We start from the raw sequence: 112903 nt of genomic DNA, 5'->3' as shown, positions 1-112903 counted from the left end.
GAGTTTTCCGAAGTAATCGGCACTGATGTGGCTGACGCGACACTTGAGGGCTACGTGAAGTATGGCCTGAAGGCGCTGACTGCGGCGATTGGTGCTAACGCCGACATGGTCGTAACCGCCGATATTGAGACCGACGGTAAAAAGACCCTGACACGCGGCCTGCGTAAGTACGGCGACAAGTTCAACCGTGTGGTGCTCTTCGTGATGCACTCTGCCACCTACTTCGACATTGTTGATGAGGCGATTGCCAACAAAATCTACGAAGAAGCGGGCGTGGTGGTTTACGGCGGGCAGCCAGGCACGCTGGGTAAACCTGTGCTGGTGACCGACACCATGGACGCTGATGCGATCCTTGGGCTGGTAGCTGGTGCGGTTACTGTCACCGAGTCTCAGGCGCCGGGCTTTCGTTCCTACGACATCAACGACCAGGAAAACTTGGCTATCGGATACCGCGCTGAAGGCGTGGTGAATGTCGACCTGCTGGGTTACAGCTGGGATACCTCCAAAGGCGATAACCCAGACCTGACCAAAATCGGCACTGCAGGTAACTGGAAGAAGCACTTCACCAGCAACAAATCTACGGCTGGCGTGCTCATTAAGCTGGGATCCGCAGCGGGGGAGTAACGCTGTCAGCGGATAAAACCTCCGCAACTGCTGACAGCACAGACGCGGTAACTGTTTCTCTGAAATACACGCTAAATGGCTCCGGTGTATCCGGTAAAACCGTTGCCTGGAATTCAACCGGCGGCACGCTCAGCACTGCCAGTTCTCAAACCGGCTCTGCTGGTGGGGCGACGGTCAAACTTACCTCTGATACGGCAGGTACTTTCACAGTCACTGGTACTGTTGATGGTATTGCTAAATCGAGTGAGGAAATCACCTTCACCGCACCTGCTGCAGGCTAACCGATGGGGCGTAAGCCCCATTCAACGGATGCTCAGATGATTATTACTGATATCACCGCCGCTGACGTTAACAGTTACGCCAGCGAAGATGAACTGGCGTCATTTGCCACGCTGAGAGGAGTTGAGCTGCCTGAAAAGCTCGCGCCTTTACTGATTAAGGCGATGGACTATCTGGAAGGGCTTGATTGGGTAGGTTCCAAAGCAGACCCTCGACAGCCGCTGGCATGGCCACGCGTGAATGTCGTTCTGGATGAACATGATTTCCCGCCGGATGAAGTACCACGGCAGGTTATCACCGCGCAGTGCATGCTGGCGGTAGAGGCAATCGACGGCGATTTACTCTCCAGCGTGCGCGAAGCCGCTGTGAAAACCGAACGTGTCGAAGGCGCCGTAACCATAACTTATGCGGTTGCCGACGGTGAGGTGTTTACGCCAACTTACCCGGCGGTAATGGCTATTCTCGGCGACCTGGCTGGTGGGCGTGGATATGCAATCAATGCTTTCGCGGAGCGCGCGTAATGGCCATCAACTATCAGCGAATGCAGGCGAAAACGACTCGTATGCTCAAGCAGAACGGCATTGCATATAACGTCACACGTAAGGGCACGTTAATCGTCATCGGTGGTGTGGAGCATCGTTCCGAGGATATCCAGTTTACCGCCACGGGAGTGAAGACGGATTACGCGCCAGGCGAAATTGACGGAACCGTCATTGAAAACGGAGATGTACAGATTGTCTTCACCGCTGAGAAGGAAATTAAAACCGGCGATCTTATCGACATGGACGGCGTAAGGCATCGCGTAGTTAAGCCTAATCCAGTGAAACCGGGCGGTGTGGTGCTCTGCTACAAATCTCAGTTGAGGGCATAGCATGAGCGATAACAAGGCGTTCACGGCTGCCATCACCGCGTTTGTGGACAAAGCCAAAGCGAATCAGGAAGCGGTCATACGTGCTGTCGGCATTCGGATCCTTAATCAACTGGTGATGATGTCACCTGTCGGCAACCCCGAACTCTGGGGCATCAACCAGACGGCAGCTTCTTACAATCAGGCGGTATACGACCATAACGAAGCGCAAAAATCGGACCCTGCAAACCTGACTAAAACCGGACGACTTAAGAAGAAGGCTCGACTGGTGGATGGGATGGATATCAAAGCGCCGCCCGGGTATACCGGTGGACGGTTTCGGGGCAACTGGCAGGTGTCTTTTGATGCACCGACCACAGATGAAACGGGCCGTGTCGATAAAACCGGAAATCTGACAAAAGCCGCCGGCAATTACACACTGTCGCTGTTCAAAGTCGGGATGAAGGCTATTTATTTCTGCAACAACGTCCCTTACGCGTATCGACTGGAGATGGGGCACTCTTCCCAGGCTCCGGGAGGGATGGTACGCATTACTGCTGCTGAGTTTCAGCGATTTTTTGAGGAAGCAGTAAGGGAGGTGAATAAATGATTCCCGATATCGCGTCGGCACTGGCCGCCAGGCTCGGCGAGTGGGCTGATGCTGAAGGGATCCCAGTTGCCTGGGAAAACGTGCCTTTCACACCGCCATCTGATGGGCCCTATCTTGCTGTCCATGACATGCCCGCCACGCCGCGTACGGTAGACCTTGGATTGCGCTGCCGCATTTATTCAGGTGTATACCAGATTAACGTTGTGGCCCCAGCCGGCACAGGCCGTACCGATGTTGTGGCCCTGGCTGATCGCGTGGCTGAATTGTTCCCCGAGGGGCAGGAGATTGAAGGCAGGGGTTTTACATGCTGGATAGATCAAACGCCTGGTGTTTTCCGCGGGATCACTACATCTGTCTCTTATACCGTTCCCGTTAGTCTCAATTATCGAGCTGATATCTCTAGCTAATCCTTGCAATCTTCTAAACCTGACCGGCACTTTGCCGGTTTTCCCGTTTCTAAAGGAGTAACCAATATGGGCTTTGCATTGCCTAACGGCGCTCACGTCTATCTGGCATCGGGTTATGGCCCAGCCATTACTTTCACCGGGGCGACGAACGCCGAAAATATGGTGATCACCGTGAGTGAAGCGGACGCACTCAAGGTGGGTGATATTGTTCATGTGAACTGCAACTGGTCCGGTGTTGATAACGTCATTGCAAAAATTGATGCGATTGCCGAAAGCGCCGTAACTCTTCGCAATATCAATACCACCAACAAAAACAAATATGCCGTTGGTGGCGGTACCGGTTCGATCCGCAAGGTGCTTGAATGGACCGAGCTGCCGCAAATTACTGAGGTGTCGAAATCTGGTGGCGATCAGAACACCACACAGATTCAGTTCCTCAGCGATGATCGCCAGCGCAACCTGAATACCTATAAATCCGCTGTCTCTCAGACTTACTCGATCGCTCACGACTCAACTCTCCCGGTATATCCGTTGCTGCGCCAACTGGACGAAGACGAAGAGACGGTTGCGGCTTACATGTACGTGCCGAAGGCGAAGGAAAACCGTTACTGGGCTGCCACGGCGTCCTTTGACGATACGCCAACTACTGCGGTTAACGAGGTAGAGACAGTAAGTGTGGTGCTGAACCTGCAGTCACCGGCGATGACATTCTACAAGGTGACTGACGCTGCCGCCTGACCCGTCAGAGCTTTCACCATTCCATGCCTCCCATCACGGAGGCTTTTTTTCGTTAAGAGGTATCGATGGCGACCAAATTCACCCTTCACCCCAAACCTACATTCAAGGCCAATGTCTCGATCCCCCGAGCTGGCGATGAGGATGGCGTTCTGACGTTCACGTTCAATCACAAGCCACTTAAGGAGCTGGCTGATCTGGAAAAACTCGAAGGCAAAACCGCCACTGATTTTCTGATGGAAATCATTGCTGGCTGGGCACTTCCCGATGCATTCAACGCAGAAAACCTGTCGGTGCTGCTGGAAAACTATCCGGCGGCGATGAAGGCCATCCCGGAAACCTACTACCGCGAGCTGATGGGACAGCGTGAAAAAAACTGATAGCGGTTGCCTCTGCGTTCTATACGCCTGAACCCACCGCGGCAGATCTGGCGCCTTACGGGCTTACGCTGGATGACTATGACGATAATTTCGTAGATGTCTGGCCCGATATCTGGCCTTCATTCCTTGTATTTCAGGCTGTCAGCACGCAATGGCGAACGGGGATGAGCGGCGCGTCCGGGCTCGACTATAACGTTTTGCCCTGGGTAATGCGTCTGCACAACGTCGACGACGAGGCAACCGCGCTTTCGGACATCCGGGTTATGGAAAGTGCTGCGCTAAAAATTATGCATAAAGAGAGGGCGTAATGAGTAACGATATCGCCACGATTTCCCTGCGTGTAAATACCAGTGAGCTGGAGCGCGGTAATCAGGCACTGGATCGCTTTCAGGAGACCGCGTCCGCCGCGGCAGGTAAAGCGGATGACCTTAACAGTACGTTCCGCACCGGCATCGATAACCAGAAGAAGAACAGCGAAAGCCTGAAGCAGCAGCGTCAGGAACTGCAGAACCTGCTGAATAAAATTAGTCCGGTAAACAAGGCGCTGGATGAGCTGGACACTATCCAGGAGAGCCTGGCGAAATTTCGCGGTAAAGGGCTGGTGGGAGACGAGGACTTTACTCGTTACAACAGTGTGCTTGAGACAACGCGGGCTAAACTGGCACAGGTAATGGAGTCTGAGACCGCAGAGGGGCGGGCTCGCATTGAACAGGCACAGGCAGCACAGCGTGCAGCTGCGGCGGGCAAAACCTTTATCGATTCGCTGGAAGAGCAGGTCACAGCAATCGGAAAAACGCGCTCAGAACTGTTAGAGCTAAAAGCAGCCCAACTTGGCGTGTCCGATCGTGCTGCACCGATGATAGCCCGACTGAAAGAGCAGGAGGAAGCGTGGAAGTCAGGAGCGATCAGCGCGGGGCAATACCGCAACGCGATGCGTTATCTACCAATGCAAATGACCGACATCGTAACTTCATTGGCGTCCGGCATGCCGGTTTATATGGTAGCCATTCAGCAGGGCGGCCAGCTGCGCGATTCGTTTGGCGGTGTAGGCAATGCTCTGAAAGCGATGTTGTCGATGGTGACTCCTGCCCGAGTGGCCATTGGTGGCCTGGCTGGCGCTGTACTGATTGCGGCCAAAGCGGGAGCGGACTATTTCACCGCCTACGACGAAATCAACAAGGCTATTATCAGAACTGGCAACATTGCCGGCACGTCAGCGCTCCAGATCATGGCTTCCTCCCAGTCTATTGCTGCCTCTACTGGCGCTACTGTAGGAACCGTTCAGAGTTTGATGACTGAGCTGGTTGGCATGGGATCGCTGACACAGCAGCAACTTGAAAAAGCAGCGGGCTCCACGGCGCTGGCGGTTCAGACCGGTATAGTCTCAGCGCAGGACATCACCAAAGCCTATAAGGACATCGAAAAAGATCCTGTCAAAGCGCTGCAGAGTCTCAACGAACAATATAATTTCCTGACCGTTTCGCAGCTTAAGCACATTGATGAGCTGGTGAAGCAGAAGGACCAGACTGCTGCAGTTACACAGGCCATGGATTTGTTTGGCGACACAATGGCTGAGCGCGGAGAGCAGGCTTATGACTCGCTGACACCGTTTGGTCGCCTGTGGCTGGATATCAAAGGCTGGGCGTCTGAGGCCATGCAGAGTATCGGTCAGTGGGTAGCTGAGCTGGCATCAAACACTCTGAAGGAATTCAACGCAATTTATTACAGCGTTGCGATCGTTTTCCAGAAGCTGAACCAGATCATTTCATCCTCTATCGCTGCCGCGATTAACCTCGTTCCCGACTGGGCGAAAACAGATACTTTGCAGGGATGGCAGGACTACAACGAACAAATGGCCGGCGCTTATGGCGACAGCGTCTCTCAGCTGAAAAAAGACTGGGATGCCGCTGATATCAGTGCAGGTAAATACCTCGATACGACCAGAAAGTTAAGTACCGCAACCACCCAGAAGGATCGTGAAGGAGTCGCTTCTTTTGGTAAAAAGACGCAAACCGGAAAGCAGGGCACTTTATCGGCTGGCGTTCGCAGCACGGATGCTGCCCAGGCCGAGCTGCTGGCGCTTCAGGCACAGTTACGCGCGCTGCAGCAGCATAAAGGGCTGAACGACACTATCAGCCAACAGCGCAAAGACCTTTGGACTACGGAAGCGAAATTTCAGGTGCTGGAAGAGGCCTCCCGATCTCGCTCTCTGACAAAGCAGGAGCAATCTCTGCTCGCGAGTAAAGACCAGGTGCTACAGTTAGCGCGGCAGAAAGCCCTGTTGGGTGATCAGATTTCCGCTCAGGAACTGCTGAACAAGCGCATGGATGCCTCGCAGAAATACGTCACGCAGATGGCTGAGAAACAGGCCGCATTACTGGGTGGCGCGGGGATGAGTGACCGCCAGGCGCAGCGAGAGCTGGCAAAAAGTCAGCTCGCCGCCGGCTGGAAAAATACTGGTGGTTCGCTGGATGAAGAGGGATACCAGAAACAGCTTAAGGCAGCTAACGATTACTATGATGCTGAGGATCAGCTACGCGGTGACTGGCTGACCGGCGCGAAAAAGGGCTGGGCTGAATTTGAGGACAGCGCGACCAATGTTTACTCGCAGCTGCAGACGATTACCAGCAATGCCTTCACCGGGATGGCCAGCACCCTGACTGATTTCTTCACCACAGGTAAATCTAACTTCTCAGATTTCCTTTCCACTTTCCTCAAGGGCATCGCCCAGATGCTGACGCAACTGGCTTTGGTTAATGGAATGAAGTCAGCGTTTGGTGGAACCGGTATCGGCGCGTTCTTTGGTTTTTCAGGTGGTGGATTGGTGCCGCGATTCGATAGCGGTGGCTACACCGGTGATGGTGGTAAGTACCAACCGAAAGGCGTAGTTCATGGTGGTGAGTTTGTATTTACGAAGGAAGCGACCAGTGCACTTGGTGTTGGCAATCTCTATGCGCTTATGCGTGGAGCTCAGGGGTATGCAAACGGCGGCTACGTCGGAAACGCACCGATGTTCGGGTTACAGGGAGGTAGTTTCGCTATAAATGTTAATGTCGGTGGTGTTGTGATTCAGGGACGTGAGCAACCAACGACAAGGTCGGCTCCAGCAAATAATGTGGATATCATCAAACAGCTCAAGCCGGCAATAGTTAACGTAATATCTGAGCAGGCGCAGCGGCCGGGGACACCTTTATGGAATGCAATAAAAGGAACGCGATGAAGCTTAGTCAGTCCTTCGAAATACCGTTCCAGGGCTCTAACGATTAGCACGACAAACAGCCCACTCAGGTGGACTGTTTGTCGGTGATCAGTTGTAATAACTTACAGTGCTCGTCAATTGCATCCCATATCATGTCCTGCTGATCTCCATCCCACTCTTCAACCATCGCTAGTTCAGAGCGGAACTGTTTGAGCCTGATGTTAATGGCGGCTATTTCATTGCGGCCACATTTCTTAGCCATTTTAATCAATGATGCTTCAGGTGTCTTTTCATAGGGAGACAGCCCGGCCCGCGCTTTAATATATAGTGTCGTCAGTCTGTTCATAGGACTTCAATCGCGAATATTGGGTTGCTCTAACCTAAATTTATAGTGGGGTGTTTTTAACTGCCTGAGACAGGTATCTTTTCATAACCCGCATTTTGCTAGATATGTGAAGGGGTGACCGCTTCGACTTTTTTTGAGTTTCTTTATCAAATCACAAAAACGCACGGTTCGTCGACAACATTTCAAAAGATTAATATTAAACGAATCCCACTACTGTTCTTTGTGATAACTAACCCTTCAATCGTAGGTATTTAGCATTCTTTCTATGCGATAATAGTGTTAATGCAATGAATGGATGAAGGGCGATGGGATTTTCATATTGGTTTACCGTATGTGCTTGTTTTTTGATTGGTCCTATAACATTGGTTCAGTCTTTCGGCTACCTGCGCAAGGGAATCTATACCAAAACATTCAAGGGAACGAGTCGAAAGGAGTACATTCACAAGGATGCCAGGCCCTTTGAATACTGGTTCAGCATTATCTTTGAGTTTGGAGCGAGCTTCTTGCTAATTGGCGTAGGATTCTGGCTCTTAAGGGATATCCCCGCTGTCAACGAATGGTATGCTGAAATCCGCGCGATGTTACCTTATTGATTTTATGGCCAGACAGCACTTCAACGTTACTCCATTTAAGAACACATCATTTTTGTTAAGCAATTGACCCGCTTCGGCGGGTTTTTTTATACCCGGAGGAAAGTTGGCGATCGAAACATTTACCTGGCGAACCCAGATTCAGGCGGGAATGGAAGGGGAGCTCACTTACGCAACACGCTCTGCATCCTTTGGAGACGGCTTTGAACAGATCGCCGGTGAAGGCATCAACCCTGAAAAACAGTCATGGCCGATGACCTTAACGGGAAAAATGGCAGAGATGCTCGATGTGCTGAGTTTTTGCCGCAAACACATCACAAAATCCTTTATCTGGACATCTCCTGTCGGCGAAACCGGTTTATACCGGATTGAAGCTGATTCCATTAAAGTCCAGCCGCTATCCAGCAAAGTGATGACCATAAAAGCAACCTTCAAACAGGCATACGCACCATGATTACTGAAGATTATCAACGCCTCGAACCGGGTGAAAAAATACGTCTTCTTGAGGTAGACGGTTCTGCGTTTGGTCTGGACGACGTTCTGCGCTTTCACGCTTATAACCTCCCGCATACTGAAGAAGAGATTGCGGCTGCTGGTGGCGACGAATCAAAGTTAAAGGCGAAGAGTATCTGGTGGCAGGGCGAAGAGTATGGTGCCTGGCCATACAAGCTCGAGGGACTGGAAGCTTCAACCGACGGCAGTAGCGCCCAGCCGACGCTCACCGTTGCCAACATAGACAGTTCTATCACTGCGCTCTGTCTGGCCTATGACGATATGCTGCAGGCCAAAGTTACGATTCATGACACTTTTGCGCATTACCTGGATGCGCGTAATTTCCCGGATGGAAATCCAACAGCAGATCCCTTGCAGGTGAGAAAGCGGGTTTTCTATATCGACGGTAAAAATAGCGAGCTTCCCGGTGAAAGTATCGAGTTTGTTCTTACCAGCCCGATGGATCTGCAGGGATTGATGATTCCGACCAGACAGCTGCATTCCCTTTGCACATGGTGCATCCGGAATAGGTACCGCACCGGCGATGGGTGCGATTATGCCGGCACGCTTTACTTCGACAGAAACAACAATCTGGTAAGCGATCCCTCATTGGATGAATGCAACGGCACGCTCACCGCCTGCAAGCTTCGGTTTGGTGAACACAATGAACTTCCTTTCGGTGGTTTTCCGGGAACATCTTTGATCAGGAGCTAATATGCGTCAGAAAACAATTCAGGACATCCTGGCGCATGCAGCGAAAGAATATCCGCGCGAATGCTGTGGCGTGATAGCGCAGAAAAGCCGGGTGGAACGCTATTTCCCATGTCGTAACCTGGCGGCTGAACCAACGGAACAGTTTCACCTTTCACCAGAGGATTACGCTGCTGCTGAAGACTGGGGGACGATAACGGGAATCGTACATAGTCACCCTGACGCGACGACCCAACCAAGCGAACTGGACAAGGCTCAATGCGATGCAACGATGCTGCCCTGGCATATTGTGAGTTGGCCGGAAGGAGACTTTCGTACCATTACTCCCCGCGGAGAATTGCCGCTGCTCGGGCGCCCGTTTGTGCTCGGACACTACGACTGTTGGGGGCTGGTGATGAGCTATTTCCGGCAGGAGCAAGATGTCGAACTTCAGGATTACCGTGTTGATTATCCGTGGTGGGAGGACTCCTATCCGGATAATTTCTACCAGGATTGCTGGTACGAATGTGGGTTCCGAGAATTCAGTGGATCACCGATGCCGGGCGATTTGATCATCATGCAGGTGGAATCGAATAAGTGGAACCATTCAGGAATATTGCTGAAGGGGAACATGCTTCTCCATCATCTTTATGGTCACCTCAGTCAACGTGTGCCATATGGAGGGTACTGGATGGAGAGAACCATGAAAATTGTCAGGCATAAAAGCCTAATCATGCAGGAGGGATAATGTGCGAATCCGTCCGTACTGTTCGCCTGTACGGTGTTTTGGGTACTACGTTTGGCCGCGAATTCCAACTTTCGGTAGCCTCACCAAAAGAAGCCATCCGAGCATTGTGCGTAATCGTGCCAGGCTTCGAGCGTTTTTTGAATACTAGCAAGCAGCGTGGGCTTACTTATGCTGTATTCAGTGGAAAGCGTAACCTGAACGATGATGAACTCTCTATGGATCAGAGTTGCGCTGATATCCGTATCGCACCGGTCATCCTCGGGAGTAAACGTGGTGGAGTATTCCAGACCATCTTAGGCGTGGCTTTGGTCGCAGTTGGTGCTGTGGCGTCATACTTTGGCGGTGGTGCTGTCGGCGTTCCTCTAATGCAATTTGGCGCTGCGATGGCCCTTGGCGGTGTCGTTCAAATGCTTTCTCCACAGACAACCGGACTTGCCAGCAAGCAATCGGCAGACAACAAGGCCAGCTATGCCTTTGGGGGAGTAACCAATACGACAGCCCAGGGTAATCCTGTGCCGCTCTTGTACGGACGGCGCCGTATAGGTGGCGCGATCATCTCCGCCGGTATCTATGTTGAAGATCAGCAGTAAGCATGCTGTAATGGGCTTACTTAATATGGGGTAACTTGAGCTTAGATTCAAAAATGAAAAAAATATCTACTCTTTTCCTTTGTACTTCCTTATTTTCAGGCATGGCTTTAGCTGATAACCATTACATACCTCTCCTCTATAATTTATCTACTATTTTTGATTTCAATCCAGTTAAAGGAGCTGTCAAATCATTAGATACTAATGTTGAAGAAAATGGTAAGGTCACTTATAAAATCTCCATCAGACTAGCTAAGAATGGTTGTGTCGAAAGCTTAGATCTTGATAACGTTTCGTCTGGTCATGAAACAAATCTAAAAAATAGCAATGGAAGTCTTGTTGGCCAAAGAGATGGTAAGCCTTTCTCTATACAGCTCGATGAAAAATGTAATATTTTGACTCAAAATGAAAATGGTGACGAGTTGCGATATAGTCTTTACTCGAATGGCTTAATTAAAGACACCTATTATTTGGGTAAGAAAATATCTGAGCATTTTTATGATGATAATTCTAATTTGATACGTTCTGAGTTTTATGGTTCTGGTAAGGTCCTCTCTAAAAACGAAATATCTTATGTTGATAAAGATAGGAAGCCTCTTGATTATAAAATTATAAACACATCAGTTTACTCGGAAGGTTATACAGCAACGAATACTTGTCATTATAGCGAAAAGCTTGTCCCTGAAATATGTAAAGTAACAATGCAGAGCGCAGGGAATCCTGTGCCGAAGCCAGTATTAATGACAGCGAATACGAAAGTTGAATTCTACTAGGTTAAATACATTTCAATAAGCCACCTCCGGGTGGCTTTTTTTATGGGCGCAATATGGCTATAGCAACCGCTATTAAAGGCCGCAAGGGCGGCAGTTCAAGCTCAAGAACTCCTACGGAACAGCCAGACGATCTGCAGTCAGTAGCCAAGGCAAAAATCCTTCTCGCGCTGGGAGAGGGGGAGTTTGCTGGTGGCCTGACTGCGCGCGATATTTATCTCGATGGCACTGCACTTGAGAACGCAGATGGTTCGCAGAACTTCAGCGGTGTGGCGTGGGAGTTTCGTTCTGGAACTCAGGCGCAAAAATACATTCAAGGGATCCCGGGTACCGAAAATGAAATCAATGTAGGTTCCGAAGTTTCCAGCACCACTGCATGGACGCGCACGTTCACCAATACGCAGCTTTCAGCTGTTCGCCTGCGTCTAAAATGGCCTTCTCTCTTCAAACAGGAGGACGATGGCGATCTGGTTGGCTATTCGGTCAACTACGCAATTGACATGCAGACAGATGGTGGCACCTGGCAGACGGTGCTAAATACCAGCGTGACCGGGAAAACCACCTCTGGTTATGAACGCAGCCACCGTATTGATTTACCTCAGGCGGGCAGCACCTGGACCATCAGGCTGCGCAAAATTACAGCCGATGCCAATAGCGCGAAGATTGGCGACACGATGACGCTGCAAAGCTTCACAGAAATAATCGACGCCAAACTTCGCTATCCGAACACCGCGCTACTGTACATCGAATTTGATTCGAGCCAGTTCAATGGCTCAATTCCGCAAATTTCCTGCGAGCCTCGCGGACGTGTTATTCGTGTGCCCGATACCTATGACCCGGAAACACGAACGTACAGCGGCACCTGGACGGGCGCATTTAAGTGGGCATGGACGGATAACCCTGCGTGGATATTTTACGATCTGGTGGTCACTGACCGCTTCGGCCTTGGTAATCGGCTAACGGCAGCCAATATCGACAAATGGACTCTTTATCAGGTCGCTCAATATTGTGATCAACCGGTACCGGATGGTAAGGGGGGTAGCGGAACTGAACCTCGTTACACCTGCAACGTATACATTCAGGATCGGAATGACGCTTACACCGTCCTGCGTGACTTCGCCGCCATTTTTCGAGGCATGACCTACTGGGGAGACGACCAGATTGTTGCCCTTGCAGACATGCCCAGAGATGTCGATTTTACTTACACGCATGCTAACGTTGTCGACGGCAAATTCGTATATTCCAGCAGCACAACCAAAAGTCGCTATACAAACGCTCTTGTATCCTGGTCTGATCCGGCAAATGGCTATGCTGATGCAATGGAGCCCATCTTCGAGCAGGCTTTGGTGGCGCGCTATGGTTTCAACCAGCTTGAGATCACCGGCATCGGTTGCACCCGGCAATCTGAGGCTAACAGAAAAGGGCGATGGGGGATCCTGACCAACAATAAAGACAGGGTTGTAACGTTCGACGTTGGTCTGGACGGCAATATCCCTCAGCCTGGCTACATAATTGCCGTTTCTGACCGTAATCTTTCAGGGAGAGATTTAGGCGGTCGATTATCCGCAGTTAATGGTCGTGCACTCAAACTTGACCGGGTACCAAGTGCTAAGGCCGGTGACAGGATAATGGTAAACCTGCCGTCGGGTATTACCCAATCCCGGACGATTCAGTCCCTGTCCGGCGAAATGGCCACCGTGACAACCGCCTTTAGCGAACTTCCGCAGGCTGAGGCTGTATGGGTTATTGAATCTGATGAACTCTATGCGCAGCAGTACAGGGTAATTAGTGTCACCGATAACAATGACGGGACTTATACCATCACGGGGGCAAATCACGATCCGGATAAATTCGATCGCATTGATACCGGAGCCATGATTGACCAGCGGCCGGTGAGCGTGATCCCGCCGGGCAACCAGTCGCCGCCTGCAAACATCGTGATCAGCTCTTATTCCGTGGTGCAGCAAAATATCAGCGTCGAAACGATGCGCGTGAGCTGGGACCAGGCGCAGAACGCTATCGCCTATGAAGCGCAATGGCGCCGCAACGACGGGAACTGGGTTAACGTGCCGCACAGCTCCACCACGTCATTCGACGTCCCCGGGATTTATGCCGGGCGCTACCTGGTGCGCGTGCGCGCAATCAATGCCGCAGAAATTTCATCCGGATGGGGCTATTCAGAAGAGAAAACGCTGACGGGTAAAGTGGGCAACCCACCGAAGCCGGTTGGCTTCATCGCTTCTGAAAACGTGGTATTCGGTATCGAGCTGAACTGGGGATTCCCGGCGAATACCGACGATACGCTGAAGACTGAAATTCAGTACAGCCTTACCGGTTCCGAAGACGATGCGATGCTGCTGGCCGATGTGCCTTACCCGCAGCGCAAATATCAGCAGATGGGCCTTAAGGCTGGGCAGATTTTCTGGTACCGCGCGCAGCTGGTGGACCGCAGCGGCAACGAATCAGGGTACACAGAATGGGTGCGAGGACAGGTCAGTATTGATGTTTCCGACATCACCGATGTGATCCTGGAGGAAATTAAAGACTCGGATACCTTCAAAGACCTGATCGAGAACGCGGTGGACAGCAATGAAACAATTGCTGGCATGGCTGACGAAATCAAAAACCACGCCGACGAACTCGAACAGCAGGCGAAAGACATCCAGGAGAACGCTGACGGGCTGGCGCAGGCCGAACTGAAGATAGACGAGATCTCTGTGTCGATGGACGGTATGACGGGAGGCGTGAAGAACTCGGCAATTGCGATAATCCAGGCCAATCTTGCCCAGGTGGCCACGCGTAAAACCCTGTCGGCTTCGGTTGCCGGTAACAGCGCACAGCTGGACCGTATTGATGAGGTGATCGTCACTGACAAGGAGGCAACGGCACGCGCATTGCTGAGCCTGCAGACGAACGTCAACGGTAATACGGCATCCATCAACAGTCTGAGCCAGACGGTTTCGAATTATCAGCAGGCCACGGCGACGCAGATAAACGCCATCACTGCGACCATAAACGGTAATACGGCGGCGATAACAACCAACGCCCAGGCTATTGCGAACGTAAACGGTCAACTCAGCGCGATGTACAACATCAAGGTTGGGGTAACGAGCAATGGGCAGTATTACGCCGCTGGAATGGGGATCGGGGTGGAAAATACGCCATCCGGGATGCAGTCGCAGGTTATCTTCCTGGCCGACCGTTTTGCCGTGACTACTGCAGCCGGTAACAGCGTTGCTTTGCCGTTTGTAATTCAGAATGGGCAGACGTTCATCAGGGCCAGCTTCATTCAGGACGGTACCATTGAAAACGCCAAAATCGGCAACTTTATTCAATCCAATAACTATGTGGCTGGATCAGCCGGCTGGAAACTTGATAAAGGGGGAACGTTTGAAATTAACGGTGTGGGCGGTGGCGGAAGGATGCTGATATCGAGCACGCTCATTCAAATCTACGACAGCAACAACGTGCTGCGCGTCAGAATGGGGTTATGGTAATGCCACAGGGTTTGCAATGCTGGGACGGCGTCGGGCGTATTGCTGTTGATTTAAGTGATTATGCTATCCGCTATATTGGAAGCACAACAGTAACATTTGCTGCCGGGGAAACGGCGAAAGACTTTTCATTTTCCGGTATAACCCAGGATGGTTCATTTATATCCATTGTAACAACTGACGTAACTGCAAATGAATATTACTGCCGCGCTTTTAATGGCGGCTTCACTGCATTCTATTTACCGACCACTGGTAGTCCTGCATTCACTTTCACAGTTGAGGTTTATAACTTTCAATGAGCGGATTCGAAGTTTACAACAGTGCCGGGAAGTTGCTCGTCGATTCGCAAAACAGGTCCACCATTTTTTATGATCAGCGTGTGCTCGGCGCAGTGACTGACAAAGGACATTACCGTGTGGATAGTCCTTTTGGAAACGGAAGTACACTGGGCTTTACCCAGCCGCAGTTCTGGAATGATGGAACCTTACGCTGGTTGCAACTGGATACTAATAAGTATGGCCTGCCCGGTGCCGACCTTCATGAAGACAATGCAGGCAGCATGATACGTACGTCAAGAAACGTTGGAATGCAAAGCGGTTATCTGGATGTTTTCGATAATGCCGGGAATCTTATCTGGAGCGCCGCTTCTGCATCAAAAATGCCTCGCGTGGTGGGCTTTTTCGACGTGCCGGCCAATTACGATCTACAGAACAATACCTTTGCGGTAAACCTGAGTTTTAATCCGTGGATTCTGGTTAACAACTGCCCTGGTAACCTCAGTGACGACGGTACGGTTGTTGGTTATTCAGGGATCGTACTCAAATGGACAGGCTCACAGCTGCAGGGGAGGTACATCACAAAAAATCAGCGCAACTGGAGCCAGACACTTCAGGGGCGAGGGTTACGAATTCCCATCGCTCAGTTTGTCGGTATTTGATACCGGCGGGACGCGTGGGTACTGAGTAGCGATCATGTCTTGCTTCACACCTTTTGCAGGTTCGAAGTGGTATACGACATCAAGCTTATCTGTTTTCTTATAACAGATATTGCTGATCCGCTTATTTATATGTCGGCTGAAAATGCCATTACTGCTATCTGAAATTACCTTAACTTCCCTCGTGGCGCAGTCAATATTCACATGAATATCTCCCCCAAGAGATATGCGCGCCGCATCCACCGGGTAATCCATTTTGAAGGCATAGTCTCTGTCTTTATTGGCACAGCCAGCCGCCAGCAAAAGTGCCACGGCAAATAATTGTTTCATTTCTACATTCCTGTATCTGCGGAAATATCCATTTTATTTGAGTTTAAAAAATAGTCAGATTGATAAGGGCGATCAATTCTACATTATTGATCGCTTTAAACGATCGTTATTATCGTGAGGTAGTTCATGCTTTATAACACTGGAACCATTGCTATCAACGGAAATACCGCTACCGGGACGGGTACAAACTGGACGGCACCAGCCAGCCAGGTTCGCGCTGGCCAGACGATTATCGTCATGTCTAACCCGGTTCAGATGTTCCAGATTTCATCCGTGAACAGCGCCACGTCAATGACGGTTACGCCAGCTGCTTCCCCGGTGTTGAGCGGCCAGAAGTATGGAATCATGGTGTCCGACAATATCTCTGTCGACGGACTGGCACAGGCGATGTCGCAGCTTATCAAAGAGTATGACGAGAACATCGGCGCGTGGGAGACGTTCGCAACAACCTCAGCCAACCAGAACATTGCCGTTACGATCAACGGAACCTCCGTAACTATCCCTGGTATCGGCAAACTGGCCCAGAAAGGTACTAATGGTGCCCTGCCTTTAGAGCAGGGAGGTACAGGGTCAACGACTGCAGAAGGGAGTCGCACAAACCTTGGTTTAGGAGACAGCGCCACCAGGAACGTTGGAACAGAGGCCGGAACGGTGGCAGCAGGGGACGATGCGCGTCTTGAGACAATAGAAGGTAAAGCAGGTGGGACTGTTACTGGTGGCGTTGTTGCATCTGCAGGAAACATAGTGGGAGTTGCTTCAGGGTCTGGCGGAAATAAGGCTATTACTTTGGGTAACGTTGCTTCAGACGGTCCGGTTGAGAATTATGTTAACTGGCTTTCTGGTAATTACTATGCTGGCACTTGGAGGCTAGGCGCTGTACGTGGTTCAGGAACTGATTTATCCCGCGTGCAAATGAATCTCTATGACGGTATAAGCTCAAATGCTGATTTCCGCTGGACTCCTCGTGGCATATATCAGGCTAATTGTCACCTTGCTCCGGGTCTCGGTGGTGGTGGCGGTTATCTCGATATAAATGACCAGAACAACGTTAATAATGCATTTTCCCGTACTAACCTGGTAACACCTAACGATGCAGGGTATGTTCCAGCGCTGCGCTGGAGTACATATAGCTCAGGAGGTTATCATGCCACTACCGCTATGGGTTCAATCAGCGGCGGCACGGCAAACTGGCCTGAGATACAGATCGTTACTCACGGGGACGGTGGCTCGGCAGGTACTCGTATCTTTGCCTTCAGCCTGACCACAGGCGATATTGCTGTCTCAGGTAATGGCGGCTTTATTGGTAACTATATATTTTCTAAACAGCCAACATCAGATGCCTCGCTGAAAAAAGAGATCACTTACAATGATGGCCGTCAGTCCTACAGCAATATCAAAGCCCTGAAACCTTCTACGTTCATTTATAAAAATGATGATGAAGGCAGAGTACGTCGCGGTGTTATAGCGCAGGATGTCATGCAGATCGATCCGGATTATGTGAAAGAGGTTCCGGGTAGCCCGTGCGAAAATGAAGAGGGTGAGATTGTTCGCGGGGCGGGTACTTTAGCGCTGGACAGTAACGTGCTGCTGCTTGATACCGTGCTGGCATTGAACTACGTCATTAAACAGTTAGAGACAACACAGAAAGAGCTCCAAGAGCTTAAGCTAAAAATAGCGGAATCATGAAGTCTTAGCTTTCAGCCGCAGCCCGTGCAGGTACTCAACTGGCTTTGTCTCACTCGGGTCTGCTTACACGCTGCCATTATCGAAAAATTTACAAAAGAGATAATTCGAAACGAGAGAGAAACTTACAAACGAAACGGCGAAGCTTTAAGCAGTGACGATAGGGCCTGTATCTTGCGGACACTTACAAATAAAACTACTGTATATAAAAACAGTATTTGAGGTGTGTGCAATGGAATTCATCAGGCCAACAGAACTGCGAGAAATTATCGCTCTCCCGCTTTTCAGTGACTTAGTTCAGTGTGGTTTCCCAAGCCCCGCAGCTGATTACGTTGAACAGCGTATCGATCTCAATGAGTTACTTGTCGCTCATCCGAGCTCCACCTATTTCGTCAAAGCCGCAGGTGATTCAATGATCGAAGCCGGGATCAGCGATGGTGATCTGCTGGTGGTGGACAGCTCGCGCACAGCTGAGCACGGTGACATTGTCATCGCCGCTGTGGAAGGGGAATTTACTGTTAAACGCCTGCAGCTACGCCCGACAGTCCAACTCATCCCAATGAATAGCGCCTACAGTCCGATTGTTGTAGGCAGCGAAGATACGCTGGACGTTTTCGGCGTTGTTACTTTCATCGTCAAATCGGCGAGATGAGTATGTTTGCGCTCTGTGATGTGAATTCGTTCTATGCATCTTGCGAGACCGTATTCAGGCCTGACCTGAGAGGGCGCCCGGTTGTCGTTCTCTCGAATAATGACGGCTGCGTAATCGCGCGCAGTGCCGAGGCCAAAGCCGCCGGAATTACCATGGGAGAGCCTTTCTTTAAGCAAAAGGATCTATTCCGGCGCGCTGGGGTTGTTTGCTTCAGCAGTAACTACGAGCTGTACGCAGACATGTCGAACCGGGTAATGACAACGCTGGAGGAAATGAGTCCTCGCGTCGAAATTTACAGTATCGATGAAGCTTTTTGTGACCTGACGGGTGTTAGGAACTGCCGGGATCTGACTGACTTTGGCAAAGAGATCCGCGCTACGGTTCTGAAGCGTACGCACCTTACCGTTGGCGTTGGCATTGCCCAGACAAAAACACTCGCTAAACTCGCCAACCACGCCGCAAAGAAATGGCAGCGGCAGACGGGCGGGGTAGTGGACCTGTCCAATATCGACCGTCAGCGCAGATTGTTGGCTCTGGTACCAGTAGAAGACGTATGGGGCGTCGGAAGGCGTATCAGCAAGAAGCTCAATTCTATGGGCATCAAAACGGCTCTGGACCTCTCCGAGCAAAGCACCTGGATTATCCGTAAACACTTCAATGTTGTACTCGAGCGAACCGTCCGAGAACTGTGCGGCGAGCCATGTCTTGATCTGGAAGAGTTCGCGCCGGCAAAGCAGGAAATCGTCTGCAGTCGGTCGTTTGGCGAACGCGTCACCGAGTACGAACAGATGCGCCAGGCTATTTGCAGTTATGCGGCGCGTGGTGCAGAAAAGCTACGCGGTGAGCATCAGTATTGCCGTTTTATCTCGGCGTTCGTGAAGACATCCCCCTTTGCCCTAAATGAACCATATTACGGCAACAGTGCGTCAATGAAGCTTCTCACCCCCACTCAGGATTCCCGCGACATCATCAACACCGCTGTAAAGTGTCTGGACAAAATCTGGAAGGATGGCCACCGATACCAGAAGGCAGGGATCATGCTTGGGGATTTTTTCAGTCAGGGTGTGGCCCAACTAAACCTTTTCGATGAGAATGCGCCGCGGGCCGGCAGCGAAAGGTTGATGGAAGTGCTCGATCACCTGAATGCTAAAGATGGAAAGGGAACCCTTTATTTTGCTGGCCAAGGCATTCAGCAACAGTGGCAAATGAAGCGAGAAATGCTGTCGCCTCGATATACGACGAGATATACAGATCTGCTAAGAGTCCGATAAGTATTCCTGATGTCTTGGTCCGCTTTGTACCAATTGCAGACGTTGTTGCACTGCAAAAATATCTTGTCCGGATCAAGGTATCGCCACCACTTGTTAGGTGGATTAATCCGTATTTATAACAAATACAATTCCCGGCTGTACCTATAAGCTGTTGTCATTTATACAAAAGCGATGTAGTGTTCCACACATTAAATTTACAAACGTGGAAAAGTCCGTGTTTAGATACAGATTTTTCCGCTGAATAACCGCACATTCTCAAAGGTTTATCATGAGTAAGTGGCTATTAGACAGGCTATTTGAAGCCGGTGATCAGGCAGAGCCCCGGTTTGCGTTTCAGGGGACTGTAAATTGGATGAGGGCCCTTGCCGAAGTCGTTAACGGTGGCGCTTGTGCCGATGATAAACTAAATGATTTATATGCTCGGGTACAACGTAGACCTGTCAATCGTGAAGCTGATACGCTTGTGTTTGAGAACACAATGATGGCCTTACATAATCTGTCATCTTTGAAAAGTATGAATAAAGATGTCGAAGATAAATATGACATATGTCGTTCAGCTATTATTTCTTGGTATTACAGTATCTATTTTTCCGCTAGCGCGATGGTTGCAGCATCTTCTGGTTCTATTCAAGAGACACATACAGCCACAGCAAAAGTTTGGCAGTCAGATATCGCGGAAAAAGAACTTATCCCATATCCATTTAATCTTCTTCTAACTAGTTTAGTTTCAAACACTGCTGATGCCGAGATTGCTGCATATAGAGGTGCTAACCGTTTCGACCTGAATGATAGAGCTTATGATAATGAAACTGCTCATGGTGCACTGGTTTCCTATCTAAAGGGGACTCATGGCTACAAAAAGTGGGAAACAGAAGAGAGGGTGAGAACTTCTCGTGATTTCAAAGCTCTTGGTGTTGACAACTTTCGCACGAAAGCTGCTCGCGAAGTTCGCGATCACGCACTAGAAAAAGGACAAGTTAATTTCCTTATTCAGGCATTTAGATACCGTGGTAAAGCGAACTATCGTGACTCTATATTTTTATCCTACGGTGACAACAACGAAGCTATTATAGAAGAATTTATCCAAGATTTGTATGACGTCGCTATTGGCTTCATTAGGGCTACTTCGCATTATTGCAGTCGAAGAGTCGAGAGAGGTACGTGGGCTGAGTTTGTCGAGGATATTTCTGATAACTCAAGGTTGTCTATTGACTCTGTCGTGCTTGAAATATAACAAACAATTTAAGAATGGCTCAGCACGCTTGGCATTTTCAGTTTGGTTCAAATTTAGTGATTAAGGTATTCAAATTGAGTATGGTGAATACGTGCTTCACACTTTAATTGGGCGTTAATGCCCGCTTTTCGCTCATAGCAGAACCTCAGCACCACAGTTCGCATTAGAACTGTGCCGGTAACGGAAGTTGCATTCCAACGATTATTGCCTTAAGAGTTAATGTTCGATTGTGATGAGGGCAAACATTATGCTATTGGATACTTTAAAAAGACTCGAATGTTCTCTTCATGGCAGCAGGCGAAAAGATCGGGAATGGCTTGAACAGATACTCCATGAGAGATTTAGCGAAATAACGCGTTCAGGCGTATTAGTTGATCGTGCAGAGACTATTGAAGCCCTGTCGGATGAAGATAGCGTGCCCGCTATTCTTGGTAGTGATTTCCGGCTTATCAGCGCTGGAGAGAAATTCGCAATATTGCACTACAGAACTGTCAATCCAGATGGTAGTCGTGCATCCCTTCGTTCGTCATGCTGGGAAGTATCTGAAAACGGGCAATGGAAATTGGTATTCCATCAGGGAACACCTGAGGCACAAAGCGTGTAAGTATCAAATACAACGTCCGCTCCCTGCTCATTTAGGACGTGCCTGGTCTTTTTTACCTTTTATCGTGCTGCCTCGATTAGCTCCGGCCCCTGGTTCTTCACATTACCCACGGCGCGCGTCACAGCGTGCCAGATAAACTTGTCTGATGGCACAGCACCGTCGGCCGCTATCTCTTCAGCCTCTTTTCCGCCTATATCCTGGCTCATCCACTCCCGGGCCGCTTCAGGCGACAGAACCAGTGGCCTACGGTCGTGAATGTCGACCAGTCCTTTGTCAGCTGCAGACGTCACTATCAGGAAACCTTCTGCTTCATCGCCGCGTTCGAATGGCGTACTGCCGATCGCGGCCATAAAGATCGGCTGACCGTCTGCCCGGTGAATAAAATATGGCTGCTTCTTGTCGCCTTCCTTCTTCCACTCGAACCATCCATCAGCAAAGCAGATTGCCCGGCCATGCTGCCAGAGAGGTTTGAACATCCTGCTGGTGGCCGCTGTCTCGACACGCGCGTTTATCAATGGTGCTTTATCCCACCACCCGGGCGCGTAAGACCACAGGACCGGATCGAGATGCAGCTGCTCGTCACGTTCGCTCAGCAACAGAACTTTGGTACCTGGCGCCACGTTGTAACGTCCAATAGGTTCAGGGTCGTATGCGATGTCGCGATCGGCTTCATCGGCCAGGTAAGCCAGATATTCTTCACGCGTTTGAGCTTGTGCAAAGCGTCCACACATAGAAACCTCGAACCAGATGTCAGACTTAAAGTATAGGGCAGGGAGAATAAGGGTGGCGCACTGGCTAAAGTTAGGGGCAAATTTAGGGGCAAAAATGCGAAATAGGGGCAAAAAAAGGGCACTAAAATTGTAGTTCTGGGTAGCTTTAGGGAGAAACTATTATGCTATAACTAATTGATTTAAATGAAAAAGAAAATGATATCAATGAGTTGGCAAAATCAGCGTAGCTTATTCAGGTTGTATTGCTCTTTTTTGTTAATCTCTTGATTCTCTTGCATTGAGTACTACCTTCGGAGCCAGCAGGGGCAAAAATTGTATGCCGCGTATGGTACGGATTCCGGCGGCGAATACCAGCACGTTTTGCAGCGAGGTTATATCTGGCGTTGCAACACTGTCAGCGTGCGCTGTGGTTTCAAGGCCTCCTATAGCACATTACTCGTCCTGGTTTTCCATATTTGTTCTATGACGGGAGGAAACTTGTATGGCATAAGAGCGTTAAACGAACATCAAAAGGAATGACGTTATGTCGCTTTATGACCTCAAAACCGAAGCACTTGCATTACCGGAGGCCTGGCACTCTCATGTATTAGGCCGCATTGGAACTGCGAATCTCAAAGTTTTACGAATGGATGAACGCTCAGTGATTGAAGAGGTTCATGAGTATGACGAGGGGTTACTGGTCATTGATGGGCGTCTGGAGCTGAGCGTGAAGGGTAAAAAAATCTCTGTGACGTCTGGACAACTTTATGTAGCCAAAGCTGGCACTCCCCATACTGTCGAAACAGGCAGTTTTGGCACACTGGTTATCATTGATTTACCAGAAACGGAAGTGGCCTCGCTTTAAGCGGCTTGCGATGAAGTGTCAGGGTGTCGTTTTGATCTGGCTCTCAGTCTACCTGAAATTAATGAAAACGTATCAGCAGGGCTGCCATTCGGTGGCCTTATATCTTTCCCCTCGATGATGTTGTTTATTGCGCCATGGGAGCAGACCAAATATTCGGGTCTGAATGAAAATTTTCGACGCCTGACATGGTAATTATTATGTTATCTACCATGATTAAGACGATGACAATTCAATCGCTTCAGCATCGCTGAAGCGGTTACTTCACTCTAATCGAGAACCCTAAATGCGCCATGCATCTATCCCCGTAGCTGCAGCCACGGCAATATTTTTGCTGGGCGTTTTTATTATCAATTTACAGGTTTGGTATTCTGCACGGGCTGACAGTTTTGCAGGGGCGCACTATGTCGTGCGGAACATGAACGTCATTCTTAAAGAAGCCCGTCATGCGACCCAGATTGCAATGCAGCTTGCTGAGAATGAGTGTGATGCTGAAGGACAGTATCGGCTCGGCACTGAAGCGGCATTACAACCACATCTGAGAACGATCGTTATTCTGAAAAAAGATGCGGTCTGGTGCTCCTCCTTACCGGGAAACCGCGTGTTGTTGGTTAACGGCTCTGCGCTGCCTGCAGCATCGTTACTACTCGTTCCAGCGAAAAGTACGGTCAACGGCCTGCCGGTTCTCTTATACCAGACAAATCATGCCGGAAGCCGGATCATGGTGAGCATCAGTGACAGCCATATCCGCGATGCATTGAATATGCCATTACGCGGCGTGGGATATTCACTGAACGTCGGCGATCGTATCTTAGGCCAATCAGGCGATGTGTTGACGGCAGCCCATTCGAACAAAGATGTACTAACGGTAAAAGATGCTGATTTTCCTTTCGCGATTCAATTTAACGCTCCGCCTCTGTTTAGCCTGACGAGATTATTCGACCAGGCCGGTGGGGTGTTGTTATTTCTGTTGCTCATTTCCTCTCTTCCTGCTTATCTTTTGCAGCGTTATCTCTCTAAGGATATTTCGCCTGAGGAATCTCTGCGTACTGCCATCTACAGAAATGAAATTATTCCCTATTACCAACCCGTCGTGAGCGGAAAAGAGGGCACCTTGCGTGGCGTAGAAGTGCTGGCCAGATGGAAGCATCCGCAATCGGGGTTTATTTCTCCCGCATCCTTTATTCCTCTCGCTGAAAAATCAGGGTTAATTATTCCGTTAACTCAAAGTTTAATGAGACAGGTTGCAAAGCAGATGAATTCTATTTCAACGTTGCTGCCAGAAGGGTTTCACGTAGGAATGAACTTCAGCGCTTCTCATATCGTTGCGTCCACCTTTGTTGAAGAGTGCCTCCACTACAAACACAGTTTTATTCAACAGGATCTTAATCTTGTCGTTGAGGTGACCGAGCGCGAACCGCTCCACATCGATGAACATCTCGTTAAGACGCTGAATGAGCTGCATAACAACGGATTTGCTATTGCCCTGGATGACTTTGGTACGGGATACTCAGGTCTATCCTATCTGCAAGCGCTGCATATTGATTACATTAAAATCGACCAAAGCTTTGTTGCCAGGGTTAACGCGAATGAGGATTCAACGTTGATCCTGGATTCGGTGCTGGAGTTGGCAAAAAAACTTTCAATTAGTATCGTGGCGGAAGGTGTTGAAACAGAAGAGCAGCTTGATTACCTCACGCGCAATCATATCCGTTTTTTACAGGGTTTTTTCTTCTATAAACCTCTTCCTTTCAAGGAGCTGCTCAAAGTTCTCTTGTCGAAGCCAAAAGTTAAAGTGAGGGTGGAATGAGGTTTAACCCGCAATCAGCGTTTCAGCCTGAAACATTTCTAAGATAGCGTATACTCCCTCTTCCAAAACCGCTCAACAACCCGGTGGCTTGTGCTATGACCCTCAATCGCTTTTGTTACTTACTCCTAATCTTTGCTGCGATCGGTAGCTTTCTGGCCTCGAATCCTGTGGTGATGTGGTTTCTGCTGATCAATGTGCTGACGTTGGCTCTGTATGGCGCTGATAAAATGGCGGCGCGTAAAGGGATGCGCAGGGTACCGGAAGCTACATTGCTGGTATTTGGCGTGACAGGAGGTTGGCCTGGCGCCATTGTGGGCCAGCAGCTTTTTCGCCATAAAACCCAAAAGCAGCCCTTCAAAACCTACTTTTTCTTAAGCGTCGTGGTCAGCATCGGCATGATGGCGGTGCTTTATCATTTCTCTCCTGTTTCTTCTTTATGAACGTATTGACATCAAGTTAACTTGAGCTTTTAAGATGCCAGCACCACGTTGATAAGGGAGTAACATCTTAAAATGAAAGAGATTGATGTAGGTTTCACTCATGTCGCGTTTATGGTCAGAGACCTGGAAAAGAGTATAGCCTTCTATCGTCGCTATGCCGGTATGGAGGTCATTCATTTACGTGAACCCGATATGCCTGATGCAAGAAAAGTGGCATGGCTTAGCGACCATACTCGTCCTTTTGCACTTGTTCTTGTACAGGCCGATACCGTGACCGATACGCCGCTGGGTAGCTTCGGGCATCTGGGTATTGCCTGCGCGACCCGCGAAGAAATTGACAGAAAAACCGCGATGGCCACCGCTGAAGGCGTGCTAAGGAAAGCGCCTGAGAACGTAGGCGATCCCGTCGGCTACTATGTCTTTTTTGCCGATCCCGATGGCAATACGTTAGAGCTGTCATTTGGACAGCGTGTCGGTCTGGAAGCGATTCGAACGATGAATCGGGATAAATAACGCGGGTAAACGTCCGGAACGAAGAAATGGGGCGCATCGCACGTCGTTAATTAATCCTCCATCACTGCCAATAGTAGTAGGACTATTCTTAAGTGGTTGCTGTTTTTTGCACAATCTGAATAATACGTGCAACAACAAGGAAGACAACATCCCATGAAAATAAATTCTATTATACTGGCAGTGCTGTCTGTCTTTTCTGCGCCTTCCTGGTCTGCTTTTCAGGAACGGGAATATAATACCTGGTATATCAAAAATGCGGTCCTTTATGATATGACACAAACCTCGGAAGGCTTTCCCGTCATGGTGAGTGTTTCTCAGCCAGGGCGAAAATCCGCTAACTTGCTGGTGTCATATATTACTGAAGGCCTTTGTGGTGATAATAACCTTCCGCTAAATGTGAATGGTAAAATCCTGCCCGCCAAATATGATTGTGTTCAGATAGGGCAGAACAGAATTGAACATTTTTCAGTGGTGGATGCGGACAGCGTCAATGGCATGGTGACGCATTTGAAATCTGATTTCACTATTCTCCTGCAAAACGATATCAAAATTTGGGCGGCAAATATCAAAACGCCAAAATACGGGCTGGCACCGAGATTCTAACGATGAAATGTCTGTCTCGCGACAGGTATTACTTCTATCATGGTAATCATTTATGAAATAATAGTGTCGTGGTGTTATTAATCAAAATAAGGAGTAAGTGGCCCTGTTTTTTTACGTATTGAAATGGACTGTATGCTAAACGGTACGAAACCGCACAAATAATCCTTTCTGACATTATGGATAAAGCTCACTACCAGACTTACGCTTGCTAGCGGCGTTTTAGTTGTTCAGCACATCTTTACTGGTAAGGAGCAGAATATGTCGCAACGTAATAGTCTGGATTTACTAAGCCGTAAAGAGGGAATGTGTCTGTTAGAGCAAAGCATGGGTTTTGTCTGGCAGGCAGCACTTAGGGCGGTCGCGGTATTAGGGGTCGCAGATCGTCTGGTTGAAGGAAAAAAATCCGTTACGCAACTGGCGGAGGAGCTTAATGTCGATGGCGACTATCTTCATCGGATCATGCGCTTATTGTCCTCTCGCGGGGTGTTCAACGAATTATCTGAAGCTGAATACAGTCTTAGCCATTCAGCACAATTCCTCTGTTCTGAGCATGAATTTTCCTTGCGTGCGGCGGTGCTCATGCTGACAGACCCAACATTCTGGCAGCCAGCGGCTAAAATGGATGAAATATTGCAAGGCAAACCTGTTTTTAATGATTTGTTTGGCAAGCCTTTTTACGACTACTGGCAGCATGATGACACGATGACTGACAGCAACATTTTTCATGCGGGTATGGCCTCTATGTCATCCGTAGAGAATGAAGTCATCGCAGATAGCTATTCGTTCCCTCAAAACGCAGTCGTTGCCGATATCGCCGGTGGGCTGGGTAACTTATTGTTGGCCGTTTTACGTCGAAATCCGACCTTAACGGGGATCCTCTTCGATCAAAAAGACGTGCTTGAGCGGAATCGACTGCACCTGTTAAAGGATAATCGTCGATGGAAGACCGTTGAGGGGAGCTTTTTTGAAGCCTGTCCTGTAGCGGACATTTACCTGCTTAAATATATTTTGATGGACTGGCCTGATGAGAAGGCCATTCAGATCCTTCAATGCTGCAGAAAGGCTATGAAAGAAAACTCCCGGCTATTAATTTTTGAGCCGCTTATTAAAAAAGAAAATAATGAACAGGGACGATTTGAAATTGACCTTCTTCTGTTAACAAGCTTTGATGGAGGGCGGGCACGAACAGAGTCTGAGTATCAGGCCTTGTTTGAACAGAGCAATCTGAAGTTGAACAAAATAATAGACACCCGTTCGTATCTGTCGATTTTAGAAGTCGTACCTGCCTGAACTGTTTAAACAATATTCACAGAGCATGTGCCCGGCATTCCGTTTTACCGTATTCCTGCTACGCTTGTCTCTTGTACCAGGAGCATGAATATGAAAAACAAAGATGAACAAACCGGATTAGTGGGGCTGGCGATTGGGGCCGCCGTCATTGGGCTGGTTTCAGCGCAGAAACCGATCCATCGCAACAGTATTGTCGATGAGCTGGTCAGGCTTGGCAGGCAAAAAGGCGATGGTGTAGAAGACGAGGTTTTCGTGAAAGCCGCCGAGCTGGTGAGAAAAGGGGTATAGCCTATGGCTGAATGTCGTAATGCGCAGTGCCATTGCGGTGCGGTGGCCTTTACCGTTGCGCTCACGGATGGCCTGAATACCGCGCGGCGCTGCAGCTGTTCTTTTTGTCGCATGCGGGGTGCGGTCGTCGTCTCTGCGCCGCTGTCAGGGATTACCGTGACAAAAGGTGAGGATAAGCTCACGGAGTACCGTTTTAACACGGGAACGGCACGGCACTTCTTCTGCTCGGTGTGCGGGATCTACACGTTCCATCAGCGGCGTTCCAATCCAAACGAATACGGCGTGAATGTTGCCTGCTTTGAAAACGTCTCACCGTTCGATTTCTCTGAGGTGAAGGTAATGGACGGGGTAAACCATCCCTCGGATGGAGACAGCGGGGTGTTTGGCTATCTCTCTTTTCGCAAGAAAGGGACAGTTGAGGCGTAATTGCCGCCTGGCCATTCTTTAATCAGCCTGGCTATAGTGGAGGGTGGTTATCTGAAACAGGAGAGACTATGCTCTGTGTTGAAAAAGACGATCCGCGAGAGGCGCCTGAATCAGGTGATAAAAAGCCTCAACCGGTGAAAAAATAACGCGACCTGTGCGTTTATCCGCCACCGGCACTGCTGGTGGCTTTTTATTTTCCAGGAAAACCTGTTAACCGCCATCCAGGTGGGTTAACACAGCGCCGAGATGCCCGACAATATCAGCAAAATCAAAAATTAACGCCATCCACAGCACGGCTAAAAGGGCAAGTACGGCAAGGGATACACGACCAAACAACGCTGTTATCCTTAGTGACGAAAGGGCTATCACCTGAGTTTAACCCGTTTTCTTTCAACTTACCTTCAACCAACCCTTTTCTGAAACTGTCTTTTGTGACGTACTTCAAAAAAAATTGAGCCCGCATCATAATGCGGGCTCTGGCAATCAGAACTGGTAAACCAGACCTAACGCGACGACATCATCCGTGCCGATGCCGTTGTTTTTGTAGAAGCTGTCATCTTCATCCAGCAGGTTAATTTTGTAATCAACGTAGGTGGACATGTTTTTATTGAAGTAGTAGGTCGCGCCTACGTCAGCGTATTTAACCAGATCCTGATCGCCCTGACCGTTGCCCAGATCCTTACCTTTAGACTGGAGGTATGAAAGGGTCGGACGCAGGCCGAAGTCGAACTGGTACTGCGCGGTCACTTCGAAGTTCTGGGTTTTGTTCGCCACGGCGTCGGTGTTATCACCGTACGGCGTCATATTGCGGGTTTCAGAATACATTGCCGCCAGATAGATGTTATTGGCGTCATATTTCAGGCCCGCAGTCCATGCATCCGCTTTGTCGCCGCCCGCGGTGGTATTCATCACCTGCTCGTTGGTACGGTCAGAAGAGGTGTAGGCTGCACCTGCGGTAATGCCCATGCCGAAGTCATAGGTAGTCGAGATACCGAAGCCGTCGCCGTTCTCGTGACGCGTGTCGCGACCGTTGTTGGTGCCTTCCTGGTTGTTGCTGGCGTCTTCATTTTTGCCCTGATACTGCAGCGCAAAGTTCAGCCCCTGCACCAGACCATAGAAGTCGGTGTTACGGTAGGTGGCCACGCCGTTGGCACGGCCGGTCATGAAGTTGTCGGCTTTGGTGTAGGAGTCACCGCCGAACTCAGGCAGCATATCGGTCCAGCCTTCCACGTCGTACAGCACGCCATAGTTACGACCGTAATCGAAGGAACCGTAGTCGCCCACCTTCACACCGGCGAAGGCCAGACGCGTCCAGGACTGGTTATCAGACCCTTCGGTGTTATTGGCCTGAATGTTGTATTCCCACTGTGCGTAGCCGGTCATCATGTCGTTGATCTGGGTTTCGCCTTTGAAGCCCAGACGCATATAGGTTTGATCCCCGTCAGCGCCTTTATCATCGGAGAAATAGTGCAGACCATCTACTTTTCCGTACAGATCTAATTTGTTGCCGTCTTTATTATAAATCTCTGCTGCATGAGTTGCGCCAGCCATTAACAGAGCCGGAATCATCAGGGCCAGTACTTTTCTTTGCATTGTGATATTCCTTTGCAGTTGTTTTTATTTAATTACCTGTTGAACTTTCCGAGTGAGAAAGTTGTCTCATGCTAAATCACTCCTGTGTAAGAGTAATAAATTATAATTGTTACGAACTAAGTAAAATCTAAACCGAATAAATCAATGGTAATGGTCATCTGTTTGATGAATGTATTAATGCAAAACATAATAAATTAAAATTATTAATCAGGCATTAATTAAGCTATTCTTGGCGGCGTTATATGCCTTTAAGATTATTTATCCATAATTCGCGTGAATAATGTTTAGGAAACTAAATAGATATTTATTGATTATCTGGATTCGCCCGGTGTGAATACACCGGGTTTTTTTGTGGCAAAAAAAAGCCCGGACACGCCGGGCTGAGAAACTAGTCGCTGGTCGATTTTTCGGCTTTACCCGCCAGCTGCGCCAGGAAATCATAACGTTTTTGCAGATCGGCCGCGGCGTCTTTCCAGAGCTGTTCGGCCACTTCCGGCTGCTGCGCGTTAAGGCGACGGAAGCGTTGTTCCTGCATCAACGTCTCGGCCAGGGCATCTGACGGCGGACGTGAATCCAGCGCCAGCGGTAACTTACCTTCGTCCGCACGGCGCGGGTCGAACCGGTACAGCGGCCAGAAGCCGGTCGCGGTCAGCTGTCGCATTTGATCGTGGCTGAGTGCCAGATCGTAGCCGTGCTCTTCACAAGGGCTGTAGGCAATGATCAGCGACGGGCCTGGATACGCTTCCGCTTCCTGGATGGCTTTTACCGTCTGGTTAAGCTGGGCACCCAGCGAGATTTGCGCGACGTAAACGTGACCGTACATCATCATGCTCACACCGAGATCTTTGCGCGCCTTGCGTTTACCGTGTTCACCGAATTTCGTCACAGCGCCTAACGGTGTGGCTTTCGACGCCTGGCCACCGGTATTGGAATAACACTGTGTATCCAGAACCAGGATATTGACGTTTTCAGTCAGGCTCAACACGTGATCCAGTCCGCCAAAGCCGATATCGTAAGCCCAGCCGTCACCACCAATCAGCCAGATCGATTTTTCGACCAGGGCGTCAGCGTCGGTCAGCAGCTGTTCAGCGCCCGCCACGCCCTGAAGCGCGCGACGCAGCTCAGCAACCTGCTCACGACGTTCTTCAGGCGATGCGTCCGCGTGAAGCGCGTCATTAAGCTCAGCAGGGATCTGCCCGGCAAACTGTTCCAGCAGGCGCATCACGCGTGCGCGGTGCTGGTCAACGGTCAGGCGGAAACCCAGGCCGAATTCGGCGTTATCCTCGAACAGCGAGTTTGCCCACGCGGGACCGCGACCGTTGGCGTCAGTGGTGTACGGTGTGGAGGGCAGGTTACCACCATAGATAGACGAACAGCCAGTAGCGTTGGCAATCAGCATGCGGTCACCGTACAGCTGGGTAAGCAGTTTGATATACGGAGTCTCACCACAGCCGGAACAGGCTCCGGAATACTCAAACAGCGGCGTAATCAGCTGTGACGTACGAATATCAATGCGTTCCAGTTTGCTACGATCGATTTCCGGCAGATTCAGGAAGAAGTCATAATTTACCTTCTCCTCTTCAACGTGCTCCAGACGCGACATCATATTGATGGCTTTAATATCCGGATCCTGCCTGTCTTTCGCGGGACAGACCTCGACGCAGAGGTTACAGCCGGTGCAATCTTCCGGCGCGACCTGCAGAACGTATTTCTGTCCGCGCATATCGCGGGATTTCACATCCAGCGAATGCAGGCTGGCTGGTGCAGTTTCCATCTCTTCCGGTGCAACCACCTTGGCACGTATGGCAGAGTGCGGGCAGGCTGCCACGCAGTGGTTGCACTGGGTACACAGCTCTTCCTTCCAGATGGGGATCGCTTCGGCGATGTTTCGTTTTTCCCAGCGGGTGGTGCCCATCGGCCAGGTGCCATCTGGCGGCAGCGCAGAGACGGGCAGGGCATCACCCAGCCCGGCCAGCATCGCCGCCGTCACGGTCTTCACGAAATCAGGCGCCGCATCGGACACGACCGGAGGGCGGTTCGGACTTGCGGCATTGACCGGCTGCAGCGGGACTTCGAACAGCGACTCGCGCGCCAGCGCCAGCGCCTGCCAGTTACGTTCGACCAGCTCCTGGCCCTTGCTACTATAGCTTTTAGCAATCGCACCCTGCAGTTCTACCAGCGCGCTGTCGCCCGGGAGGATATTGGTCAGATGGAAGAAGGCCATCTGCATTACGGTATTAATACGTGCAGCAAGGCCACATTCGCGGGCAATTTTTGCGGCGTTAACCACATAGAAACGGGCTTTTTTCTGGTTTAGCACCGCCTGAACTTCCTGCGGCAGGCGCGCCCAGACTTCGTCCGCGCTGTATGGCGTATTCAGGAGGAAAATACCGCCGGGCTTCAGGCGCTCGGCCATCTGGTATTTATCGATAAACTGCAGCTGGTGACAGCCAACAAAATCAGCCTGAGAAATAAGATACGCAGAGCGGATGGGCTGTTCGCTCACCCGCAGATGGGAAACGGTCAGACCGCCGGCTTTCTTGGAGTCATAGACAAAATACCCCTGGGCGTACCACGGCGTGGAGTTACCGATGATTTTAATGTTGTTTTTGGTCGCAGAGACGCTGCCGTCACTGCCCAGACCATAGAACAGCGCCTCAAGTTTGGCGGTTGAGGGCAGGGTGTTTTCCGGCAGCGACAGGGACAGATTCGTCACATCATCATAAATGCCGACGGTAAAGCGCGGCTTGGGCTTCGCTTCGCTGAGCTCGTTGAATACCGCCAGCACGCAGTCCGGACCAAACTCCTTGGACGATAACCCATAGCGACCCCCGATCACGCGCGGCAGCGTTTCACGTTCGCCGTGATTAAAGGCCTCGGCCAGAGCAGTCATCACATCCAGATACAGCGGTTCCGCCTGGGCGCCCGGCTCCTTGGTGCGATCGAGCACCGCAACGGTACGCGCGGTCTCCGGCAGCGCAGAGAGAAGATGTTTCGCCGAGAACGGACGATAGAGACGTACTTTAAGCACGCCAACTTTTTCGCCGCGCGTCAGCAGCTCATCAACAACTTCCTCGCAGGTGCCGATGGCCGAGCCCATCAACACAATGACCCGTTCCGCCTGTGGATGGCCGTAGTACTCAAAGGGTTTGTATTCCCGGCCGGTCGCGGCGGCAAAGTCATTCATCGCCTGTTCAACATGGTCGTAAACCGCGTTGTACCACGGGTTCGTGGCCTCGCGGGACTGGAAATAGGTATCGGGGTTCGCCGATGTGCCGCGAATAACCGGGTGTTCAGGGTTAAGGGCCCGGGCGCGATGCGCGTCGATGTCCGTCTGCGGAAGCAGATTCAGGATAGTATCGTCGGCCAGCGGGACGATTTTGTTGATTTCGTGAGAGGTGCGGAAACCATCAAAGAAGTGAATAAACGGCACGCGGCTTTTGAGCGTGGCAATATGCGAAATTAAGGCAAAGTCCTGAGCTTCCTGAACGCTGCTGGCGCACAGCATCGCGCAGCCGGTCTGGCGTACGGCCATCACGTCAGAGTGATCGCCAAAGATAGAGAGCGCGTGGGTGGCAACGGTACGCGCCGCGACGTGCAGAACGAAGGGGGTCAGTTGCCCGGCGAGTTTGTACAGCGTCGGGATCATTAACAACAATCCCTGAGAAGAGGTAAACGACGTGGAAAGCGCGCCGGTCTGAAGCGCGCCGTGCACCGTGGCAATCGCACCGGCTTCCGACTGCATTTCAACCACTCGCGGGACATCGCCCCAGACGTTTTTTAACCCGTTACCCGCCCAGGCGTCCGCCTGCTCAGCCATGGTAGAACTTGGCGTAATTGGGTAGATGGCGATAACTTCACTGGTGCGAAACGCGACTGAGGCAACTGCACCATTACCGTCAATAGTTTGCATAGGACAACACCCTTACATTGCGCAAAAAATAGGGGTCTGTATTACGGCAACAAACCCTGAATATTATCTGTGTATTCTAGCAAATGGGTGATTTTACGATTTTCGCTTTTGTGTCCTCGGTATTCTCGCCATCAATGAGTAGATCAAACTTTTGGCGAAAAAATTGCGAGAAATTGTTTCTGAAGCGCATAAATACGCACTTTCGCTCTCGACGACACGGGATGTGATGCCTATTATGCATAGGTTTCGCTTTATTCATGGGGGAGAGAGCATGCGCTCAGCATTTTGGTTAGGGTGTGCCGCATTATTGTTGTCGGCATGTAGCAGTGAACCCGTTCAGCAGGCAACGGCAGCCCACGTGGCGCCGGGAATGAAGGCGGCGATGTCCAGCTCGGGTCAGGCTAACTGCGCAATGATTGGCGGTTCTCTGTCCGTCGCCCGTCAGCTGGATGGTTCTGCTATTGGGATGTGCGCCTTGCCAAATGGCAAACGCTGTAGCGAACAGTCGCTTGCCGTTGGAAGCTGCGGTAACTACTGATTATTCTGCACGCTTAAACATCAGCGTTTTATCGGCCGTCGCCAGCGTTAACTGGTCTTCAGTCAGGTCGACCTGCGCCCCTTTGCGCAGCATGTCGCCGATGGCCTGATCCAGCTCATTCAGCTGCGGTTCAGTACATAGCTTGCGCGTCATGGCCAGCGTTTTAACCTTAAGCTCGCCTTCGGACAATTTCCCCTGTCCGTTGAAGCGGTTACACATCTGGCCAGAAACGCTGATGTTATTAACCAGGCTGATATCTGGCAGCGCGCTAAAACCGATCTCAGGTTGCGTTGTCGCACTCTTCACTGCCTTACCGTTTACATTTTCCAGCACAAAGCGGTGGTTCTGAAGTTGCTCCGGCTGAACGGAGGCTTTACCCGGATTAACGCACCCGGTAAGGACAAGACTAATAACACCTAACGCAATGAGCTTTTTCATTTTTCTTCTCAAACTATAAATACTGTGAATCTTTTTCCAGTGTAACGATACTCTGCCGTGCGTTAATGGGGTTTATCTGAAAGTGCGGGGGGAGGTACCGGGCAACGCAGCGGTTGCCCGGAATGACGTTAATGCGATTTAAACCCTGCCGCCGTCATCAGCATACGGAAGAGCATACTGACAGCAGCCAGCGCCAGTACGCTGCCGCCCCAGATAATGGCCAGCCACAGCAATCTTTTCCAGACCGGTTGTTGCATCAGTGATAACCCTCCCCATGCTGAACTTTGCCGCGAAATACGTAGTAGCTCCAGAAGGTGTAGACCAGAATAACTGGAATGATCAACAGCGCGCCCACCAGCATAAAGCCCTGGCTTTGCGTCGGTGCGGCCGCCTGCCACAGGGTGATCGACGGTGGAATGATATGCGGCCAGATGCTGATCCCAAGCCCGCTAAAGCCGAGGAAGATCAGCCCCAGCGTCAGAATAAACGGACGGCTATGGCTGTCGGGATTATTCAGGCAGCGCCACTGGTACAGGCTAAACATCACGACCAGCGCCGGGACGGGCAGCAGATAAAACAGATTCGGCAGCGTAAACCAGCGCGCAGCGATGGCCGGTTGCGCCAGCGGCGTCCAGAGGCTGATCGCCGCAATAAACGCCAGCAGCACGATTAACAGCGTTTTCGACACCTCACGCATCCGCTGCTGCAATGCGTTTTCGCTTTTCATCACCAGCCAGGTCGAGCCTAACAGCGCATAAGCCACCACCAGCCCCGCGCCGCAAAACAGGTTAAACGCGGTAAACCAGTCAAAGGGGCCGCCGGTATAGGCCCGACCGGTGACGGCAAAGCCGTTAATGACGGCGCCTACCGTTACGCCCTGGGTAAACGTCGCCAGAATTGAACCGCCTATAAACGCCTTATCCCAGAAGGGACGGTGAGCCGGGGTGGCTTTAAAGCGAAACTCAAATGCCACCCCGCGGAAAATAAGTCCGATCAGCATTAACGTCAGCGGAATGGTCAGGGCATCAACGATGACCGCATAGGCCAGCGGAAACGCGCCGAACAGGGCGGCTCCGCCGAGCACCAGCCAGGTCTCATTTCCGTCCCAGACCGGCGCGACGCTGTTGACCATCACGTCGCGATCGTCGGCGTTTTGCGTTGCCGGGAACAGAATGCCGATCCCCAGATCAAAACCGTCCATGACGATATACATCAGCGTGGCAAAGACGATAATGACAAACCAGATAATGGAGAGATCGATACCCATTATGGCTGCTCCTTGTGTTCAGTTGTGACGGCAGAAAGCGGGCGCGCCGGACGTCCGTCGGACTCGGTGGCGAAAGACTCATGCGGCTGCGGCCCTTTTCGGATGAGGCGCACCATATAGCTGTAACCCACGCCGAATACCGAGGTATAGACGACGAAGAAGGCCAGCAGGCTCACGCTCATGTGCAGATCGCCATGGGCAGACACCGCATCCTTCGTTCGCTGGAGTCCGTAGACCACCCACGGCTGGCGGCCCACTTCGGTGGTGATCCACCCGGCCAGAATAGCAATCAACCCGGATGGTCCCATCAACAGCGCAAACCACAGGAAAGATCGGGAAGAATAAACGCGCTTTTTATAGCGCAGCCAGAGAGCCGTCACCCCAAGCAGCAGCATCAGCATGCCCAGACCCGCCATAATGCGGAACGACCAGAAGACGATGGTGGAATTCGGGCGGTCTTCCTTTGGAAACTCTTTCAGCGCCGGTACCTGTTTATCCAGACTGTGCGTAAGAATAAGGCTGCCGAGCGCGGGGATCTCCAGCCCAAAGCGGGTGCGCTCCTGCTCCATATCCGGCCAGCCAAACAGCAGCAGCGGTGTTGGCTCACCCGGCGGGTTTTCCCAGTGGCCTTCAATGGCGGCGATCTTAGCGGGCTGGTGCTTTAAGGTGTTCAACCCGTGCATATCGCCAACCATGGCCTGTATGGGGGCGACAATCAGCGTCATCCACAGCGCCATCGAAAACATCGCGCGGATGGCAGGGGTATTATTGCCGCGCAGCAGATGCCATGCCGCCGATGCGCCCACAAACAGGGCGCTGCTCAGGAACGCGGCTATAGACATGTGCAGCAGGCGGTATGGGAAGGAGGGGTTAAACACCACGGCGAACCAGTCTACCGGTACCACCTGACCGTTGACGATCTCATAGCCCTGCGGGGTCTGCATCCAGCTGTTCGAGGAGAGGATCCAGAAGGTGGAAATGATGGTTCCCAGCGCCACCATGCAGGTGGCGAAAAAGTGCAGTCCCGGCCCGACTTTGTTCCAGCCGAACAGCATTACGCCGAGGAAACCGGCTTCGAGGAAGAAGGCGGTAAGCACTTCATAAGTCAGCAGCGGGCCGGTAATACTGCCCGCAAACTGCGAAAAGCCGCTCCAGTTGGTGCCAAACTGGTAGGCCATCACCAGCCCGGAGACCACGCCCATGCCAAAGTTGACGGCAAAAATCTTCGACCAGAAATGGTACAGGGAGCGCCAGACCGGATTTTTTGTTTTTAGCCACAGCCCTTCGAGCACGGCAAGGTAGCTTGCGAGACCAATGGTGATGGCCGGGAAAATAATGTGAAAGGACACGGTAAAGGCAAACTGTATCCGTGCAAGGTGAAAAGCATCTAAACCAAACATGCAAAACTCCGCGATGTAATTATGTCGATGCCATTCTAAGCCGCGCTAGCTCTGGGTTGCAGAAACAGACCCGGCATATTTACCTATAACAGTTTGCCAGTGTATTATTTATAGATGTGCTTAAAGTCCGCTTTCCGCTAATGACTTTGCTCGAGTAATTGCTCCAGCATTAAATATGGGGTGCTCGTAGCGATCGGTTACGTCACTCACGCGGTAAATTTTCCACTTTCCGTCTTCACGACGCATATAGACTTCAAGATTAAGAAACCCGCCGTTCTCAATACCAATCCTGACAGGAAGAACTTCGCCATTGATGAACTGATGCGCCACACCAACCTCAAGCCGCTTCACCCAGGAGGGATCATAATCCTGAATATAAGCGAAATAATCTGACCCCAGGATTTCCTGTTCAGGAATCGACTCTATCTCGTTAAGTCGGGATAGTGTATCTGCCGCAACGTACTCTCTAAGCTGAGGGTATTCACCATCACTTTCCGCAAAAAACGTCAGATATGTGGAATAAAATTCTTCCGCTCGTTCGGCAGCATTCTGCTGAGGTACGCACGTACAAGCTGATAATAATAACGGCAAAGTAATTATAATCCCCCTCATCATCTACTCATCCTGTAAATCTTATAGGTTGGTTGTGCGCGGCGGTAACCCGGCCCGGGGTACATACTGAGCTGGGTAAAATCTGAGATCCACCGGGTGCCGTCGAACATTGTCATATGGCCGCTTGAATTTCCCCCAGGATAGGGCTGAATTACAGCGACATCTCCGCTAAGCAACGTCGAACCGGGAGGAATCTCCCTAAAACCTGCACGCAAAAGTTTTGGTCCATAATCCTTCGCATCATGTGTGCGTTCAAGCGTAATGCCGCCAGCGATTATGGCACGACGTGTAAACTTCGCGCATTCGTTATGAGAGTGTCCAAGCGCATGCGAGCGGAGGTAAGAAACAGCCGCGTCTTTATTCCAACTCATTGATAATTCCTTTCTGTAAGGTAAGGGCGCAATTCCTGCTTGAGCAAGACAAGTAGCAGAGTGTTCATTAGCCTGTTGTTAATACTCTGTGGTTGGTGAGATGAGTAGGCAAAAAATGTTATATATTATGTTTATATTTCATGTGGTTATGTATGTATGGTCGAGGATTGTAAACATCAATATTTAAAAAGCTGGACGAGCATCAGGGAATAAAAACATTCTTTTTATGAATTTTCCGCATTAAACCGCTTGCTTTGTCGTCAGCGCCGTGCGTTAATGGTCTTCTGGTTTTGAGTCCAAATAAATATCTGACGTAGTTTTATAAAGCAGTTCTCATCACGTTGTGCTTCTCCGCAGCCTCTCTTGGGTCTTTATCTACATTCCGATTCGTTTTGTTTAAAACCATTATGCCCAATCGGCCCATTAGTAATTTACGTTTTAACGTTTCAGGAGAATCCTATGACTTCTTATATCCATTTTCGCTGCCCATGCTGCCATGGTTCGCAGTACCGTACCTCAGCCTTTGATGTGTCTGAGAAAAACCCGTTTGGCGCGAAATGCATTTTTTGCAAATCGCCGATGATCACGCTCGACCACCTGGCCGCCGTGCATTCCGCTCAGAGCCACGTGACCGAATACCGTAAGTAATTCATCTTCCAGACTATAACAGTTAGCTAAATCTTCTCTTTTTCTCCTGCTGATATACACTGTCGGTCATAAGGAGAATCTGATGAAAAAATACCAGCGTCTGGCGCAACAAATTATCTCGCAGATTGAGCTTGGCGTATGGCTGCCGGGCGATAAGCTGCCTTCCCTGCGAGAGCAGGTGGCAAGCAGCGGCATGAGTTTTATGACCGTTGGCCACGCGTATCAGATGCTGGAAAGTCAGGGGCGCATTGTCGCCAGACCGCAGTCGGGCTATTACGTTGCCTCGCGCCCGACCGTACACCAGCCTGCGCCACCCGCTCAGGTGATGCGTGACGAAGCGGTGGATATCAATACCTATATCTTCGATGTCTTACAGGCCAGCCGCGACCCGTCCGTTGTTCCTTTTGCCTCCGCGTTTCCCGATCCCCGTCTTTTCCCGCTTCAGCAGCTCAACCGCTCGCTGGCGAACGTCAGTAAAACCGCGACGGCGATGAGCGTGATTGAGAACCTGCCGCCGGGTAACGTCGATCTCCGCCACGCCATTGCCCGTCGCTACGCGCAGCAGGGGATGAACATCTCCCCGGAAGAGATCGTGATCACCGCAGGCGCCCTCGAGGCGCTGAATCTCAGCCTGCAGGCGGTGACCGAGCCGGGTGACTGGGTGATTGTCGAAAACCCCTGTTTCTACGGCGCGCTGCAGGCGCTGGAACGCCTGAAGCTTAAGGCGTTGTCGATTGCGACAGACGTCCGCGAGGGGATTGACCTGAATGCCCTTGAACAGGCGCTGAATGAGTACCCGGTTAAAGCCTGCTGGATCATGACCAACAGCCAAAACCCGCTCGGCTTCACGCTGAGCGCGGAGAAAAAAGCGCAGCTTGTCGCGCTGTTAACGCAGCACAATGTCCCCCTGATTGAAGATGACGTCTACAGCGAACTCTATTTTGGCCGCGATAAGCCGCTCCCGGCGAAAGCGTGGGATCGTCAGGACATGACGCTTCACTGCTCGTCCTTTTCAAAATGTCTGGTGGCCGGTTTTCGCATCGGCTGGGTGGCGGCAGGAAAACACGCGCGGCGCATTCAGCAGCTACAGCTGATGAGCACGCTCTCAACCAGTTCTCCCATGCAGCTGGCGTTGGTGGATTACCTGGCGACCAAACGCTACGACGCTCACCTGCGCCGCCTGCGGCGTACGCTGGCCGAGCGAAAGCAGCAGGCCTGGCAGTCACTTCTGCGCCATATGCCTGCCGGCGTCAAAATTCACCATAACGACAGCGGCTATTTTTTGTGGCTGGAGCTTCCGGCACAGCTGGATGCGGGGCTGCTGAGCGAAAAGGCCTTAACGCACCACATCAGCATTGCTCCCGGAAAGATGTTTTCTACCTCTGACGCATGGACGCCATTCTTTCGTTTTAATACCTCCTGGGCCTGGGGAGAGCGGGAAGAGCAGGCGGTCATTCAGTTAGGGAAATTAATTAGCACGATGCTGGAATAATCCTTTCTCCGTTATTTAAATAATCAATTCTTATCCTGATGACGGCACTGCGAATATTTCGCGGTGACCTGTCATAGGAAATCTGCATACCGTCTCTCGCGCCTAACTCCTTGTCTATAATCCAGTTAACGGGGAATGCGCCCTCGGTCACACCTTGATGAAATTTCCTGAAGCCGTACGGTGCGGCGCATTTGCGCGGTCTACGTTTAATAAGGGAGATATTTTTACGGCACGGCTGCCGCTAAATTTCATTGCGACAGGAGTAACTCTTATGAGCAAAAATTTTGCCCGCAGCAGCCTGTGTGCGCTCGGCATGACTATCATGACAGCGCAAGCCGCAGAACCCCCCAAGGCCATTGGCGACGGGGAAGGTCGACTGGATATTATCGCCTGGCCGGGATACATCGAGCGGGGACAGACGGATAAAAACTACGACTGGGTCACCCAGTTTGAAAAAGAGACCGGGTGTGCGGTCAACGTCAAAACGGCAGCCACATCGGATGAAATGGTCAGCCTGATGGCGAAGGGGGGATACGATCTGGTCACCGCCTCGGGTGACGCCTCCCTGCGACTGATCATGGGCAAACGCGTCCAGCCGATTAACCCCGACCTCATCCCCAACTGGAAAACCCTCGACGAACGGATTGTGAAAGGAGAATGGTTTAACGTCGGGGGCAAGGTCTACGGTACGCCGTACCAGTGGGGGCCAAACCTGCTGATGTACAACACCAAAACCTTCCCGACGCCGCCGGACAGCTGGAGCGTGGTCTTTACTAAACAGGATCTGCCGGACGGTAAAACCAATCAGGGACGCGTACAGGCGTATGACGGCCCGATTTATATCGCCGATGCGGCGCTGTTCGTCAAAGCCACGCAGCCGCAGCTGGGTATTAAAGACCCGTACCAGCTCACCGAAGCACAGTATGCCGCCGTGCTTAAGGTGCTTCGCGACCAGCATGCCCTGATCCACCGCTACTGGCACGACACCACCGTTCAGATGAGCGACTTCAAAAACGAAGGCGTCGTGGCCTCCAGCGCCTGGCCGTATCAGGCGAATGCTCTGAAGGCCGAGAACCAGCCCATTGCTACCGTCTTCCCGAAAGAGGGGGTAACCGGCTGGGCGGACACCACCATGCTCCACGCGCAGGCTAAACACCCGATGTGCGCCTACAAATGGATGAACTGGTCGCTGACGCCGAAAGTGCAGGGCGATCTGGCAGCATGGTTTGGTTCCCTGCCCGTGGTTCCGGAAGGGTGTAAAGCCAGCACGCTGCTGGGCGATAAAGGCTGTGAAACAAACGGTTATAATGAGTTCGACAAAATCATGTTCTGGAAAACCCCCATCGCAGAAGGCGGCAAATTTGTCCCTTACAGCCGCTGGACGCAGGATTACATCGCCATCATGGGCGGTCGTTAATTGCCCGGGAGCAGAACATGACGTACGCGGTCGAGTTTAACAATGTTTCCCGCCTGTACGGCGACGTACGGGCGGTGGATGGGGTCACCATTGCGATTCGTGACGGAGAGTTTTTCTCCATGCTGGGGCCTTCGGGCTCCGGCAAAACCACCTGCCTGCGCCTGATAGCCGGTTTTGAACAGCTGTCAGGCGGGACGATCTCTATCTTCGGCAAAGAGGCGAGCGAGCTGCCTCCCTGGGAGCGGGATGTGAACACCGTGTTTCAGGACTACGCGCTGTTCCCGCATATGTCGATCCTCGACAATGTCGCCTACGGGCTAATGGTCAAAGGCGTCGACAAGAAAAAACGCCATGCCCAGGCCCGTGATGCCCTGGAAAAAGTGGGCCTCAGCTTTGCCGTTGCCCGCAAACCTTCTCAACTTTCCGGCGGCCAGCGTCAGCGTGTCGCCATTGCCCGCGCGCTGGTGAATGAACCGCGCGTCCTGCTGCTGGACGAGCCTTTAGGGGCGCTCGATCTCAAGCTGCGGGAACAGATGCAGTTTGAGCTGAAGAAGCTTCAGCAGGAACTTGGTATCACCTTTATTTTTGTCACCCACGATCAGGGCGAGGCCCTTTCCATGTCAGATCGGGTGGCGGTGTTCAATAACGGGCGCATCGAGCAGGTGGATACCCCGCGCGATCTCTACATGCGTCCACGCACGCCGTTTGTTGCCGGTTTTGTCGGCACCTCTAACGTCTTCGATGCGGGCCTTGCGCAGAAAATATGCGGCATGGAAGGCAGCTATTCCCTGCGCCCGGAACATATTCGCCTTAATGAGGGCGGAGACGTTCAGGTTCAGGGCGTCGTGCAGGCCGTTCAGTATCAGGGGGCGGCCACGCGTCTGGAGCTAAAGCTCACCGATGGTGCCAAACTGCTGGTGAGCCAGGCTAATCTCAGTGAAACCTCGTCGCTGAGCGGCATTGCGCCGGGGCAGGCGGTCATGGCGTCATGGTCACGCGAGGCGATGATTCGCCTGCACGAGGAGAGGTGAAATGGATATGAGTGTCGCGCATCCTCCCGCCTCGCGCGGCCGCTTAAGCCGCATGACCGCACTGTTCTGGCGCAAGCCGTCGCTCGGCCTGTTCCTGCTTCTGCTCGCGCCGCTGATGTGGTTTGGCATCGTCTATTTAGGATCGCTGCTGACGCTGCTGTGGCAGGGGTTTTACACCTTTGACGATTTCACCATGGCCGTCACGCCGGACCTGACCCTGGCGAACATTCTGGCGCTCTTCAACCCGGCAAACTACGACATCATCCTGCGCACGTTAACGATGGCGATTGCGGTGACCATTGCCAGCGCTATCCTGGCATTCCCGATGGCGTGGTACATGGCACGATACACCCGCGGCAAGTGGAAAGCGTTTTTCTATATCGCCGTGATGCTGCCAATGTGGGCGAGCTACATCGTCAAAGCCTATGCCTGGACGCTGCTGCTGGCGAAGGACGGGGTAGCGCAGTGGTTTCTTAGTCATATGGGGCTGGAGCCGATCCTGACCTCACTCCTTACGCTCCCGTCAATTGGCGGCAACACCTTGTCCACCTCCGGGCTGGGACGGTTTCTGGTCTTCGTCTATATCTGGCTGCCGTTTATGATCCTGCCGGTCCAGGCGGCGCTGGAACGCCTGCCTGCCTCGCTGCTGCAGGCCTCAGCCGACCTTGGCGCGCGTCCTCGCCAGACTTTTCGCTATGTCGTTCTGCCGCTGGCCATTCCGGGCATTGCGGCGGGCTCAATCTTCACCTTTTCTCTGACGCTGGGAGATTTCATCGTTCCGCAGCTGGTGGGGCCGCCGGGCTACTTCATCGGTAACATGGTCTACTCGCAGCAGGGTGCCATTGGCAACATGCCCATGGCCGCCGCGTTCACGCTGGTGCCCATCGTGCTGATTTCTCTTTATCTGGCGTTCGTGAAACGTCTGGGAGCATTCGATGCACTCTGAACGCGCACCGCTGTTCCTGAAAGTGGCAGCGTGGGGAGGCGTCATCTTCCTGCACTTCCCGCTGCTGATTATCGCGACCTACGCCTTCAACACCGAAGACGCCGCCTTCAGCTTTCCGCCGCAGGGGCTGACGCTGAAATGGTTTAGCGTGGCGGCGGGGCGCGGCGATATTATTGAATCCGTGACGTTGTCACTTCAAATTGCCGCGCTATCTACCGCAATTGCCCTTGTGCTTGGCACGCTTGCTGCAGCGGCGCTGTGGCGAAGCGAGTTTTTTGGCAAGAATGCGATCTCTCTGCTGCTGCTGTTACCGATTGCGTTACCGGGGATCATCACCGGCCTGGCGCTGCTGACGGCTTTCAAAACCATCAACCTTGAGCCGGGGTTTTTCACCATCGTGGTCGGACACGCCACCTTCTGCGTGGTGGTGGTGTTTAACAACGTGATTGCCCGATTCAGACGCACCTCCTGGAGCCTGGTGGAAGCGTCGATGGATCTCGGGGCCGACGGATGGCAAACCTTCCGCTATGTGGTGCTGCCCAATCTGGGTTCCGCGCTGCTGGCCGGGGGAATGCTGGCATTTGCCCTGTCGTTTGACGAGATCATCGTCACGACGTTTACCGCGGGACACGAGCGCACGTTACCGCTGTGGTTGCTCAATCAGCTCGGGCGTCCACGCGACGTGCCGGTCACCAACGTCGTTGCTCTGCTGGTGATGCTGGTGACAACTCTCCCCATTCTGGGAGCCTGGTGGCTCACCCGCGACGGCGAGAACATCGCTGGTGGCGGGAAATAACTTCGATTTAAACAGGACAACGCTATGCAAAACCAACTGCTGATTAATGGTGAACTGATTACTGGCGAAGGCGAAAAGCAGCCGGTTTACAATCCCGCCACCGGAGAAGTGCTGCTGGACATCGCTGAAGCCTCTGCCGCGCAGGTCGATGCTGCCGTTCGGGCTGCCGATCGTGCCTTTATCGAGTGGGGGCAAACCACCCCGAAAGCCCGTGCAGAGTGCTTACTGAAACTGGCTGACGCCATCGAAGAACATGCCGACACTTTCGCGAAGCTGGAATCCCTCAACTGCGGCAAGCCACTGCACTGCGCTCTGGGTGATGAAATTCCGGCGGTGGTGGACGTTTTCCGCTTCTTTGCCGGGGCCGCCCGCTGCCTGAACGGCCTGGCAGCGGGGGAATACCTTGAAGGACACACCTCGATGATTCGCCGTGACCCGGTGGGCGTGGTTGCCTCTATTGCACCATGGAACTATCCGCTGATGATGGCGGCGTGGAAGCTCGCGCCCGCGCTGGCGGCAGGAAACTGCGTGGTGATTAAGCCCTCAGAGATCACCCCGCTGACCGCGCTGAAGCTGGGAGAACTAGCAAAAGATATCTTCCCCGCAGGCGTTCTGAACGTGCTGTTTGGGCGGGGGAAAACGGTCGGCGATCCGCTGACCGGGCATGAAAAAGTCCGCATGGTTTCGCTGACCGGTTCGATTGCGACCGGGGAACATATCATCGGCCATACGGCGTCCTCCATTAAACGCACCCACATGGAGCTGGGCGGTAAAGCGCCGGTTATTGTCTTTGATGATGCCGACCTGGATGCGGTTGTCGAAGGGGTGCGGACGTTTGGTTTCTACAATGCCGGACAGGACTGTACGGCGGCCTGTCGTATTTATGCCCAGAAAGGCATTTATGCCGCGCTGGTGGAAAAGCTGGGCGCAGCGGTCGCCAGCCTTAAAATGGGTGCACCGGAGGATGCCTCTACCGAACTGGGACCTCTCAGCTCGGCCGCCCATCTTTCTCGCGTCTGTCAGGCCGTCGATGACGCGAAAGCGCTCGGCCATATCCGGGTTGTCACCGGCGGGAGCAAAAAAGAGGGGGCAGGCTACTACTTCCAGCCAACCCTGCTGGCGGGGGCAAAACAGGACGACGCCATCGTTCAGCGCGAGGTGTTTGGCCCGGTGGTGAGCGTCACCGAGTTTGACGACGAGGCGCAGGTGCTGGCCTGGGCGAACGATTCGCAATACGGCCTGGCGTCATCGGTCTGGACGAAAGACGTGGGCCGCGCTCATCGCCTGAGCGCGCGCCTGCAGTACGGCTGCACCTGGGTGAATACCCATTTTATGCTGGTGAGCGAAATGCCGCACGGCGGCATGAAATTATCCGGCTACGGCAAAGATATGTCGGTCTACGGGCTTGAGGATTATACGGTCGTGCGGCATGTGATGATCAAACACTAATCCGCTCAGCCTGGTCGCATTTGCGGCCAGGCGCTCTCCTTGCCCGCCACATGTGTTACGTAAGATACTCAATTGTTATTAGCCATAATTTTTAAGTGGTTATTCTGTAACGAAAAAACTTGATCTGTGTCAACATATGACGCATATTGCGTGCGGTTATTTTTTCGGCTCTGGTATACAGAATGACGTTGTATCAAAAGATGTTGGTTTTTTACGCAATCATGGCTTCCATCTGCGCATTAATTACCTGGTTCCTCTCCAAAGACCGCAAACGTATCCGCCTGCTCAGCGCTTTCCTGGTGGGGTCAACCTGGCCAATGAGCTTTCCCGTTGCGCTGCTGGTCTCGCTTTTCTGAAGCACGCTTCCAGTTTTAAAAGATGAACATAGCATTCCTGATGTGATAACTGTATAAATACACAGTGCATCATAAAAGGAGTGCTTATGAACAGTTTTTACTCGCAGCAGGCCGGTTGCACCGTGCGCTGGCACGACTTGCCCGGTACCGGCGATCCCGTGGTGTTCATTCACGGGCTGGGCTGCGCCTCTTCCTATGAATATCCCCGCGTCGTTTGTGACCCGCTGTTTGGCTCGCGCAGAGCGATTCTCATCGACTTGCCCGGCAGCGGCTACAGCGATAAGCCTGAGCACTACAGCTATAAAACCACTGACCAGGCCCACGTTGTCGCGGAACTGATTGACCATCTTGAGCTGGATGCCTTCTGGTTATACGGCCACAGCATGGGCGGCAGTATTGCTATCGAAACGGCGGGGCTGCTGGCAACGCGCGTGAAGGGACTGATGGTGTCAGAGCCCAATTTTCACGCGGGTGGGGGCATGTTCAGCCGGTCTATAGCAGCGCAAACCGAGCAACAGTTTCTGGAGCAAGGTTATGACGCCATGCTCAGCGCAGAAAAAACAGCGTGGGCAGGGTGCCTGCAGAGCAATGCCGCTTATGCCGTCTGGCGCGGTGCATCCAGCCTGGTGGCGGGCGTTGAACCGGAATGGGAAGCGCAGTTTCTGTCACTTACTTGCCCGGTGACGCTGATTTTCGGCGAGCTATCTCTGCCGGATGACGATGTGGAAAATCTAGAGCAGAAGGGCGTTGAGGTAAAAATTATCCCTGCGGCGGGGCATTCAATGTCGTGGGAAAACCCGTCTGCGCTGGCACAGACGTTAGCTGAGTGTATGACGGTGTGATCGTTGTGCAATTTATTATCGTTGCAAAATGTAGGCCGGGTAAGCGCAGCGCCACCCGGCATGAAGGGCGGCTACTTTATTAAAGCCCGCAGTGCCTGACGTGCGTCAGGCTGAACATCATGCGGATGCTGGTAATCAATGTTCTCTATCGCGCGGCTATAGAGGGCGACCAGCCAGTCGTAAACGTACACGGTGGCCGCATGCACAGGCTGTTCTCCCAGGCGCGTCAGACGAGGCTCGGCGCTACTGACCACTGGCGTGACGAAGATGGCCTGGCCCTTGCGGATGCGGCTTGCCGGACGCGTCGCCACGGGCGTCTGGTCGTAACCCAGCCAGCCAATGAAATTGCCCATCACGGCATGCAGTTGCGCAGCGCTACTTTTATCCGCTTCGACGATACGCTGAAGCTGTTGAGGCAGATCAAGCCGGTAGCTGGTGGTCACCAGCACATCCGCGATTTGCTGTAACACCGCAGGTTCCAGCCCCAGGCGGACGGCCGCGGCCTCATTGCGGCTCCACTGGCGCAGATGATTTATCCACACTCTGTGCGCCAGTCGCGCTTTGTCTTTTGTCTGGAACAGGCCGTTGCTTTCCTGTGCATTCTCGGCAAACAGGTCAATGGTGTCCGTAAACAACCCGTTCACCTGCTCCTCGCGAGGCTGCTGAACGGCGAGCAGCGTTTCAAAGGCCTTCAGCGGCGGCAGCAGGCCTTCAAGCAGTTCGCCGTGGCGGGCGGCGCTGCTTTGCAGCGTGCGCACCATCTTTTCGGCCTGAGCACGTCTTGTCCCCGTCTCCTCAACCAGCGGCGTCAGATAGCTTTGCATCAGCGATGAGAGCTCCTGTCGCATCAGGCCTTTCAGCGTGCTGAGACGCTTCTGTCGCTGCGCGGGCAGCGTGGCCTGGGACAGCCACTCGATGACGCGCTGCATGCTGTGGCTGTCCAGGGCCTGCAGCGTGCCCCAGCGTAAGCCCGGCTTACCGAGCAGATGCTGTACGGCTTCGTCGAGGTTCTGCCGGGTGGTAAAGCGGGCGTCATGCGGGGTGATCGCCCACACCAGACCTGGAAGGGCAGACTCTTCAGCAGGCTGTGTCTCCTTCACCCAGTTCATCAACACTTTTGCTTTTTTGGCCGTCTGTTCGTGCTGCGCCGTCGCGTTACAAATCACCAGCACATCAGGTTGAAGCTGTTGACGGTAATGCTCGAGCAGCCACTGGGATTTCGCCTGGCGTAGCGGGTCGGCACGGTTATCTTCAAAAACCGGAATATCAATAATATCGACGTTGTCCAGCGCGCCGTTCTCAACCGGCAACACCAGCTCGCGGGTCAGGAAGGCCAGCACATCGACGGGGATACTGATGGCGTTAAGCATTTCACCGCCATTCAGCGGATGAAGCAGCGTCTCCTGCGCGTCCTGAAGGTCTAACGTGCCGTCGTGCGTCAGGAACCCTTCACCCGGCAGCCCAAAGCTGTCCACCAGCAGGCTAAGCGGGGCAGCAAGATCGCTGACATGGCTGGTCTGGTGCAGCACGTGGGCCAGGTTTAACCACTGCTGGGTCAACTCCTGCTGCTCGCCCCACAGCAGGGACCAGACGCTGGCCCGCGTGCTGAGATCGAGCGATGGCACCAGCTGGGCAAACTCATACCAGAGGGCATCATCAATTTGCTGTTTCGCTGCGGGTACGGTGCTTTGCCAGAAGCGGGCAATCGCTCCCACCTCCTGAGCAGTGATACCGGGCACGCCCTGCGGCTGGCGCAGCCCGCGCCATTTCTCCAGACGTGTCTCAATGACCGCCTTATCCACCGCGCGCATCTGCGGGTGCAGGGTCGTGCGGGCAATAAACAGCTGTACCAGCTCGGCCTCGGTGACCAGACGCAGACGCAGCGGAAACGCCTCATCAGCCACCTCCGGGGTTTCCCGGGTGAAGCGGACGGCCATGTTGGTCAGGGCATGTCCCGGATTGATATGCGAAAAATAGTCAAAGGTGCGCTGGCCTGGGGTCACGTTAAGGCGTCCATTGCCGCTGCCGCACAGAGACAGCAGCAGGTGTGCTTTCGCGTTCTGCGAATGACCGTAAAGCCCAATGCTGCTCTGGCGAGTCATGGCGCGTTCAATGGCCTGCTCCCGCGCCTGCGCCGCGTTGATGCGAGCAAGCAGGGCGTCAGCATCGTTATCCAGCACTGGGGCGTTCAGGCGCGTCTCATTAATCCACCCGATTAAGGCCTGAGTGGTGGTCGTGGTCGCTGTCATTTCAGGTATACGCTCCCGCTGTCTATCCAGTAGTGGCTGCCGCTGTGTCGGCGGTCGGCCAAAGTATTCAATTTGAAGGTTAGTGCGTCAGGCGCAACCGGCGTGCCGTCCTGCAGCCAGGCATCGCTCAGCTCGAAGGCTTCCGGGCCTTCCTGCTTGCTGCCGCCGCAGAGTTTCAGCCGCACGTTCAGCACGCCGTCACCGGCAATGGCTTTGGCCAGTTCAGCCGAGTTAATGCTGAGCGTGTAGAGCGGCGTGGCAGGCCAGCGCGCGTTCGCCAGCTGGCGGAAGCCGAGGGTGACGTTACCGCGCAGCGGGAAGTGCAGACGCGCGTCAAGCTTCGCGCCGGGTTTATCAAGATCGATATCCTGATACCAGACGTTTTCCTCGCGCAGGGTATTGACGGTGTTATCCAGCACGCCGAGATAGCGCACGGTGGAATACGCGCCAATGTCCGCGGCTTTAAAGTTGAAGCGCGGCAGACGCAGATCGAGCGCCAGGCTGCAGAGCATGGCGCCCACTGCGGCGGTGGATTTCGGGTTGCCAATGCGCCCCTGCTGGCTGAACGGATACCACTCGTGCACCTGGTATTTATCCAGCCAGACGATGCGGTTGACCGGCACCGGCTGCAGGTGGCGAATGAGCGCCTGAACCCCAGGCAGGCAGCCGGGGCGTCCGGTGATCAGCAGAATATCGCAGCTGTAATGGGATATCGCCTCACACACCGCGTGGAGCGGGGAGGCCAGCGTAAACTGCCCGGCCAGCATCGCATCCTGCATTTCGCGGAAGTTCACATGCAGCGGCACCGCAAACAGATCGAAAGCGTCTGAACCCGTAGGCAGGGCATGATCGATCGCCTGCTGCAGGTAATTCATCACGTTGCGGGTCGGCTTTTGCGGCAGGAGATCGCCAAAGGTGGCATGCAGACCGGCCAGCGGATCGTCAACGTCGCTGGATTCCCATCCGGCAAGAATAGCATGGCCAATTGGCATAAAGAGCTGCAGCGCCGTTTGCTGGCGCAGCACGGCCTGGGTATCAATGCGCCCGGAGTCACCGAACAGCGAGGCCATCAGCAGCGAGGCATCCGCGATACCGGATTTCTGCAGCTGCGTTTGCAGAGCGGGCAACACGTAGCGCTGAATCACGTCCAGAAGCGTATCGTCACCCGCGACCTTAAAGCCTTCACGGAACAGCAGCTGCGGGGTGATTTTGACGTTATTGCCGGAACCGTCGTCCAGTTGGTAATGGGTGATCGCCATATCCGTTGTCCCGCCGCCAATGTCGATGGACGCGACGCGCAGCGCGCGTCCCGGCTGGCTACCCGGCTCAGGCTCACGGTCCGGGCGGGCCAGGGAGGCGAAGAAGGCTTCGGTCTGACCGCCAAAGCGGGAGATGGCTTCGTTATACAGCCAGACCAGCTGACCGCAGCTGGCTTCATCCCACTCCATCTGGATTTCAGGTACCGGCACCACGCTTTTTTCCTGCTGTTTGCGGGTGACAAAATCCTCATCCTGCGGGTGCCAGCCCATCGCTTTCCAGACGATGGCGATGGCTTCAAACATGCGGCGACGGAAAATCTCGCGCTCCTGCTTTGGCATGGCCGAGGGCAGAGTCAGGATCAGGGTGCGCAGCTGGCGCGGCGACGCCGGGAAGCCCAGACGCAAGCGCGTGGCGACGCTGTTGATCTGTCCCAGCGCCTGCGCCAGCAGCTCGCACAGCATGTGCGTCATCAGGGTGCTGCGGCTGTACTGCGGCGAGAAGACCGGCAGGCGCTCGTCCTGCGGAAGCGTGAAGAGCGGCTCGCCGTCATCGTTCATCAGGTTCATCAACGGGAATGCGGTGGCAAGCGGTTCACGCTGGGTTTTGCTGTTCATCTGGCTAAAGCGCCAGTCCTGCACGACCGGCGTTTCATCCCACAGGTAGCGACGCGGGCTGGAGATACCGCTGTTGCCTTCGGTTCCCAGACGCTGCATCGCCAGTTTGCGGGCTTCATCACCGACGCGCACAATCGACGGCCAGACAAAGGCGTCTTCGCGACCGCTTTCAACCGAGAAGTGCTGCTTGCCAAAACGCGCTTCCGAAAACTCGAGACGGCTGGTGAACAGCGGCTCGTTCAGGAATTGCGGCTCGCTGAGCGAGCGAACCTGCAGCTCGGCGGTCTGGCGCAGCCCATCGTTCGCATCGCCGTGGTCTTCAATAATGACGCCGCAGGTGTGGGTATTACCCACGTCGAGGATCAGGTCAACCGGAATGGCTGGCGTGCTGAGCGTATGGGTAACAAATTTCACTTCCGGCACGGTGAGCTGTTCACCGAGCATGGTCAGCACGTTGAGCCAGTGGGCCTGATACTCAAATCCGCGCATCGCCTGCTGGAGATCGCGTTCTGAGCGGTTTTCAACGCCGTCGGCATACTGGGTAAAGGCCTCGCGCAGCCAGCCGTCAATCCAGGTCTGATCGAGGAAACTTTCTACCTCGTTATCGCGCCAGGCCAGCGCGAAACGGGTCCCGTTGAGAATATCGTTTTCAACCGGGGACAGGGCGGACGTGGCGTGTTCAGCAATCTGGCTGTCAAGGGCGAGCGTGACGCGGTGCGTATTGCCTGCCGTATCGGGCGTATCAAGCCTGCGCACCTGAACGCGTGCCCAGTTATCCGGCCCCTCAACAAAGGTTCGCGGTGGGTTAAAGCGCAGGAACGGAACCGGAAGCCAGACGCCGTCCAGCACCGTCAGAGACTGATGCAGCGGGATGGTGGTTTCCGGTTTGACCACTTCAGGCTGCCCGCCGTTCGTTCCCGGCAGGGTATAGCGACCGTTGACCAGGTCGAAATCGAGGCGCAACAGCGGGCCGTTCGCTGTTTTACGTACGAAGCGCCCGTTGCTGGCGGTGTCCTGCGGTGTCAGACCGAAATCAAGGAACTGCACGCCGCTGTTGGCAATAAGCGTGACGCTTTGTTTATAGTCGCAAAGATTAACCAGCATAGGATCAGGCACCTGCTTTCTTGAACGTCAGTGGGACGACGGTGTTGGCATCATAACGGGCGCGACATTCCGCGATATCGCTGGTTCCGGCTTTACAGGCAACCTCCGGCATCGGGTAGCGGGAACCGTCGGTGCAGCGGGCGGTTCCGCGACTTTTAATCATCAGCTCGCCATTGCTGTGCAGCCCGGAGAAGACCTCCGCACGGCAGACCACGTTATCGCCATGGACAACCCGGGCGAAACCTTTGTTGTTCTGGATCTGATAGCGCATTGATGGCGGCTTGCCGGTAACCGGATCTTTCACGTCGAGAACCGCACGCCAGGTGCCATTCAGGAAACGCGTCGATCCCGCTTTTACCTGATTCGCTTCCATCACCATGGCATCTTTCGGGATGGCGACAATAACCACCGGAGCGGTTGTTTGTGCAGGCGCCGGAACTGCTTCTTTTTCTTTGCTGGCCACGACCTCTGCCTGATGCAGCGGTAATTTCATCGCCAGTGGCTCAACCGCTTTGATCGGTTTTGGCGCAATCTCGACGGGCTCTGGAGCGGGCGCCGGAGCGGGGTCAGCGGAAGGCGACTGTTTTGGCCACAGCAGTGGGGCGGCAATGGCGGCGACGATCACGGCGGCAACCGGCAGCGTCCACAGTGGGACGCGGCGCTTTTTCGCGACAATCGCCGGGGGCGTTTCCTGAACGACTTGCGCCACGACCGGGGCCGGTTCTGGCTCATACAGATCTTCCGGCGTAATGCGCACCACCGTGGAAGGGGCGATCAGCGGCTCGTCAGCCTGTTCAAAGGTCACCAGCGGTTCTGGCTCAGGTTCCGGTTCAGGATCTTCAATGACAACGGGAGCAGGCTCAGGGACCAGCGATTCACGCAGGCAGTCGAGGACATCGTCGCGCGCACTCTCGTTCAGGTTTACAAACCCCCAGAAGCTGATGACCGGCTTTCCGTCTACCAGGAAGAGGAAGTTTTCACCCGGGAACTGAAACGCCTTCGACAGCAGAGAACCAAAAAGCTGCTGCGCGGTTTTGGGCGACTGCAGGCATTTCTTGCTTAACGACTCGACGCTGGCGAGCGTGTTTTCCAGATAGCGCAGGGCGCGATAGCGGTCATCTTCATCTGCCGCTTTCCAGCTGGTTACGCTCCCTTCAACCGGGGAATACCAGTCCACACGGTCACCGCTGTCGTTGACCTGAGGAATTGCCAGACAGTCGACGATGGCCTGTTGTTTGCGCAACCGGAGCGCTTCCCGGATTTGTAACGCTGATTCGAAAACGGCTTGTCCGCCGCCGCCAACGGCCTGAAAGTCATCCAGATTACCGCTGCGTAAAAGAGTTTTTGCCACGATTTGATCCCATATACTTCTTCACACCATTACTTTAACGAAACGAGGAAGCAACCAAACGGGGGAAGAGACGCTAAAAGGGCCGATTTCTTGCGGCATAGAAAGTGACGGTTGTGCTTGACGAATAATGGCCCTTAAGGCAAATCACCTTTTTGGACGCTGGCGGTTAAAACAGCGAAAAAGGCGGCTTTAGAATAACCTGATAGTGTTTCGTTATTTGCCAGGTCATACCGCCTGTGCTGTTATTACTGTCTTATATAATAAAACTGTCAGGGTTATAACCATGTCTACAGGGAAAACACTGCTCGCCCTTGCGCTGAGCGCGCTGTTACCAGCCGGTGCCGCATGGGCGGCAAACAACGACACGCTTATTTACTGTTCAGAAGCGTCCCCCGAGTCCTTCAACCCACAAATTGCCAGCTCAGGCCCGTCTTTTGTGGCCAGCTCCCAGGTGCTGTATAACCGTCTGATCAATTTCGACCCGGTGAAAAACACCCCGGTGCCGTCGCTGGCGGAATCCTGGACGATTTCACCGGACGGCAAGACCTATACCTTTACCCTGCGTAAAGGAGTGAAGTTCAACAGCAACAAATACTTCAAACCGACGCGCGACTTTAATGCTGATGACGTCATTTTCTCGGTCATGCGTCAGAAAGACCCTAAACACCCGTACCACAACGTGTCGCAGGGCAACTACGAATACTTTAACGATGTGGGTCTCGATAAGCTGATCCAGGACGTTAAAAAGGTCGATGATTACCACGTTCAGTTCACCCTGAGCGAGCCCAACGCCGCGTTCCTGGCCGACTGGGGGATGGATTTCGCCTCGATTCTCTCCGCTGAATACGCCGACGCGATGCTGAAAAAAGGCACGCCTGAGAACGTGGACACCTGGCCGATTGGTACCGGGCCTTACGTGCTGCAGCAGTACAAAGTGGATTCGCTGATCCGCTACGTCGCGAACCCGAACTACTGGGAAGGTGAAGTGCCGACGAAGCATCTCATCTTCTCCATTACGCCAAACGTGGAAACCCGCCTGGCGAAGCTGCAGACCAACGAGTGCCAGATCATTCCTGCGCCGTCCCCGGTTCAGTTTGACGCCATCAAGAACAACAAAGACCTGACGCTGCACTCGGTCGATGCGCTGAACGTCGGTTATCTGGCGTTTAACACCGAGAAAAAGCCGTTTGATAACGTGCTGGTGCGTCAGGCGCTTAACTACGCGACCGACAAGAAGGCCATCGTTAATGCGGTCTTTATGGGATCGGGCACGGTGGCAAAATCGCCGATCCCGCCAAATATGCTGGGCTTCAATAAAGACCTGAAGGACTACAGCTACGATCCTGAAAAAGCGAAAGCCCTGCTGAAGCAGGCGGGTCTGGAGAAGGGAGCGGAAGTCACGCTGTGGTCAATGCCGGTTCAGCGTCCGTATAACCCGAACTCGCGTCGTATTGCGGAGATGATCCAGAGCGACTGGGCCAAAGTTGGCGTGAAGGCCAAAATTGTCTCCTACGAGTGGGGCGAATATCTCTCCGGAATGCGTAAAGGCGAACATGACTCCGCGCTGTTTGGCTGGATGTCCGACAACGGCGACCCGGACAACTTTGCCGACGTGCTGCTCGGCTGCAACAGCATTAAAACCGGCTCAAACGCCGCGCGCTGGTGCGATAAGGGGTATGATGCCCTGGTACAAAAAGCGAAGCTGACCAGCAGCCCGGCTGAGCGCGCGAAGCTCTATAGCCAGGCGCAGGAGATCTTCTACCAGCAGGCACCGTGGATCGCGCTGGCCAACGGGAAAACGTTCTACGCGACCCGCAGCAACGTGACCGGGTACAGCGTAAGCCTGATGGGCAGCGATTTCTCGAAAGCGAAGCTGAACTGATCGTGTGCCCGGTGGCGCTGCGCTTACCGGGCCTACGGTTCCCCCTGTAGGCCGGGTAAGGCGTAGCCGCCACCCGGCAATTCACAAGGAGTGACAATGTCACATTTAAACGAAGTTATCGCCCGCGTCGATGCCGCCATCGAAGAGAGCGTCATCACCCACATGAACGAACTGCTGATTGAATTAAGCGATGATGCAGAGCTGAGCCGTGAAGATCGCTACACCCAGCAGCAGCGTCTGCGCACCGCGATTTCGCATCACGGTAAGCAGCATAAAGAAGAGATGGACGCGCGTGAGGAACAGCTGACGAAAGGCGGCACCATACTTTAACGATCAAAACTGGCGTCGCGCCACCAGCCAGGCCCCCACGACCAGCATCACCGCGCCGCACACCGGGCCAATCAGGGCGCGAAGCGGAATACCATGGCTCCTCAGCACGTCCAGCACCAGCCCGCCTATCAGCTGGCTTGCGACCAGCACGGCGATGGTCGTCGCCGCGCCAACGTTCTGATAACCGCTGATGCTGGCAAACACGAAAAACGACCCCAGCAGCCCCGGGATAAGCGTCCACCAGCGCACCGTTGCGGCCAGCTCGCTGAATCCCGCGACGCCCTGTTTCAGCAGCAGAATGCTGACAAACAGCACAATGCCGACCAGCGAATTCAGCAGCATCGCGATGAGAATGGTGGAAGAGGACTGGGTGATACGCACCATCAGGGTGTTTTGCACCATCAGACCGATGCCCGCCGCCACCAGAAACGCCAGCGTCAGTGACTGATTCATGGGATAGCGTCCGGATCGCTGCGCTCGTCCAGCTGCAGCTGCATAAAGGTTAAGTCCAGCCAGCGGCCAAACTTGGTTCCCACCTGCGGCATTTGTCCGGTCGTCACAAAGCCGAGCGTCTCATGGAGATGAATCGAGGCATGGTTTTGCGCTTCAATGCCGGCCACCATCACGTGTTTACCGATGGCGCGGGCCTCGTTAATCAGCGCCTTCATCAGCGTGCGGCCAATCCCTTTGCCCTGATGGGCCGGATGGACATAGACCGAGTGCTCAACCGTATGGCGAAAACCGTCGAAGGCGCGCCAGTCGCCGAAAGAGGCGTAACCGGTGATGACACCGTCTTCTTCGCTCACCAGAACCGGATAACCCGCCAGCGTGCGCGCCTCAAACCACGCGATTCGGTTATCGGTATCGACGGTTTTATCGTTCCAGATCGCGGCAGTATGCAGCACCGCGTGGTTGTAAATCTCGCCTATCGCAGCGCAGTCTTCTTTGCAGGCATGACGAACGATCATGATGAAGCCTCTGTGTGTTGTTCACTATAGTATTACGTTATCGCTACGATATTACACAACTGTATCCCCCGATCGCTACGGCATAAGCCATATTTTTTTGTTATCAAAAGCCCATTGAATTGCCGTTCATACACTATAGTATGACGTCATGAACACCATAACAGACACGATGAATCAACGGATTAGCGCAAGAATTCGCCTTGAACGCGAGTCTCGCGGATGGTCCCTCACCGAGCTTGCTGACCGGGCAGGGGTCTCGCGCGCGATGATCCACAAGATAGAACGCGGAGACAGTAGCCCGACGGCCACCTTGCTTGCCCGCCTGTCTGGCGCGTTTGGCATCAGCATGTCAACGCTGATTGCCCGGGCCGAAATGCAGGAGGGCAAGCTGCTGCGCCTGGCAAACCAGCCCGTCTGGCGCGATCCGCAGACGCACTACCTCCGCCGCCATGTTTCTCCCCGTACCGATCTGCCCATCGACCTGGTTCAGGTGGAACTGCCTGCGGGCAGCGATGTTCCTATGCCTGCCTCTTCTTACGCGCTGGCGCGTCAGCTTATCTGGCTGCAGTCCGGTGAGCTGGTGTTCCAGGAGGGCGATACGCGCCACGAGATGCACGCCGGAGACTGTCTCGAGCTGGGGCCGCCGAATGACTGCCGGTTCATCAACGAGACGAATGAAACCTGCATCTATCTGGTTGTACGCCTCAACCAGTCTGGCTCGTAATGCTAATGCGATAACGCTGAACGTGAGCCAGGCTGTAATGACATTTGTACCAGAAGGAGATCCTGATGAATCACTCTGTTTCGCATAACCGCCGCTGGGTGCTGGCCTCTCGTCCACAGGGCGCACCGGTCGCGGAAAATTTTCGTCTGGAAACGCAGCCTGTTCCGGAACCGGGTGCGGGGCAGCTTCTGCTTCGTACCGTCTGGCTGTCGCTGGATCCTTATATGCGGGGTCGCATGAGCGACGCGCCATCCTATTCACCGCCGGTTGAGATCGGTGCGGTGATGGTGGGGGGAACGGTCAGCCGCGTTGAGCAGTCAAACCATCCCGACTTCAAAGCCGGTGAATGGGTACTGGGCTACAGCGGCTGGCAGGAGTATGAACTCTCGGACGGCAGCGGCCTGGTGAAGCTGGGTGAAAATCCGTCTCATCCTTCCTGGGCGCTGGGCGTACTGGGTATGCCGGGCTTTACCGCCTATATGGGGCTGCTGGATATCGGGCAACCGAAAGCGGGTGAAACGCTGGTGGTGGCTGCGGCGACCGGCCCGGTTGGCGCGACAGTAGGGCAGATCGGCAAAATCAAAGGTTGCCGGGTGGTCGGCGTGGCTGGTGGCCCAGAGAAATGCCGCCATGCCGTTGAGGTTCTCGGCTTTGACCTGTGTCTGGATCACCATGCGGCGGATTTTGCCGACCAGCTGAAACACGCCTGTCCGAACGGTATTGATGTCTATTATGAAAACGTCGGCGGGAAAGTGTTTGATGCCGTGCTGCCCCTGCTGAACACCTCCGCGCGCGTGCCGGTGTGTGGCCTGGTGAGCGGCTATAACGCGACGGGCCTGCCTGACGGGCCGGACCGCCTGCCGCTCCTGATGGCGACCCTTCTCAAGAAACGCATTCGTATGCAGGGCTTTATTATCGGCCAGGATTATGGACACCGCATTCATGAGTTCCAGGAAGAGATGGGGCGCTGGGTGCAAGAGGGGAAAATCCACTATCGCGAACAGGTGACGGACGGGCTGGAAAACGCCCCCGAGGCGCTGATTGGCCTGCTGGAAGGACGAAACTTCGGCAAAGTCGTGATTCGCGTCGCGAGTGACAATAAATAAAGCGCACAATGGCGGGGTTTCCCGCCATATTTATTTGTGAAGATACGATATATTGTCTTTAATTACTGGACAGGGTTTTTCGCGCCATCATCCCGGATGAGGCCGAAAACGATAAAAAAATGATGTTTGCTTTTTTTGGCTGTTTTACGTACTTCCCACCACCAGGCATGACGATACAGGATATATCGTACCGGCGCCGTTTTATTAAAACTGGCGTTTAAAAATAGCATTAAGTTTTAGCTACAGGAATTCCACATGCTTGATTTGGATCACTTAGAAAAAGCCCAAAGGGTTAGCCTTACCATGCAGGTTGAACACAGTTTGAAAGGGGCGTTAATTACAGGCTCCCTCAAACCAGGAGCACGACTGATTACGAAAGAGATTGCTGATAAATTAGGCACCAGTATTACGCCGGTCCGCGAAGCGCTGCTACGTCTGGTCTCCTCAGGCGCGCTTCACGCCACGCCAGCGCAGGCATTTCTGGTCCCTGAGGTGACGCTGGAGCGTTATAACGAGATTAACGCCATCAGAAAACAGCTTGAGCCGATGGCGGTTGCTGCTGCATGCCAGAATATGTCAGACGGCAAGCTGGAGGCGTTGCGCAAAATGTCAGAGGCCTTCCATGAGGCTATGCGCAATGGAAACGTTCAGCAGGCATTGCATGCAAATCGCATCTTCCGGTTTACGCTTTATCAATATGCGGAAATGCCTACGCTTAATGCCTTAATTGAACAGTTATGGGTGCGCATCGGACCCTGTATGAACTACCTGCATCAGGAACTTAACGACATCAAAACGTCAACGTATCACTATGATGAGCTTCTTTCAGCCCTTGAGCGGAGAGATGTGGATGCCAGCCAGAAGGCAATTGATAAGTTGATTGATGAAGCGGATTTTCTTTTACAGCGACAATATTTTAACTGAGAGATTATTTAACAGAGCGACTATATACTGCGCCTAATTATTTATCTGGTGAATAACTCCTGATGGCAATAAGCCATCAGGAGGGTTATTTCATTAATAAAATAAACTTTTCTTTTTCTTACTCGAAGCGATAAGAGACCGACAGCCCGACGCCATAGTTACGGCCTGGTGCAGGTTCGTAATAACGGCCGTTGGACTCGTTGACAATAACCGAGCCCGCGTACTCTTTATCGAACAGGTTATCGACGCGGCCAAAGACATCCATTCCCCAGTTGCCGTAGTTAAACTTATACCCGGTATTCAACCCGACTACCGTGTACGACGGCGCTTTCGCGGTGTTTTCGTCGTCGGCCATGATGTCGCTCATGTAACGCACGTCCGTGCCCGCGTACCAGCCTTCCTCCGGCTGCCAGCCAAACGAGGCAAAGCCCATGTTGCGCGCAATCCCCGGCATGCGGTTACCGTTACAGTCTGCGTCACTGCAGACGTTAGTCCGGTAGGTGGCATCCAGGTACGTCCACGCCATCTTCAGCTTCCAGTTCTCAGCGAACTGCTGATCCAGAGAAACTTCAACACCCTGACGGCGTGTTTTCCCGGCATTTTTATAGGTTGTGCGGCCGCCGGAACTGGAGTCCACCACGATCTCATCATCCGTATCGGTGCGGAACAACGCCGCCGTCAGCAGGCCGTTGCCGATGCGGGTTTTGCTGCCCACTTCATAGGTGTTGTTCGTGGATGGCTTCAGGCCAATATTCAGACCGCCCTGATTATCGGCACGGTAGGAGAGTTCGTTGATGGTTGGCGTTTCAAATCCACGCCCTGCGGCAGCGTAGAGGTTCCACCCGTCAGTCACCGCATACTTAACGGCGCCCGCCGGGAGCCACTTGTGATAGCTCGCGTCACCGCTGTCGTCGCCGTTGCCCGGCGTAACGTAATGGTCGTTGGAATCAAACCAGACCGAACTGTAGCGGACACCCGCATCGACAGAGAGTTTCTGCGTCAGCTGCCAGCTGCTCTGCAAATAAGGATCGACGTTCCACATCAGGTTACGTTCGTCACGACGTTTATCGCCTTTGACGCCGTAGTCCGGCACGCCGTTGCTCATCACAAAGTTCTCGTAGCCGCGACGATCTTCACTCAGGTTTTCGTAGTTCAGACCGGTGGTAAAGGTCACCGGAACCAGCAGCTCGCCGCGGTGCGTCCAGCGGGTATCCACGCCCTGATAGTGGCGCTGCATATCAATCACCCCGCCGGAGTGAGTGGCTTTTAGCTGCGGCTGATACGGAATCGACTGGTACTGCGTCATTTCACGCTCGCCGGCGTACATCATTACGCTGAGGTCGTCCTGAGCGCTGAGCTGGCGATCGTAGCGCAGGCCGGCCTGGGTCTGTTTGATGGTCTTACGGGTGTTGTACTGATCGCCACGCGGAGACTGACGCGGATTATTCTGCCACTCCTGATAGCTCAGACCGCCCGGATCGTTGGCCTTCATGTCTACGCTGTTGAAGATTAGCGTCAGCTTGCTGACGTCATCAATACGCACGCCCAGCCTGGCGTTGACCAGATTCTTCCGCGCGCCGCTGTGGTCGCGATAGCCCTGGGTGGTGAAACGGGTGGTGGAAACGGTGTAGTCCACATCGCCTGCGTGGGTGCCGTCGCCCATCGCACCGGTGGCCTTCATGCCGTAGCGCCAGGTACCGTAACTGCCGTAATAGCTGCTGGCTTCAATGGTTGGCGGCTGCTGCCCGGTCTGGGTGTTGATGTTAATCACGCCGCCAGAGGCGTTGCCGTACAGGGCAGAGAAGGGGCCGCGCAGCACTTCAACGCTTTCCACGCTGGAGAGATCGATGTTGGAGGTCTGGCCCTGTCCGTCCGGCATGGTGGCAGGGATACCGTCGACGTACATACGGATACCGCGCACGCCAAACGTTGAGCGGGCGCCAAACCCACGCATCGAAAGCTGGAGATCCTGTGCATAGTTCTGGCGGTTCTGAATTTGCAGTCCCGGGACGCTGCCAAGTGATTCAGACAGGTTGATGCGAGGCGCGGCGTGGCGCATGTCATCGCCATTGACGACGCTGACCGCGGCCGGGGTATCCAGCTCCGATACGGTTTGCGGCGTGGCGCTGACGATCATGGTCTGTTCCTCCGCGCTCATAGCGGTAAGCGGCGCGAAAGTAACGGGAACCAGCAGCAGCGGGAGAGAGGCCTTACGGGCAGAAATGATTTTCATGAATAAAACCGGTTGTGGTGTATAAACGAACCAAATGGAACATGTCCATACATGTTAAAGGTTTTGTAAATGTTTTGAAAACTATAACCGCACATTGCGTTAATGAAAGGTGGTGTGGGAAAGAAAAACTCCACATTCAGTTGATTAATGATTACTATTCTCATTATCAAAAGGCGATGCCATGACGTTGCCTGCAGGAAGTGATGTCAGCCCAAACCCCTCTTTTCAGAAAAGGAATTGTTATGTCTTTACGTCATCTGTGCTCGCCGCGTCTGAGCCTGTCACTGCTGTCTGCCACTTTACTGCTCGCCGGGACGTTCCAGGCGCATGCCGCCGAAGAGATGCTGCGTAAAGCGGTGGGCAAAGGGGCGTATGAAATGGCCGTGAGCCAGCAGGAGAATGCGCTGTGGGTGGCGACCTCGCAAAGCCGCAAAACCGATAAGGGCGGGGTTGTTTACCGTCTTGATCCGGTCACGCTGGACGTGACGCAGGCGATCCATAGCGATCTGAAACCCTTTGGTGCCACTCTTGACAGCGCGACGCAAACCCTGTGGTTTGGCAACACCATCAACGGCGCGGTAACCGCGATTGATGCAAAAACGGGCGACGTAAAAGGGCGTCTGGTGCTGGACGGGCGTCAACGCAGCGAAACCGTCAAACCGCTGCAGCCGCGCCAGCTGGTGGCGGATGACGCGAGCAACACGATTTACATCACCGGTGTCGGCAAAGAGAGCGTGATTTGGGTCGTGGATGGCGCAACGCTGAAGCTGAAAGAGACCATTGCCAATACTGGCACCTACAGCACCGGTCTGGCGCTGGATGCGCAGGCGAAACGTCTCTATACCACGAATGCGGACGGTGAACTGGTGACGATTGATACGGCCAGCAACAAAATTATCGGCCGTAAAAAAGTGCAGGACGACGGGAAAGAGCACTTCTATCTGAACCTGAGCCTCGACGCTGCCGGTCAGCGTGCGTTCCTGACTGATTCAAAACAGCCGGAAGTGCTGGTAGTGAGCCTGAAAGACGGCAGCGTGATCGAGAAAATCGCCGCGCCGGAATCCCTGGCGGTCCTGTTTAACCCGGCCCGCAACGAAGCCTACGTGACCCACCGTGAAGCCGGCAAGGTGAGCGTGATTGATGCGAAAACGTATAAGGTGACTAAAACGTTCGACACGCCGGTCTACCCGAACAGCCTGGCGCTTTCTGCCGATGGTAAAACGCTGTATGTGACGGTGAAACAGAAGTCGACTCGCCAGCAGGAAGCCACTCAGCCTGACGATGTCATTCGTATCGCGCTGTAAGATAAAAAAAGGGAAGGCATTTGCCTTCCCTTTTTAATGCTTTCTGGATGCTTAACGCGAGGTTTCTTCTACCAGCGGCGCGTCGTGTTTTTCATCGTCGTGATGAACCGGCGCGGTGCTGTGGATCTCGTGAACGCGCTTACGCACGCCGAACCAGCCGGCAATCAGCAGTACCGCCAGCAGCGGAATCGTCGCGATGGTGTAGGTACCGTTCGGATAGTCGAACGCCATCAGCACCAGCACGCTGAACAGGAAGAGCAGGGTGAGCCAGGAGGTCACCGGTGCGCCCGGCATCTTGAAGCTCACATCAGCCGCTTTGCCTTCTTTAATCGCCTTGCGCAGACGCATCTGGCAGACCACGATAAAGCCCCAGGAAGCGATAATCCCCAGTGCAGCCACGTTCAGAACGATCTCAAATACGCGGGACGGCACCAGATAGTTCAGGAACACGCCAAAGACGTAAACCACCAGCGTGGCCAGAATCCCTGCATAGGGAACCTGCTGCTTGCTCATCTTCGACATGAACTTCGGCGCGGAACCGCCCATCGACATGGAGCGCAGGATACGACCGGTAGAGTAAAGGCCGGAGTTCAGGCTGGAGAGCGCCGCCGTCAGGACCACGATGTTCATGATGCTGCCCACGTAAGGCACGCCCAGCTTAGAGAAGAAGGTCACGAACGGACTCTGGCCCGCCTGATAGGCAGTCCATGGCAGCAGCAGAACCAGCAGCACCACGGAACCGACGTAGAACAGACCGATACGCCAGATCACGCTGTTGATGGCTTTTGGCACCATCGTCTGCGGATCTTTACATTCACCTGCCGCGGTGCCAACCAGTTCGATAGAGGCGAAGGCGAACACGACGCCCTGAACCAGTACCAGCGCAGGCAGCAGACCGTGCGGGAAGAATCCGCCGTTATCGGTTATCAGGTGGAAGCCGGTGGCATTGCCATCCAGCGGCTTACCGCTGCCGAGGAAGACGGTACCCACGACCAGGAACACCACGATGGCCAGCACTTTTACCAGCGCAAACCAGAACTCCATCTCCGCGAACCACTTCACGCCGATCATGTTCATGGTGCCGACAATCGCCAGCGCACCAAGCGCAAACACCCACTGCGGCACATCACCAAACGCGCCCCAGTAGTGCATATACAGCGCAACGGCGGTGATATCGACAATACCCGTCATCGCCCAGTTGACGAAGTACATCCAGCCCGCAACGTAAGCCGCTTTTTCACCGAGGAATTCACGGGCGTAAGAGACGAAGCTTCCGCTGGAAGGGCGATGCAGTACCAGTTCGCCCAGCGCGCGGAGAATGAAGAAAGAGAAGATCCCGCACACCAGATAGACCAGGGCGAGAGCCGGGCCAGCCATCTGCAGGCGTGCACCAGCACCTAAAAACAGACCCGTTCCGATAGCGCCGCCGATGGCGATCATTTGAACCTGACGGTTGCCCATCGCTTTGTGGTAGCCCTCTTCGTGAGAGTTCAACCAGCGACGTTTAGCAGCATGATGATCGGCTGCGCTTTTATTGCTTGTTTTCATTGAGTTACCTGTTTGCCTGTCTGAACCATTATCGTGATAGTCCTGCCTGGCAGAAAGCAATACAAACGATTGCTTCTGCGCAAACACATGTCGCCTTCCCAGTCATTCTGCGTATGGATAAGGCGAAACATGGCGAGGCATCCTACCTGCAATTCATAAGCGACGCAAAATATAACCGTGCCGAAAGTGATGCACGTCGAAGGAAATCGTGTGGTCAGAGCAGACGGGGATCACAACACGCTGAATCGTGATGAGTTTTTAGTCAAAACAATGGCGAGGTTGATTATTTAATCATCAGATTCTCTTAATTATTACCAGATGGTATAAATTTTTGCTGCTGCAGGGCATCGAGAAGTGACCTGAACGCGGTTGTGTGCTGCCGACGGCTCGGATAATAGAGGTGATATCCTTCAAACGTGGGGCACCACGATTCAAGGACCCTGACCAGCCGTCCCTGATTCAGAGCGTCCAGAACCGAGGACTCGGGCACGTAGGCTAATCCGAGACCATTCTCCGCGGCGTCGATGCGCTGCGACAGGTTATTCAGCGTAAGCTGTCCGTCAACCCGCACGCGAAGCTCGCGCCCGTCACGCTCAAATTCCCAGTCATACAATCCCCCTCGGGTGGGCAGGCGGAGATTGATACAGCGGTGTTCACCCAACTGCTCCGGCACGAGCGGCACGCCAAAACGAGCCAGGTAATCCGGGGAGCCGACGACCGCCATGCGCATGTCCGGCGCAATCCGCACCGCAATCATGTCTTTTGCCACCTGTTCACCCAGGCGAACCCCTGCGTCGAAGCGGCCATCTACGATATCTGTCAGGCCATTGTCGACCATCACTTCGACGTTAATGTCAGGATATTGCAGCATAAAAGCCTTCAGGACCGGCCAGAGCACGGCATCCATCGCGTGCTCGCCGGCGACGATGCGGATAGCGCCTGCGGGTTTGTCGCGGGTGCTGCGAAGCGCCGTGAGTTCCTGTTCGATCTCCAGCAGATGCGGGCTGAGGCGCGAAAAAAGCTGCTCACCCGCGGGTGTCGGAACCACGCTGCGGGTTGTGCGGGTTAACAGGCGAACGTCTAATCGCGCCTCAAGCTTGCGCATCGCATGGCTCAGTGCCGATTGCGAGACGCCCAGCTGCGCCGCTGCGCGCGTAAAGCTACGCTCGCGGGCCACCACCATAAAGGAGAGCAGATCGTTGAAATTATCTTTTAGCATCGCGGTTCTATTTATGAGTTTCAGTCATGTGTCCTATCTGATTATGCACCCTAATGCTGCCGAGTGCTTTGCGCTACTGTTAACGCAACAGTCAACGAGGAGCAAAAGATGAAAATTATCCGCAGCGGTTCAATACCGTCAGTACGAGGACCGGAAGCCTGGTTTACCGGGACTGTTCGGATTGACGCACCCTTTCAGGCGACCGAACCTGCCAGCGTCGGCGGGGCAACCGTAACCTTTGAGCCGGGCGCGCGCACGGCCTGGCATACGCATCCCCTGGGACAAACGCTGATTGTGACGCAGGGGCGCGGCTGGTTACAGGAGTGGGGCAAAGAGGCGGAAATCCTGAATCAGGGCGATATCGCCTGGATCCCACCCGGCGTGAAGCACTGGCACGGCGCAAATGCGCAAACGGCGATGACGCATCTTGCCATCGCCGAAGCGGTAAACGGCAGCCCGGTAACATGGCTGGAAAAAGTGACTGACGAGCAGTACCCGAACGGCTAACCGCCAAAAACGGTAATCGCCTGCTGCAGGCGCGTCGTCCGCTGCGTCAGGTGATTCGCGGCGTGAGTAACGTTATCCACCATCCCCGTATTGCTCTGGGTCATTGCGCCGATACGGGAGAGGGAGGCGTTGATCAGCGTCAGCGCCTGGGTTTGTTCCTGCGTGGCGTGGCCGATCTCCTTAATCAAGGTGGAAACCTGCAGAACATGGTCGATCATGACCGTCAGCTGTGATTCGGTTTGTACCACCTTCTCCACGCCAGCGTTGACGCTGGCAACGTTTTTCTCGATCAGCGCTTTGATCTCTTTCGCCGCCGTCGCGGAGTGCTGCGCAAGATTGCGCACCTCAGCCGCCACCACGGCAAAGCCGCGCCCGGCTTCACCCGCGCGCGCCGCTTCCACGGCGGCATTCAGCGCAAGAATATTGGTCTGGAAGGCAATGCGATCGATAACGCTGATAATATCGACGATCTGGCCGTTATCCTGCGACACGGACTGCATCATACCGATGGTCTCTTTCATCATCGCTTCACCGCAGTGGGCGCTGTCGCTGGTGCGATCCGCCATCTGGATCGCTTCATTCGCGGTTTCTGCCGTCTGCTTCACCGCGCTGGCGATCTCTTCCACCGCAGATGCGGTTTGCTGCAGAAAGTCTGCGGTTTCTTCAGAGCGCGTTTGCAGCGCCGCACCTTCTTTCGCGACCTGCTGGCTGATGGTGCCAATCCCGCTGATTTGCGCCCCGACATCGTCAACCAGCGAATTCAGGTTCAAACCTGATTGATTCACCAGGCGCATCATCAGCCCGATGTCATCGATCCTGTCAAAATGGTAATAGTCCGTTTTACGTCCTGAAACCACGCGCTGCATCTGTTGAACAATAGATTTTACCGGCCGTGCGATCTGCGCGTGAAGATAACAGGCAAGGGCAGAAAAGAGCAGCGCCAGACTCCCCGACTGCACAAGTTTATCAGGGAAGAAATACACCGCCAGGCAGGAGAGTAACGCTGTCGTTGCAATACCAAGATGGATTCGTTTACAGGTGCTGAGACATTTAAAAAGCGACATAAAGGAAAATAAACCGCGTCGAACTAACAGTCCTTTATAAAAACGGTAATGTTTTAATTCGTTATTACGCACTTTTGCATACAGTTTTTCACTGGCTGCGATCTCTTCCCGTGCGGGGATATTTCGCACTGAAATATAGCCCGTCAGAGATCCACCCTGCCAGACCGGCGTCACGTTGGCCCGCACCCAGTAGTGATCGCCATTATGACGACGGTTCTTCACCAGCCCTGTCCAGGTCTCGCCCTGCTGCAGGGTAAACCACATGTCGCCAAACGCTTCGGCAGGCATGTCGGGATGGCGGATGAGGTTATGCGGCTCACCCAGAAGATGTTCTTCTTTATATCCGCTGGCTTCAATAAAAGCGGAATTAGCATAGGTAATATGACTTTTTGTATCGGTGGTCGACATTAACGTCGAACCATCGTTAAGCAAATACTCGTTTTGTGTAACGGGAGTGTTACGCCTCATGAGTAACTCCATGATGTTGTGCAAGAATAAAAAACGTCCGGAAAGCACTCCGGCAAGATTAATGAGATTATTTTTATAACTGTCTGCTGCTTATTCTCTCTGAAATTTTGGCTGTCTGAAATACTCGCTACATATTATTTTTAAACGGTTAACGCTATCGAATGTAATAAAAATGAAAACATTTTCAGGGGCGTTTTTGGGAGGCACTGTAAATAAATGACATAAGCCAAACTGTAAGAGGGAGATCGCTTCCCGGGAAAAATTGTCATGCTGAAATAGCGTTTCGTTAACAGGATGAAAACGCTATGATTGGTCACATTTTCGTAAATACAGGGAGGCTGAGGTGAAAATTAACGTCATAGGAACCAGCGGAAGTGGAAAAAGCACGCTGGCGAAGCAGATTGCGACCGAACTGGCTATTCCCTGTATCGAGATGGACAGACTCTACTGGCAGGCTGACTGGCAGGGCACGCCGGACGACGAGTTTCAGGCAAAGCTGGAGCAGGCGCTACAGGCGTCGCCAGACTGGGTGCTGGACGGTAACTACAACCGCACGCGGCCTGTGAAATGGCGCGATGTAGACGTTGTGGTGTGGGTGGATTATGGGTTTATCCGCACCCTCTGGCAGGCCGTCACCCGAGCAATAAAGCGGGCCTGGCATAAGCACGAGCTCTGGCCGGGAACGGGAAATAAAGAGAGTTTCCGGCGCGCGTTCTTCAGCAGAGAATCGATTATCATCTGGACGATGAAAACCTGGCGTAACAACCGCACGCGCTATGAAGCCGATCTGCAAAACCCGCAATATAGCCATATTCGCTTCGTCCGCATTACCCGTCGGGAGCAGGTGGAAACGCTGATTGCCTCCTTAAAGTCTTATCCTTAGCATGGTTTTATATATCTGTTTTCCGGCAAACTAAATGTAAATTAATTGTTTCTCAGTGGTGAAATGCGCCTTTAATAATGACGACATGTTAAGTCAAACGAGAACGCAACATGTCATGGCGAATCAGCATTCTGGATAAAAGCCCCATCGCTGAAAACGAAACGGCTGCCGATGCACTGGCGCGTACCCTGGCGCTGGCGCAGCAGGCAGAAAATCTGGGCTATCACCGCTTCTGGATTGCCGAACACCACAACACCCCACAGCTTGCCAGCCCTTCCCCGGAGCTGCTGATTGCCTGGATCCTCGGGCAAACCACGCGCATTCGCGTCGGGTCCGGCGGCGTAATGCTTCAGCACTACAGCCCCTATAAAGTCGCCGAGAACTTCAACGTGCTGGCCGCGCTGGCGCCTGGCCGCGTGGATCTCGGCGTCGGGAAGGCCCCCGGCGGACTACCGCTCTCAACCCGCGCGCTGCAGCAGGGCCTGAATCAACAGGAAAAGGGCAGTTTTGCCGAACAGCTGGCCCAGCTCGACCGCTGGATCCGTCCTGAGCATCACTCTATTGAAGAAGCCGTCCGCGCCACGCCGCTGCCGCCGCTGCCTGCTGAAGGTTTCCTGCTGGGCGCGAGTACCGAAAGCGCGCTGCTGGCCGCCAGGCTCGACTGGCACTTTGTGTTTGCCGCACACCTGAACGGTGACCCGGATCTGCTGCGCGAGGTGGTATCGACCTGGCGTGAGAACAGCGCGCGGGACGTGATAGTGGCAGTACAGGCGATTGTCGCGCCGACGCAGGCCGAGGCAGACGCGCTGGCGCAGAAGGTCGAGGTGTGGGGCGTTGAGCTGGCAAACGGGCAGCGCGTCACCGTGGCCAGCGAAGAGCAGGCCTACGCCTTTGCACGCCAGGCGGGCAGCGAGCCGGTGCGCATTGCACGTCGGGCGCAGTCGCTGCTGGCGGGTACCGCTGAGTCGGTAGTGGAACAGCTCAACGCGCTGCATCAGCAGTGGGGCATTGACGAATTTATCATCGACACGCCGGTAGCGGAGGGAGCAACGCGCGTCGCGTCGCTGCGCCTGCTCGCCGAGGCGCGTCTTAACAGGGAGGTCACCGTATGAGCTTTGGCGAACAGCTGATTGCCTGGCGTCGCGAACTGCACCAGAACCCGGAGCTCTCCGGCCAGGAAGTGGAGACCACGACGCGCCTGCGCCAGTGGCTGACGAATGCCGGGATTACCCCGCAGCCTTACGACCTGTCTACCGGGCTGGTGGCGGAAATCGGCTCGGGCAGCAAACTGATTGCGCTGCGGGCGGATATTGATGCCCTGCCGATTGAAGAGCGCAGCGGCGTGCCGTTTAGCTCGCAGCGTGCAGGCGTAATGCATGCCTGCGGACACGATATCCACACCAGCGTCATCCTCGGCGCCGCGTTAAAGCTGAAAGAGCGAGAGGCCTCGCTTAACGGCCGGGTGCGGATCCTGTTTCAGCCTGCCGAAGAGAACTTCGGCGGTGCGAAGAGCATGGTGCGCGCCGGTGCCTTACGCGATGTCAGCGCGATTTTCGGTATGCACAACGAGCCCGGCCTGCCGGTCGGTGAGTTCGCTACCCGAGGCGGTCCGTTCTATGCCAACGTCGACCGCTTTGTGATCCGCATTACCGGTAAGGGCGCGCACGCCGCACGTCCGCATGAAGGCAACGACGCCATTGTGCTGGCGAGCCAACTGGTGACGGCGCTGCAAAGCGTCGCCAGCCGCAACGTCAATACGCTGGATTCGGTGGTGCTGAGCGTGACGCGCATTGCGGGCGGTAACACCTGGAACGTGCTGCCGGAAAGCGTCGAGCTGGAAGGCACGCTGCGTACCCATCGCACGGAAGTGCAGCAGAATGTGAAATCCCGCGTGGGCGAAATCGCTGCCGGTTTTGCCAGCGCCTTCAGCGCGCAGATTGATATCACCTGGTATGCCGGGCCCACCGCGCTGGTGAATGACGAACGCTGGGCCGATTTCGCCACCTCGGTCGCCCGGGACGCCGGATACGAAACCCGGCACGCCGAGCTGCATATGGGCGGGGAAGATTTTGCGGTCTATCTGCAGCAGATCCCGGGGGCGTTTGTCAGCATCGGCAGCAACAGCCCGTACGGTTTACATCATCCGGCATTTAATCCGGATGAAGCCTTAATTGAGCCCGCTGCCCGCTATTTTGCACAGCTTGCGGAAAAAGCCCTGCAACACGTTTAATTCTTAAGAGGTGAATATGTCTGCACATCGTCAACTGCGGCTGGGGACCATTTTGCATGGTGCATCCGGAAATATGTCCGCCTGGCGTCACCCTGAGGCCGTCGCCGATGCCAGTATCAATTTTGATTTCGTCAAATCGACGGCGTTAAAGGCGGAGGAGGGCAAACTCGATTTTTTATTCGTTGCCGACGGTCTCTACATAAACGAGAAATCCATCCCGCATTTTTTAAATCGCTTTGAACCGCTGACGGTGTTATCTGCTCTCGCCAGCATCACCTCGCGCCTGGGGCTGGTGGGAACCTTATCCACCTCCTACAGCGAACCCTTCACCACGGCGCGCCAGTTCGCCAGCCTCGACCACCTCAGCAACGGACGCGCGGGCTGGAACGTGGTGACCTCGCCGCTGGAAGGGTCGGCGAAGAACTTTTCCCGCGAAAAACACCCCGAGCATGCGCTGCGCTACCGGATCGCGGATGAGTATCTCGACGTGGTGAAAGGGCTGTGGGATTCCTGGGAGGGTGATGCGTTCGTACGTAATAAAGAGAGCGGGCAATTCTTTGACGCGTCAAAGCTTCACACCCTGGATCACCACGGTGACTTCTTCCAGGTCGCCGGTCCGCTGAATATTGGCCGCACGCCGCAGGGTCGCCCGATTGTCTTTCAGGCCGGGGCGTCGGACGACGGGAAAAAGCTGGCGGCGAAACATGCCGACGCCATTTTCACCCACCACGAGACGCTCGATGAGGCAAAAGCCTTTTACCGCGACGTAAAACAGCAGCTGGAAACAAACGGTCGCCGCGCGTCGGATCTCCATATTTTCCAGGGCGTCAGCGTGATTGTGGGTAGCGATGCCGAAGACGTGGAAAACCAGTACCAGACCACGGCGGCGCTGGTGTCGATTAACGATGCCCTCAATTACCTCGGGCGTTATTTTGAACATCACGATTTCAGCCAGTATCCGCTCGACGAGCCGTTCCCGGATATCGGCGATTTAGGCAAAAACAGCTTCCGCAGTACCACCGATGAAATTAAGCGTAACGCCCGCGAGCGCAGCTTAACCCTGCGTCAGGTAGCCCTTGAAGCTGCATCACCGCGCCCGCGCTTTTCCGGCACGCCGGAGGAGGTGGCAGACGGTCTTCAGGCCTGGTTTGAAGGCTATGCCGCTGACGGCTTCATCATTCAGGGCGGTACGCCGGATACCTTCCCGCGCTTTGTTGACCAGGTGGTGCCCATTCTTCAGGCCCGCGGCCTGTTCCGTACCGACTATCCGGGCACCACGCTGCGTGAAAGCCTTGGCTTAGACCAACCGAAAAACCAGTACACACAACAATAAAAGAGAACCCCGCTATGCAGAAATCATCGCTTATTCTGGCGCTCGCGCTGGCCTTTACCCCTGCCGTCTGGGCAGAGAACGTCAATATTAACGGCACCGGCGTGAGCATCGAGGCCAATAAAACCCCGATTAACACCGCGAAAAATAGCGAGGCGGTAGCGCAGCTGCCGAAAGACTATCGCTTTGCCGTGCCCGGGAAATTTACCGTTGCGGTGGCGGGACTCAACCAGCCGCCGCTGACGGTCTTCTCCGACGACAACAAAACGCTGCTGGGAAGCGAAGTTGACGTCGCGCGTCTGGTCGCCGACAGCCTCGGGCTGGAGCTCAACGTGGTGCCCACCTCCTGGGAGGACTGGCCGCTGGGCGTGGCGTCCGGGAAATACGATGCCGCCATCAGCAACATCACCGTCACTAAAGAGCGCAAACAGAAGTTTGATTTTGCTACCTATCGTAAGGATTCCCTCGGCTTTTACGTGAAATCCACCAGCCCGATTACGTCGCTGCAGAAGGCGGAAGACATCGCCGGGCTGAAGATTATCGTCGGCTCCGGCACCAACCAGGAGGCCATCCTGCTGGCATGGAATGCCGAAAACCTGAAGAAGGGGCTGAAGCCCTTTACCCCGATCTACACCAAAGACGATGCGGCCCAAACCCTGGCACTGCAGTCCGGCCGCGCGGATGCCTACTTTGGCCCGAACGTGATTGGCGCATGGAAAGCGGCGCTGAACGGGAAAACCAAACTGGTGGGCAGCGTCGACGGCGGCTGGCCGAAGGCGGCACACATCGCGGTGACGCTGAAAAAAGGCAGCGGACTGGTTGAGCCGGTGCAAACCGCGCTGAACGGCGTCATCAAAAACGGCGATTACGACAAAGTGCTCAACCGCTGGGGGGAAGGGGTTGAGCGCATTCCTCAGTCCGAAGTGAACCCGGCTGGCCTGGGCGATTAAGGAGGCGTGATGAGCGAACGATTTCGTGATGTATCACCGGAAGATGCTGAACTTCAGCCCATTATCGAGGGGTTGTTTGGTGAATATGCCGCCCGCTACGGGGACTACTTCTCAAAAGACGCGGAAGTGGAGCTCACCGAGTGGTATTTAGCGCCGCAGGGGCTGTTTATCGTCCTGGAGCGCGACGGGAAGATTATCGCTACCGGCGCATACAAACCGTTCGACGAACGCACCGCGGAAATCAAACGCATCTGGACGGACAAAACCCTGCGTCAGCAGGGGCTTGCCGGGCGCGTGGTGCAGGAGCTGGAGCGCAGGGCGGTGCTGGCAGGGTACAGTCAGATCTACCTGACTACCGGCTTTCGTCAGCCGGAGGCGGTCAGGCTCTATCTTAGCCAGGGCTATCAGCCGCAGTTCGATCTGAACCGCGATCCGGAAGAGTACAGCCAGCCGCCGTTTGACGGTCGGCTGCGATTCACCAAAACGCTGGTACGTGAAGCGTTCAGTAAAACCGCATGAGGAACGACGATGAGCAACGTTGAAACCATTAAGGTGGTCCCGGCGCGTTATCCGCTGCGGGCCGTCGGCGCCGCGGTGGCGCTGTTTGTCCTGGCGGTCGTGATTCAGTCCGTGGCCTTTAACCCACGCTGGGAGTGGGCGGTGTTCGCCCGCTGGTTCTTCGACCCGGTGATCCTCGAAGGTGTCGGACAGACCCTGCTGCTGACGCTGATCGGCACCGCGCTGAGCGTGGTGTTTGGCGGTATGCTGGCCCTGGCGAGACTCTCTTCATCCTGGCTGCTCAGCAGCCTGGCGTGGGCGTACATCTGGCTGTTTCGGTCGCTGCCGCTGATTGTGGTGCTGATCATTCTGTACAACTTTTCCTATCTCTACGACACGCTCTCGCTCGGCGTGCCGTTCACCGGCATCACCTGGGGCAGCTTTGAAACCATCAACGTGCTGGGGCAATTTTCTACCGCCGTGGTGGGGCTAACCCTGGTGCAGAGCGCCTATACCGCTGAGATCATTCGCGGCGGATTCCTCGGGGTCGATCACGGGCAGTATGAGGCCGCCGCCGCGCTCGGCCTGCCGGCCTGGCGCCGCACGGTGCGCATCATTTTGCCTCAGGCGCTGCGCACCATTCTGCCGTCGGGGTTCAATGAAATCATCAGCCTCGCCAAGGGCACGGCGATGGTGTACGTCCTGGCGATGCCGGAGCTGTTCTATACCATCCAGATGATCTACAACCGCACGCAGGAGGTGATCCCGCTGCTGATGGTTGGTGCCGCCTGGTACCTGGCGATCACCACCGTCCTGTCCGCTATCCAGTACGGTGTTGAACGCGCACTTGCCCGCAGCGAACGCCGCTCTGCGGTAAATCAGAACCGTGCCGCCCGTCGTACCCGTTCAGTCACCACCACGCCAGCACAGGAGCCTATCCATGCAAGCCTCTCCTGAAGGACATATTTCGATTACCGGCGTCAGCAAATTTTTTGGCCGCCATAAGGCGCTCGACAACGTTTCGCTTGAGATCCCGCCCGGGTCCGTGACGGTCATTCTCGGGCCGTCCGGGTCAGGCAAATCAACCTTGCTGCGCACCATTAATCACCTGGAGCGCGTCGACGAAGGCTTTATTCAGATCGACGGGGATTACATTGGCTACCGTCGTCAGGGAGACAGGCTCTACGAGCTGAAGGAGAAGGAGATCCTCAAACAGCGCGTCAACGTGGGCTATGTGTTCCAGAACTTCAATCTCTTTCCGCATCTCACGGTGCTGGAAAACCTGATTGAGGCGCCCATCGCGCATAAAAAGCTCAGCAAAAAAGAGGCGGTGGAAAGAGCGTACAGCCTGCTGGACGTGGTCGGGCTGCGGGATAAAGCCGATGCCTGGTCCCGCCATCTCTCCGGCGGGCAACAGCAGCGTATTGCCATTGCCCGTGCGCTGGCGTTACGTCCTCGCGTGATGCTGTTTGATGAACCCACCTCGGCGCTGGATCCGGAGCTGGTAGGGGAAGTGCTGGACGTAATCAAAAAACTGGCCCGGTCCGGGACTACGCTGGTGGTGGTCACTCATGAGATCGGCTTTGCCCGGGAAGTGGCGGATCAGGTGGTGTTTATGGTCGACGGAAAAATTGTCGAGCAGGGAAGCAGTGACGAGGTATTAAACCGTCCGTCACATGCGCGAACGCGCCAGTTCCTGTCAAAAGTGCTGTAAGGAGCGCAGATGAAATATGGACTTCTGGCAGGACTGCTTTTTACGACGGCGAGCCACGCCAGCATTGATTTGAAAGCCAACGAGCAGCCGCTGCCGGTGACGGTGGATCGGCAGGCCGTGGCGAAGATCCCCGCCGGTTACAAATTCGTGGAGCCGGGTACGCTGACGGTCGCCGTCTCAATGCTGAACTCCCCGCCGCTGGCGCTGCTGGCCAGCGATAACCGTACGCGCATTGGCAGCGACCCGGATATCGCCCGCCTGCTGGCGGGCAGCCTGGGGCTGAAGCTGAAGCTGGTGCCGACAGCGTGGGAAGACTGGCCGCTGGGGATCGCCTCCGGGCGCTACGACGTGGCGCTGGTGAACATTGCGGTGACCGAACAGCGTAAAGAGAAGTTTGATTTTGCGACCTACCGCGTCGACTCGCTGGCGTTTTCGGTGAAATCCACCAGCGAGATCCAGTCAATCAAAAGCGCGGAAGATCTGGCCGGGAAAAGGGTGATTGTCGGCTCCGGTACGAATCAGGAACGCATTCTGCTGGGCTGGAACGAAGAGAACAAAAAGGCGGGGCGCGAGCCTGCGCTGCCGGTTTATCTCCACGATGATGCTTCGGGCAATCTCTATATCCAGTCCGGCAGGGCGGATGTGTTCTTCGGACCGCAGTCGGTTTCAGCCTATAAAGCGGCGCTCACAGGTAAAACCCGCGTGGTCGGTTTAGGGCCGAAAAAAGCCTATGTCGCGACCACGACCAAAAAAGGCAATGAGCTGGTGTACGCGTTACAGGCGGCGCTGGACGGCGCGATCAAGCGGGGAGATTACCAGAAGGTGCTGGCGCGCTGGGGCGAACAGGGCGAAGCGGTGGCACAGTCGGAGGTCAACCCGCCTGGGATAACCTACTAATGGTGCTCTACACTTAGGATTTTCACTCCTGAGGGGGCAACATGATTAAACTCTATGGCGTACCCGGCTGGGGCTCGGCGATCGGTGAAGTGATGCTAACCCTGGCTGATATCCCTTATCAATTTATCAACGTGGACGGCTTTGACCAGCCCGGCCCGCAGCGTGAGCTCCTGCAAAAGCTCAACCCGCTGTGTCAGGTGCCGACGCTGGCGCTGGAAAATGGCTCCATCATGACCGAAACGGCGGCGATTGCCCTGATGGTGCTCGACAGATGTCCCGACCTTGCTCCGCCCGTGGGGCAGGCCGAACGCCAGCAGTTTCAGCGTCTGCTGATCTGGTTTGTGGCCAACGTCTATCCCACATTTACGTATGCAGACTATCCCGAACGCTGGGTGCCGGATGCGCCGGAACAGCTGCAGAAAAACTGCATCGAATACCGGAAATCCCTCTATTTGTGGTTCGAAAGTCAGATTAAGGCCGCCCCGTTTGCGCTGGGGGAAAGGCTGACGCTGCTGGATGTGTATATTGCGGTAGCGCGCACCTGGGGGCCCCGTCACGCCTGGTTTGCCGAGAACACCCCTAAATTCACGGCGATTGCGGACGCCGTATGTCAGCGACCGGAACTGCACAAGGTGTTAAAGGCAAACAATATTATCTGATAACGTGTAACCCACATTCACAACCGGAAGCCTGCACATGCCACACGTAGATATCAAATGTTTTCCCCGTGATTTGAACGACGAACAAAAAACGGCCCTGGCGGCGGATATTGCCGACGTGATTATTCGCCATTTCAACAGCAAAGACAGTTCCGTGTCGGTGGCGTTGAACCAGATCGCGCCTGAAGACTGGAAGGCGCAGGTCTGGGATACCGAAATTGGACCGAAGCTGGAGGAGCTTATTAAGAAGCCCGGGTATTCGATGTAGGATCTTTGCCGGGGATCGAATAAGTCCTCCCCGGCTTGTTTTCCCGTTTTCGCAAAAATCGATAAAAATGCGTTTTGTCTTATCCGCTACACTTAACGTTTCTGGCTGACATATTATTAATCCTTAGGAAAGATCTTCAACAGAATCAATTAAGGACAGACACGTTAAAGGATAATTTTCTGATGACAAAATTACCCCGTTTTTCATTCGCCTTTCTTCATCCCCGTTACTGGCTAAGCTGGGCCGGCATTGCCGCGCTGTGGCTCATCATGCTGCTCCCTTATCCGCTTCTGTTCAGAATCGGTCATGGCCTTGGTCGACTGGCGATGCGCTTGCTTCCCCGCCGCGTCGAAATTGCCCGCCGCAACCTGGAGCTTTGTTTCCCGGAGATGAAAAAGGCGGAGCGAGAGTCATTGCTGCAGCGTAATTTTGAATCGGTAGGAATGGGGGTGATCGAGACCGGGATGGCATGGTTCTGGCCCGAGTGGCGGGTGAAGAAATACTTTACCGTGCGGGGTTATGAGCACATGGAAAAGGCCAGGGCGCAAGGAAAGGGCGTGGTGCTGGTGGGGATGCATTTTCTGACGCTTGAGCTGGGCGCGCGGATATTTGGCATGCTTAACCCAGGTATCGGGGTGTATCGTCCTAATAATAATGCCCTGCTGGACTGGCTTCAGACGCGCGGGCGCCTGCGTTCCAATAAAACCATGCTCGATCGTCATGATTTAAAGGGCATGATCCGCTCGCTGAAGCAAAATGAAATTTTGTGGTACGCCCCGGACCATGACTATGGCAAAACCAATAGCGTATTTGTGCCGTTCTTTGCGGTGCCGGATGCCGCGACGACTGCTGGAAGCTATATGCTGGTCAAAAGCGCTAAGCCTGCCGTCATTCCCTTTGTGCCGCGCCGCAAGGCGGATGGCACCGGTTACGAGCTGATCATTCTGGAAGATATCAGCGAGGCGTTGCAGGACGGCGATAAAGAAGCCGTGGCGACGCAGATGAACAGGGCGATTGAACACGCTGTACGGATGGCGCCAGAACAGTATATGTGGCTGCACCGGCGCTTCAAAACGCGTCCCGAAGGTGTACCTGACCGGTATGACCGCCGCAAGAGCGTGGCCCCACGGGGTGATATTCTCTCCGCCAGCGATTTTTCTGACCGATCAGGCATACAGCACTAAAGCCTCAGCGATGCCCTCACCCTGCGGTGAGGGCATGACCGTCGCTACAGCGCGGATCGGCGGTACGGCGCATAGTCCGCCTGCCACCACGTCTTCTCGATACGCGCCATCAACGTCTCATCATCTATCGCCGGTGCCACGCCCTGTTCAATCGCAGCCCGGGCGACGGCGACGGCAATCTGGCGTGAGACCGTTTCAATCTGATCTACCGGCGGCAGCAATCCACCTTTTTCCGTGGTGACCAGAGGAGACTGCGCGGCCAGGCTGCGGCTAGCTGCCATCAGCATCTCTTCCGTGACCCGGCGCGCGTTACAGGCCAGAACGCCCAGCCCCAGGCCAGGGAAGATGTAGGCGTTGTTACACTGGGCAATCTCGTAGTGTGCATTCTCCCAGAATACCGGAGCGAACGGGCTGCCGGTGGCCACCAGCGCGGCTCCCTGGGTCCAGGCGATAAGATCCTGAGGCTGGGCCTCCGCCCGCGACGTCGGGTTTGAGAGCGGCATGATAATCGGACGCGGGCAGTGGCGATGCATCTCTTTGACAATCTCTTCGCTGAACAGACCCGGCTGGCCTGAAACGCCGATCATCACCGTAGGATGCGCGTTCTTCACCACGTCCAGCAGGGAAATATTCTTCGCGTCTACCTGCCAGCGGCTTACGGCGTCGCGCGCGGTAAGCAGGTTTTTCTGGAAATCGAGCAGGTTGGTCATGTCGTCGGTCAGCAGGCCGAAGCGATCGACCATGAAGATCCTGCTGCGGGCTTCGGACTCGGTCAGGCCGTCATCGACCATCAGCGCCACAATTTTTTCAGCGATCCCGCATCCCGCAGAGCCGCTGCCGAGGAAGACCACGCGCTGATCGCGAATGCGCGTGCCCGCCGCGTGGGCCGCCGCCATCAGCGTACCTGCGGTGACCGCTGCCGTGCCCTGGATATCATCATTGAAGCAGCACAGCTGGTCGCGGTAGCGCTGGAGCAGGCGAGTTGCGTTTTTCTGCGCAAAGTCTTCAAACTGCAGGAGAACATTGGGCCAGCGTGCTTTCACGGTGCTGACAAACATATCCATAAACTCAGCGTATTGGTCGTCGCTGATGCGCGGATGACGCCAGCCCATGTACATCGGGTCGTCGAGGTGTTGCTGATTATTGGTGCCGACATCCAGCATAATCGGGAGGGTAGAGGCCGGATGGATCCCCCCGCAGGCGGTATAGAGCGACAGCTTGCCAATCGGGATGCCCATACCGCCGATACCCTGATCGCCAAGCCCTAAAATACGTTCCCCGTCCGTCACCACAATCACGCGAACGTCGTTGCGTGAAAAACTTTGCAGCATCTCATCAATACGATGACGGTTAGGCCATGAAATAAACAAGCCGCGCGCGCGGCGATAAATCGTAGAGAAATGCTCGCAGGCTTCACCGACCGTCGGGGTATAGATAATCGGTAACGTCTCTTTCAGATGCGAACGCAAGAGATTGTAAAAGAGAGTTTCATTGGTGTCCTGAATATTTCGCAGATAAACATGACGCGAGATATCGCTTTTAAAATGACAGAACTGTACCCAGGCGCGCTCGGTTTGTTCTTCAATGGTTTCAACGTTGTGCGGCAATAACCCATGCAGATTAAAATTATCACGCTCTTCTTTAATAAAAGCGAGTCCTTTATTTAATAGCGGATTCTCCAGCAATACGGCCCCATTGTAAGGGGTGTACAGAACTTCTTTCCGGGACATGGTTAACTCCTGAATTTTTATATAAAACAGATTAAGAGATGAAATAGATCATAATGCCTTCGGTCACGACCCCGACGGCAGTACCAATTAATATGGAAGAGGATGCGGTATCAATATAGGTGTCGCTGCGTAAAGCAAACATCCCCGCGGCAATAGCGGAAGGCGTTGCGCCAATAATTACGACCTGCTGCAGTAAGGTATGACTCAGGCCAAAGGCGATCCCTGCGGCGGCCATCATTGCCGGCTGAATCAGGTTTTTAATACTGATATTGGTAAATGTCTGCACGTTCAGTTTTGGACGTTCACCGTAAAACAGCAGGCCGAGGGCAAACAGGGACAGTCCGCCGGAAACCTTGCCAACCATCTCAATAGGCATGCTGAGAATGGAAGGGATTTGCACACCGGCGAGACTGAGCAAGACGCCGGAGACCGGGATCCAGACGATAGGGTTGCGAGCCGCTTTGATGAGGTTTTGCACGATCATCGCCCCCGGGTGCAGCGCCTCCAGGCCATCATGACCATTTTTATCACCCATACGAATCAGGACGATAGTCAGAGGGATCATGATAACGCTGGTGATAATGTTACCTATCAGCACACCGATAAATCCTTCCGGCCCAATCAATACCGCCAGGACCGGCGCGCCAAAGTAGGCCATATCAGGAAAGGCGCAAACCAGAGACTGAATGGCGCTGGTTTTGATATCGTGGCGAAAAACATAGCGTGAAATAAACAGCGTCAGTAAATACGACCCCATTAAACCGACAACCAGGACGGCCATAAAGGTCAGGTTTTTAATTTTATTGGGATCGGTATGCAATGCACCAATGAAAAGATGAAAAGGAAGGGCGAAACGAATCACCACGGTTGCCATGACGTTTGCATCTTCACGCCGGGAATATCCCAGCTTTCCACTTAGCCATCCAAGTAACATAATAAAGACGAGCGGAAACAGTGACTGTAATAGTAATGAAGGCATAGTATTTCCTGTAGGGTATTTTATGTGTTTTATTGCAGCGCTAATCTAGCGCTTAGATAGCAGGGCAGGAGTGACAAGTGTCACACTCTCTCTGGTTTTATTAATTTCAAAAAGATTGCATTAGTTGGATAAGTAATGCTTGCGTTAAAAATTGATAAGACGCAAGAATGCGACATGAGTTGCGATAAATAACTTTAGTTACTAAACGCTGAATTAAGTTATTTAAAGGCAAAGAGCCGAATTGTTCACATTTCTCCCTGCAGGCCCGTGATAATTTCACCCTGAGCCTGTTTTTAGAAAAGGCCATCTAAATCATTATTTATATTTAAGAACATTTTTTCGTATCAGGAATAGTTTCAGTTATTCCTTTCTCTGTATATCCGAACACAATTTTCAGGTGATTATATGAAAGATAATCCTGTACCGACTTCTGAGCTGTCTACCTCGCGTTTTGCCTTTGGGCTCAACAATACCGAGGTGGGCACGGTCCCGCTGATGCTGTTCGTCGGGATTGCCGCGATTGTGGCGACATCCGCCTGGGCAGGGCTGCTGCCAAAAAATATGATAGGTGGCCTCGCGGTGATCATGACCCTCGGTTTCGCGTTTGCGAAAGTAGGGCGTCAAATCCCGGTGCTGAAAGATATCGGCGGCCCGGCGATCCTGTGCCTGATGGTGCCCTCCGTGCTGGTCTATTTTGGCGTATTCGGGAAACATACCCTTGATACCGTGCATCTGCTGATGAAAGAGGCGAACCTGCTCTATTTCGTGATTGCCTGCCTGGTGGTCGGCAGCATTCTGGGGATGAACCGGGTGCTGCTGATCCAGGGGATGATGCGCATGTTTGTTCCGCTGGTGGCGGGAACATGCATGGCCGTGCTGAGCGGCCTCATTGTGGGCTCACTGTTTGGTTATACGCCTTACCACACCTTCTTCTTCATCATTGTGCCCATCATTGGCGGCGGAATTGGCGAGGGCATTTTGCCGCTGTCCCTGGCCTATTCGGCAATACTGGGGCAGACGCCGGACGTCTACGTTGCACAGCTGGCACCCGCTGCGGTCGTCGGGAATATCTTCGCCATTATTTGTGCGGGCTCGCTGGCGCGTCTCGGCGCGAAACGTCCTGCGCTTTCGGGAAATGGCATGCTCACGCGGAGTAAAGACGACGCCAGCCTGTTTGCCGGAGCGCAAAGCACGCAGCAGACGGATTTTCATCTGATGGGCGGCGGGTTACTGATGGTGTGCGCGTTTTTCATCGTCGGCGGATTGTTTGAAAAACTGGTCCACATTCCAGGCCCGGTGCTGATGATCCTGATTGCTGTTCTGTGTAAATACTTCAGGGTGATCCCGGCCTCAATGGAGCAGGGCGCGCACAGTTGCTATAAATTCGTCTCGGCTGCGCTGGTCTGGCCGCTGATGATCGGCCTTGGGATGTTATACGTGCCGCTTGAGAGCGTGGTGTCGGTCTTCTCGGTAGGATACGTGGTGGTATGCGGTTCGGTTGTGATTGCAATGGCGTTGAGCGGCTACTTTATCGCGTCGCGTCTGAATATGTATCCTGTGGAAGCGGCTATTGTAACCTGCTGCCACAGCGGGCTGGGCGGAACGGGGGACGTGGCCATTTTGTCCGCGTCTAACCGGATGTCGCTCATGCCGTTCGCGCAGATCGCCACCCGCATCGGCGGCGCGTCGACGGTGATTTTCGCCACGCTGCTGATGGGCTGGATTATGGCGCACTGATTCGAAACGTCAGGATACTGAATCGCAACGACATTTTCAGGATGTCGCTGCGGTTCAGTCCTTTATAAATATCACCGTACTGTATAGAATTACCGCATCCACAGCGACGGGATACCACACGATGACTGGAAGAGTTGATTATCAGATTGAAAAATATCTCCTTACCGAAGCCGCCGAGCCGGAGCGCCTGACGCGCCAGTGGGCGGAGGTGATGGAAGAGTGTCGTGAGCAAAAGTCCGGGGCAGAGGAGCGGTTGCGTCTCGCGTTGCTTAATGTGGATTACGTCACCAGCTTCGAGCTGCCCTTCAGGCTACTTCTCACCCGTGCGCCCCAGTTAATAGACGTTGCCAGAAAAGAGCTTCAGCTCAGTCAGAAAAATGTTCTGTTTAACGGCAAGCGCTTTGGCTGCGTCTATAGCCTGAAAAGGGATCTCGATGGAATACCTGACGAGTTTACCTATCAGCTGAAAACGCGGATCCAGCGCAGTGACGCGACAGGATGTAATGAGGTGCCTTACAGGCAAATTGCCCAGCAGGTCAAAGCCCCAAAGGAACGTCTCAAGCTGGCGCTGGAAAACGGCCTGTCTGTGACGGCACTCGACGGGCTTTTCTGGTTTGGCATTCAGCGCATCGCGGCGGATGTACAGAGGTTAAGGAAAATGGGCGTGAGAATTGTGACGTCGGAGACCGAAGTCTTTGATACGCTGACAAAGACCAGCCGACGGATCCCCGTATATAGCCTTGCTCGCCCGGAATGAGTATTCGCCGCTGAGCGGTCGACTGCATCAAACATGACGGAAAATGGCGGCCAGTTTTTTTACAGCGTCTTCTATTTCCCTGTCCGTGTAAGCAGCAAATCCCATCAAAAAACCGGTGGACGCGGGGGAACCTGCATATAAATCGGTAAGCCCTAGTATATCAACACCCGCACGGCGGGCGGCGGTGGCTATCTCTTTCTCGGATATTCCGTGTTTCAGATGACAAGGCATTTGCATTCCCCCCGCTGGTGTTTCACAGGCAACATACTCAGAAAGATACGCATCCATCAGGCTTGCCAGCATGTCGCGACGAGCAACATAAATTCCCCGCATCTTACGAACATAGGCACCAAAATGGCCTCCCTCCAGAAATTTAGCCAGCGTCAGCTGGGTTATTGAGGCGGTGTGACCATCCATCAATGTCCTCGCCATGGTAAAGGGCTCTGTCAATTCTGAGGGAACGATCATGTAGGCAATACGCAGCCCAGGGAACAGAGACTTGGTGAACGTGCCGATATAAATTGTCCGGTTGTACGTATCAAGCCCCTGAAGACTGGCCATAGGCTTACCTTCGTAGTGAAACTCACTGTCATAGTCATCCTCAATGATCCAGGCCCCGTAACGGTTTGCCCATTTGACAACTGACAGTCGTCGGTCAAGAGAGAGCGTCACCCCGGTAGGGTACTGATGAGAAGGCGTAAGGTATATCGCCCTGGCTGGCTCGGTCAGAGAATTAAGACCGTCAACCGAGATGCCTTTTTCATCAAGAGGAACCGGAATGCAGCGAAGTCCTGCGGCGTTGAACGCTTTGTGTGCCCCTTGATAGGAGGGATCTTCAATGACAATGCCGTCTCCGGCATCCATCAGCACGTGGGAACAGAGCGCAAGCGCCTGTTGAGAACTTGTCAGAACGATGATCTGTTCTGCCCTCGCACGCGTCCCGCGCTCAAGGTTGACATATTCCGCAATGGCCCGTCGCAGGTGCTCTATACCCTGTGGTGGACTTTGCTCTAATGCCTGATGCTGAAACTCCTTCAGGACCTGTCGCTGAAGACGCTCCCAGGTTGAAATGGGAAACATGCGGGTTTCTGGAATGCCGGGCGCAAGGGGACGAGGGGAGGAAAATTCGCGGATCCCGCCGCTTTCATAAACGATCTTACCTCGGACGCTGAGTTTTGCTTTTCGTATCTCAGCGGTTGGCTGATGCTGTCGAGGACGGGATTTTAAAAAGCGCGCGCTGGAAGAGACGAAGCTCCCTCTGCCTGTTTGTCTCTCAATAAACCCTTCGGCATGCAGGCTGGAGTAGGCCACTTCTATGGTATCCCGGGAAACGCTGAGAGAAGCCGCCAGAGCGCGTGAAGCAGGAAGGGCCTTACCGTGAGATAATACCCCTTCCAGTATCAGCGTCCGTATTGCTCTCTGGATCCTTTCATGAAGCGGTAGCGATCCGTTAGCGGGGTCGATAATCCATGCCTTAACCGTTTCAAGCTGCGCGTGCTTAAACATGACGTTGTCCACTTTTCCTCTGTGTCTCTTGATTCTAAAGCAATACTGCATGCAGCAGGATGAAAAATTGGTCTGCTTTGATGTCGAGAATTGGCGGGGCAAAACGTGCCATTCAGCGAATACACTCTTCCTGAAACGAATAAACGGGTGAGAGAAGAGGCAATATGAACAATACGATCGTGACAATTGAGGCAGTTAAAGAACGTGATTTTGAAAGCTGGATGCCACTATGGGGAAAATATCAGGCGTTTTACCACGTCGATCTGTCCGGGGCGATTACAGAACGAACCTGGCAACGATTTTTCAGCCCCGTTGAGCCGCTATTCTGCGTGGTGGCACGATGTAATGGAGAAATAGTGGGTTTTGCGCATTATCTCTTTCACCGTTCGACCTGGGCTGAGAGCGATTACTGCTACCTCGAAGATTTATATGTCTGCGAAGCTGTCAGGGGCAAACATATTGGCAAACAGTTAATAGAATATGTTCAGAGAGAAGCCAGAAAACATCATGCCAGTCATCTTTACTGGCATACGCATGAAGCCAACTATCGCGGGCAACGATTGTATGACTGGATTGCGAAAAAAAGTGGAATGATTGAATATCGTATGCAGGTAAGGTAAATCCCTTTGCTGACGATATGCCCCTTACATCATTAAGGGGCTTTAACCCGATATGCTCTTATGATTTAGCCTGTAAAAGTATCGCCATCAGCCCCGGAAAGCGGGCATCCAGATCCTCTCTGCGCAATGAAATCATGTTTTCTCGTCCCTGCGGACGCTGCCAGATCACGCCGCTGTCGCGCAATACGCGCCAGTGATGGGTCATCGTAGACTTCACCACATCTTCCGGGCGCAGCGCGTTACAGCTGAGTTCGCTGCCATCGGCCAGCCGGCGAATTATCGACAGCCGGAGCGGGTTGCCGAGGGCAAACAGCACATTTTCCAGCAGTATTTGTTCAGTTTCAGGGTGGTTTGGGATCATCGTTTTCCTGCGTATGGCGTCAGATTGAGCTATATCAACAATAGGTCAACCGTTAAAAAATAGTTCGATAATACTCGTACAATAGGACTATTATAGCAAACGAACGAATGCACGACCATCCTGGTCGTCACAGACAAGTCATAAGACTTAAGGAAATATCATGCCCCGACCCATCCCTCTCGAACGTTATCGCAACATCGGTATCTCCGCGCATATCGATGCCGGTAAAACCACCACCACTGAGCGCATCCTGTTTTATACCGGGATGAGCCACAAGCTGGGTGAAGTACACGATGGCGCGGCAACCACTGACTGGATGGCGCAGGAGCAAGAGCGCGGGATCACGATTACCTCCGCGGCGGTCAGCTGCTTCTGGCCGGGTATGGACAGAGGATATGAGCCGCACCGGATTAACATCATCGACACCCCGGGGCACGTGGATTTCACCATTGAAGTGGAACGTTCCATGCGCGTACTCGACGGTGCCGTGATGGTGTATGACTCCGTGGGCGGCGTGCAGCCGCAGTCAGAAACAGTCTGGCGTCAGGCCAATAAATATCACGTTCCGCGACTGGCCTTCGTCAACAAAATGGACCGTCCGGGTGCCGATTTCTTCCGCGTCGTGCGGATGATGCAGGAACGCCTGAAGGCCAATCCGGTGCCGATTGTCATCCCGGTGGGTGCTGAAGATCACTTCACCGGCGTGGTGGATCTCATCAAGATGCGCACCATTCTGTGGGACGATGCGACGCAGGGCATGGTGTTTACCTATGCGCCCGTGCCGGATGATTTAGTCAGCACCGCCCGGGAATGGCGGGAGAAAATGGTCTCTGCGGCGGCGGAAGCCAGCGATGAACTGATGGATAAGTACCTGGAGACGGGCGACCTGACGGAAGCGGAAATCATCAAAGGGCTGCGTATTCGCACCATCTCGGGAGAAATCCAGCCGATGCTGTGCGGCAGCGCGTTCAAGAATAAAGGCGTACAGCGCATGCTCGATGCGGTTATTGAGCTCATGCCGTCGCCGCTGGACGTGCCGGCCATTGATGGCGTGGATGAAAAAGGGCAGCATGCGGAGCGTCATCCGAGCGATGATGAGCCGTTCTCGGCCCTGGCGTTCAAGCTGATGAGCGACCCGTATGTCGGGCAGCTGACCTTTATCCGCGTGTACTCTGGCGTGCTGCGCAAAGGCGACGCGGTGTACAACCCGGTGAAAGGGAAGAAAGAGCGTATCGGACGTATTGTGCTGATGCATGCTAACGATCGCCACGAGGTGGACGAACTGCGTGCCGGGGATATCGCGGCCTGTGTCGGGCTGAAAGACGTGACCACCGGCGACACGCTTACCGATCCGAACGCCGTCATTACGCTTGAGCGCATGGAGTTCCCGGATCCGGTGATCTCGCTGGCGATTGAGCCGAAAACCAAAGGCGATCAGGAGAAAATGGGCATTGCGCTGCAGCGCCTGGCGGCGGAAGACCCGTCTTTCCGCCTGCATACTGACGAAGAGTCCGGCCAGACCATTATCTCCGGGATGGGTGAGCTACACCTCGAGATTATCGTCGACCGCATGAAACGTGAGTTTGGTGTCGAGGCAAATATCGGTCGTCCGCAGGTGACCTATCGTGAAACCCTGCGTAAAACGGTGAAGGATATCGAAGGCAAATTTGTCCGTCAGTCCGGCGGTAAAGGCCAGTACGGTCATGTGGTGCTGAGCCTGGAGCCGCTGGAGCCCGGAAGTGGTTTTAAATTTGAAGATGCCACTAAGGGCGGCGTGGTGCCGCGCGAGTATATCCCGTCCGTAGAGAAAGGACTGCGGGAAGCAATGAACAGCGGGGTACTGGCGGGCTATCCGGTCGTCGATGTCAAAGCGACGCTGACGTTTGGCTCGTATCACGATGTCGACTCCTCGGAGATGGCCTTCCGCATGGCGGCGATCCTCGGTTTCAAAGAGGGCGCCCGCAGGGCAGATCCGGTGATCCTTGAGCCGATCATGCACGTGGAGGTGGAAACACCGGAAGAGTACGCCGGTAACATTATGGGCGATCTCTCTTCACGACGCGGCATGGTGCAGGGGATGGCGGAGCAGTACGGCAGCCAGATTATTCGTGCTGACGTGCCGCTGGCAGAGATGTTTGGCTATGCCACGACATTGCGCTCGATGTCCCAGGGACGCGCGACGTATACGATGGAGTTCCATCATTTTGCGGAAGCGCCGCGGAATGTTGCGGATGAGATTATTTCACGGCGTGCGAAGTAGTTAATGAATTGCACACGGTAGCCGCTGGGTTACCGTGTGCTTTTGCCGCTGTAGCAGAGGGCTTTCATATCCGATTATTACTTGATCAGCGTGGCCGATCGAACTTTCCATTTCCCTTCTTCCTGAACGAGACAATCTGCTACAACGTGATTTTGTTTCTTACCAAATGCGAGATAGACGTTTGTGCAAACGGCATCAAAATCAGAGTGTAAGACGGTTATCTGATTCCAGTCTTCATCCCAGTCCTGCGTTTTGATGAACATATCAGCATCGGGCATGTCTTTTTCGTTACTGTCTCCTGAGTACATCTCCTTAATTGCATCAATTGTCCCAGAGGCAACGTATTCATTCATAATGTCTGGATTCAGCACTGGTGGTTTGTCCTGATTCAGCTGAGCGATATACCATTGATTGAATTTAAGCGCAGCCTGGCCTGGGGCATAGTCAGTTTGGGCGACTGCGAACGGAGAGAGGGCAAAAAGAAAAAAGCAGAGTATTTTCATTAGTCGTGCCTGAACAATTCGTAATGAGGCTGTATGTTTCGGTAAGCCTGTCCCGGATACAGGGTGCGTTGTACAAAATCGCTTATCCACTGCTGGCCATCATAAATGCAAACGTGCCCGCTATCGTGACCCACTATATTTTGGATAACGGCTACGTCTCCGGCATGAGGTTGATCGTATACCAGGCGGAATCCAGCGTTGACCAATGTACGCCCCATATCTTTTGCCAGACGCGTATTGGGAATTTTTAATTTTCCCCCCGTTCTGATCGCTTCGGTGACGTAGCGAGCACAATAACCGGTGCACTTCGGTTGGGCGTGTGATTTGGCATAGGAGATTGCGCCATCTTTATTCCATGACATTGATATTTCCTTAACGGGAGAGTGCTAATGCAGCAACTCCGGAAATATCCTCCGTTTTACAACGCAAGAGTAAACATAAAATGCCATAGAAATTTAATATAATTCAGCCATATATGATTTAAACAATCAATCCAGCGCCTTCACCATCTTCCCGCTCGCCACAAACGTCCCGGCCCCAAGATGATGCAGGGTATTGAGCTTATCCCCATCAAACTGCCAGCGTCCGGCGATAAACGCCCGTTCATCCGCTGCCGCTGAAACTACTTCGCCAAACAGGGTGTCGTATTTCTCTGCCGCGGAGGTCACGGGTAATAACCGGCATTCCATCCACGCCAGGCATTTCTCTTCAATGACCGGCAGGCCGAGCTCCGGGCCATTCACCACCGGGATCCCATAGCAGTTGAATTTGTCCTCATCGCGCCCGCTGACGCTGCCGACCGCGTAAGTCCAGTTGGCCGCCGCCACGCCGGGGATAACGATGCCAAATTTCCCGCTGCGTTCGATCAGCTCGCGTGACCAGGTACTTTTATCCACGACTATCGCGATGCGTGGCGGTTCAAACTCAACGGGCATTGACCATGCGGCGGCCATAACGTTACGTCTGTCCAGGCTTTCATCGCGGCTGGTGATCAGCACGGTAGGGCCGTGGTTCAGCAGACGGCTGGCATGACGTAATTCAACAGGGTGAAAGTGGCTCATAGGATCTCCTCATCTGTAACGATGAGTATGACGAAAAAGCACGTAAATCAAAGTGAGTGCGTAAAATTAGTTTATAAACAGAACATCACAATCAAAGGAAACTGATGTATGTCCCCATTCCTGACCGCCTACTTCGCTCGCATCGGCTGGACGCAACCGACACGGGTGGATATCGATACCCTGCGCGCGCTGCATTTACACCATAACTGTGCGATCCCTTTTGAGAATATTGACGTCGTGCTGCCGCGCGAAATCCAGCTTGACGATCGGTGTCTGGTCGACAAGCTGGTCACCGCCCGTCGCGGAGGATATTGCTTTGAGCAAAACGGCCTGTTTGAGCGGGTATTGCGTGAGGTCGGGTTCACGGTGCGCAGCCTGCTGGGACGGGTGGTATTAGCGAACCCGCCGCAAATGCCGCCGCGCACTCACCGCCTGCTGCTGGTTGAGCTTAACGGCGAGCGCTGGATTGCGGACGTGGGGTTTGGCGGCCAGACGCTGACGGCGCCAATTCGTCTGCTCGCCAGTGAGGAACAGGAAACGCCGCACGGCCTGTATCGTCTGCTGAGCGAGGGTAACGACTGGGTGCTGCAGTTCCGTCACCACGAGCACTGGCAGTCGATGTACCATTTTGACCTGACGACACAGTATTTCAGTGATTACGTGATGGGGAATTTCTGGTCGGCGCACTGGCCGCAGTCGCACTTCCGCCATCATCTGCTGATGTGCCGCCATCTGCCGGACGGCGGCAAGCTGACGCTGACCAACTTCAACTTTACCCACTGGCAGAACGGTCATGTGGAGGAGCAGATTCATTTGCCGGATGCGGAGGCGCTGTATAAGCTGCTGCAGGTGCGGTTTGGCCTGGGCGTTGATGACCCGAAGCACGGCTTTACCCTGGCCGAGCTGACGGCGGTGATGGCGGGGTTTGATACGCATCCGCAGGCCGGGAAATAGCCCGGTGGCGGCTACGCCTTACCGGGCCTACGGGTGCCCGAACACAGGCCGCCACCCGGCAGGTTAGTTTAAACATCGTCAAAGGCATGCTGATATGGAAATCTTGTTGCGGAATAAATTCAGTTCAGTGGGAATGTTACTCGGGGTTATTGCACTGCTTCTTTCATTAGTGCAGTTCACTTTTGGTCCTTTTTCGACAAAGTCGACAGCGCTTGAAATTGTTGTGGCTGAAAAAGTTTCGGCGGTAAAAAAAGGGATCATTGCTGGCATAAAGGGAGAACAGCCGACCGTTGAAGCGAAAAAGAAAGCGGTCGATATCGACAGCATTCTTATCAATAGCGGAATAATTTTATCCGTGGTGGCATTAGGGCTTGCCTTCACTGCTGGGATGCGCAAAGAGAACAGATGGGGGGTGAGTGGTGCACTGTTTTTTTCCGGGGCCACGCTCGCTTTTCATGCGGCGTTACTGGCTTTTGGTCTGATTGTCGCAGTGTTGCTGCTGCTGTTGGTTATTTCAGTCGTCAGCGGAAGTAATTTGTTCTGACATTGCGGCCCGGTGGCGTCAACACCTGACCGGGCCTACGGGCGTGTGAACGTAGGTCGGGTAAGGCGTAGCCGCCACCCGACAAATCAACGGCGCGATCTCACCACCTGATACCGCCGCGTAAAGTACTCAAACGGCGCGCTCCAGACGTGCACCAGGCGGGTAAAGGGGAAGATGAGGAAGATCGTCATCCCCAACACCAGATGCACGCGGAAGATCGGCGCCACGCCGCTCAGCATTTCCGACGAGCCGCCCTTAAACGTCACGATCCCTTGTGCCCAGCCCACCAGCTTCATCATCTCGCTTCCGTCAGGATATTGCGCGGAGAAAGGAATGGTCGATAGCCCCAGAATGCACTGTATCAGCAGGATACTCATAATGATGATATCCGGCGTGGTGGAGGTGGCACGCACCCGCTGGTTGAACAAGCGGCGAATCAGCAGCATCGACCCGCCGATCAGCGTCAGCACGCCGCAGATCCCTCCCGCAATCATGGCCAGCTGCTGTTTAACCGCGACGGGTAAAAACCAGGCGTACATCCAGTGCGGGGTTAACATGCCGAACAGGTGCCCGAAGAAGATCCCCAGAATCCCGATATGAAACAGGTTAGAGGCCCAGTTCATCCCGCGTTTGCTGAGCATCTGGCTCGATGAGGCCCGCCAGGTATATTGCCCGTAGTCGTAGCGCAACCAGCTGCCGAGGAAAAAGACGGTGGCGCAGATGTAGGGATAAATATCATAGAAAAACACGTTCAGGTAGTGCGTCATTTTGGGCCTCCGGCGCTGACGTCCACATACTGCGGCGCGACGTCCTGGCTAAAGCGTCGTTGATATTGCTGCATCGGCGAGCTGTCGCACGATGTGGCGTTGTCTTCAATAAACTTCACCTGTTCCTCTTCCCACACGGCGTCCAGCGCCTGACGGGTATCATCCCGTTTTTCACCGGACACCTGTTTCGCCACGCTGTCGCTGGAAAGGCGCGTTCCCGCCAGCGTCAGCAGGGCGTCAAACAGCTGATAATGCGCCACGCCGCGCTGTTTCAGGCGGCCGCCGATCAGCGCCAGGATCGGCGCGACGTTCTGCAAACCTTCGCGGCCCTCGTCCTCGGTCACGATGCTCAGGTATTCCAGGTATAGCGGCAGGTAGTCCGGCAGCTCGCGGCAGTCCAGCACCAGACCGGCTTTCTCATACTGGCTCATCAGGTCAACCATCGCCTGACCGCGATCGCGGGACTCGGCGTGAACGTGCTCGAACAGCAGCAGCGATGTCGCGCGACCGCGCTCAAACACCTCGCACCATTCGGCCTGTTTATCCAGCAGCGGGGCACTCAGGTGCTGCCGGGCAAACGGCAGCAGCATGGGCGCGTCCTGCGCAATTAACGAAAGCGCTTCATCACGGTTTTCCCACAGGGTGTCATCGGGATACTCGATCAGCAGCGCGATGATTTTCAGGATCTGCATTACTCTCCCTCCCCGTGTTCGCGCACCTCGGTGATGTTAATCGCGTCGATGCGGCTGCTGTTGAAGAGGTTGAATTTCGTGTCAGAGCCGTGGCAGCCGTCGCCAAAGGTGAAGCCGCAGCCGTTTTTCTCCGGGAAAGCGTCGCGCGCCATTTCGCGGTGGCTGGTCGGGATCACGAAGCGGTCTTCGTAGTTGGCAATCGCCAGATAGCGGTACATCTCCTCAACCTGCACTTCGGTCAGGCCGACCTCTTCAATGGCGCGTGTATCGGTCACGCCTTCCACGGTCTGGGAGCGCTTGTAGTGACGCATCGCCATCATGCGCTTCAGGGCGCGCAGCACCGGACCAGTATCGCCCGCGCTGAGCATGTTCGCCAGATACTGCACCGGAATGCGCAGGCTTTCGACTGCGGGAAGAAGGCCGTCGCTCTGCGGCAGGCCGCCAGCGTCCGCGTAGGACTGAATCGGCGACAGCGGTGGCACGTACCAGACCATCGGCAGGGTGCGGTATTCCGGGTGCAGCGGCAGAGCCAGCTTCCAGTCCATCGCCATCTTGTAGACCGGAGAACGCTGGGCGGCGTCAATCACGTTCTGCGGAATACCCTGCTCCAGCGCTTCCTCAATTACTGCCGGATCGTTCGGGTTGAGGAACACGTCGCACTGGCGCTCGTACAGATCGGTTTCATGCTCGGTGCTGGCCGCCTCTTCAATACGGTCCGCGTCATACAGCAGCACGCCGAGGTAGCGGATGCGCCCGACGCAGGTTTCCGAGCAGACGGTCGGCTGGCCGGACTCAATGCGCGGGTAGCAGAAGATGCATTTCTCTGACTTGCCGCTCTTCCAGTTGAAGTAGATTTTCTTGTAGGGACAGCCGCTGATGCACAGGCGCCAGCCGCGGCATTTGTCCTGGTCGATCAGCACAATGCCGTCCTCTTCGCGCTTGTAAATCGCGCCGCTCGGGCAGGTGGCGACACAGCTCGGGTTGAGGCAGTGCTCGCACAGGCGCGGCAGATACATCATGAAGGTGTTTTCGAACTGGCCGTACATCTCCTTCTGGATCTTCTGGAAGTTACGATCGCGGGCGCGTTTTTCAAATTCGCCGCCCAGCAACTCTTCCCAGTTGGGCCCCCAGACGATTTTGTCCATCCGCTTGCCGTCAATCAACGAGCGCGGGCGGGCGGTAGGGAGGTGATCCCCCTCCGGCGCGCGGTGCAGATCCTGATAGTCAAAGGTGAAGGGTTCGTAATAATCGTCAATCTGCGGCAGGACGGGGTTGGCGAAAATCTTCGACAGCACGCCCATTTTGCCGCCGAGGCGTGGGGTCAGCTTGCCGTGAATGCCGCGGATCCATCCGCCTTGCCACTCCTCCTGATCCTCCCAGTTTTTCGGGTAGCCGATACCCGGTTTGGTTTCGACGTTGTTAAACCAGGCATATTCCATCCCTTCGCGCCCGGTCCAGACGTTCTTGCAGGTCACCGAGCAGGTGTGGCAGCCGATGCATTTATCGAGATTCAGAACCATGCCAACCTGTGAGCGTATTTTCATTTTTTCGCCTCCTGTACCTGATCCCGACCTTCGCCGTCCAGCCAGTTAATGTTTTTCATTTTGCGGATCATGATGAATTCGTCGCGGTTGGAGCCGACGGTGCCGTAATAGTTGAAGCTGTACGCCAGCTGGGCGTAGCCGCCGATCATGTGCGTCGGTTTCGGGCAGACGCGGGTCACCGAGTTGTGGATCCCGCCGCGCCGTCCGGTCACCTCTGAACCCGGAATGTTCAGGATGCGCTCTTGGGCGTGGTACATCATGGTCATGCCCGGCGGCACGCGCTGGCTGACCACCGCGCGGGCGGTGAGGGCGCCGTTAGCGTTGAAGGCCTCGATCCAGTCGTTGTCCTCAATGCCCAGCTCGCGGGCGTCGGTTTCGCTGATCCAGACAATCGGCCCGCCGCGCGACAGGGTCTGCATCAGCAGGTTTTCGCTGTAGGTGGAGTGGATGCCCCATTTCTGGTGCGGCGTCAGGAAGTTGAGCGCTTTTTCCGGGAAGCCGTTCGGCGGGATCTCGCGCATATGGGTGACGCTTCGGGTATCAATCGGTGGACGGTAGGCCACCAGGCTCTCTCCGAACGCGCGCATCCAGGGATGATCCTGATACAGCTGCTGGCGGCCAGACAGCGTGCGCCATGGGATCAGCTCGTGGACGTTGGTATAGCCCGCGTTATAGGAGACGTGCTCGCTCTCCAGACCTGACCAGGTTGGGCTGGAGATAATTTTGCGCGGCTGCGCCTGGATGTCGCGGAAGCGGATCTTTTCGTCTTCCTTGTTCAGCGCCAGATGGGTGTGATCGCGTCCGGTCAGTTCGCCGAGCGCTTCCCAGGCCTTCACCGCCACCTGACCGTTGGTTTCCGGTGCCAGAGCGAGGATCACCTCGGAGGCGTCGATCGCCGTTTCAATCAGCGGACGACCTTTCGCCGGGCCGTCGGGCTTGACGTAGTTCAGCTTGCCGAGGAAATCGACCTCGTTCTGCGTGTTCCACGATATGCCTTTCCCGCCGTTGCCGAGCTTATCCATCAGCGGGCCGAGGGCGGTGAAGCGTTCGTAAGTTTCCGGGTAGTTCCGCTCGACCACCGCGATGTTCGGCGCCGTTTTACCGGGGATCAGATCGCATTCCCCTTTGCGCCAGTCCTGAATGTCAAACGGCTGGGAGAGTTCCGCCGGGGAGTCGTGCTGTAGCGGCTGTAACACTACGTCCGTTTCGGTGCCGAGATGCCCGACGCAGACCTCGGAGAAGACTTTGGCTATGCCCTTGTAGATCTCCCAGTCGCTGCGGGACTCCCACGCCGGGTCGACGGCGGCCGAGAGCGGGTGAATAAAGGGATGCATGTCTGAGGTATTCATATCGTCTTTTTCATACCAGGTGGCGGTGGGCAGGACGATATCCGAGAACAGACAGGTGCTGGACATGCGGAAGTCGAGCGTCACCAGCAGGTCGAGCTTGCCCTCAATGGCGGCGGTCTGCCACTCCACTTCCTCAGGCTTCACGTCGTCGGTCGAGCCTAAATCCTCGCCCTGAATCCCGCTCTCGGTACCGAGCAGGTATTTCAGCATGTACTCGTGGCCTTTCCCGGACGAGCCGAGCAGGTTAGAGCGCCAGACGAACAGGTTGCGCGGATGGTTCTTACCGTTGTCCGGCTGCTCGCAGGCGAAGCGGATATCGCCCGATTTTAACGCCTGAGCGGTGTAATCCTGCGGGGACATCCCAGCGGCGTCAGCGCGCGCCTTCACGTGCAGCGGGTTAAGGTTGAGCTGCGGGGCAGACGGCAGCCAGCCCATGCGCTCGGCGCGGACGTTGAAATCAATCAGGTGGCCGGTGAACCTCGAGGCGTCCGCCAGCGGAGAGAGCAGCTCCTGTGCGGTCAGCTTCTCGTAGCGCCACTGGCTGGCGTGGTTGTAGAAGAAGGAGGTGCTGTTCATCTGGCGCGGCGGACGGTTCCAGTCCAGCGCGAAGGCCAGCGGCAGCCAGCCGGTTTGCGGGCGCAGCTTCTCCTGGCCGACATAGTGGGACCAGCCGCCGCCGCTCTGCCCGACGCAGCCGCAGAAGACCAGCATGTTGATCATCCCGCGGTAGTTCATGTCCATGTGGTACCAGTGGTTCACCCCTGCACCGAGAATAATCATCGACCGGCCGTGGGTTTTGTGCGCCGTGTCGGCAAACTCGCGGGCGATTTTTTCAATCAGCCTGGCGGGCACGCCGGTGATCTGCTCGCCCCAGGCGGGGGTGTAGGCTTTGACCTGCTCATAGTTCTCTGCGGCATTGCTGTCCTCCAGACCGCGATCGAGACCGTAGTTAGCCAGCACCAGATCGTAAACGCTGACCACTCGTTTCTCGCTGCCGTCGGCGAGGGTCAGGATTTTGCTCGGCACGCGGCGCGTCAGCACCGGCTCCTGCTTCACGCTGCGGAAATGCGGGTTCTCGTTGCCGCCAAAGTAGGGGAAGGCGACATCGGCCACGCTGTCGTGGGTAATGAGCAGCGACAGCGTCAGTTCGGTTTCGTGCCCCGCAGCCTGTGGCTCCAGGTTCCATTTGCCTTTTTCTCCCCAGCGGAAGCCAATTGACCCGTTTGGCACCACCAGATTTCCGCCTACGTCAAAGGCGACGGTCTTCCATTCAGGGTTATTAGCTTCACCCAGCCCGTCGACAAGGTCCGAGGCGCGCAGCATACGTCCCGGCACCACGCGACCGTCTTCCTGCTCGTCCAGCAGCACCAACATCGGCATATCGGTATAGCGGCGGCAGTAGTTGAGGAAGTAGTCGCTGGGGTTATCGAGGTGAAATTCTTTGAGGATCACGTGGCCCATCGCCATGGCGAGGGCGCTGTCGGTGCCCTGTTTGGGGGACAGCCACTGGTCGCTCAGCTTCGCGACCTCCGAGAAGTCCGGCGTGATGGCGACGGTTTTGGTGCCCTTGTAGCGCACCTCCGTGAAGAAATGGGCGTCCGGAGTTCGGGTCTGCGGCACGTTCGAGCCCCAGGCAATGATATAGCTGGAGTTGTACCAGTCGGCGGACTCCGGCACGTCGGTCTGTTCGCCCCAGGTCATCGGCGACGCAGGCGGCAGGTCGCAGTACCAGTCGTAGAAGCTCAGGCAGGTGCCGCCCAGCAGGGAAAGATAGCGCGTGCCGGCGGCGTAGGAGACCATCGACATCGCCGGAATAGGGGAAAAACCGGCCACGCGGTCCGGGCCATAATTTTTGATGGTCCAGACGTTGGCGGCGGCAATCAGCTGGTTCAGCTCTTTCCAGTTCGAGCGGATAAACCCGCCGCGTCCGCGCGCCTGCCGGTAGCTCTGCGCCTTTTGCGGATCGCTCTGGATGGCGTCCCAGGCCAGCACCGGATCGGTATGCTGCGCCAGCGCCTCGCGCCACAGCTCAATCAGCTTGCGACGCACCAGCGGATATTTAAGACGGTTGGCGCTATAGAGATACCACGAGTAGCTTGCGCCACGCGGGCAGCCGCGCGGTTCGTGGTTGGGCAGGTCAGGGCGGGTGCGGGGGTAATCGGTCTGCTGGGTTTCCCAGGTTACCAGGCCGTTTTTAACGTAAATCTTCCAGCTGCAGGAGCCGGTACAGTTCACGCCGTGGGTGGAGCGCACAATTTTGTCGAACTGCCAGCGCTGACGGTAGCCGTCCTCCCAGTCGCGGTTGGTGTTATATACCTGCCCGTGCCCGTTGGCGAAGCTGTCCCCCTTTGTTTTGAAATAACGAAAGCGATCCAACAGTTTGCTCATGACATTTCTCCTGCTTCGGACGTGTAGTTATTCTTTTTTTGCGGATTTGCGGCCATACACCAGCCAGGTAACAAGCACGCAGACAATGTAAAACACGAGGAACACCTTCATGGCGCCGACCGGCGATCCGGTCATCGCCAGCGAGGTGCCAAAGGCTTTAGGAATGAAGAACCCGCCAACGGCGCCGATAGCGGAGATAAAGCCCAGCGCGGCGGCGGTCTCCGTCACCGCTTCGTGTTGCGCCTGCTCGTCCGTGCCGCCCTGCTTTTTGACGCGGTCGAGCGTGATTTGGCGGAAAATAATCGCGATCATCTGGAAGGTGGAACCGCTGCCGAGCCCGGCGGTGAGGAACAATCCCATAAAGACCAGATAGAACGCGACAAAGCTGCCGGAGCCAGAGCCGGGCAGCGTCAGGAAGATCAGGGCACTAAAGAGGGCCATAAAGACGAAGTTAATCAGCGTGACCCGTACGCCGCCCAGTTTGTCAGAGATCATTCCGCCCGCTGAACGCGCCAGCGCACCGATTAGAGGGCCAAAGAAGGCGAGGTGCAGGATGTTGACGTCCGGAAACTGTGTTTTTGACAGCATGGCAAAGCCTGCCGAGAAACCGATAAACGAGCCGAAGGTCGCCAGATAGAGCAGGCTCAGCAGCCAGAGGTGAAAGCGCTTCAGCACCGGGAGCTGGCTGGCGATAGAGGCCTTGGAGCTGGCGATATCGTTCATCCCAAAGAAGGCCGCAAGGGTGGCCAGCAACAGAAGCGGAGCCCATATCCAGGCAGCATTTGCCAGCCACAGGGTGGAACCGTCATCTTGCGGTACGCCCTCCACGCCCAGGAAGGTAAACATCGGCAGGAAGATCACCAGCGGCGCGACCAGCTGCATCACGCTGACGCCCAGGTTGCCGAGCCCGCCGTTAATACCGAGCGCGCTACCCTGTTTTGCCTTGGGGAAGAAGAAGCTGATGTTGCCCATGCTGGAGGCAAAGTTGGCGCCTGCAAAGCCGCAGAGCAGGGCAATCACGATAAAGATCCAGTAAGGCGTCGCGGTGGTCTGAATGGCAATTCCCAGCCAGACGCAGGGAATAATCAGGATGACGGTACTCAATACCGTCCAGTATCGTCCGCCAAATATTGGTACCATAAACGAATAGGGAATGCGCAATATCGCGCCGGAGAGAGAAGGTAATGCCGTTAGCATAAAAAGTTGATCGGTGGTGAAATTAAATCCGACTTTATTCAGGTTCACGGCAATAGCGCTAAATAACATCCACACGCAAAACGCTAATAGCAGGCAAGCCACAGAAATCCATAGGTTTCTTCGTGCGATATGTTTCCCTTTATTCTCCCAAAATTGCGTGTTTTCCGGTTTCCAGTTGCTCAACAGATGCTGATTGTTCTTTTCACTTTGTTGCGACATATCGCCCTCTTGCTTACCTTAATGAAGAGAAAAAAGCAGTGAAAACAAAAAGATGATCTAGAAGGTGTGGCTGGGTTTATTGGATGTTTTTGGATACATCTGAAAGGATAGATAAAAAAACGAACCCCTGAGTTTAGAAAGGAAATAAGGGTTCGCTTAATATGTTACTAATTGTAAGCCCGAAGGTTATGAATACGCCTTCAGGAGTATTAACATAATTCGAGGGAAATCAGTTTATCGAGATGCTTATTAAACGCCACATCGTCCATTTCGGGCATATTTAACGTGGTGATCCCATCAAGCCCGCAAACCAGCCCGATCAACCGCCAGGCGATACTTTCGGCGCGATCGGTAAGCGTAAAGGCGTTAGCCTCCGCCCCGGCACGGATAATCGCCACGGTCTCCTGATGCCACATCTCCATGGTCATCACATAGGCACCCTTGATGTCAGCATCACGGCTGGCAAGGATCTGGGCTTCACGCCACAGGCGAATATAGGGCTCAAACCTCCCGTCATCGCTGCCGAGCATGGCATGAAGCTGCTCCCGCCAACCGGCCTGTTTACCCGCGACATCTGCATCCAGCAGCTCGCGAATCAACCGTACGAAGGCCAGCGATTTTAGCTCTCCGCCGGAGGTAAAATGATGGTGAACCTGTCCGGTGGCGACTCCGGCTTCAGCCGCAACGCGGCGCACCGTCATTGCCGCCAGTCCTTCTGCCAGCGCCACACGCATGGCGGCCTGTAAGATGGCTTCCCGCCGTTCATCCTTGCTCAGATATCGCATGTTTACTCACTCTCAATGGGAACGAAACGAGTGTAACAAAAAGCTGGACATGCGTTCAACTTTACGTAGGATCGCATCCTGGACATGTGTCCATGTTTTAAAAGAAAAGGAAATTTATGTTTCGTCAGTGGTTAGCGTTAGTGATTATCGTGCTGGTGTATATCCCGGTGGCGATCGACGCGACGGTGCTGCACGTGGCGGCGCCGACATTGAGCATGACGCTGGGTGCCAGCGGCAATGAATTGCTGTGGATCATCGATATTTACTCGCTGGTAATGGCGGGAATGGTGCTGCCGATGGGCGCCCTGGGTGACCGCATTGGTTTTAAACGATTGCTCATGATTGGCAGCACGCTGTTTGGCCTGTCGTCGCTGGCGGCAGCGTTTGCCCCGTCAGCAGGGTGGCTGATTGCGACGCGCGCCTCGCTGGCAATTGGTGCGGCGATGATTATTCCGGCTACGCTGGCTGGGATCCGTACGCTGTTTATCGACGCGCGGGATCGTAATATTGCGCTCGGCGTCTGGGCGGCGGTCGGTTCCGGTGGGGCGGCGTTTGGCCCGTTGATTGGCGGTATGCTGCTTGAGCATTTTTACTGGGGATCGGTGTTTTTAATTAACGTGCCGATTGTGCTGGTGGTGGTTTCGCTGGCCGCGCGTTTTGTGCCTCCTCAGCACGGCCGCCCGGAGCAGCCGCTGAATATTAGCCATGCCATTATGCTGATTGTGGCGATTTTACTGCTGGTCTTCAGTGCGAAAACCGCCCTGAAAGGCGCGCTGTCACCGTGGATAGTCGCGTCCGCGCTGATTACCGGCTCGGTACTGCTGTTTATCTTCGTGCGTATTCAGCTCCGCGCCCGCGTACCGATGATCGATATGCGTCTGTTCTGCCATCGCATTATTCTGAGCGGCGTGGTGATGGCGATGACCGCCATGATTGCCCTGGTCGGGTTTGAGCTGCTGATGGCCCAGGAGCTGCAGTTTGTTCATGGCTTTACGCCGTTTGAAGCGGGCATGTTCATGCTGCCGGTGATGGTCGCCAGCGGGTTCAGCGGGCCGATCGCAGGCGTGCTGGTTGGGCGATTAGGGCTACGCATCGTCGCGGCCGGCGGCATGGGGCTCAGCGCCGTCAGCTTTATCGGGCTGTCGATGCTAGACTTCAGCACACAGCAGTGGCAGGCGTGGGGGCTGATGGTGCTGCTCGGCTTCAGTGCCGCCAGCGCGCTGCTGGCCTCGACCTCGGCAATTATGGCGGCCGCGCCGAAGGAGAAAGCCGCCGCCGCGGGAGCAATTGAAACCATGTCCTATGAACTGGGCGCCGGGCTGGGGATCGCCATTTTTGGTCTGCTGTTGACCCGCAGCTTCTCGGCGTCGATTGACCTGCCGCAAGGGCTGAATGCCTCGCTCGTCGATAAAGCCTCGTCATCCATTGGTGAGGCGATGAAGGTGGCGCAGGATCTGACCCCGACGCTGGCGGAGTCGGTGATTGAGGCGGCGAAAAGCGCGTTTATCACCTCGCACAGCGTGGCGCTGGGCAGCGCGGGCGGAATGCTGCTGCTGTTGGCAGTGGGGATCTGGTTCAGCCTGGCGAAGGTCAAGCCGCAGTAATACAGGGCGCGCGGTTGGCGCGGGCGGGGCAGATGGGCTATGTTTTTTACAGGATTATCTGACTCTTGCTGGAAAATATGAGCCTTCGCCACAGCAGTGAACCGTCCCAGCCGCTCTCCCGGTTAACCCTGCTTGCAGGGGGGGCGCTGGGCGTCGTTTTTGGTGATATCGGCACCAGCCCGCTTTATACCTTCCGCACGGTGCTTTCGCTCTCTGAGCATGACCCTACGCCCGGCGTCATACTGGGCCTGCTCTCCCTGATCACCTGGACACTCATCCTGGTGACATCCATAAAATATGCCGCCTTCGCCATGCGAATTGATAATCATGGCGAGGGGGGCATCATGGCCTTAATGTCGCTTCTGGTGGAGAAAGGCAAAGGCGGGCGGTGGGTTATTTTTGCCGCCCTGATTGGTGCAGCGCTGATTTACGGTGATGGCGCGATCACCCCGGCCATCTCCGTGCTTTCTGCCCTTGAAGGGCTGGAGATGGTGATCCCTGAGTCCCAGCCGTACATATTACCCCTGACGGTGGCAGTGTTGCTGGCGCTGTTTCTTATCCAGCCTTTTGGTACAGCCCGCATAGGAAAAATATTTGGCCCGGTCATGGCGCTGTGGTTTTTGGCGATTGCTGCGCTGGGCGTGCGGGGGATCGTTCAGCACCCCTCGGTACTGTTGGCCCTTAATCCTGCTTACGGCATCGCATTTTTATTTTCGAACGGGTACACCAGTTTCCTGGTCCTGGGCGGCGTTTTTCTCTGCGTGACGGGGGCCGAGGCCCTGTATGCAGACATGGGGCATTTTGGTAAAAAGCCGATCTGGCTTGCCTGGTACGGTATCGTCTTTCCTTCGCTGCTGCTCAACTATGCTGGCCAGTCAGCGCTGATTCTGTCCGGTGCCGACAGCAAGCAAAACCTTTTCTATACCCTGTGTCCGCCGACGCTGCAGGTGCCTCTCATCATACTTGCCGCGCTGGCGACAATCATCGCCAGTCAGGCGATTATTACCGGCGCGTTTTCCATGACGCGCCAGGCCATTCAGCTTGGCTGGTTACCCCGGTTACGCATTAAACAGACGGCGGCAGAAAGCTACGGTCAGATTTATATCGGGATAATAAACTGGCTGCTGATGGTGGTGACCATCGGGCTGGTGGTGTTCTTTAAATCCTCCGATAAGCTTGCCGCGGCGTACGGCATCGCCGTGTCGTTAACCATGCTGATGACGACAGGACTGCTGTTTGTTGCCATGCGGGAAGTGTGGCGCTGGAGCCGGGTCAGCAGCGCGCTTATTGCCCTCTGTTTCCTGGTGATTGATGCCACCTTCTTGTTTGCCAATCTGATTAAAGTCCTGGAGGGTGGCTATATCCCGCTGCTGATGGCCGCAGCCATTTGTACGGTGATGCTAATCTGGCACCGCGGCGTTAAGGCGGTCTCCGCATCGGTGGGCGAGAAGGGCGTCAGCGTGGATGCGTTCTTTGCCCAGCTTCAGCAAAAGACGGTGCCCAGAGTGGTAGGCTCAGCCGTGTTTTTGACCCGTACACAGAACAATATCCCACCGGTCATGCGCTGGCATGTCGCGCGAAACCGGGCGCTACAGCAGGACGTGTTGTCGCTGACCATTGATATACTCAATGTGCCCTACGTCGGGGAAGAGCAGCGTATAAGGGTGGAACAGCGCGCGCCGGGTTACTGGCACGGCGTGGCGCAGTATGGCTTTATGGAACACCCGGACATTCCGCGGTTGTTACAGGGGGTCAGCGAGATTAACGCGCTTTTTGCCACGGACGACGCCACCTGGTATGTCGGGCATGAAACCATTGTGGCAGGCGAAGGCGGGGCCGGTATGGCGGCCTGGCAACGACACATTTTTGCCTTCATGAAGCGCAACTGCACGCACGTCATTAACCACTACCACCTTCCCAGCGATCGGGTGGTTGAAATCAGCCGGCGCGTTGCCGTCTAGCGTCGCGCGAAAGCAGAGGACCTCTGCTTTCGCGCCGTTCTAGCTCTCCTGGGCCGCGGACAGGACGCTGTGCAACAGCACGTTCGCCCCTTTCTCGGACCACTCTGGCAGGATCCTTTCCGCTTCGTTATGGCTGACGCCCTTCACGCAGGGGATAAAGATCATGCTGGCGGGCGCAATTTTGCTCACATAGCAGGCGTCGTGTCCCGCACCGGAGACCATCGGTTTCGACGAATAGCCCAGTTCCGCCACGGCCTTCTCCGTACGAGCGAGGCATTCAGCATTAAACGCGATGGGCGCGTAGTCAAAAATGCGCTCAACGAGAGCCGACACGCCGCGCAGGCTCAGGCTTTCAGCCACCTTATGCAGCGCCGCTTCCATGGCTTCCAGAGCCTGCTGCGCCGGATGGCGAAACTCCACGCTGCATTCAACACGAGACGGCACGACGTTGCGCGAGTTTGGCGTAACCTTCGCCATACCGATCGTCGCGCGTCCGTCCGGCGCATGCCGATAGCCAATCTCTTCCATCTTCAGCGCCAGCTCTGCAAAGGCGGTCAGCGCGTCGCGTCGGCTGTGCATCGGCGTCGTGCCCGCGTGAGAGGCGAATCCGTCCAGCGTCAGGGTAAACCAGCGCTGCCCCATTGCCGCTCGGACTGAGCCGATATCGATGGCCTCATCTTCCAGGATCGGGCCCTGTTCGATGTGCAGTTCGTAGCAGGCGTGAACAGGAAACGCGCGGGCAGGGGTTTCACCCCGGTAGCCAATGTTATCCAGCGCTTCACCCACGGTGATACCGTTGCTATCCGCGCGGGCGTGGGCGTACGCTTCGCTAAACTGCCCCGTCCAGACCCCTGAAGCGAGCATGGCTGGCGCAAATCGCGCGCCTTCTTCGTTAGTCCAGTTCACCAGCACGATGTCACGCTCCGTCTCAACGTGATGGTCATTGAGGGTACGCAGCAGCTCCAGCCCGGCCAGCACGCCGTAAACGCCGTCATAGTTCCCGCCCAGCGGCTGGGTATCCATGTGCGAACCGGTCATGACCGGGGCAAGCTGCGGGTTTTTCCCCACGCGGCGGATAAACATGTTGCCCATGCTGTCGACATCGCAGGTAAAACCGGCGTCCAGCGCCCAGTCGCGCAGCAGGTTACGCGCAACACGATCTTCCTCGCTCAATGCCAGACGGGTCACGCCACCGGCGGGCGTGCCGCCGATCTGCGCCATCATCTCAAGCGTTGACCACAGCCGTTCGGCGTTGACGCGGATCATGTCTTGTCCTTGCTGCTGCGGTAGCGGAAATCACAGCACGCACCGCCCTGCATAATGGTGGTGGTGCGGGTTAGCTCAACGTCCGGCGCATAGCCAACGATGAATTTTTCATCCCGCGCGCAGGAGAGCAGATGACCAATCTCGCCCAGCCCCATTTCGTGATACATCTCCGCGTAGCGACAGCGGGTCACGTTGTAGTTGTACTGCTGGTCGTCGGCGTCGATCACCTTCACCTCCAGCGCGTTATCTTTCTCCCACAGATACTGCAGGGCGATAAAGCTCTTGATGTTCGCGCCGTTGGGTTCTTTGCTGGCAAACGCTTTGCCAGCGTCAATCGCGGCCTGCTCAATGGCCTCGCCAATCACCGCCTGGGCGCGGGCTTTCCCTATCTCGCGCACCAGGATTTCATAAATTGGCTTAATAATTTCGGCTTCAATTTTGCGGCGGGCGAGAATGCCCAGCTCGTTATTATCACTCATCACATTGCCTCGCTGCGTTACTTCGCTTTTGCGCCGCCCAGCACGGTCTGCGGCTGCCATTTGCCGTCGACCACCTTGTAGACCGTGAACGACGGCGATTTCAGGTTGCCCTCTTTATCAAACGCGATCTGCCCGGTGACGCCGGAATAGCTGATGGCGCGCAGGGCAGGCAGATACGTGGAAGGCTCAACGGAGTCTGCTTTTTCCATCGCCGCAACCAGCACGCGCGTGGCGTCATAGGCGAACGGGGCGTGCAGTTCGATATGGGTGTGGTAGCGGGACTGGTACGCCTGCTCGAACGCTTTGCCGCCCGGCATCTGGTCAACGGGCAGACCCGGCTCCAGCGCCACAACACCTTCGCCTTCTTTCTGCGCCAGCTTGAGGAACGTCTGGCTGACGAATCCGCCTGCGCCCATCAGCGTGGCATTCATGCCCAGCTGTTTGATGCGACGCGCCAGCGGTGCGGCCTGGCTGTCGACGCCGCCGAAGAAGATCAGATCGGCGTTTTTACTGCGGATGGCGGTCAGTACGGCGCTAAAATCGACCGTTTTGTCATCCACGTACTGACGATCGACAATTTTCACGCCCTGGGCTTCAAGCGATTTAATAAACTGGTCTGCAAGCCCCTGACCAAATGCGGTACGGTCGTCGATCACCGCAATGCGTTTGGCTTTCAGCGTATTCACCGCGTACTGACCGGCAAACTGACCGCCGTCATCGTCGTGTCCCATCACGCGGAAGCTGGTATCAAAACCTTGTTGCGTATAGGCGTGACCGGTCGCGACCGGTGCGACCTGTGCGATGCCCGCATCGTGATAGACACGTGCGGCAGGAATGCTGGTACCGGTGTTCCAGTGACCGACGACGCCCGCCACGCCGCTATCCACCAGACGCTGCGCGACGGCCACGGCGGTGCGCGGATCGGACTGATCGTCTTCGGACTGCAGTTTGAAGGTCACCGCTTTGCCGCCGATGGTCGGGTGCTGCTTGTTAATGTCGTCAATGGCCAGCTGCGCGCCGTTCTCCAGATCTTTACCGATACGGGCAGACGGGCCGGTGAGCGGGCCCGCGAGACCGATAACCACGGTTTCGCTGTCAGCGGCCCACGTGGCCGTCGAGGCAAAGCTGCCGAGGAGGATAGCGGCGCTGAGCGCACTGATTTTTACTGTTTTCATTGTATTTCCCTGATGTTGGCTGGTGTGGTTAAACGGGCATTTCGCCCAAATAAATCTGTGCAATCTGGTCGTCATTGAGCAGCGCTTTCGATTCGCCATGATGAACAATGCTGCCGCTGTCCATCACCCACGCGCTGTCGGTGACTTCCAGCGCGAGACGGGCGTTTTGTTCGATGAGCAGCAGGGCAACGCCGCGCTCGCGCAGGCCGGCAATGACGGCAAAAATGTTTTCAACCATCTTCGGCGCGAGGCCCATCGACGGCTCGTCGAGGATCAGCAGGCGCGGGCGGCTGAGCAGGGCGCGGTTAAGGGCCAACAGCTGTTGCTCACCGCCGGACAGCAGGCCGGCAAGCTGATGCTGGCGTTCGCCCAGGCGAGGGAATCGCTCGAAAATCTCGTTCATTTCGCGATTAACGGTGACAGTGTCACGCCTGAGCCAGGCGCCCATCTGCAGGTTTTCCAGGACCGTCATGCGGGAGAAGATCCCGCGGCCCTCCGGGACCATCACCAGTCCGTCGCGCAGTAGCGCCTCGGGCCTGTATCTGCGGACGTCTTTACCGCGGAATTCAATACTGCCGCTAAAGCTTTCCAGCCCGGTAATGGCGCGCACGGTGGAGCTTTTCCCCGCGCCGTTAGCGCCGATCAGCGTCGCCTGTTCACCCTCGTGCAGGGTAAAAGAGACATCCCGGACGGCCTGAATACCGCCGTAATGCACATCCACACGTTCCACCTTCAGTAACTCAGACATGGGCGTTGCCTCCAAGCCAGGCGGCGATCACTGCCGGGTCTCGACGTACGTTCTCCGGCGTGCCGCTGGCGAGCGTTTTGCCGTAATCCAGCACCGTCAGGCGATCGCAGATGCCCATCACCAGCTTGACGTCATGCTCAATCATCAGCAGGGTTTTGCCATCATCGCGCAGGCGGATTAGCAGCTCGCCGAGCGCCACTTTTTCCGCCGCGTTCATCCCAGCGGCGGGTTCGTCCAGCGCCAGCAGCAGCGGATCCGTTGCCAGCGCACGGGCAATCTCCAGACGGCGTTGATGACCATAGGCCAGATCGCAGGCGCGGTAGTGGGCGAACCTGGCAATGCCGGTGTACTCCAGCCAGTGCCAGGCCAGTTCCCGGGTCTGCCTCTCTTCTTCACGGGCGCGTTTGTGACGGCTCAGCGCGGCCCACAGGCCGTTACGGGTGCGCACGTGGCGACCCACCATCACGTTTTCCAGCACCGACATGTCGTTAAAGAGGCGCACGTTCTGAAACGTGCGGGCAATCCCGGCGGCGGTGACTTTCTCAATGTGCTTTGGGAAATAGGGCTTATCGGCAATCGAAAATTCACCGCTGTCCGCCGGATAAAGCCCGGTGATCAGGTTAAAACAGGTGGTTTTTCCCGCCCCGTTAGGACCAATCAGGCCGTAGATCTCACCCTTGTTCACGGCGATCGAAACGTCATCCACGGCAGTCAGCCCGCCGAAGCGTTTTGACATGTTGCGTACGGTTAACAGGCTCATGCTTTCACCTCCTTGTGGCGAACCGGCCAGATGCCTGAAGGACGCACCAGCATCACCAGCACCAGCGCCAGGCCGTAGAACAGCTGACGCAGCACTTCCGGGTCAATCAGTACCGTACCGAACAGCGCCTGCTGAACCGGCGCTGCCTGGCTGCGCAGCAGTTCCGGCAGGGCGGTAAGCAGTATCGCGCCGAGGATCACGCCAGGAATGTGTCCCATACCGCCCAGCACCACCATCGCCAGCACGGCAATGGATTCCTGTAACGTGAAGGATTCCGGGGAGACAAAGCCCTGAAACGCGCCGAACAGGGCACCCGCCACGCCGCCAAAAGAGGCACCCATCGCAAAGGCCAGCAGCTTATAGTTACGCACGTTGATGCCCATCGCGCGCGCCACATCCTCATCTTCACGGATGGCGTGCCAGGCGCGACCAATGCGGGAATGCTGCAGGCGCAGGCAGACAAAAATAATCGCCACAATCACCAGCATCAGCAGGTAGTACCACAGCCAAAGCGCGGGCACTTTGAATCCAAACCAGTGGTATACGCCGCTAAACTTCAGGCCGAACAGGTTGAGCGTATCCACCCCGGTAATACCCTTCGCACCGTTGGTGATGTTCACCGGTCGGTCGAGGTTGCGCATCAGAATGCGGATAATTTCGCCAAAGCCGAGGGTTACTATCGCCAGGTAGTCCCCGCGCAGCTTCAGCGTAGGAGCACCGAGTAAAATGCCGCAGACCGCCGCGACGAGCGCTGCCAGCGGAATAATCAGCAGATATGAGGTGTGCAGCCCGTCCGGGAACCAGACGCTGAGGACAGGAAATACCGCCAGCAGGTGTGGGGAGGCCATTAGTGCCGCAAGGTAGGCGCCGACCGCGTAAAAGGCGATAAAGCCCATGTCCAGCAGGCCGGTATAGCCCACCACAATATTGAGCCCGAGTGCCAGCATGATGTAGAGCAGGGCGAAGTCGATCACACGTACCCAGTAGTTGCCGCCAAGCTGCGTGGCCATTACGGGTGCAATCAGCAGCGCGAGGCAGAACAGGACCATGCCTGACCAGAATTTGCGCGTCGTCGTCGGGGCCTGAAGTTGAAGTGTTGTCATGGTATTCCTTACGCCCTGTGCGCCACGCGCTCGCCCAGCAGGCCTGCCGGACGGAAGACCAGCACCAGAATCAGGACCATAAAGGCAAAGACATCCTGATAGTTGCTGCCAAAGACGCCGTGGGTGAGTTCCCCCAGATAACCTGCGCCCAGCGCTTCGATAATGCCGAGCAGGATCCCGCCAATCATTGCGCCACGAATGTTACCAATGCCTCCCAGCACGGCGGCGGTAAAGGCTTTGATCCCCGGCAAAAAGCCCATTGAGAAGCTGGCGTTGCCGTAGTTGCTGGCCATCATGACGCCTGCCAACGCGGCAAATACGCCGCCAATGGCGAACGTCAGGGTAATAATGGCATTGGGGTTAACCCCCATCAGCGTGGCCACGCGCGGGTTTTCCGCCACGGCGCGCATGCCGCGGCCCAGGCGGGTGTATTCCACCAGCAGCCATAGCCCGGTCATTACCGCAAGCGCCAGCGCCACGGTAACAATGCCGGTGACGGTCACAATGGCAGGGGGATGCTGTTCACTTCCTGACGTCACGGCGATCGGATCCATGGGCAGGATCTGCGGGAACATCAGCGGGTTACGCGTCCAGATAATCATCGCCACGGTTTGCAGCAGGACCGAGACGCCGATACCCGAGATCAGCGGTGCCAGGCGCGGGGCGTTGCGCAGTCGACGGTAGGCAAACCGCTCCACGGCCATTGCCAGCAGGGCGCAAACGGCCATGGCAATCACCAGGGCAACACCAAGCTGCAGCAGCAGCGGCATGTGTGGAAAGGTGGTATTCAGGGCGTTAATGGCGGAAAGCGTGGTGAGCGCACCGACCATCAGAATATCGCCGTGAGCAAAGTTAATAATGCGCAAGATGCCATACACCATGGTATAGCCCAGCGCGATCAGCGCGTAGATGCTTCCCAGCATCACACCGTTGATCAGTTGTTGTATGAGTGTATCCAACGTCTGTACCCGCAAAGTGCTGTTTCTGCGGCTACCATCCGATAATTGAATTAAATTGTAAAATACACATATATTATTTCTTATGATAAACCGGAATTGCTTTATCTTAATGATTTGTATAAAGATAATGTAATCGAGTTCCCGGCTAAAAAGCCTAAAGAAATCAACATATGAATAAAACAGAACAATCGGCAGATTTGTCCGCGTATGCAGACAGTCGCCTGGCAAACGATCCGCCGCTTCGGGCTGTCCGTGCCTTTGAGGCCATCGCCCGGCTGGGCAGCGTCACGCTGGCCGCGCAGGAGCTGGATATCTCACCGTCGGCGGTAAGCCATCAGCTCAAGGTGCTTGAAGGGTATCTGCAAATTCCGCTCACGGAGCGTCAGGGACGCAGGCTTGTGCTGAGCCAGCACGGACGTGAATATTACCGCTCGATTCGCGCGGCGTTTAACGTGCTGCGCCAGGCAACGGAGCACCTGGCGGAGCAGGCGCAAACGCGTCAGGTCACCATCAGCCTGATCCCGCTTTTTGGCATGGGGTGGTTCATCCCACGTTTACCTGCTTTTATGCGCGCCAATCCCCAAACCGAGATCAACGTGGTGTATGCCAACCATCGTAACTACCTGAGCGACGCGTCGGATATGTCGATTCGTTTTGGTAACGGGCAGTGGGCGGGCTATCAAAGCGAAAAGCTGATTTCCGGTCAGATGGTGCCGGTGTGCAGCCGTGCGTTTTTGCGCGTTCATGGCCACATCGACACGCCTGAACAGCTGCTGCAAATGCCGCTGTTGCATGATGAAGAGCGTACGAGCTGGACGCAGTGGTTTTTGTTGCAGGGGGTAAAACGTCCGCTCCGGCGCAGCGGCCCGCTGTTTGAAGACGGACTGTTGACGCTGGCGGGCGTACAGGCTGGTCTGGGCTGTGCGCTAATGCGTGAGCCGCTGATTGCGCCGTATCTTGAGAGCGGCGAGCTGGTGAAGATATTTGACTTACCGATTGATGACGGGCGCGATTATTACCTCTGCGTGCGTACAGACTCAGAGATGACCGAGGACGGCAAGCTGCTGCAAACCTGGCTTCGTTGGGCGGCGAACGGAGAGTCGTCAGCCGGATAGGAAGATAAAAAAAGCCAGCTTGTTCAGCTGGCTTTTGTAGTGACAATATTTAGAACTGGTAGGTCAGACCCAGCGCCACGATGTTGTCTGTACCGATGCCTGCCTGGCGAGTGAACTTGTTGTCGTCGAGCAGGTTGATTTTGTAATCCACGTAGGTGGACATGTTTTTGTTAAAATAATAGGTCGTGCCAACATCGATGTATTTAACCAGATCCTGGTCGCCGAAGTTTTCGATGTCTTTGCCTTTAGACTGCAGGTAAGCGATGGATGGACGCAGGCCAAAGTCGAACTGATACTGAGCCACAACTTCGAAGTTTTGCGCCTTGTTTGCAAAGCCGTAGATGTCGGTACGCTTGTTGTTAGAGGTACCGAAGCGGGTTGCGTTATAGGTCTGAGAGTACTGCGCCGCGAGGTAAACGTTGTTCGCGTCGTATTTCACACCACCGCTGTATACTTCAGCGCGGTCGCCTTCACCGTATACGCCAGCCGCATTCTGGTCAGCGGTACGACGGGAAGAGGACATTGCACCACCTACGCTGAAGCCTTCGCCCAGATCGTAAGTCAGGGATGCGCCATAGCCGTCACCGTTCTGGTTCAGCAGGCTGCGACCGCTGGTGTTTTCACCCTCTACGCTGCCGTTTTTGCCCTGATACTGCAGAGCAAAGTTCAGGCCGTCCACCAGACCAAAGAAGTCCTGGTTACGGTAGGTCGCGACGCCGTTAGCACGTTGCTGCAGGAAGTTGTCAGCGCCGTAG

Annotated in this window: 110 protein-coding genes and 2 pseudogenes (1 of these 112 cut by a window edge); 69 read left to right on the top strand and 43 right to left on the bottom strand. The window is 54.8% G+C overall.

Annotated elements, in window-relative coordinates; genetic code table 11:
• From AC0TN7_RS08100 to AC0TN7_RS08055, 10 genes are all read left to right on the top strand, one after another.
• Positions 1–624, top strand: partial view of a major capsid protein gene (locus AC0TN7_RS08100; RefSeq protein WP_038419633.1) — the 3' portion only. It extends 330 nt beyond the left edge of the window; the window shows 624 of its 954 coding nt (coding positions 331–954); its start codon lies beyond the left edge, outside the window; the stop codon is at positions 622–624.
• Entirely contained in the window at positions 606–905 is a 300-nt protein-coding gene (locus AC0TN7_RS08095; protein ID WP_165602943.1) for an Ig-like domain-containing protein, read from the top strand. The genes AC0TN7_RS08100 and AC0TN7_RS08095 overlap by 19 nt, the downstream gene beginning before the upstream one ends.
• 36 nt (positions 906–941) lie before the next feature.
• Entirely contained in the window at positions 942–1424 is a 483-nt protein-coding gene (locus AC0TN7_RS08090) for a DnaT-like ssDNA-binding protein (RefSeq protein WP_473702023.1), read from the top strand.
• Complete coding sequence (locus tag AC0TN7_RS08085) at positions 1424–1774, top strand: hypothetical protein (protein WP_473702022.1); 351 nt, start codon at positions 1424–1426, stop codon at positions 1772–1774. Before AC0TN7_RS08090 ends, AC0TN7_RS08085 begins: the two co-directional genes overlap by 1 nt.
• 1 nt (position 1775) lies before the next feature.
• Positions 1776–2360 carry a hypothetical protein gene (locus AC0TN7_RS08080; RefSeq protein ID WP_473702021.1) on the top strand — a complete coding sequence of 195 codons (585 nt, stop codon included), beginning with the start codon at positions 1776–1778 and terminating at the stop codon, positions 2358–2360.
• On the top strand, positions 2357–2767 hold the full coding sequence (locus AC0TN7_RS08075; protein WP_473702020.1) for a DUF4128 domain-containing protein: 411 nt from the start codon (positions 2357–2359) through the stop codon (positions 2765–2767). Before AC0TN7_RS08080 ends, AC0TN7_RS08075 begins: the two co-directional genes overlap by 4 nt.
• Before the next feature lie 66 nt (positions 2768–2833).
• Positions 2834–3505: a phage tail protein gene (locus AC0TN7_RS08070; RefSeq protein ID WP_473702019.1), complete on the top strand. Its 672-nt coding sequence runs from the start codon at positions 2834–2836 to the stop codon at positions 3503–3505.
• A 65-nt stretch (positions 3506–3570) separates the two neighbouring features.
• Entirely contained in the window at positions 3571–3882 is a 312-nt protein-coding gene (locus AC0TN7_RS08065; protein WP_473702018.1) for a phage tail assembly chaperone, read from the top strand.
• The gene (locus AC0TN7_RS08060) at positions 3879–4190 is read left to right on the top strand and encodes a DUF1799 domain-containing protein (protein ID WP_473702102.1); all 312 of its coding nucleotides are present in this window, start codon (positions 3879–3881) and stop codon (positions 4188–4190) included. The genes AC0TN7_RS08065 and AC0TN7_RS08060 overlap by 4 nt, the downstream gene beginning before the upstream one ends.
• Positions 4190–7102: a phage tail tape measure protein gene (locus AC0TN7_RS08055; protein WP_473702017.1), complete on the top strand. Its 2913-nt coding sequence runs from the start codon at positions 4190–4192 to the stop codon at positions 7100–7102. The genes AC0TN7_RS08060 and AC0TN7_RS08055 overlap by 1 nt, the downstream gene beginning before the upstream one ends.
• Before the next feature lie 64 nt (positions 7103–7166).
• Here the strand turns inward: AC0TN7_RS08055 and AC0TN7_RS08050 are convergent, their stop codons facing one another.
• The gene (locus AC0TN7_RS08050) at positions 7167–7427 is read right to left on the bottom strand and encodes a hypothetical protein (protein WP_048223493.1); all 261 of its coding nucleotides are present in this window, start codon (positions 7425–7427) and stop codon (positions 7167–7169) included.
• 696 nt (positions 7428–8123) lie between these two features.
• Here AC0TN7_RS08050 and AC0TN7_RS08045 point away from each other — a divergent pair.
• Genes AC0TN7_RS08045 through AC0TN7_RS08010 form a run of 8 tightly spaced genes read left to right on the top strand, consistent with a single transcriptional unit; the run spans position 8124 to position 15735 of the window.
• Entirely contained in the window at positions 8124–8471 is a 348-nt protein-coding gene (locus AC0TN7_RS08045; RefSeq protein WP_473702016.1) for a phage tail protein, read from the top strand.
• The gene (locus AC0TN7_RS08040; protein ID WP_473702015.1) at positions 8468–9223 is read left to right on the top strand and encodes a phage minor tail protein L; all 756 of its coding nucleotides are present in this window, start codon (positions 8468–8470) and stop codon (positions 9221–9223) included. The genes AC0TN7_RS08045 and AC0TN7_RS08040 overlap by 4 nt, the downstream gene beginning before the upstream one ends.
• Position 9224: 1 nt before the next feature.
• A complete protein-coding gene (locus AC0TN7_RS08035; RefSeq protein WP_048223484.1) occupies positions 9225–9947 on the top strand; it encodes a C40 family peptidase in 723 nt (240 codons plus the stop codon).
• Positions 9947–10537 carry a tail assembly protein gene (locus tag AC0TN7_RS08030; RefSeq protein ID WP_473702014.1) on the top strand — a complete coding sequence of 197 codons (591 nt, stop codon included), beginning with the start codon at positions 9947–9949 and terminating at the stop codon, positions 10535–10537. The genes AC0TN7_RS08035 and AC0TN7_RS08030 overlap by 1 nt, the downstream gene beginning before the upstream one ends.
• A 35-nt stretch (positions 10538–10572) precedes the next feature.
• On the top strand, positions 10573–11307 hold the full coding sequence (locus AC0TN7_RS08025; protein ID WP_244140984.1) for a YnfC family lipoprotein: 735 nt from the start codon (positions 10573–10575) through the stop codon (positions 11305–11307).
• 53 nt (positions 11308–11360) lie between these two features.
• The gene (locus tag AC0TN7_RS08020) at positions 11361–14801 is read left to right on the top strand and encodes a TipJ family phage tail tip protein (RefSeq protein WP_473702013.1); all 3441 of its coding nucleotides are present in this window, start codon (positions 11361–11363) and stop codon (positions 14799–14801) included.
• Entirely contained in the window at positions 14795–15097 is a 303-nt protein-coding gene (locus AC0TN7_RS08015) for a hypothetical protein (RefSeq protein WP_248038073.1), read from the top strand. Before AC0TN7_RS08020 ends, AC0TN7_RS08015 begins: the two co-directional genes overlap by 7 nt.
• Positions 15094–15735, top strand: a complete 642-nt coding sequence (locus AC0TN7_RS08010; RefSeq protein ID WP_028013323.1) for a hypothetical protein — start codon at positions 15094–15096, stop codon at positions 15733–15735. The genes AC0TN7_RS08015 and AC0TN7_RS08010 overlap by 4 nt, the downstream gene beginning before the upstream one ends.
• Here the strand turns inward: AC0TN7_RS08010 and AC0TN7_RS08005 are convergent.
• Positions 15700–16062: a hypothetical protein gene (locus AC0TN7_RS08005; protein ID WP_248038070.1), complete on the bottom strand. Its 363-nt coding sequence runs from the start codon at positions 16060–16062 to the stop codon at positions 15700–15702. The genes AC0TN7_RS08010 and AC0TN7_RS08005 overlap by 36 nt on opposite strands.
• A gap of 126 nt (positions 16063–16188) precedes the next feature.
• Between AC0TN7_RS08005 and AC0TN7_RS08000 the strand changes: the two genes are divergently transcribed.
• The 5 genes from AC0TN7_RS08000 (at position 16189) to AC0TN7_RS07980 (ending at position 21506) form a co-directional block, all read left to right on the top strand.
• Positions 16189–17748 (top strand): tail fiber domain-containing protein, encoded by a 1560-nt coding sequence (locus AC0TN7_RS08000; protein ID WP_082221675.1) that lies wholly within the window; start codon positions 16189–16191, stop codon positions 17746–17748.
• 229 nt (positions 17749–17977) lie between these two features.
• Complete coding sequence (locus AC0TN7_RS07995; protein WP_248038068.1) at positions 17978–18397, top strand: translesion error-prone DNA polymerase V autoproteolytic subunit; 420 nt, start codon at positions 17978–17980, stop codon at positions 18395–18397.
• Positions 18398–18399: 2 nt separating this feature from the next.
• On the top strand, positions 18400–19668 hold the full coding sequence (locus AC0TN7_RS07990; protein ID WP_473702012.1) for a Y-family DNA polymerase: 1269 nt from the start codon (positions 18400–18402) through the stop codon (positions 19666–19668).
• A gap of 268 nt (positions 19669–19936) precedes the next feature.
• Positions 19937–20902, top strand: coding sequence for a hypothetical protein (locus AC0TN7_RS07985; RefSeq protein ID WP_006326560.1), 966 nt, complete (start codon positions 19937–19939; stop codon positions 20900–20902).
• Between the two features lie 247 nt (positions 20903–21149).
• The gene (locus AC0TN7_RS07980; protein ID WP_473702011.1) at positions 21150–21506 is read left to right on the top strand and encodes a nuclear transport factor 2 family protein; all 357 of its coding nucleotides are present in this window, start codon (positions 21150–21152) and stop codon (positions 21504–21506) included.
• 59 nt (positions 21507–21565) lie between these two features.
• Here AC0TN7_RS07980 and AC0TN7_RS07975 read toward each other — a convergent pair whose 3' ends face one another.
• Positions 21566–22237, bottom strand: coding sequence for an SOS response-associated peptidase (locus AC0TN7_RS07975; protein WP_473702010.1), 672 nt, complete (start codon positions 22235–22237; stop codon positions 21566–21568).
• A gap of 313 nt (positions 22238–22550) precedes the next feature.
• Positions 22551–22619 (bottom strand): annotated as a pseudogene (locus AC0TN7_RS07970) (hypothetical protein); the annotation flags it as partial.
• A 141-nt stretch (positions 22620–22760) separates the two neighbouring features.
• Between AC0TN7_RS07970 and AC0TN7_RS07965 the strand changes: the two are divergent.
• The 9 genes from AC0TN7_RS07965 to AC0TN7_RS07925 all read left to right on the top strand — a co-directional run bounded on the left by AC0TN7_RS07965 (position 22761) and on the right by AC0TN7_RS07925 (position 28594).
• Entirely contained in the window at positions 22761–23081 is a 321-nt protein-coding gene (locus AC0TN7_RS07965) for a cupin domain-containing protein (RefSeq protein WP_090416733.1), read from the top strand.
• A 283-nt stretch (positions 23082–23364) separates the two neighbouring features.
• On the top strand, positions 23365–24888 hold the full coding sequence (locus AC0TN7_RS07960; protein ID WP_157189268.1) for an EAL domain-containing protein: 1524 nt from the start codon (positions 23365–23367) through the stop codon (positions 24886–24888).
• 95 nt (positions 24889–24983) lie between these two features.
• Positions 24984–25328, top strand: coding sequence for a DUF1294 domain-containing protein (locus AC0TN7_RS07955; RefSeq protein WP_048991959.1), 345 nt, complete (start codon positions 24984–24986; stop codon positions 25326–25328).
• Between the two features lie 72 nt (positions 25329–25400).
• Positions 25401–25841, top strand: coding sequence for a VOC family protein (locus AC0TN7_RS07950; protein WP_024907226.1), 441 nt, complete (start codon positions 25401–25403; stop codon positions 25839–25841).
• Between the two features lie 153 nt (positions 25842–25994).
• A complete protein-coding gene (locus tag AC0TN7_RS07945) occupies positions 25995–26444 on the top strand; it encodes a hypothetical protein (RefSeq protein ID WP_090416736.1) in 450 nt (149 codons plus the stop codon).
• Positions 26445–26702: 258 nt separating this feature from the next.
• The gene (locus AC0TN7_RS07940) at positions 26703–27734 is read left to right on the top strand and encodes a methyltransferase (protein WP_407820432.1); all 1032 of its coding nucleotides are present in this window, start codon (positions 26703–26705) and stop codon (positions 27732–27734) included.
• A 90-nt stretch (positions 27735–27824) separates the two neighbouring features.
• Entirely contained in the window at positions 27825–28022 is a 198-nt protein-coding gene (locus AC0TN7_RS07935; protein WP_023312007.1) for a hypothetical protein, read from the top strand.
• Positions 28023–28025: 3 nt separating this feature from the next.
• The gene (locus AC0TN7_RS07930) at positions 28026–28448 is read left to right on the top strand and encodes a GFA family protein (protein ID WP_032647497.1); all 423 of its coding nucleotides are present in this window, start codon (positions 28026–28028) and stop codon (positions 28446–28448) included.
• A 68-nt stretch (positions 28449–28516) separates the two neighbouring features.
• The gene (locus AC0TN7_RS07925) at positions 28517–28594 is read left to right on the top strand and encodes a hypothetical protein (RefSeq protein ID WP_223239581.1); all 78 of its coding nucleotides are present in this window, start codon (positions 28517–28519) and stop codon (positions 28592–28594) included.
• Between the two features lie 64 nt (positions 28595–28658).
• Here AC0TN7_RS07925 and AC0TN7_RS07920 read toward each other — a convergent pair whose 3' ends face one another.
• From AC0TN7_RS07920 to nifJ, 3 genes are all read right to left on the bottom strand, one after another.
• On the bottom strand, positions 28659–28784 hold the full coding sequence (locus AC0TN7_RS07920) for a hypothetical protein (RefSeq protein WP_268987792.1): 126 nt from the start codon (positions 28782–28784) through the stop codon (positions 28659–28661).
• A 147-nt stretch (positions 28785–28931) separates the two neighbouring features.
• Complete coding sequence (gene ompC / locus AC0TN7_RS07915) at positions 28932–30041, bottom strand: porin OmpC (protein WP_032647495.1); 1110 nt, start codon at positions 30039–30041, stop codon at positions 28932–28934.
• 388 nt (positions 30042–30429) lie between these two features.
• Entirely contained in the window at positions 30430–33954 is a 3525-nt protein-coding gene (gene nifJ / locus AC0TN7_RS07910) for a pyruvate:ferredoxin (flavodoxin) oxidoreductase (protein WP_048991965.1), read from the bottom strand.
• A gap of 271 nt (positions 33955–34225) precedes the next feature.
• On the opposite strand from nifJ, the gene AC0TN7_RS07905 reads away from it, so the two are divergent.
• Complete coding sequence (locus tag AC0TN7_RS07905) at positions 34226–34492, top strand: putative hemolysin (protein WP_024907232.1); 267 nt, start codon at positions 34226–34228, stop codon at positions 34490–34492.
• Here AC0TN7_RS07905 and hslJ read toward each other — a convergent pair whose 3' ends face one another.
• The 6 genes from hslJ to AC0TN7_RS07875 all read right to left on the bottom strand — a co-directional run bounded on the left by hslJ (position 34493) and on the right by AC0TN7_RS07875 (position 38580).
• The gene (gene hslJ / locus AC0TN7_RS07900) at positions 34493–34930 is read right to left on the bottom strand and encodes a heat shock protein HslJ (RefSeq protein ID WP_048991967.1); all 438 of its coding nucleotides are present in this window, start codon (positions 34928–34930) and stop codon (positions 34493–34495) included.
• A 128-nt stretch (positions 34931–35058) separates the two neighbouring features.
• Positions 35059–35187, bottom strand: a complete 129-nt coding sequence (locus tag AC0TN7_RS07895; RefSeq protein ID WP_008501283.1) for a DUF2474 domain-containing protein — start codon at positions 35185–35187, stop codon at positions 35059–35061.
• Entirely contained in the window at positions 35187–36197 is a 1011-nt protein-coding gene (cydB, locus tag AC0TN7_RS07890) for a cytochrome d ubiquinol oxidase subunit II (protein ID WP_090416744.1), read from the bottom strand. Before cydB ends, AC0TN7_RS07895 begins: the two co-directional genes overlap by 1 nt.
• Complete coding sequence (locus tag AC0TN7_RS07885) at positions 36197–37597, bottom strand: cytochrome ubiquinol oxidase subunit I (RefSeq protein ID WP_048991971.1); 1401 nt, start codon at positions 37595–37597, stop codon at positions 36197–36199. Before AC0TN7_RS07885 ends, cydB begins: the two co-directional genes overlap by 1 nt.
• A 120-nt stretch (positions 37598–37717) precedes the next feature.
• Positions 37718–38212, bottom strand: a complete 495-nt coding sequence (locus AC0TN7_RS07880; RefSeq protein WP_473702009.1) for a DUF3828 domain-containing protein — start codon at positions 38210–38212, stop codon at positions 37718–37720.
• Positions 38209–38580 (bottom strand): hypothetical protein, encoded by a 372-nt coding sequence (locus AC0TN7_RS07875; protein WP_024907237.1) that lies wholly within the window; start codon positions 38578–38580, stop codon positions 38209–38211. The genes AC0TN7_RS07880 and AC0TN7_RS07875 overlap by 4 nt, the downstream gene beginning before the upstream one ends.
• A 459-nt stretch (positions 38581–39039) precedes the next feature.
• Between AC0TN7_RS07875 and ymcF the strand changes: the two genes are divergently transcribed.
• The 9 genes from ymcF to AC0TN7_RS07830 all read left to right on the top strand — a co-directional run bounded on the left by ymcF (position 39040) and on the right by AC0TN7_RS07830 (position 47557).
• Positions 39040–39228, top strand: coding sequence for a cold shock small protein YmcF (gene ymcF, locus AC0TN7_RS07870; RefSeq protein WP_473702008.1), 189 nt, complete (start codon positions 39040–39042; stop codon positions 39226–39228).
• Positions 39229–39310: 82 nt separating this feature from the next.
• Positions 39311–40720 (top strand): aminotransferase-like domain-containing protein, encoded by a 1410-nt coding sequence (locus AC0TN7_RS07865; protein WP_473702007.1) that lies wholly within the window; start codon positions 39311–39313, stop codon positions 40718–40720.
• 271 nt (positions 40721–40991) lie between these two features.
• A complete protein-coding gene (gene ydcS / locus AC0TN7_RS07860) occupies positions 40992–42137 on the top strand; it encodes a putative ABC transporter substrate-binding protein YdcS (protein WP_024907240.1) in 1146 nt (381 codons plus the stop codon).
• Between the two features lie 17 nt (positions 42138–42154).
• Complete coding sequence (locus AC0TN7_RS07855; RefSeq protein ID WP_407820431.1) at positions 42155–43168, top strand: ABC transporter ATP-binding protein; 1014 nt, start codon at positions 42155–42157, stop codon at positions 43166–43168.
• Positions 43169–43175: 7 nt separating this feature from the next.
• Positions 43176–44114 carry an ABC transporter permease gene (locus tag AC0TN7_RS07850; protein WP_407820461.1) on the top strand — a complete coding sequence of 313 codons (939 nt, stop codon included), beginning with the start codon at positions 43176–43178 and terminating at the stop codon, positions 44112–44114.
• Positions 44104–44910 (top strand): ABC transporter permease, encoded by an 807-nt coding sequence (locus AC0TN7_RS07845; protein ID WP_024907243.1) that lies wholly within the window; start codon positions 44104–44106, stop codon positions 44908–44910. Before AC0TN7_RS07850 ends, AC0TN7_RS07845 begins: the two co-directional genes overlap by 11 nt.
• 24 nt (positions 44911–44934) lie before the next feature.
• Positions 44935–46359 carry an aminobutyraldehyde dehydrogenase gene (patD, locus tag AC0TN7_RS07840; RefSeq protein ID WP_032647482.1) on the top strand — a complete coding sequence of 475 codons (1425 nt, stop codon included), beginning with the start codon at positions 44935–44937 and terminating at the stop codon, positions 46357–46359.
• 182 nt (positions 46360–46541) lie between these two features.
• Complete coding sequence (locus AC0TN7_RS07835; protein ID WP_013096478.1) at positions 46542–46715, top strand: GhoT/OrtT family toxin; 174 nt, start codon at positions 46542–46544, stop codon at positions 46713–46715.
• Between the two features lie 86 nt (positions 46716–46801).
• Complete coding sequence (locus tag AC0TN7_RS07830; protein ID WP_473702006.1) at positions 46802–47557, top strand: alpha/beta fold hydrolase; 756 nt, start codon at positions 46802–46804, stop codon at positions 47555–47557.
• Between the two features lie 71 nt (positions 47558–47628).
• Here AC0TN7_RS07830 and AC0TN7_RS07825 read toward each other — a convergent pair whose 3' ends face one another.
• Genes AC0TN7_RS07825 through AC0TN7_RS07815 form a run of 3 tightly spaced genes read right to left on the bottom strand, consistent with a single transcriptional unit; the run spans position 47629 to position 54135 of the window.
• A complete protein-coding gene (locus tag AC0TN7_RS07825) occupies positions 47629–49806 on the bottom strand; it encodes a virulence factor SrfC family protein (protein WP_473702005.1) in 2178 nt (725 codons plus the stop codon).
• Complete coding sequence (locus AC0TN7_RS07820; protein WP_473702004.1) at positions 49803–52784, bottom strand: virulence factor SrfB; 2982 nt, start codon at positions 52782–52784, stop codon at positions 49803–49805. Before AC0TN7_RS07820 ends, AC0TN7_RS07825 begins: the two co-directional genes overlap by 4 nt.
• A 4-nt stretch (positions 52785–52788) precedes the next feature.
• On the bottom strand, positions 52789–54135 hold the full coding sequence (locus AC0TN7_RS07815) for an SrfA family protein (protein ID WP_473702003.1): 1347 nt from the start codon (positions 54133–54135) through the stop codon (positions 52789–52791).
• Positions 54136–54418: 283 nt separating this feature from the next.
• Between AC0TN7_RS07815 and AC0TN7_RS07810 the strand changes: the two genes are divergently transcribed.
• On the top strand, positions 54419–56017 hold the full coding sequence (locus AC0TN7_RS07810) for an ABC transporter substrate-binding protein (RefSeq protein WP_024907249.1): 1599 nt from the start codon (positions 54419–54421) through the stop codon (positions 56015–56017).
• 96 nt (positions 56018–56113) lie between these two features.
• A complete protein-coding gene (locus tag AC0TN7_RS07805) occupies positions 56114–56347 on the top strand; it encodes a YdcY family protein (RefSeq protein WP_008501298.1) in 234 nt (77 codons plus the stop codon).
• Positions 56348–56350: 3 nt separating this feature from the next.
• Here the strand turns inward: AC0TN7_RS07805 and AC0TN7_RS07800 are convergent, their stop codons facing one another.
• Positions 56351–56800: a DMT family transporter gene (locus tag AC0TN7_RS07800; RefSeq protein ID WP_463726753.1), complete on the bottom strand. Its 450-nt coding sequence runs from the start codon at positions 56798–56800 to the stop codon at positions 56351–56353.
• On the bottom strand, positions 56797–57315 hold the full coding sequence (locus AC0TN7_RS07795; protein ID WP_032647470.1) for a GNAT family N-acetyltransferase: 519 nt from the start codon (positions 57313–57315) through the stop codon (positions 56797–56799). The genes AC0TN7_RS07800 and AC0TN7_RS07795 overlap by 4 nt, the downstream gene beginning before the upstream one ends.
• 148 nt (positions 57316–57463) lie before the next feature.
• On the opposite strand from AC0TN7_RS07795, the gene AC0TN7_RS07790 reads away from it, so the two are divergent.
• From AC0TN7_RS07790 to AC0TN7_RS07780, 3 genes are all read left to right on the top strand, one after another.
• Positions 57464–58039 (top strand): helix-turn-helix domain-containing protein, encoded by a 576-nt coding sequence (locus AC0TN7_RS07790; RefSeq protein ID WP_148768594.1) that lies wholly within the window; start codon positions 57464–57466, stop codon positions 58037–58039.
• A 65-nt stretch (positions 58040–58104) separates the two neighbouring features.
• Positions 58105–59145 (top strand): NADP-dependent oxidoreductase, encoded by a 1041-nt coding sequence (locus AC0TN7_RS07785; RefSeq protein WP_463726752.1) that lies wholly within the window; start codon positions 58105–58107, stop codon positions 59143–59145.
• Between the two features lie 255 nt (positions 59146–59400).
• Positions 59401–60069, top strand: coding sequence for a GntR family transcriptional regulator (locus AC0TN7_RS07780; RefSeq protein ID WP_024909654.1), 669 nt, complete (start codon positions 59401–59403; stop codon positions 60067–60069).
• 118 nt (positions 60070–60187) lie between these two features.
• Here AC0TN7_RS07780 and pqqU read toward each other — a convergent pair whose 3' ends face one another.
• Positions 60188–62302: a TonB-dependent receptor PqqU gene (gene pqqU / locus AC0TN7_RS07775; protein WP_463726751.1), complete on the bottom strand. Its 2115-nt coding sequence runs from the start codon at positions 62300–62302 to the stop codon at positions 60188–60190.
• A gap of 242 nt (positions 62303–62544) precedes the next feature.
• Between pqqU and yncE the strand changes: the two genes are divergently transcribed.
• Positions 62545–63606 (top strand): 7-bladed beta-propeller protein YncE, encoded by a 1062-nt coding sequence (gene yncE, locus AC0TN7_RS07770; RefSeq protein ID WP_463726750.1) that lies wholly within the window; start codon positions 62545–62547, stop codon positions 63604–63606.
• A gap of 51 nt (positions 63607–63657) precedes the next feature.
• Here yncE and ansP read toward each other — a convergent pair whose 3' ends face one another.
• Positions 63658–65154, bottom strand: a complete 1497-nt coding sequence (gene ansP, locus AC0TN7_RS07765; RefSeq protein ID WP_024909651.1) for an L-asparagine permease — start codon at positions 65152–65154, stop codon at positions 63658–63660.
• 304 nt (positions 65155–65458) lie between these two features.
• Positions 65459–66373: a LysR family transcriptional regulator gene (locus tag AC0TN7_RS07760; RefSeq protein ID WP_463726749.1), complete on the bottom strand. Its 915-nt coding sequence runs from the start codon at positions 66371–66373 to the stop codon at positions 65459–65461.
• A gap of 108 nt (positions 66374–66481) precedes the next feature.
• On the opposite strand from AC0TN7_RS07760, the gene AC0TN7_RS07755 reads away from it, so the two are divergent.
• The gene (locus tag AC0TN7_RS07755) at positions 66482–66880 is read left to right on the top strand and encodes a (R)-mandelonitrile lyase (RefSeq protein WP_024909649.1); all 399 of its coding nucleotides are present in this window, start codon (positions 66482–66484) and stop codon (positions 66878–66880) included.
• Here AC0TN7_RS07755 and AC0TN7_RS07750 read toward each other — a convergent pair.
• Positions 66877–68412, bottom strand: a complete 1536-nt coding sequence (locus AC0TN7_RS07750) for a methyl-accepting chemotaxis protein (RefSeq protein ID WP_473702002.1) — start codon at positions 68410–68412, stop codon at positions 66877–66879. The two genes, AC0TN7_RS07755 and AC0TN7_RS07750, sit on opposite strands and share 4 nt — an antisense overlap.
• 343 nt (positions 68413–68755) lie before the next feature.
• Here AC0TN7_RS07750 and AC0TN7_RS07745 point away from each other — a divergent pair, with 343 nt between their 5' ends.
• From AC0TN7_RS07745 to AC0TN7_RS07695, 11 genes and pseudogenes are all read left to right on the top strand, one after another.
• Positions 68756–69295 carry an AAA family ATPase gene (locus AC0TN7_RS07745; RefSeq protein WP_148769484.1) on the top strand — a complete coding sequence of 180 codons (540 nt, stop codon included), beginning with the start codon at positions 68756–68758 and terminating at the stop codon, positions 69293–69295.
• A gap of 110 nt (positions 69296–69405) precedes the next feature.
• Positions 69406–70407 (top strand): LLM class flavin-dependent oxidoreductase, encoded by a 1002-nt coding sequence (locus AC0TN7_RS07740; RefSeq protein WP_024909646.1) that lies wholly within the window; start codon positions 69406–69408, stop codon positions 70405–70407.
• Positions 70404–71525: a M20 peptidase aminoacylase family protein gene (locus AC0TN7_RS07735; protein WP_148769482.1), complete on the top strand. Its 1122-nt coding sequence runs from the start codon at positions 70404–70406 to the stop codon at positions 71523–71525. The genes AC0TN7_RS07740 and AC0TN7_RS07735 overlap by 4 nt, the downstream gene beginning before the upstream one ends.
• A 16-nt stretch (positions 71526–71541) precedes the next feature.
• Positions 71542–73805: pseudogene (locus tag AC0TN7_RS07730) on the top strand (NtaA/DmoA family FMN-dependent monooxygenase).
• Between the two features lie 9 nt (positions 73806–73814).
• Positions 73815–74324, top strand: a complete 510-nt coding sequence (locus AC0TN7_RS07725; RefSeq protein WP_008501765.1) for a GNAT family N-acetyltransferase — start codon at positions 73815–73817, stop codon at positions 74322–74324.
• Between the two features lie 9 nt (positions 74325–74333).
• Positions 74334–75260 (top strand): amino acid ABC transporter permease, encoded by a 927-nt coding sequence (locus AC0TN7_RS07720; RefSeq protein WP_023327573.1) that lies wholly within the window; start codon positions 74334–74336, stop codon positions 75258–75260.
• Complete coding sequence (locus AC0TN7_RS07715; protein ID WP_024909602.1) at positions 75244–76017, top strand: amino acid ABC transporter ATP-binding protein; 774 nt, start codon at positions 75244–75246, stop codon at positions 76015–76017. The genes AC0TN7_RS07720 and AC0TN7_RS07715 overlap by 17 nt, the downstream gene beginning before the upstream one ends.
• A 9-nt stretch (positions 76018–76026) precedes the next feature.
• Positions 76027–76914 (top strand): ABC transporter substrate-binding protein, encoded by an 888-nt coding sequence (locus AC0TN7_RS07710; protein WP_024909601.1) that lies wholly within the window; start codon positions 76027–76029, stop codon positions 76912–76914.
• A 41-nt stretch (positions 76915–76955) separates the two neighbouring features.
• The gene (locus AC0TN7_RS07705) at positions 76956–77573 is read left to right on the top strand and encodes a glutathione S-transferase family protein (protein ID WP_024909600.1); all 618 of its coding nucleotides are present in this window, start codon (positions 76956–76958) and stop codon (positions 77571–77573) included.
• A 37-nt stretch (positions 77574–77610) separates the two neighbouring features.
• Positions 77611–77841 carry a tautomerase PptA gene (gene pptA / locus AC0TN7_RS07700; protein WP_024909599.1) on the top strand — a complete coding sequence of 77 codons (231 nt, stop codon included), beginning with the start codon at positions 77611–77613 and terminating at the stop codon, positions 77839–77841.
• A 182-nt stretch (positions 77842–78023) separates the two neighbouring features.
• Positions 78024–79025 carry a Kdo(2)-lipid IV(A) acyltransferase gene (locus AC0TN7_RS07695; RefSeq protein WP_473702001.1) on the top strand — a complete coding sequence of 334 codons (1002 nt, stop codon included), beginning with the start codon at positions 78024–78026 and terminating at the stop codon, positions 79023–79025.
• 44 nt (positions 79026–79069) lie between these two features.
• Here AC0TN7_RS07695 and AC0TN7_RS07690 read toward each other — a convergent pair whose 3' ends face one another.
• Together AC0TN7_RS07690 and AC0TN7_RS07685 are read right to left on the bottom strand one after the other, a co-directional pair.
• The gene (locus AC0TN7_RS07690; protein ID WP_473702000.1) at positions 79070–80755 is read right to left on the bottom strand and encodes an NAD-dependent malic enzyme; all 1686 of its coding nucleotides are present in this window, start codon (positions 80753–80755) and stop codon (positions 79070–79072) included.
• A 31-nt stretch (positions 80756–80786) separates the two neighbouring features.
• Positions 80787–81734 (bottom strand): AEC family transporter, encoded by a 948-nt coding sequence (locus tag AC0TN7_RS07685; RefSeq protein WP_024909596.1) that lies wholly within the window; start codon positions 81732–81734, stop codon positions 80787–80789.
• 405 nt (positions 81735–82139) lie between these two features.
• Here AC0TN7_RS07685 and AC0TN7_RS07680 point away from each other — a divergent pair, with 405 nt between their 5' ends.
• Both AC0TN7_RS07680 and AC0TN7_RS07675 read left to right on the top strand, forming a co-directional pair.
• Complete coding sequence (locus AC0TN7_RS07680; RefSeq protein ID WP_033145663.1) at positions 82140–83471, top strand: 2-hydroxycarboxylate transporter family protein; 1332 nt, start codon at positions 82140–82142, stop codon at positions 83469–83471.
• A 121-nt stretch (positions 83472–83592) separates the two neighbouring features.
• Complete coding sequence (locus AC0TN7_RS07675) at positions 83593–84228, top strand: ECs1377 family protein (RefSeq protein WP_248164773.1); 636 nt, start codon at positions 83593–83595, stop codon at positions 84226–84228.
• A gap of 27 nt (positions 84229–84255) precedes the next feature.
• Here the strand turns inward: AC0TN7_RS07675 and pdxR are convergent, their stop codons facing one another.
• Positions 84256–85734 carry a MocR-like pyridoxine biosynthesis transcription factor PdxR gene (gene pdxR / locus AC0TN7_RS07670; protein ID WP_473701999.1) on the bottom strand — a complete coding sequence of 493 codons (1479 nt, stop codon included), beginning with the start codon at positions 85732–85734 and terminating at the stop codon, positions 84256–84258.
• Positions 85735–85898: 164 nt separating this feature from the next.
• Between pdxR and AC0TN7_RS07665 the strand changes: the two genes are divergently transcribed.
• Positions 85899–86354 carry a GNAT family N-acetyltransferase gene (locus AC0TN7_RS07665; protein WP_407820420.1) on the top strand — a complete coding sequence of 152 codons (456 nt, stop codon included), beginning with the start codon at positions 85899–85901 and terminating at the stop codon, positions 86352–86354.
• Positions 86355–86412: 58 nt separating this feature from the next.
• On the opposite strand, the gene AC0TN7_RS07660 is transcribed toward AC0TN7_RS07665, so the two are convergent.
• Positions 86413–86715: an ArsR/SmtB family transcription factor gene (locus tag AC0TN7_RS07660; RefSeq protein WP_024909591.1), complete on the bottom strand. Its 303-nt coding sequence runs from the start codon at positions 86713–86715 to the stop codon at positions 86413–86415.
• A gap of 160 nt (positions 86716–86875) precedes the next feature.
• On the opposite strand from AC0TN7_RS07660, the gene fusA reads away from it, so the two are divergent.
• Positions 86876–88975, top strand: a complete 2100-nt coding sequence (gene fusA / locus AC0TN7_RS07655) for an elongation factor G (RefSeq protein ID WP_032647431.1) — start codon at positions 86876–86878, stop codon at positions 88973–88975.
• Between the two features lie 77 nt (positions 88976–89052).
• On the opposite strand, the gene AC0TN7_RS07650 is transcribed toward fusA, so the two are convergent.
• The 3 genes from AC0TN7_RS07650 to AC0TN7_RS07640 all read right to left on the bottom strand — a co-directional run bounded on the left by AC0TN7_RS07650 (position 89053) and on the right by AC0TN7_RS07640 (position 90539).
• A complete protein-coding gene (locus AC0TN7_RS07650) occupies positions 89053–89478 on the bottom strand; it encodes a DUF3828 domain-containing protein (RefSeq protein WP_090416784.1) in 426 nt (141 codons plus the stop codon).
• Entirely contained in the window at positions 89478–89840 is a 363-nt protein-coding gene (locus AC0TN7_RS07645; RefSeq protein ID WP_463726745.1) for a CHAP domain-containing protein, read from the bottom strand. The genes AC0TN7_RS07650 and AC0TN7_RS07645 overlap by 1 nt, the downstream gene beginning before the upstream one ends.
• Before the next feature lie 126 nt (positions 89841–89966).
• The gene (locus tag AC0TN7_RS07640; RefSeq protein WP_024909587.1) at positions 89967–90539 is read right to left on the bottom strand and encodes a flavin reductase family protein; all 573 of its coding nucleotides are present in this window, start codon (positions 90537–90539) and stop codon (positions 89967–89969) included.
• Positions 90540–90647: 108 nt separating this feature from the next.
• On the opposite strand from AC0TN7_RS07640, the gene nhoA reads away from it, so the two are divergent.
• Both nhoA and AC0TN7_RS07630 read left to right on the top strand, forming a co-directional pair.
• Entirely contained in the window at positions 90648–91493 is an 846-nt protein-coding gene (gene nhoA, locus AC0TN7_RS07635; RefSeq protein WP_463726744.1) for an N-hydroxyarylamine O-acetyltransferase, read from the top strand.
• Positions 91494–91587: 94 nt separating this feature from the next.
• Positions 91588–92037, top strand: coding sequence for a hypothetical protein (locus AC0TN7_RS07630; protein WP_024909585.1), 450 nt, complete (start codon positions 91588–91590; stop codon positions 92035–92037).
• Positions 92038–92123: 86 nt separating this feature from the next.
• On the opposite strand, the gene narI is transcribed toward AC0TN7_RS07630, so the two are convergent.
• The 6 genes from narI to AC0TN7_RS07600 all read right to left on the bottom strand — a co-directional run bounded on the left by narI (position 92124) and on the right by AC0TN7_RS07600 (position 100978).
• Positions 92124–92804 carry a respiratory nitrate reductase subunit gamma gene (gene narI, locus AC0TN7_RS07625; protein WP_014883923.1) on the bottom strand — a complete coding sequence of 227 codons (681 nt, stop codon included), beginning with the start codon at positions 92802–92804 and terminating at the stop codon, positions 92124–92126.
• Positions 92801–93496 (bottom strand): nitrate reductase molybdenum cofactor assembly chaperone, encoded by a 696-nt coding sequence (narW, locus tag AC0TN7_RS07620; RefSeq protein WP_024909584.1) that lies wholly within the window; start codon positions 93494–93496, stop codon positions 92801–92803. The genes narI and narW overlap by 4 nt, the downstream gene beginning before the upstream one ends.
• Positions 93496–95040, bottom strand: coding sequence for a nitrate reductase subunit beta (gene narH, locus AC0TN7_RS07615; RefSeq protein WP_024909583.1), 1545 nt, complete (start codon positions 95038–95040; stop codon positions 93496–93498). Before narH ends, narW begins: the two co-directional genes overlap by 1 nt.
• Positions 95037–98777, bottom strand: coding sequence for a nitrate reductase subunit alpha (locus AC0TN7_RS07610; protein ID WP_267216400.1), 3741 nt, complete (start codon positions 98775–98777; stop codon positions 95037–95039). Before AC0TN7_RS07610 ends, narH begins: the two co-directional genes overlap by 4 nt.
• Before the next feature lie 27 nt (positions 98778–98804).
• Complete coding sequence (locus AC0TN7_RS07605) at positions 98805–100193, bottom strand: NarK family nitrate/nitrite MFS transporter (RefSeq protein ID WP_267216401.1); 1389 nt, start codon at positions 100191–100193, stop codon at positions 98805–98807.
• A 209-nt stretch (positions 100194–100402) separates the two neighbouring features.
• Complete coding sequence (locus tag AC0TN7_RS07600; protein WP_267216402.1) at positions 100403–100978, bottom strand: TetR family transcriptional regulator; 576 nt, start codon at positions 100976–100978, stop codon at positions 100403–100405.
• A gap of 116 nt (positions 100979–101094) precedes the next feature.
• Between AC0TN7_RS07600 and AC0TN7_RS07595 the strand changes: the two genes are divergently transcribed.
• Positions 101095–102582 carry a SmvA family efflux MFS transporter gene (locus AC0TN7_RS07595; protein ID WP_473701998.1) on the top strand — a complete coding sequence of 496 codons (1488 nt, stop codon included), beginning with the start codon at positions 101095–101097 and terminating at the stop codon, positions 102580–102582.
• A gap of 77 nt (positions 102583–102659) precedes the next feature.
• On the top strand, positions 102660–104543 hold the full coding sequence (locus AC0TN7_RS07590; RefSeq protein WP_473701997.1) for a potassium transporter Kup: 1884 nt from the start codon (positions 102660–102662) through the stop codon (positions 104541–104543).
• A gap of 39 nt (positions 104544–104582) precedes the next feature.
• On the opposite strand, the gene AC0TN7_RS07585 is transcribed toward AC0TN7_RS07590, so the two are convergent.
• Genes AC0TN7_RS07585 through AC0TN7_RS07555 form a run of 7 tightly spaced genes read right to left on the bottom strand, consistent with a single transcriptional unit; the run spans position 104583 to position 111033 of the window.
• Complete coding sequence (locus AC0TN7_RS07585; protein WP_473701996.1) at positions 104583–105809, bottom strand: Zn-dependent hydrolase; 1227 nt, start codon at positions 105807–105809, stop codon at positions 104583–104585.
• On the bottom strand, positions 105806–106288 hold the full coding sequence (locus tag AC0TN7_RS07580; protein ID WP_090416815.1) for an L-2-amino-thiazoline-4-carboxylic acid hydrolase: 483 nt from the start codon (positions 106286–106288) through the stop codon (positions 105806–105808). Before AC0TN7_RS07580 ends, AC0TN7_RS07585 begins: the two co-directional genes overlap by 4 nt.
• 17 nt (positions 106289–106305) lie before the next feature.
• Positions 106306–107463 carry a branched-chain amino acid ABC transporter substrate-binding protein gene (locus AC0TN7_RS07575; RefSeq protein WP_370883619.1) on the bottom strand — a complete coding sequence of 386 codons (1158 nt, stop codon included), beginning with the start codon at positions 107461–107463 and terminating at the stop codon, positions 106306–106308.
• A 28-nt stretch (positions 107464–107491) separates the two neighbouring features.
• A complete protein-coding gene (locus AC0TN7_RS07570) occupies positions 107492–108211 on the bottom strand; it encodes an ABC transporter ATP-binding protein (protein WP_473701995.1) in 720 nt (239 codons plus the stop codon).
• Positions 108204–108971, bottom strand: coding sequence for an ABC transporter ATP-binding protein (locus tag AC0TN7_RS07565; protein WP_267216406.1), 768 nt, complete (start codon positions 108969–108971; stop codon positions 108204–108206). Before AC0TN7_RS07565 ends, AC0TN7_RS07570 begins: the two co-directional genes overlap by 8 nt.
• Positions 108968–110074, bottom strand: coding sequence for a branched-chain amino acid ABC transporter permease (locus AC0TN7_RS07560; protein WP_208762914.1), 1107 nt, complete (start codon positions 110072–110074; stop codon positions 108968–108970). Before AC0TN7_RS07560 ends, AC0TN7_RS07565 begins: the two co-directional genes overlap by 4 nt.
• A gap of 8 nt (positions 110075–110082) precedes the next feature.
• Positions 110083–111033: a branched-chain amino acid ABC transporter permease gene (locus AC0TN7_RS07555; RefSeq protein WP_463726738.1), complete on the bottom strand. Its 951-nt coding sequence runs from the start codon at positions 111031–111033 to the stop codon at positions 110083–110085.
• A 170-nt stretch (positions 111034–111203) separates the two neighbouring features.
• Between AC0TN7_RS07555 and AC0TN7_RS07550 the strand changes: the two genes are divergently transcribed.
• Positions 111204–112148: a LysR substrate-binding domain-containing protein gene (locus AC0TN7_RS07550; RefSeq protein ID WP_473701994.1), complete on the top strand. Its 945-nt coding sequence runs from the start codon at positions 111204–111206 to the stop codon at positions 112146–112148.
• Positions 112149–112197: 49 nt separating this feature from the next.
• On the opposite strand, the gene AC0TN7_RS07545 is transcribed toward AC0TN7_RS07550, so the two are convergent.
• Positions 112198–112903: porin (locus AC0TN7_RS07545; RefSeq protein WP_473701993.1), on the bottom strand; the 706-nt coding region annotated here is incomplete at its 5' end.

Source organism: Enterobacter sp. PL_is511, assembly GCF_055816065.1.
The sequence above is the reverse complement of the archived record's forward strand: the minus strand, read 5'-3'. Positions and strand labels throughout refer to the sequence as shown.

Excerpts from the sequence above, each read along its gene's own strand:
- AC0TN7_RS08090 (WP_473702023.1), top strand. The coding sequence starts at position 942 with ATGATTATTACTGATATCACCGCCGCTGACGTTAACAGTTACGCCAGC.
- AC0TN7_RS08085 (WP_473702022.1), top strand. The coding sequence starts at position 1,424 with ATGGCCATCAACTATCAGCGAATGCAGGCGAAAACGACTCGTATGCTC.
- AC0TN7_RS08080 (WP_473702021.1), top strand. The coding sequence starts at position 1,776 with ATGAGCGATAACAAGGCGTTCACGGCTGCCATCACCGCGTTTGTGGAC.
- AC0TN7_RS08075 (WP_473702020.1), top strand. The coding sequence starts at position 2,357 with ATGATTCCCGATATCGCGTCGGCACTGGCCGCCAGGCTCGGCGAGTGG.
- AC0TN7_RS08070 (WP_473702019.1), top strand. The coding sequence starts at position 2,834 with ATGGGCTTTGCATTGCCTAACGGCGCTCACGTCTATCTGGCATCGGGT.
- AC0TN7_RS08065 (WP_473702018.1), top strand. The coding sequence starts at position 3,571 with ATGGCGACCAAATTCACCCTTCACCCCAAACCTACATTCAAGGCCAAT.
- AC0TN7_RS08055 (WP_473702017.1), top strand. The coding sequence starts at position 4,190 with ATGAGTAACGATATCGCCACGATTTCCCTGCGTGTAAATACCAGTGAG.
- AC0TN7_RS08050 (WP_048223493.1), bottom strand. The coding sequence starts at position 7,427 with ATGAACAGACTGACGACACTATATATTAAAGCGCGGGCCGGGCTGTCT.
- AC0TN7_RS08040 (WP_473702015.1), top strand. The coding sequence starts at position 8,468 with ATGATTACTGAAGATTATCAACGCCTCGAACCGGGTGAAAAAATACGT.
- AC0TN7_RS08035 (WP_048223484.1), top strand. The coding sequence starts at position 9,225 with ATGCGTCAGAAAACAATTCAGGACATCCTGGCGCATGCAGCGAAAGAA.
- AC0TN7_RS08030 (WP_473702014.1), top strand. The coding sequence starts at position 9,947 with ATGTGCGAATCCGTCCGTACTGTTCGCCTGTACGGTGTTTTGGGTACT.
- AC0TN7_RS08020 (WP_473702013.1), top strand. The coding sequence starts at position 11,361 with ATGGCTATAGCAACCGCTATTAAAGGCCGCAAGGGCGGCAGTTCAAGC.
- AC0TN7_RS08015 (WP_248038073.1), top strand. The coding sequence starts at position 14,795 with ATGGTAATGCCACAGGGTTTGCAATGCTGGGACGGCGTCGGGCGTATT.
- AC0TN7_RS08010 (WP_028013323.1), top strand. The coding sequence starts at position 15,094 with ATGAGCGGATTCGAAGTTTACAACAGTGCCGGGAAGTTGCTCGTCGAT.
- AC0TN7_RS08005 (WP_248038070.1), bottom strand. The coding sequence starts at position 16,062 with ATGAAACAATTATTTGCCGTGGCACTTTTGCTGGCGGCTGGCTGTGCC.
- AC0TN7_RS08000 (WP_082221675.1), top strand. The coding sequence starts at position 16,189 with ATGCTTTATAACACTGGAACCATTGCTATCAACGGAAATACCGCTACC.
- AC0TN7_RS07995 (WP_248038068.1), top strand. The coding sequence starts at position 17,978 with ATGGAATTCATCAGGCCAACAGAACTGCGAGAAATTATCGCTCTCCCG.
- AC0TN7_RS07990 (WP_473702012.1), top strand. The coding sequence starts at position 18,400 with ATGTTTGCGCTCTGTGATGTGAATTCGTTCTATGCATCTTGCGAGACC.
- AC0TN7_RS07985 (WP_006326560.1), top strand. The coding sequence starts at position 19,937 with ATGAGTAAGTGGCTATTAGACAGGCTATTTGAAGCCGGTGATCAGGCA.
- AC0TN7_RS07980 (WP_473702011.1), top strand. The coding sequence starts at position 21,150 with ATGCTATTGGATACTTTAAAAAGACTCGAATGTTCTCTTCATGGCAGC.
- AC0TN7_RS07975 (WP_473702010.1), bottom strand. The coding sequence starts at position 22,237 with ATGTGTGGACGCTTTGCACAAGCTCAAACGCGTGAAGAATATCTGGCT.
- AC0TN7_RS07965 (WP_090416733.1), top strand. The coding sequence starts at position 22,761 with ATGTCGCTTTATGACCTCAAAACCGAAGCACTTGCATTACCGGAGGCC.
- AC0TN7_RS07960 (WP_157189268.1), top strand. The coding sequence starts at position 23,365 with ATGCGCCATGCATCTATCCCCGTAGCTGCAGCCACGGCAATATTTTTG.
- AC0TN7_RS07955 (WP_048991959.1), top strand. The coding sequence starts at position 24,984 with ATGACCCTCAATCGCTTTTGTTACTTACTCCTAATCTTTGCTGCGATC.
- AC0TN7_RS07950 (WP_024907226.1), top strand. The coding sequence starts at position 25,401 with ATGAAAGAGATTGATGTAGGTTTCACTCATGTCGCGTTTATGGTCAGA.
- AC0TN7_RS07945 (WP_090416736.1), top strand. The coding sequence starts at position 25,995 with ATGAAAATAAATTCTATTATACTGGCAGTGCTGTCTGTCTTTTCTGCG.
- AC0TN7_RS07940 (WP_407820432.1), top strand. The coding sequence starts at position 26,703 with ATGTCGCAACGTAATAGTCTGGATTTACTAAGCCGTAAAGAGGGAATG.
- AC0TN7_RS07935 (WP_023312007.1), top strand. The coding sequence starts at position 27,825 with ATGAAAAACAAAGATGAACAAACCGGATTAGTGGGGCTGGCGATTGGG.
- AC0TN7_RS07930 (WP_032647497.1), top strand. The coding sequence starts at position 28,026 with ATGGCTGAATGTCGTAATGCGCAGTGCCATTGCGGTGCGGTGGCCTTT.
- AC0TN7_RS07925 (WP_223239581.1), top strand. The coding sequence starts at position 28,517 with ATGCTCTGTGTTGAAAAAGACGATCCGCGAGAGGCGCCTGAATCAGGT.
- ompC (WP_032647495.1), bottom strand. The coding sequence starts at position 30,041 with ATGCAAAGAAAAGTACTGGCCCTGATGATTCCGGCTCTGTTAATGGCT.
- nifJ (WP_048991965.1), bottom strand. The coding sequence starts at position 33,954 with ATGCAAACTATTGACGGTAATGGTGCAGTTGCCTCAGTCGCGTTTCGC.
- AC0TN7_RS07905 (WP_024907232.1), top strand. The coding sequence starts at position 34,226 with ATGCGCTCAGCATTTTGGTTAGGGTGTGCCGCATTATTGTTGTCGGCA.
- hslJ (WP_048991967.1), bottom strand. The coding sequence starts at position 34,930 with ATGAAAAAGCTCATTGCGTTAGGTGTTATTAGTCTTGTCCTTACCGGG.
- AC0TN7_RS07895 (WP_008501283.1), bottom strand. The coding sequence starts at position 35,187 with ATGCAACAACCGGTCTGGAAAAGATTGCTGTGGCTGGCCATTATCTGG.
- cydB (WP_090416744.1), bottom strand. The coding sequence starts at position 36,197 with ATGGGTATCGATCTCTCCATTATCTGGTTTGTCATTATCGTCTTTGCC.
- AC0TN7_RS07885 (WP_048991971.1), bottom strand. The coding sequence starts at position 37,597 with ATGTTTGGTTTAGATGCTTTTCACCTTGCACGGATACAGTTTGCCTTT.
- AC0TN7_RS07880 (WP_473702009.1), bottom strand. The coding sequence starts at position 38,212 with ATGATGAGGGGGATTATAATTACTTTGCCGTTATTATTATCAGCTTGT.
- AC0TN7_RS07875 (WP_024907237.1), bottom strand. The coding sequence starts at position 38,580 with ATGAGTTGGAATAAAGACGCGGCTGTTTCTTACCTCCGCTCGCATGCG.
- ymcF (WP_473702008.1), top strand. The coding sequence starts at position 39,040 with ATGACTTCTTATATCCATTTTCGCTGCCCATGCTGCCATGGTTCGCAG.
- AC0TN7_RS07865 (WP_473702007.1), top strand. The coding sequence starts at position 39,311 with ATGAAAAAATACCAGCGTCTGGCGCAACAAATTATCTCGCAGATTGAG.
- ydcS (WP_024907240.1), top strand. The coding sequence starts at position 40,992 with ATGAGCAAAAATTTTGCCCGCAGCAGCCTGTGTGCGCTCGGCATGACT.
- AC0TN7_RS07855 (WP_407820431.1), top strand. The coding sequence starts at position 42,155 with ATGACGTACGCGGTCGAGTTTAACAATGTTTCCCGCCTGTACGGCGAC.
- AC0TN7_RS07850 (WP_407820461.1), top strand. The coding sequence starts at position 43,176 with ATGAGTGTCGCGCATCCTCCCGCCTCGCGCGGCCGCTTAAGCCGCATG.
- AC0TN7_RS07845 (WP_024907243.1), top strand. The coding sequence starts at position 44,104 with ATGCACTCTGAACGCGCACCGCTGTTCCTGAAAGTGGCAGCGTGGGGA.
- patD (WP_032647482.1), top strand. The coding sequence starts at position 44,935 with ATGCAAAACCAACTGCTGATTAATGGTGAACTGATTACTGGCGAAGGC.
- AC0TN7_RS07835 (WP_013096478.1), top strand. The coding sequence starts at position 46,542 with ATGACGTTGTATCAAAAGATGTTGGTTTTTTACGCAATCATGGCTTCC.
- AC0TN7_RS07830 (WP_473702006.1), top strand. The coding sequence starts at position 46,802 with ATGAACAGTTTTTACTCGCAGCAGGCCGGTTGCACCGTGCGCTGGCAC.
- AC0TN7_RS07825 (WP_473702005.1), bottom strand. The coding sequence starts at position 49,806 with ATGACAGCGACCACGACCACCACTCAGGCCTTAATCGGGTGGATTAAT.
- AC0TN7_RS07820 (WP_473702004.1), bottom strand. The coding sequence starts at position 52,784 with ATGCTGGTTAATCTTTGCGACTATAAACAAAGCGTCACGCTTATTGCC.
- AC0TN7_RS07810 (WP_024907249.1), top strand. The coding sequence starts at position 54,419 with ATGTCTACAGGGAAAACACTGCTCGCCCTTGCGCTGAGCGCGCTGTTA.
- AC0TN7_RS07805 (WP_008501298.1), top strand. The coding sequence starts at position 56,114 with ATGTCACATTTAAACGAAGTTATCGCCCGCGTCGATGCCGCCATCGAA.
- AC0TN7_RS07800 (WP_463726753.1), bottom strand. The coding sequence starts at position 56,800 with ATGAATCAGTCACTGACGCTGGCGTTTCTGGTGGCGGCGGGCATCGGT.
- AC0TN7_RS07795 (WP_032647470.1), bottom strand. The coding sequence starts at position 57,315 with ATGATCGTTCGTCATGCCTGCAAAGAAGACTGCGCTGCGATAGGCGAG.
- AC0TN7_RS07790 (WP_148768594.1), top strand. The coding sequence starts at position 57,464 with ATGAACACCATAACAGACACGATGAATCAACGGATTAGCGCAAGAATT.
- AC0TN7_RS07785 (WP_463726752.1), top strand. The coding sequence starts at position 58,105 with ATGAATCACTCTGTTTCGCATAACCGCCGCTGGGTGCTGGCCTCTCGT.
- AC0TN7_RS07780 (WP_024909654.1), top strand. The coding sequence starts at position 59,401 with ATGCTTGATTTGGATCACTTAGAAAAAGCCCAAAGGGTTAGCCTTACC.
- pqqU (WP_463726751.1), bottom strand. The coding sequence starts at position 62,302 with ATGAAAATCATTTCTGCCCGTAAGGCCTCTCTCCCGCTGCTGCTGGTT.
- yncE (WP_463726750.1), top strand. The coding sequence starts at position 62,545 with ATGTCTTTACGTCATCTGTGCTCGCCGCGTCTGAGCCTGTCACTGCTG.
- ansP (WP_024909651.1), bottom strand. The coding sequence starts at position 65,154 with ATGAAAACAAGCAATAAAAGCGCAGCCGATCATCATGCTGCTAAACGT.
- AC0TN7_RS07760 (WP_463726749.1), bottom strand. The coding sequence starts at position 66,373 with ATGCTAAAAGATAATTTCAACGATCTGCTCTCCTTTATGGTGGTGGCC.
- AC0TN7_RS07755 (WP_024909649.1), top strand. The coding sequence starts at position 66,482 with ATGAAAATTATCCGCAGCGGTTCAATACCGTCAGTACGAGGACCGGAA.
- AC0TN7_RS07750 (WP_473702002.1), bottom strand. The coding sequence starts at position 68,412 with ATGAGGCGTAACACTCCCGTTACACAAAACGAGTATTTGCTTAACGAT.
- AC0TN7_RS07740 (WP_024909646.1), top strand. The coding sequence starts at position 69,406 with ATGTCATGGCGAATCAGCATTCTGGATAAAAGCCCCATCGCTGAAAAC.
- AC0TN7_RS07735 (WP_148769482.1), top strand. The coding sequence starts at position 70,404 with ATGAGCTTTGGCGAACAGCTGATTGCCTGGCGTCGCGAACTGCACCAG.
- AC0TN7_RS07725 (WP_008501765.1), top strand. The coding sequence starts at position 73,815 with ATGAGCGAACGATTTCGTGATGTATCACCGGAAGATGCTGAACTTCAG.
- AC0TN7_RS07720 (WP_023327573.1), top strand. The coding sequence starts at position 74,334 with ATGAGCAACGTTGAAACCATTAAGGTGGTCCCGGCGCGTTATCCGCTG.
- AC0TN7_RS07715 (WP_024909602.1), top strand. The coding sequence starts at position 75,244 with ATGCAAGCCTCTCCTGAAGGACATATTTCGATTACCGGCGTCAGCAAA.
- AC0TN7_RS07710 (WP_024909601.1), top strand. The coding sequence starts at position 76,027 with ATGAAATATGGACTTCTGGCAGGACTGCTTTTTACGACGGCGAGCCAC.
- AC0TN7_RS07705 (WP_024909600.1), top strand. The coding sequence starts at position 76,956 with ATGATTAAACTCTATGGCGTACCCGGCTGGGGCTCGGCGATCGGTGAA.
- pptA (WP_024909599.1), top strand. The coding sequence starts at position 77,611 with ATGCCACACGTAGATATCAAATGTTTTCCCCGTGATTTGAACGACGAA.
- AC0TN7_RS07695 (WP_473702001.1), top strand. The coding sequence starts at position 78,024 with ATGACAAAATTACCCCGTTTTTCATTCGCCTTTCTTCATCCCCGTTAC.
- AC0TN7_RS07690 (WP_473702000.1), bottom strand. The coding sequence starts at position 80,755 with ATGTCCCGGAAAGAAGTTCTGTACACCCCTTACAATGGGGCCGTATTG.
- AC0TN7_RS07685 (WP_024909596.1), bottom strand. The coding sequence starts at position 81,734 with ATGCCTTCATTACTATTACAGTCACTGTTTCCGCTCGTCTTTATTATG.
- AC0TN7_RS07680 (WP_033145663.1), top strand. The coding sequence starts at position 82,140 with ATGAAAGATAATCCTGTACCGACTTCTGAGCTGTCTACCTCGCGTTTT.
- AC0TN7_RS07675 (WP_248164773.1), top strand. The coding sequence starts at position 83,593 with ATGACTGGAAGAGTTGATTATCAGATTGAAAAATATCTCCTTACCGAA.
- pdxR (WP_473701999.1), bottom strand. The coding sequence starts at position 85,734 with ATGTTTAAGCACGCGCAGCTTGAAACGGTTAAGGCATGGATTATCGAC.
- AC0TN7_RS07665 (WP_407820420.1), top strand. The coding sequence starts at position 85,899 with ATGAACAATACGATCGTGACAATTGAGGCAGTTAAAGAACGTGATTTT.
- AC0TN7_RS07660 (WP_024909591.1), bottom strand. The coding sequence starts at position 86,715 with ATGATCCCAAACCACCCTGAAACTGAACAAATACTGCTGGAAAATGTG.
- fusA (WP_032647431.1), top strand. The coding sequence starts at position 86,876 with ATGCCCCGACCCATCCCTCTCGAACGTTATCGCAACATCGGTATCTCC.
- AC0TN7_RS07650 (WP_090416784.1), bottom strand. The coding sequence starts at position 89,478 with ATGAAAATACTCTGCTTTTTTCTTTTTGCCCTCTCTCCGTTCGCAGTC.
- AC0TN7_RS07645 (WP_463726745.1), bottom strand. The coding sequence starts at position 89,840 with ATGTCATGGAATAAAGATGGCGCAATCTCCTATGCCAAATCACACGCC.
- AC0TN7_RS07640 (WP_024909587.1), bottom strand. The coding sequence starts at position 90,539 with ATGAGCCACTTTCACCCTGTTGAATTACGTCATGCCAGCCGTCTGCTG.
- nhoA (WP_463726744.1), top strand. The coding sequence starts at position 90,648 with ATGTCCCCATTCCTGACCGCCTACTTCGCTCGCATCGGCTGGACGCAA.
- AC0TN7_RS07630 (WP_024909585.1), top strand. The coding sequence starts at position 91,588 with ATGGAAATCTTGTTGCGGAATAAATTCAGTTCAGTGGGAATGTTACTC.
- narI (WP_014883923.1), bottom strand. The coding sequence starts at position 92,804 with ATGACGCACTACCTGAACGTGTTTTTCTATGATATTTATCCCTACATC.
- narW (WP_024909584.1), bottom strand. The coding sequence starts at position 93,496 with ATGCAGATCCTGAAAATCATCGCGCTGCTGATCGAGTATCCCGATGAC.
- narH (WP_024909583.1), bottom strand. The coding sequence starts at position 95,040 with ATGAAAATACGCTCACAGGTTGGCATGGTTCTGAATCTCGATAAATGC.
- AC0TN7_RS07610 (WP_267216400.1), bottom strand. The coding sequence starts at position 98,777 with ATGAGCAAACTGTTGGATCGCTTTCGTTATTTCAAAACAAAGGGGGAC.
- AC0TN7_RS07605 (WP_267216401.1), bottom strand. The coding sequence starts at position 100,193 with ATGTCGCAACAAAGTGAAAAGAACAATCAGCATCTGTTGAGCAACTGG.
- AC0TN7_RS07600 (WP_267216402.1), bottom strand. The coding sequence starts at position 100,978 with ATGCGATATCTGAGCAAGGATGAACGGCGGGAAGCCATCTTACAGGCC.
- AC0TN7_RS07595 (WP_473701998.1), top strand. The coding sequence starts at position 101,095 with ATGTTTCGTCAGTGGTTAGCGTTAGTGATTATCGTGCTGGTGTATATC.
- AC0TN7_RS07590 (WP_473701997.1), top strand. The coding sequence starts at position 102,660 with ATGAGCCTTCGCCACAGCAGTGAACCGTCCCAGCCGCTCTCCCGGTTA.
- AC0TN7_RS07585 (WP_473701996.1), bottom strand. The coding sequence starts at position 105,809 with ATGATCCGCGTCAACGCCGAACGGCTGTGGTCAACGCTTGAGATGATG.
- AC0TN7_RS07580 (WP_090416815.1), bottom strand. The coding sequence starts at position 106,288 with ATGAGTGATAATAACGAGCTGGGCATTCTCGCCCGCCGCAAAATTGAA.
- AC0TN7_RS07575 (WP_370883619.1), bottom strand. The coding sequence starts at position 107,463 with ATGAAAACAGTAAAAATCAGTGCGCTCAGCGCCGCTATCCTCCTCGGC.
- AC0TN7_RS07570 (WP_473701995.1), bottom strand. The coding sequence starts at position 108,211 with ATGTCTGAGTTACTGAAGGTGGAACGTGTGGATGTGCATTACGGCGGT.
- AC0TN7_RS07565 (WP_267216406.1), bottom strand. The coding sequence starts at position 108,971 with ATGAGCCTGTTAACCGTACGCAACATGTCAAAACGCTTCGGCGGGCTG.
- AC0TN7_RS07560 (WP_208762914.1), bottom strand. The coding sequence starts at position 110,074 with ATGACAACACTTCAACTTCAGGCCCCGACGACGACGCGCAAATTCTGG.
- AC0TN7_RS07550 (WP_473701994.1), top strand. The coding sequence starts at position 111,204 with ATGAATAAAACAGAACAATCGGCAGATTTGTCCGCGTATGCAGACAGT.